The following is a 115,343-nucleotide window of genomic DNA, read 5'->3' on the forward strand; positions in this document are numbered from 1 at the left end:
TATGTCTCGACTCATTAATTCACGCAAGAGGCACACCCCGCCTTGTGCCCATTTACCATCGGCGTTGCAGAAATCCTTTGACTCAAAAGAAAAATAGTTGTTCTTCCTTAAATTGTGACTTACCCAACTGCTCCACTCAAAACTGTCTGGAAAAACCGCATCTGAATCCGTTACAGTTTCCCAACCATCAAAGTTATCGAACGATTCATCTGAAGCGTAGTTGAACGCAAGACTGGCGTCCTCAATAATTAACTTACCGGATCGATCACCAAAGTATGCGCTATCGAAATAACGATCGCGCTCTAGGAATTCAATGAAAGGAGCGGCACTTATGACTAGATCATTCCAGTGTTTTTTCATTTTGACCTGTTCGGCCAGGCGGCTCGCCGCGTCGTAGTGGTAGCGCGACGTGAATCCCGAGCATGCAATATAGGACGCCGCGAGCCCGTATAGTGCCGCGTCGCCTAAGCACTTCTCGATTATCCGCGGCATATTGAGCACAGTATCTGATAAATTTCGGCTATGGGGATTACACAAAACCGTTTCGCACGACTGCTTTTTAGCTGAATTACGTCGTTTGCGCGAAAAATAAACCATTTGGCGTTTCGCCGGGGCTCAAGTATAAATATGCGACAGCATCAGACAAGGCAAATATCCCAGTAAATTTCGAAGGAAAGTCTGCCCCCATTAGCTGCAAAACATATTCCATTTCACCTAAATCAAGCTCTTCATTCTGCAGAAATAGTGGCTCACCTCCCATACGCGACCCGCTGTCCACCTCATCAGGAACTGACACGCCCAAATCAATTCTATGCGGAGGAATAAAAGACGTTTGATGTATTTCCTGCCCAGGGGGATGCTGAATAACTTTCGTATAACCAGACCTTATCGTAGCTAGCTCATCGGCATCTCCGTGATAGGTAATTAGATCCAAGAAATAATCTTTTTCGGAATAGCATGAGAAGATTGATGTATAAAGATTTTCAGGAATCTCTATACCAGTATTTTTCTTAATGAAACTATTAGGAATGGACGCGACGAGCATTAGCGGAGCGCCGTCTGGGGAAACTGGCCAATCCTCGATACCGCCAATCAATGCACCGCCTCCGACGCGAGGATCATGCGGATCATTAGAAGGCTTTGATAAAATTATTCGCTTGCCCATGTTGATTCTCCTTATTCCGAAATGCAATCAGTCGGACACACTCTACAGTTCCCCTTTTTTCGCAAGAATTCTTCTGACTGCTTACGCAGCCTCCTTGCACGACTAGCAGGAACTCCAACTTTCCTCATCCCACCTTGGGTGATGTCGAGCTCACGCTTTGTGTCCGGATGGAATTCATTAGGCCCCAATCCTTGAGCTTGCCTAATTCTTAACTCGTGATGATGCGCGCCACCTACGCCACGTGAATCTCTCTGAGGACCTCTAGTATGGTGATCAAGGTCTAATGCTATTGAGGGATTATCGCCATCTCGACAACCCTTACTAGCTAGTCCTTTCTGAACTAAATATTCATGCCGAACTAATTCATGAGCTTGCAACCATTGGAATGGTACCGGAACCATATCCACACCAAGCGACGGTTTGGAAATTGGCAAAAAAAATGGTCTTACAGTCACCTATCGCTCTTTAACAAAGATCACGCATCTTATCAGTGACAATATCAAATTTCTTATAAAGATCTGAACGTGCCGGCTCAGAGTGACCATCTGCAGACGAGTAAAGCGCGGTAGACATGTCAAGCATAACCGCGACCAACTCCTTCGGCAGACTCTTATCGTCGTAAAATTCTTTTGCAAGACCGTCAATTGCCTTCACAACAGAATCGATTAATTCATCTTTGGGTATCCGGCCTTCACGCAATGTCATAAATAACCGTTCACTTAGGTCAAAAAATTCTTCTAATAAGGTGTTCATAATTCTTTCTATAGTATTCGAATTGCGCTTGGAGGCACACTTCCAACAATAAGGACTTCCTGAGACTTATTTGCCCACGCTCTCGACGTTTTACCCTGAGAGGCCCACATGGGCTTGATACGTCGGTAATCAGCACTAACCGATAAAACGTAATACATTGCAATTCCGCTATCGCAAACACGTACTGGCCAGATCAGCGTGAAGTGCGTGCGCGGTTGCGGTCGCGGCGCAGGATGAAGCCTTCACTGCGGTGGTCGTGCTGCTGGCCCGGCGCAGCGCGCGGCCGTAGGCTTCTTTGTAGATGGTGCTTTGTGGGCAAGTGGACAGCGAACTGGTATAGAGCGTGGCCAGTCGTGGGCATCCTTGTCGTTACCGCCACCTGCCTTGGCCGGCAGCTCGGCGGGCTGCGAGATCGAACCGGCTTGCCCTTTTCGGAAGATATTTGAACGCTCTCCGATCAGGCGCTTGCTGAGGGCAAAGTCCTCGACGGCGCTGGCCGCCATGTCCGGGAATTTATCTCTTGCATACTATTGAATGAATTCCATAGAAACTATGCATTTAATATGTGTAAAAAAACGGCATTTGGTCAGTTTCAGCAATGTAGTCGTCCTCGTCACTATCTTGCATCGAGACTTATTTCAGCTATTTAAGACCAAGTAAAAAATCATTAAAGCTATTTGCAATATACGTAATGTTCTCTAAATATGGTTGTTTTTCCCCATCAGCTTCTAGCTCATGATTCCAAAAGTATATATTCCCAAAATCGCCTCCGGCGCCAACCTTCATTATATAAAGATTTCCCGCCGGGTCATTGGCAACGGGGAGCATATCTTGAGGCATCCTATTTTTATATAAATCCAAGTTGTGATCAACAGTATATGCAACCACCGGATTAACAAGGGCAAAAAGGCTTTGAACAACTTTTTTCCCAAGCGATGGGATCTTTATTAGTGACCTGTCAGGAATTCCTCCGTTTTGCCTTAGCAGAAATTCCTTGTAATCCGAAGGCAGTGTGAAGCCAATTTTTTTCTCAAATTCACCTATGTTTTCCGCAGTTGGCAACTTCACATTAGCAGCTGCGAGCATTTGCTTTTTCTGCCTTTTATCATACTTCAATCCTAATCTTCCTAGTTGATCAAGCTTCTCCTGAGTCATACCAAACGATTCAAATTTGATTTCCATAATTTTCAATATTAGTTATCGGACCCTGCATCCTGCTAAGGATGCTCCTCCAGTGTGTTTTACGGCATCATGAATATCTTTCGGTATCAACTGCAATTTACCGTTTTCTTGATGGTGGTGCCACGTGAACCCTTTTGGAGCCTTATCACCCCATTCATTGTTTTTCCCGAATGTAGCTTCGTTTGCCTTTCTAAAATCGACGCTGTCACCTTTGAATTTTCGAACATACACAGTAGTTGCAGCATACCGCGAAAAATCAGGGAACCCAAGCATATTAAATGGTACTCCATGTGGATATTTTCCGCGAACATTTGCGGGGAGGTCGTTGCCTTTCATCACCTTACCCGCAAAGCACGAATTTATAGGCATACGCCCATTGGCAAGAGGACGCGCGTGATTCCCCGCAAAAGTCTCGTATGTTTGTTTAGGATTTAGACGTTTCCGCAGGCCTAATGGGTCAATCCAAATCACCGGATCCGGAGTATATAAATAGTTATTCGTTCCTCCAGACAAGCCAATAGGATCTTGCGTTGCATATCGTCCAGAATCGGGATCATAATAGCGATGAAAATTGTAATGTAATGAAGTTTCAGAGTCATGATATTGCCCCTGGAACCTCAGTGGTTGCTCCACCATATTTCGTGCTTGCTTTGATACCTGCCCCCATACACGATAATGCACAGCCCATCTGACAAAGCTACGTTCATCGAATAACTCCAGCGGCGTCCCCAAGTGGTCGCACTGGTAATACAAAGTCACATCGCGACTTGCCACGGTATCGGCATCACTGAGCCGCGATTGCCAATGCCTTAGGTGCTGTTGCTCACGATCCTTACTCTGCTGCTCCCGCCACACATAGACGTGCGAATCCGGCACTTTCTCTACGGCAGACAGTCGCCAATCACCAATGTCCCCCATATGCGTAGAAGATGGCAAATAGGTGTCAACACCACCCAACGACTCCACCCGCACCAACGGCACAAAACTCTCCGGCTCATACACATACGTCACCGTCTTGTCAGCGACGATCTCCTGCACCATCACATCGCCATCCCACACGAACAGGGTGAGCTTGCCAGTGTGCGCCTGGCCAACAGGGGGCGGCTCCTCCCCACTCCCCCACCGCTGCTCATCGACCCGCTTTGCAATCCGCCTCCCGAACGCATCGTAGCTGTACCGCGCAACCACCCGAGAGTTCGGGAAGGTACGAATAGCCGTGGTCAGCCGATTGTCAGCGTCATACGAAAACGTCAGCACGCCCTCTTCGTTGGCCGTTGCGGTAAGGCGCGGCCGCTTGACGATGGTATTGCCCTGCACATCGTATTCATACGCATACCCCATGTACTGCAACAGCAGGTTATGCGTCACCTTGGCCAAGCGCGCCGGAGGCCGAGTGCCAGGCGAAGGCTGCTCATCGAGCTCCCGCATGACCTTGCGCGTATCGATCGGAGCAGATGCAGAACCAGATGCAGCCGCCGGCCCCGGATCAAGCAAATTGCCAGCCGGATCAAACGCAAACGTCTCGGTCAATCCAGGCTGCACGGCCGACAGCAACTGCCCCAGCGGATCGTAGGTATAGCGGATGCTCCCGCGCACCTTGTCATCAATATGCACCAGGTTGCCGGCTGCATCGTATTCATAGTGCCGCTCGCGCAGGCGGTCGTGGCCACGGTCGAGCGTAAAACTGCTCAGGCGCGACTGCGGATCGTAGCTGCGGCGCTCCGTCAACCGTTCGCGGCCGCTGCCCAGCTCGCGCACGGTCTCGCGGTGCAAGTGATCCCGCTCCAGATCCACCAGCGTCCTCCCCTGCCACAGCGTGCCATGCCAGTGCCCGCTGCCGTAGCGCAGGATGTCGATGCGCCGGCCATTGGGCAGGATGGTCTGGATGCGGTTGCCCAGTTCGTCGTACGCATGCGTCATCGTGAACGCGGCAATGGGTTCGACTTCCTGTCCAGGCAATAGTGCCGGCCCGGGCGAATAGGCCGCGCGTTCGTCGATCAGTTGCCCGACCGGGTCGTACATGAAGCGGTGCTCGGCCTCGCGCGTAGAAGTGGCGATCAGGCGGCCCAGCGCATCGTAGGCGTAGCGCACGGCGCCATCGGCATTGCTCTTGGCCAGCAGGCGACCGAGGGCATCGCGTGCGAAATCCACGCGCACGCCAGCGGATTCGCTGGCCACCAAATGGCCGGCGTTGCTGTAGACGTACTTCGTGACCTTGCCGTCGAAACCGGTCTCGCTGGTCAGGCGGCCTTCGGCGTCGTAGGTGAAGAAGTACGATTCGTCGTTGCCGTTGACGAGTTCCGTCACGCGCAGTGCCTTGTCGTAGCGATACCCCAGCGTCTGTTCCTTGGCATCGATGCGCTCCACCAGCAGCCCGTGGCCGTCGTAGCGGTAGCGCATGCGCTGGCCCTTGCCGTCGATGTGCGCCAGCAGGTTGCTATCGGCGTCGTATTCAAATCCTTCCGTGGTTCCGTCCGGATGGACGACTTCGACGACGCGGCCCATCGTGTCGTAGCGGTAGCGCGTGGTGTTGCCCATCGCGTCGACCTGCTCGGCCAGGCGGCTCGCCGCGTCGTAGTGGTAGCGCGACGTGAAGCCCGAGCAGTCGGTGTATGAGGCGAGGCGGCCGGCGCTGTCGTAGGCCAGGCGTTTATTTCCGCCTTTGGCATCGGTCACCGTGTCGAGCCGGCCCTTGTCGTCGTAGGCATAGCCGGTGTGCCGGCCCAGTGCATCGGTGCGTTCGACGAGTCGGCCGGCCGTATCGTAACGGCTGTGCGTGGCGTGGCCCAGGGCATCTGTCACCGTGACCGGCAGGTTGTCGGGGCCGTAGCCGATGCGCGTGACGTGGCCCTGCGCATCGGTGACGGTGGTCAGATTGCCGGCGGCATCGTAGCCGTAGCGCGTTTCCGCGCGGTCGGCGTCGATGTCGGCCAGCAGCATGCCGTGGCGGTCCCATTCGCGACGGCCCAGCGGGCGCGCGCTGCCGTCCGGGCCGACGCGGCGCACGGAGGTGGCGAGCCAGCTGGCGTTGAAGGTGTATTCGAGCACGCCGCCGTCCGGCTCCGTCACGCGGGTGGTGTCTTCGTCCAGGTAGGCGATGGCCACTTCGTTGCGGCCGTCCGCCGTGGTGGTGCGTACGGCGCGCGCCTGGTAGCTGTTGTGCAGGCCGACCGGATTGCGCTCTGCGAGCCGCGCGTCGTCCAGCCCGATGCCGGCCCAGCGTTCGCGCAAGGCGGCAAGGCTGATCCAATGCAGGCCGTGGGCGAAACCGGAATACGTGGTGTAGCGCACCAGCAGGTGGTGTTTATACGCATAGGTGCGCGACTGGCCGGCGATGTTGAACTGCTCGACCAGGTCACAGCGCACTGGCAGTGCGTCGAACGAACCGGCGGCCGTATCGGCGGGCGGCACCACCGGCACGTCGGCCTCGTAGCGATAGCGCACGTGACACACACGGGTACCGTCGGCGAATACCTGGTCGACCTGGCCGATGCGTGGCGCGGCCGGGCGGTCCGCTTCCAGCTCGGCGGGGAGCCATGCGTCGCGCAGCGCTTCGATGACCATGCCATCGTCGGTGCGCACGCGCAGCAGCACTTCGTCTGGGCGTGCCTGCTGGAAGCGCTCGATGGTGATGCCCGTGCCATCACGCTCGGCGCGGCGGGTCAGGTAAAAGCGCCGGGTGCGCACCGGGTCACGGGGCTTCAGCATGGCGTTCACGCCATCGTAGCCATGCGGCAGCCAGCCGTCACCACCCAGCACGAACGTGTCGGTGCTGCCGTCGCGCCAGGTCAGCGTGAAGTGCGTGTCGCTGTCGCGGCGTAGCACAAAACCTTCCGCGCGGTGGTCATGCTGCTGGCCCGGCGCCAGTGCCGGCAGGCGCAGCGCGCGGCCGCTGGCTTCGTGGTAGACCGTGCCTTGCGGGCAGGTGGACAGCGAACTGGTATAGGGCGTGGCCCAGCGTGCGCCCAGCAAGCCCCAGTCCTCCGTTTCCGAGCCGGAGCGATACGTGCGGGTCCAGTCCAGCGGCGTGGGGCCGTCCAGCACGAAATCGGTCTGCGGCAGGATCTCCTCGCCGGTACCGAAGTGCACCGGGTGCGCGCTCTTGACGGCCTTGCCGCCGGGGGCGCCATCCTTCGGGCAGCAGTCGGAAGGCTTGTCGTTTTTCGGCTCTTTCTTTTGCTTGGTCTTGCCGCCGTCGTGGCCATCCTTGTCGTTGCCGCCGCCCGCCTTGGCCGGGGGTTTCGCCGGCGGCGGAGTCGATCCCGGCGTGGCTTTCTTCGGCAGCCATTTCTTGATCCAACCGCCGACGACGGGAATCTTCTTCAGGGCCAGGTTCTCGACCGCGCTCACCGCCATGCCGCTCGCCATCCCCGCCACGTCGGGCGTCTTGCCGGTCAGGATGAAGTCCGCCGCACTGTCCAGCACCGTGGCCGCGCTATCGGCCGCGTAGCCGGTGCCGCCTACCACGACGCTGGTGGCGCCACCCGCCGCGGCGGCCGTTTCCATCGCAGCGGCCACCGGCAGGCCCACGCCGGTGGCGCCCACGGCCACCCCGGCAACGCCGGTTGCCGCGCTGGCCATGGCGATGTCGCCGCTGACGTCCATCGCATCCTGCCCGAACTCGTGCATGTCGGCGGACACATTGTCCTTGTAGTACTGGGCCGCGTCCTTCGCGCCTTCCTTCAGCCAGTCGCCAAGGCGCTGCAGGCGGCTGCGCGGCGCCTGCACGCCCCGCTCGTAGATGCGGCCGATCGTGTTGCGGTTGTTCATCCACACGAAGCGCGATTCCTGCACCGTTTGCGTGCCGTTGGCGCCTTTGGTGGAGCTGTTGCCCAGGCTCTCCACCTTCTTCAGGTTGGTGCCGCTCTTGATGCCGCCGACCGTGCCCCGCTCGTCGCCTTTCACCGCCGGGATGAAGCTGCGCCCATGCAGGAAGGCTGGTTCGCCGTGCGTCTTCACGTTGGCCGACACGGCTTGCGCATCGGCGAATTCGCCGGTGATCGTGTACGGGATCGGCACGACGGTGCTGCCGACCGGGGTCTTGCAGATGTCGGGAAGCGTGCTGACGCAGTAGAAGCGCTTGGATTTCGTGACTGTTTCGTGGGCCATGGCGGTCTGGGAAATCAGGCGGGAACGGCGGGCTGGGTGTCGCCGGCGGTGGCGGCCGGCTCGTTCCAGAGCGCCAGGCGGTCCAGCTGTTCCGGCGTATGGGCATGCAGCAGGCGGGCGTCGGCGAACCGGCCATCGGCAACCAGGCAAAGCCGCCAGGTCAGTTCGACGGTGCCGGCCAGCGTGTCGATCACTACCGTATCGATGGCGAGCGGCATGGCGGCGACGGCGCCGTCCTCGCCAGCCGCCAGCGCGAACAGCGCTTGCGCCGGCAGGGTGAACGCCAGCACGCTGTTGCCGTCGCCATCGATCCGCACGGATGGCGCATCGTGCGGCAGCATGTTGACGAGCACGAAGCGCTCCTTGCCGGTGAGATGGTCGCATTGCTGGTCGGCCGGGGCGCCGTTCCAGTAGGCGAAGTCGAAGTCCGGCGGCAGGCGGGGCACATCGTCGGCATCCCACGCCGCGTTGCCGTCCACCGTGCCGGCGAGCTCCCGGCGCGGCAGCCATGCCCGGCCGACGAAGCCGAAACCGGCCGGCGTCAACCCGGCCTTGCCGCGGCAGGCCGCCCAGAACAGGTCGGCCGTGAAGGGCGCGCCGGGATAGCCGACCTGCGGCGCCGGAAGACTGGCTGGATTGGCGGCGTCCAGGTACCACGCGGGCGCGAAGCCCCGGCCCGCCGGGTTGGCCTGGCACGCGTCGTGGGCGGCCGGGGCAACCTCCATGTGCCCGTACTGCGCCTGCTGCGCGGCACTCAGGCGCCAGCGCTGCGGCACCCGTTCCGCGGCTGCGCTGTTGCCTTCCACGATGACCTGGCCGCCCTGGGCAACTTCATACCGCACCGGCACGCGCAGCGCGGGCGCGGGCTGGGTGAGCTTCCATGGGCTCGATCCGATCGCGCCCAGCGTGGCAGGCCGCAGCAGGCCAAGTGCTTTCGTGCGCCGGCGCAGCTCGCGGCTTCCCGTCACCTGCAGCACCTTGTCGATGAGCCGCCGGCCGGGAACCACTTGCCGTGCCGCCTGCTCGGCCTGGGCGCGCCAGCGCTGCTGGGCCGCCGGCGACACGGGCTGGAAAGGATTGAGCGGGCGAGGCGGTTCCGGCGCCGGCAACGGCTGGTCCGGGTATTGCACCCGCAGCGCGACCGGGAACGATGCCGCCGCACGGCCTGCCGGCGCGCAGGCATCGCCGACGACGATGACGTCACAGCGCGGCTTATAGGGTGCCAGGTCGCTTTCCGCGCGCACGCTGCAATCGACGTCGTCGTCGTAGTGGCGGTCCTGCTGGTGCAGCGGCGCCGGGGAATCGAGCGGCACCAGCGTGGCCAGTCCATCGCTGCCGCACGGGCCGAGCGTGTAGCCGGTCTTGGCGGCGATCACGTGGAATGGCACGTCATGCTGGTCCAGCGTATCGAAGTGCAGGGCATCGAAATCCGTGTCGTTCCTGAACCGCAGGGACGGAAAATCCGGGAGGGCCGCCATGTCAGCCCTGCGGGTTGATGTCGACATCGTCGCCATGCACCTCGACCTTCTTCGAGCCGCGAATGATGACTTCCTTGCCCGAGATTTCGATGCGGCCATCGTTGCGCATCACGAAGGTGCTGTCGCCGACTTCGATCCTGAATTCCTCGCCAGCCGTAAACAAGATCTTCTGGCCTACCACCACCGTCTTCGACAGGCCCACCTCTTCCGCCTGCATCAGCGCGACGGTCGTGTTCATGCCCGCCCCCACCGAGGTCTGGTAGGCGCCGCCGATCGTGAGCATCTTGGCCAGCGCCACCGTTTCAGTCTTGACCTTGCCGATCACCACGTGGCGGCTGCCGCCGATGCTGACGTTTTCGTCCGCGCCCACGTCTTCCGTGCGGTTTTCGCCGATGCTGATGGTTTCATTCTTCGCCACGTCCTCGGTCCGGTTGGCGCCGATACTGATCTTTTCGTTGCGGCCCACCTGCTCGGTGCGGTCGCGCTTGATATGGCTGTTCTCGTCGCGGTCGATGGTCTTGCGGCGGTCGTTGCCCACCCATTTGTCCTCGTCATGCTCGACCTCGGTCAGCTGGTCCTTTTCAGCATGCAGCCACAGCTGCTCCGAGCCTTTCTTGTCCTCGAAGCGGATGGCGTTGGCGTTCTCGTAGGCGCCGCCCGGCGTGGAACGCGACAGGATGCCGCTCTGTGTCTTGTTGGCGGGCAGCGGCCACGGTGGCATGGTGTCGGCGTTGGGCACCATGCCGGTCAGGAGCGGGCGGTCCGGATTCCCGTCGAGGAACTGGATGATGACTTCCGAGCCGATGCGGGGCACCGATGTCATGCCGAAGTTCGCGCCGGACCACGCGGTGGCAACGCGCACCCAGGCCGAGCTCTTGTCATCGAACTGGCCCACGCGGTCCCAGTGAAACTGGACACGCACGCGGCCATACTCGTCGGTATAGATTTCCTCGCCCGGTGGCCCCACGACGATGGCCGTCTGCAGGCCGTAGATCTTCGGTTCGGTGCTGTTGTAGCCGCGGCCGGGGCGCCATGGCACCCGGATGCGGCTGCAGCTGATCCGGTTGGCATAGTGGGATGGCGCATCGGAACCGTCTTGCAGGTTGTTGCTCGCGGTGTGATGCGCTTCCACGATGAGGAAGTCCATGTCCGCCCCGAGTTCGGCATCGAAGTGGGTGCTCAGGGTGAACTTGCGGCCGGGCTGCGCGGTGCGATCGTTGCCGAACCCCTCGAAGGATTTACCGTTCGCCTCGATCTCCTCGGAGCGGATGCGCGCCTGGGCCTCGCCGTCCGCGCGATCCTTGAAGCCGAACGCTCCGGCATAGGCATAGGATTCCATGCGCAGCACGTCGCCCTGTTCATTGATCGAGGGCAGGTCGACCGCGACCGGGCGCGGCTTCTTGAAATCAAAGCTCGACAGGGCCACGCTGGCGGGGACCAGGCGGCGTATCGAGGTCCATCCCGCCAGGCCGTCATCCTCGTTGCTGCCCGCTTCGCTCTGGAAGGGAATATCGGTCCGGGCGCCTTCGATGGGCGGAGATTGCACGGAATCGTCCGACAGCACCAGGGTGTGCCCATCGGCGCTGTGCTCATACCGGTAATGCCAGCCCAGCTGCTCCCACCGGCGGTGCAGGTAGTTGTAATCGGATTCGTCGTACTGGCAGGCGAACGTCACTTCCGGATCGTCGCCGGTGATCTGCAATTGCGCGGTGGCCACCGGGTAATCGGCAAGGATCTCCTGCGTCTGCTCGGCAACCGTCATGTTGTGGAACAGGTAGTTGTCGCGCCGCAGCCGCAGGTAGGCCATCCATGGCATCAGCACCATGTGGTAGAACACCAGTCCGCCATCGCTGCCATCGCGGCGGAATTCGAACACGTAGCCGTTGAAGTAGCGGAGACTGCCGTCTTCGCGCACCAGCTCGACCGTTGCCATCTTGCCCTGCACATCCTTCAGGGCGATATTGGCATCGTTCGAAATCACTTCCACCACGAAGCGGAAATCGCGCGACAGGCCTTCCGTGGCGTCGAGCCGGTTGGCCAGCATCAGGGCATCCGGCCCGTCGGCGTTGGGGAAATCCAGGCGCAACAGGCGGTTGTGCTGGCGCAGCCTGCTCAACAGCTGGAATCCGGCGCCAAGTGCTCCGTTAACGTTCGTATCCATCGTGTCATGAATGTCCGGTTTGCCGCGCAGCGTGGACCGATTCGAGAAAGCACGCTGGCGCGTATGTTCAAAGGTGCAGGGCGTTCAAAAGTACAGTGTGTTTGGAAATACAGTGCGTTCGGAAAATGCAGCCGGGTGGTGCTCGAAGGCGTTCCGGGTAAAACTGCCTGGGGTGGCTGGATACATCGGCCGCTCTGGAACCGGGTGTAACGAATTCATCCGCGTTATTATCCAGATAATACGGAGAAAAGTCGATTTATAATCGCGCGCCCTGCCAGGTGCAAGCGACTTCGCGGCTGGCGATTTGAAAGCCGATTCATGGATGCTAGTAATAGCCATGGCATGGCGTGCGATCCGCGCCGGCGGTTATGCTCGATTATCTCCAGCGCATGGCGGCACGTTACCACCTTGCTGCGGACACTTGAGATTAATCAAGGATGTACCGCATTCTCATTGGCGGCATATTATTTAACCGCGGGGAAATTATCTGTTCTGCTCAGCATTACTAATCGGGCACTGATTTAGCGACTATCCCCAGGTTTATTCGCGTGCGGGAATACCGGCATACCAAGCAGGCCCGCGGAGCCCGCCGGTAATCATGAAATAGCATGGGTTGACATGAGCCGCGCACCGGCGTGCGGCCGGTGCGTGTCAGCATGCTTATTCCGGCTGTTCCAGCACATACCCCTTGGCCTGCAGCTCGGCCAGGTAACTGTGCTTGCCCAGGATGAACCGGAGCGGCAGCACGGCGAACGTGCTCTTGTTAGTGCCCAGCGCCTTTTCCGCGGCGCCGATCCAGGTGGCGCGCATCTTGCCGTCGATGTCGCCGAGGCCCCGCTCCTGCATCACCTTGCTGTTCTGCACCGCGTTCAGGCATGCCGCTTCCTGCTCCGAGAAATCGAGGCCGCGGATCGCATCGATATCGCCTTTCGACCAGGCGTTGGCGCGGGCGCGGAGCGCATCGAGGTCGGTTTCAAAGCGGTCGACCGTTTTCGTGAAGCAGGCCACGTCTTCCAGCGGGGTCTTCTTGAATTCGCGGATCGCCTTGACCGGGCTGTCCAGCTCCATCTTCACCGTGGCCCACGTGACTTTCACCTTGTTCTGCTCGGCGATCTGGACCACCTTCTTCGTCAGGTCCATCTGCTTCGACAGCCCGGCGGCGGACATGGCCTTCTCCGACAGCTCGCCGGCGGCGAACAGCGGGCGCTTGCGCTCGAAATCGTCGTCGTCCTTCAGGTATTTCTTGCGCAAGGCAAGCCAGCGCTGGTGCGTTTCCGGGGGCACCAGGTCGCCCAGCACCTTGCCGTCCGGGTTATCTTCCATGCCGATCATGAATGGCAGGACGGTCAGGCTGCGGAACCAGCCCATGCCCAGGTTGGCGCTCGGCGCGGTAATCAGTTCCTGCGATTGGGCGATGATCTTTTCCACCTGCTGCGAACGCCATTCCATGTTCTTCGGCAGCGGGCCGTAGATGCCGAACACCCACATCACGTGATCGTCCTTCGACACCTTCCACAGGCCCGGGCCGGGTTTCTGGCCGACGACGAGGATCTGTTCCGGCGGCGCCCCGGGTGCGGCGGCAGTGCCGGCGACAGGCTCGGTGGCGGGCTGCGGCGGCTCGGTCTGCGCCCAGGCGGATGCGGTCAGCAGGGAAAGGCACAGTACGGGAACGACAGCGGAAACGGCACGACGGGACATGAAGGACTCCTTGGACTTGTTATAGGCACCCGGGCGCTTTCATCGCGATGCGAAAGCTGGCCCATCGTATTGCAATTTCACAAAGGAATCCAGCGTGGCAAAATGCCTGCACCTACAAGGAGACCGAAGGAGACCGAATGACGAATCGCCGCACCGCCCTGCTGTCCGCCCCCCTGTCCTTCCTGCTGGCCGCCGCCGCCGCCGCCCAGAGCTACGAATCCCCCGGCATCGAACACAACATGCCCGTCTTCGCTCCCGCGCTGAAGGCGAAGATGACGTATCCGATGGCATGGTCGCCGGCCGTGAAGGACCTGAAAGCGTGGCGCGAGAAGGGCCGTGCCAAAGTGTGGGAAGCCACGCTGCAGCAGCCCGACCGCACGCCGTTCAAGGCCGAAGTCATCGCCGAGGAAGATCGCGGCAGCTACGTGGCGCGGCAGGTGGTGTTCAACCTGACCGGCATGAGCCGCGTGCGCGCGCTGCTGCTGGTGCCGAAGTCCGCCGGCAGGCATCCGGCGACGCTGATGCTGCACGATCACGGCGGCAAGTTCGACATCGGCAAGGAAAAGATGATCGAGCCTTTCGGTACGGTGAACGCGGCCGATGGGGCGAAACATGCTTCCGCCAAGGCCTGGGCCGACAAGCACTTTTCCGGCCGCTGGCCGGGCGATGCGCTGGCCGCCCGCGGCTACGTGGTGCTGTGCACGGATGCCGTGGGCTGGGGCGACCGCGGCCCGCTGACAGGCGAACAGCAGCAGGCGCTGGCCTCGAACTTCTTCAACCTGGGCAGCTCGATGTCCGGCAACATGGCGCTGGAAGATGTCCGTGCGGCCGAGTTCCTGGCGTCGCTGCCGGAAGTGGACACGAAGCGCGTGGCCGCATTGGGCTTCTCGATGGGCGCCTTCCGTGTATGGCAGGTGGGCGCGCTGTCGGACGCGGTCACCGCCGTCATCGCCTCGAACTGGATGGCCACCACGGAAGGCCTGATGGTCCCCGGCAGCAACCAGCTGCGCGGCTCGTCCGCCTTCCAGATGATGCATCCGGGCCTGCTGCGCTACCTCGATCATCCGGACGTGGCCAGCCTTGCCGCGCCGAAGCCCACGCTGTTCTTCGCCGGCGAAACGGACAAGCTGTTCCCCGTGGCCGCGGTGCGCGCGGCGTATGCGAAGATGGGCAAGGTGTGGCAGGCCCATGGCGCGGCGGACAAGTTCGAGGCGATCGTGCGGCCGGGCGGCCATGAATTCCCGAAGGAAGCGCAGGACCACGCGTACGACTGGCTGGACCGGCAGTTCGGCAAACGGTGAAGCGGCCGGGCGCGCCGGATCACTGGCGCAGCAGTTCGAGGATCATCCTCGGCGCCGAGTTGGCCTGGGCCAGCATGGCGAAGCCGGCCTGCTGCAGGATCTGGGCGCGCGTGAGCTTCGAGGCTTCGGCGGCATAGTCGGTATCCATGATGCGCGAGCGCGCCGCGGCCAGGTTTTCCGAGGCCATCATGGCATTGCCGTAGGCGTACGTGAACCGGTTCTGCATCGCGCCCAGCCTGGCGCGCTGCTGGTTGAGGAACTCCAGCTTGCCGTCGATGTACTGCAGCGCCGCGGTGGCGTCGGCATGGCTGCCCATGTCGATGTCGGCATCTTCGCTGGTGAGCATGGCGCCGATCGAGAAATCGATGGTGTCGCCGGCGCGGTCGCTGGCCTGCACCGCGCCGGCGAACGAGCCATCGAGCAGCGCGATGCCGTTGAAGCGTGTCTCGGCCACGATGCGCCGGTTTTCCAGCACCAGCTGGCTGGCTTCGATCTGGATCGCCTGGCGGTCGCTGGCGTTGTTGGTGTCGTTGGCCGCCTGCACGGCCAGTTCGCGGATGCGCTGGTAATTGTTGCCCAGCTCGCCGATCGCCCCCTCGGCCGTCTGCGCCACCGAGATCCCGTCGTTCAGGTTGCGGCCAGCCTGGGAAAGGCCGCGCAGCTGCGCCGACATGCGCTGCGCGGATCGCCAGACCCGCCGGATCATCCTTCGCCGAATTGATGCGCAAGCCACTGGACAGGCGCTGCAGCGACGTCGCGATGTCGGCCGACGAGCGCGCCAGCGCCCGCTGGACGAACAGCGAATCCATATTGGTGTTCAAGATCATTGCCATGCCGGCACCATTGACTTATGAGGAATAAAAGTTTCCTCTACTCATCAATTACGGCAGGCAAATCAAGAACTTCATCACTAACTGTCACACGGCATCAAATTTAATTGCCGAGCCTGTGTCGTGGGTCGGATTGTAGAAGTTGCAAATGTCAGGGGGGCATTGCAGGGGTTTCAAAGAGCACCGCTCTTTGCCTGCAATGCGGTGATGCCTTGCAAGGCATCACTCCTCCCAGGCACGCTGACACGGGCTCGACCGCAGTGGTGGATGTTGTGCCGAGGCGAAGACTGGCTTCGCACAGGGGGCCGCATGGCGACGTGCAATGGGATCAAGGCACGCTGGCGCAAGGTCCACTGAGTGCTACTGCCGAGCCCGTGTCATGGGGTCAGGCACGCTGACACGAGCTCGACTGGGGTGCTATTGCAGAGGCTGTGTCAGGGTGTCAGGCACGATGACACGGGCTCGACTGCGGTGGAGGTGGAGGAGGCAGTGCCGAGGCGCAGGCTGGCTTCGCGCAGGTAGCGCGTGGCGCCGGGTTCGCCGTTGCGTTCGGCGAGCTGGAACCATTGCAGGGCCTGGGCCATGTCGGCCGGGGTGCCCTGGCCGGCGAAGTACATCAGGCCCACGTTCAGCTGGGCGCGGGCGTGGCCCTGCAGTGCGGCCTGGCGGTACCAGTCGAAGGCGAGGGCGAAGTCGCGCGGTACGCCCAGGCCATTGTCGTAGCGGAGCGCGAGCGTGAATTGCGCCAGCGTGTGGCCCTGGCCGGCCGCCTTGGCGTACCAGGCGTTCGCGCGCATCACATCCGGCGCGGGGCTGTCGTCGCGGTCGTGCAGCACGCCGAGGTTGTACTGGGCGGCGGCGTAGTCCTGTTCGGCCGCGCGGCCGTACCAGTGCATCGCTTCGGCCAGGTCGCGCGGCACGCCCTGCCCCGTTTCGTAGCGCAGGCCCAGGTCGAACTGGGCGCGCACGTGGCCCTGGCCGGCCGCCTTGCGGTACCAGTCGATCGCCGCGCCGGCATCGCGCGGCACGCCGTTGCCCTCGCCGGCTCCCGTCTCATGCAGCTGGCCCAGGTGGTACTGCGCGGCCGGGAAGCCCTGCTCGGCCGCCTTGCCGTACCAGTGCGCCGCTTCGGCCGGGTCGCGCGGTACGCCCTGCCCCAGCTCGTAGCGCTGGCCCAGGTTGTCCTGCGCGGCGGCGTGGCCCAGGGCGGCGGCGCGCCGGTACCATTCAAGCGCCTGCCGCCCGTCGCGCGGCACGCCCAGGCCGTTGTCGTGGATCAGGGCCAGGTTGAACTGCGAGCTCGCATGGCCCTGTTCCGCCGCCGCTCGGTACCAGCGCACGGCTTCGGCGCTGTCCTGCGCGACGCCGTCGCCCTTCTCGTGGCGCAGTGCCAGGTTGAACTGCGCCGCCGCGTGGCCCTGCTCGGCCGCCTTGCGGTACCAGCCGATGGCCGCTTCCACGTCGCGCGCGACGCCCTGGCCGTTTTCGTAGCGCTGCCCCAGGTTGAACTGGGCGCGCGCATAGCCCTGCCCGGCGGCCTTGCGGTACCAGGCGATCGCCTGCACATAATCCTGCGGCACGCCCTTGCCCGTGTCGTACATCATGCCGAGGTTGTTCTGGGCGCCGGCATCGCCCTGCTCGGCGGCCTTGCCGAACCAGTGGCGCGCTGCGTCGGTATCCTGGTCGATGCCGTGGCCCTTGGCGTACAGCCAGCCCAGGTTGTACTGCGCGGCGGGATATCCCTGTTCGGCGGCCAGACGGTACCAGCGTGCCGCTTCGGCCAGGTCGATGTCGACACCCTGGCCCTTCTGGTACATCACGCCCAGGTTGTATTGCGCCTGCTCGAGCCCCCCGTTGGCGGCCTGGCGATACCACGCCAGCGCCATCTCGTAGCTTTGCGGTACGCCATCGCCATTGAAGTAGCGGAAGCCCAGCGCGTGCTGGGCATGCGCGACGCCGTCTTCCGCCAGCGCCCGGATATGCGCGAGATCCCCCATGCGCGGTCAGTCCTGCAACGCGAGCGGCAGCGGTTCGTGTTCCGGCAAGCCTTGCCGTTGTTTCAGCACGCCGATGAAGCCCGCCAGCGATACCGGCCGGTAGTACAGGTAGCCCTGCATCGTGGTGCAGCCGTTGGCCTGCAGGTAGCGCGCCTGCGCCGCCGTTTCCACGCCTTCGGCCACCAGGTGCAGCCCGAGCCCGCGGGCGATCGAGATGATAGCCAGGATCACCGGATAATGGCCATCCTCGTCGTGGATCTCCTTGACGAAGCTCTGGTCGACCTTGATCGTGTGGATCGGGAAGCGGTGCAGGTAAGCCAGCGACGAGTAGCCGGTGCCGAAATCGTCGATCGCCACCGACACGCCCAGCTGGCACAATTTGTTGAGCTGCTCGATCGCATATTGCGGATTGCGGATGCAGATGTTCTCGGTGATCTCCACCTCGATCTGGGCCGGCGATATGCCGTTGCGCGCCAGCGTGCCGCGCATCTTCTCGAAGAAGTCGCCCCGGTCCAGGTATTGCGGCGACAGGTTCAGCGACAGGCGCAGGCTGTCGCCGCCGGCCGCGTTCCAGGCCAGCAGGTCGCGGCACAGGGCGCCCAGCATCCAGTCCGACAGCGGCAGCATCAGGCCGTTTTCCTCGGCGAACGGCAGGAACTCGCCGGCCGACAGCAGGCCGCGCTCCGGGTGGTTCCACCGCATCAGGCCTTCGGCGCCGACGATGCGGCCGGTGGTCAGGTCCACCTGCGGCTGGTAGTACATCTCCAGCTCGCCGTTCTCCAGCGCGCGGCGCAGCGCCTGCTCCAGCGCGATCTTCTGGTGCGACATGTCCAGCATCGACCGGTGGTAGAAGCTGTGGCCGTTCTTGCCCAGCGCCTTGACCTGGTACATGGCGATGTCGGCATGGCGCAGCAGCTCGTCGATCGTCTCGCCATCGGCCGGGTAGACCGCGATGCCGATCGATGCCGAGATGTGCACCACGTGGCCATCGAGGTCGAACGGCTGCTGCAGCGCATCGATGAACTTCTCGGCCACGCCCTTGGCGTCGTCGCGGTCGCGCAGCTCGGGCAGCACGATGGTGAATTCGTCGCCACCCTGGCGCGCCAGCGTGTCGCCGCGGCGCAGGCAGCCCTTCAGGCGACTCGCGGCCTGCTGCAGCAGCTCGTCGCCCTTCACGTGGCCCAGCGTATCGTTGACCAGCTTGAAGCGGTCCAGGTCGATGAACATCACGGCCAGTTCCGTCATCTTGCGCTTGGCCTGGATCACGGCCAGGCCCAGGCGGTCCTTGAACAGCATGCGGTTCGGCAGGTCCGTCAGGATATCGTGGTAGGCCTGGTAGGAGATCATCTCCTCGGCGCGCTTGCGGTCCGTGATGTCGCGCGCCACGCCGTAGGTGCCGAAGAATTCGCGGCGCCGCTCGCCACGGGGCGTATTCTCGGGCACATGCATGCCGATCGCATTCAGCGAGATCGTCATCAGCGTGTTGTTGAAGGTGCGCTCGCCGTTGGCCGCGCCGTGCGCGGTATTGCACTTGAGCCGCAGCTCCACGTTGCGCGACGCGCGCTCGTCCACGCGGCGCTCATTGAACACGTAGCGCGCGCGGTCCAGGTCTTCGTCGTGCACCACGAACGAATAATGGCGGCCGATCAGTTCCTCGCGCGTGAAGCCCAGCAGCTGGTAGGCGCGGTCGTTGACGAACGTGAAGCGGCCTTCGTGGTCGAGCGTGTAGATGATGTCCGGCGAGCTGTCCACCAGGTAGCGGTACATCTTCTCGGACGTTTCCAGGCGCTGCGCGATGCGCTGGTTGTCGCCGGCCAGGCGGCGCTTCTGCAGCGCATTCTCCACCGTCTTCAGCAATTCCTCGCGGCTGTACGGCTTGCGCAGGTAATCGTAGGCGCCCCGCTTGAGCGCGCCGATCGCGGCGTCGATGCCGACCTCGCCGCTCATCACGATCACGTCGCAGTCGTAGTCGCGCGCGTTGATCACGTCCATGATCTCGTGCCCGCCGATGTCGGGCAGGCGCAGGTCGAGCAGCACCAGGTCGAAGCGCATGGCATCGAGGTGCACCAGCGCCTCGCTGCCGCTGGCGGCGGTGACCAGCTGGAAGTCGCGGTCGCGCAGCAGCTCGTACAACGAGGACAGCAGGCGCGGCTCGTCGTCGACGAGCAGCAGGCGGGGCAGGCAGGTGGCGGCGCCACCCCGGCCCGGGTCGTCGTTCACGTTCATTCTTGCCTTGCGTCCGTAGTGGCGTCCGTTGTGCCGGCGGTCGGTGCCGCCAGTCGGGGTTTACTGCCGCGCGCCGGCAGCAGGATTTCAAAGCTGGTGCCGGCCGCGCCGCTGCGGCAGGCGATCAGCCCGTTCAGTTTCTGCACCAGGCCATGCACGATCGACAGGCCCAGGCCGTGATGGCGGCCTTCCTTGGCGCTCTTCACTTCCGAGAACAGGTTGGCCAGCATCTCCGGCGCCAGGCCCGGCCCGGTGTCGGCCACCACCAGCTCCACGTACAGCCGGCGCTCGCGCACCACGTGCCCGCGGTTGGCGATCTCGATCCGTCCGCCGTCCGGCATGGCCTCGACGGCGTTCTTCACGAGGTTGACGAGGATCTGCTTGAGCAGGTTGGCATCGCCATCGATCTCGTTCGGGTCTTGCTGCATGCGCACCATCACCTGCACGGCGGCGGGGATGAAGCCGGTGGCGCGGAAAACGCGCAGCACGTCGTCCACCACGCGCGCAATATCGACTGGCACAGCGGGAGCGGAGACAGACGCGGGACCGGGAGCGGCCACCACCCCGTCCGCGGCGGGCGGCGCCACCTCGGTGAGGCCATTGATCAATTGGCCCACGCGGTCGATCTCCTCGTTGAGCACCGACATTTCCGCCACCACCGGTTCGCGGCGGGCCAGCTTGTCGTCGAGCACGGACAGGTAGTTCTTGATGATCGACAGCGGGTTGTTCACCTCGTGCACCACGCGGCGCGACGCTTCGCGGTATTCCTGCGCCACGTGCGCGATGCGGCGCTGCGCCTCGCCCTGCTCCGCGCCGGCCGCCTCCAGCGCCGCCGCGGCCTGGCCGCCGAACGCCAGCAGGAAGCGCTCGCGCTTCTGCAGCACGGGCAGCTGCCAGCTGGCCACCCCGCCGAGCAGCACGCCGGTGCAATGCTGGCCGGCGACGAGCGGCACGCATACCATCGCCTCGGTGCCGAGGATGCGCAACAACTGTTCTTCGGCGATGCCGAGCGGCTGCGCGCCGGGTGCCAGCAGCGCGACCTGGCGTGCCGCGGCGGCTCCGGCGATCGCGCCGCCGCGGCCCAGCGGAATCGAGAAGCCGGCCAGGCGCCCCTGCTGCTCGCCGGCGGGCACGCCCACCAGCGACTGCCCGGCGGGGTCCTGCATCAGCACGATGGTGGTGCCCAGGTCGAACAGGATGCGTGCCGAGCGCGTGACCGCTCCCAGCAAGGCCGTTTCATCCGGCTGGCGCGCGAACGCCTGGCCCATTTCGGAGACCAGCATCATGTTGCGCATCTCTTCCTGCAAGCGTGCCTGGACCGGGTCCGCCAGCGCCACCGGCAGCACGGCGGGCGGCGCCGGCACGTCGTCGGCACCCGCCAGGTCGATGCCGAGGCAGTCGGCCGCCTTCTGCACCTGGCGCGCGGCCCCCTGCACGATCGCGTCGAGCTCGCGCGCGTCGATGCCGCAATAGCCGGCCATGGTGGCGATCGCGCCGCCGGCTTCCGGGTGGTGCACCAGCAGGTGGGCCAGCCGCACGATGCGGATCAGCGCATGCGCCGGCTCCAGCCGCTCGATCGGCTCGTGGTGATACAGCACGCTGTCGGCCAGGAAGGAATCCAGGTTCCAGCGCTCGATCAGCCAGGCGCCCGCCTCGGCATGCGTGATCTGCAGCGTGCGCTGTTCGACGGCGCACAGGTCGGCATCGTCGCGCGCCATGAAGTTCACGCCGTATTCGCGCGGCGCGGCGGCCAGCAGCGCCAGCCGGCCCACGTTGTGCAGCAGGCCCGCCAGGTAGGCTTCTTCCAGTTGCGGATAGCCGGTGGCCCGGGCGATGTCCCGCGCCACCACCGCGGCGCCCAGCGCATGCTTCCAGAAGCCGCGCAGGTCGGCGCTGCCGGAATGGGGAAAGCTGTTGAAGGTCTGGAATACGGATTCGCTGATCACGAGCGTCTTGATCATGTCCGTGCCGAGCGAAACGAGGGATTGCTCCAGGCCGGGGGCGCGGCTGCCGCGATGATAGGCGGAGCTGTTCGCGACGGCCAGGACCTTGCCCGTCATCCCGGCATCCTTGGCGATCAGCGCGGCCAGCTCCGGCATGCCGGCGTGATCCGACTGCAGCATCTCGATCAGCTTGATCAAGATCTGCGGCATGGCCGGCAACCGCGCGAGCAGCAGGCGATTGCGAATGTCGTGGTCTGGTGGGTGCATCGTGGTACTGCCGCAGTGAACGTCTTCCCGGAAAGGCGGTCCTGCCCGGAAACGGCACGCCACCTGTAGCTTTACGATGTCGACAATTGTGTTGACAAATATTTACTATATGCAATAACAGTTTATCGTAGCATAGTTTGCTACTGACTTGCATGAAAACAACTTCTAAACGACCGTGCGCTTCCCTTGATGTTGCTACGCGGCATCAACGACCAGCGAGCGCCGGACCACGCGTGCCACCAGCCACAAACCCAGTGCCGAGGACGTGAACGCCAGCTGCCCGATGGCCAGCCACAGCACCGAGCCGGCCAGTGCTGGCGCTACCACGCCTGCCACGATGGCACCGGCCAGCGTGGTTTCAAAGGACTGGCAGGACGCCACGGTGCCGCGGATATGGGGGAACAGGTCCAGCGCCATCAGCGTGGCGGCCGGCCCCACCACCGACATGCCGAAGGTGTAGAAGAACAGCGGCAGCACGCTCCACGGCACCGATGGCGGCATGAACACGTGGTACAGCACGTTGACGCTGGCGGCCGTGATGAGGAAGGCGAAACCGATGGCGATCTGGCGCTCGAAGGTGATCTTGCCGGCCAGCCGGTTGGCGAACAGCGCGCCGGTGAAGATGCCGGACACGGAAGGAATGAACAGCCAGCCGAACTGGTCCGGCCCCAGGTGCAGCTGCTTCGGCAGGAATTCCGGGGCCGCCGTGATGAACACGAACAGCCCGGCGAAGTTCAGCGCCACGATCAGCGACTTCAGGTGGAACAGCGGCGAGCCGAGGATCTGCCGGTAGCTGCCCCACAGGAAGCGCGGATTGAACGGCTGGCGCTTGTGCAGCGGCAGCGTTTCCGGCAACCGCCGCCAGCAGACGATGAACAGCCCGACCGAGAACACGGTGAGCACGAGGAAGATCGCGCGCCAGTCGAACCACTTGACGATGTAGCCGCCCATGATGGGCGCCAGCGCGGGGGCGATGGCGAAGATCATCGTGACCAGCGACAGCAGCCGGGCCGCCTCGGCATCGTGGTACAGGTCGCGGATGATGGCGCGGCCCACGACGACGCCGGCGCCGGCCGAGATCCCCTGCAGGATGCGGAAGAACCACAGGTACTGGACGCTATGGACGGCGGCGCAGCCGACCGTGCCGATCGCGAACAGGATCAGCGACACGAGGATAACGTTGCGGCGGCCGAACGCATCGGACAGCGCGCCATGCCACAGCACCATGCCGGCGAACGCCAGCATGTAGGCCGTCAGGCTTTGCTGCACTTCGATCGGCGTGGCGCCCAGCGACTGGCCGATCTCGGGGAACGCGGGCAGGTAGGCGTCGATGCAGAACGGGCCCAGCATCGACAGCGCCGCCAGCACGATCGCCAGCCCGGCATGGCTCAGCGGGCGGGTGTGCGGCTTCTTGCGTGGCGGGACGGGCGGGACCGGGTCGGGTGGGAGATCGGCGGGGGTGTCTGGGAGCATGGGTCAGGGCACTTTTTCTTTGGTAACGCGTGCTTAACCCAGAGGCAGAGGCCGGGGTCAGACCCGGCGGGGTAAGCAGGGGTTTCGCGAAGCATGCTTCGCGCCTGTGGAACGGTGCTGGCATGCAGGCCAGCACTCCTTCCTGCCCCCGGCCTCTGCATCTGGGTGGAGCAGCCGCCCCGGCATGCTAGCCGGTTTCGGTCACTCTTCGCTTTTCGGAATCGCTTCCTCGCGCCGGTTGAAGCCGGCCACCATGTCGAAGCGGAACAGCCGGCATTCCAGCGCGCCGTTGAAGAATGGCGTCTTGCGCGATTCCTTCAGGCGCAGCAGCTTCGGCAGGTTCAGGTCGGCCGTGAACAGGTAGGCCGTCCAGCCGGCGAAGCGCTGCTTCAGCGTCTTCGACAGGTCGGCGTAGAACGACTTGGCCAGGTCGTCTTCGGGCATCGTGCTGTCGCCGCGCACGCCGATCCGCTCGCCGTACGGAGGATTCGTCAGCAGGATGCCGGGGCCGGTCTTCTCGATCGACACCGGCGGCTGCACCTGCTGCGCCTCGATCTGCTTCAGCGGCACCTCGAACAGGATACCGGCGCTCTTCAGATTATGGCGCGTCATTGCCACCATGTCGCCGGAGATGTCGGAACCGAAGATGGTCGGTTCGGCGGGCAGCGGGTTCGCCTTGATGGCCGCCTTCATGTCCTGCCACGGGGCCGGGTCGAAGTCGTGGAACTTCTCGAACGCGAACCTGCGGCGCGCGCCGGGCGGCACGCCCTGCACCATCTGCGCCGCTTCGCACAGGATCGTGCCGGAGCCGCACATGGGGTCGAACAGCGGCATTCCCGGCTTCCAGCCGGAGACGCGCAGCAGGCCGGCGGCCAGGTTCTCGCGCAGCGGCGCGTCGCCCGTCTCGGTGCGCCAGCCGCGCTTGAACAGCGCTTCGCCGGAGGTGTCGAGGTAGATGGTGAACTGGCGCTGGTCGAGGAATCCCGCGATGCGCATGTCCGGCTCGCGCGTGTTGACCGACGGGCGCTTGTTGTACATGTCGCGGAAGCGGTCGCACACGGCATCCTTGATCTTCAGCGTGATGAACTCGATGCTCTTCAGCGGCGACTTGATCGCCGTGACATCGACGCGGATCGTGTGCTCCACGCCGAACCACTCTTCCCATGGCTGCGCGAGCACGAGGTCGTAGATGTCGTTCTCGTTCTGGTAATGGCATACGCCCATGCGCATCAGCACGCGCGAGGCGATGCGCGAGTGCAGGTTGACGCGGTAGGCGTCATACAGGTCGCCCGAGCAGTGGACGCCGCCGGGCACCTGGTTGTGCACCTTCAGCGTGGGGCTTTTGGTGGTTTGCGCGATCTCGAGGAGTTCCTCGGCCAGCGCCGCCTCCATGCCGCGCGGGCATGGGCAGAAATATGAAGTGGTCATCGGTGTACCTTTGTCCGTTGGAAAAACAATTACTTTGCGCCAGCGAGTTGCGGACGCCTGACTTGACCCCAAGGCAGAACCTGGGGTCAGACCCGTCGGGTCTGACCCCGGCAGTTGCCGTTGGGTGAAAATGAATACCGGTCCGCCTCTCAGAACGGCTTCACGACCACCAGGATCACGATCGCCACGAGCAGCAGCACGGGCACTTCGTTGAACCAGCGGTAGAACACGTGGCCGCGCGTGTTCACGCCGCGCTCGAACTTCTTCAGCAGCGAGCCGCAGGCGTGGTGGTAGCCCAGCACGAGCACCACGAAGGTCAGCTTGGCGTGCAGCCAGCCGGGCAGCTTCATGCCGTCCGGCGAGCGGTATTGCATCCAGGTGAGCACCAGCCCGAACACGAGCGCGGCGACCGCCAGCATCGTCATGAACCGGAACAGCTTGCGGGCCATCAGCAGCAGGCGCTCGGTCGTCGGGCCCGGGGTTTCCTGCGCCAGGTTGACGAAGATGCGCGGCAGGTAGAACAGGCCGGCGAACCAGGAGGTGACGAAGATGATGTGCAGCGCCTTGATCCAGAGCATGGCGATCCTTTTTGGTCATCATAATGAGGGGCTTGGCAGGTTTTCGCGGAGTATTCTACGCGCCTGCAAAGCGGCGATGGCATGCAAGCCATCGCCTGCCCAGGCCAAGGGACTTTCCCCTTGGTTACGCTCGTACTTCGCCGTGGCCGAACACCACGTACTTCAGCGACGTCAGCCCCTCCAGCCCGACCGGACCGCGCGCATGCAGCTTGTCGTTCGAGATGCCGATCTCGGCGCCCAGGCCGTACTCGAAGCCGTCGGCGAAGCGGGTCGATGCGTTGACCATCACCGATGCGGAATCGACTTCGCGCAGGAAGCGCATCGCGGCGCTGTAGTCCTCGGTGACGATGGCCTCGGTGTGCTTCGACGACCAGGTATTGATGTGGTCCATCGCCGCATCGATGCCGTCGACGACGCGTACCGCCAGGATCGGCGCCAGGTATTCGGTGGCCCAGTCCTGTTCGGTCGCGTGCGCCAGGTGCGGGTACTGCGCAGCCGACAATATCGCGAACGCTTCGTCGTCGGCGCGCAGTTCGACCTGCTCCGCCAGGTACCGCTTCGCCAGCTCCGGCAGCACGGCAGGCGCGATGGTGCGCTCGACCAGCAGCGTTTCCATCGTGTTGCAGGTGCCGTAGCGGTGGCACTTGGCATTGAAGCCGATGTCCAGCGCCTTCTGCAGGTCGGCCCTGGCGTCGATGTACACATGGCAGATGCCGTCCAGGTGCTTGATCATCGGCACGGTGGCTTCTTCCATCAGCCGGGCGATCAGGCCCTTGCCGCCGCGCGGCACGATCACGTCCACGTATTGCGGCATGGTGATCAGCGCGCCCACGGCAGCGCGGTCGGTGGTGTCCACCACCTGCACGCCGTCTTCCGGCAGGCCGGCATCGATCAGTCCCTGCTTGACGATCTTCGCCAGCGCGCGGTTGCAATGGATCGCTTCCGAGCCGCCGCGCAGGATGGTGGCGTTGCCGCTCTTGATGCACAGGCCTGCCGCATCCACGGTCACGTTCGGCCGGGCTTCGTAGATGATGCCGATGACGCCCAGCGGCACGCGCATCTGGCCCACCTGGATGCCGGTCGGGCGCGTTTTCATGTTCGAGATCTCGCCCACCGGGTCCGGCAGCGCGACGATCTGGCGCAAGCCTTCGACCATCGTGCCGATCGCCTTGTCCGACAGGGTCAGGCGGTCGACCATCGCCGCGGCGAGGCCGTTGGCGCGGGCCGCTTCCAGGTCCAGCGCATTGGCGGCGCGCAGTGCTTCGGCTTCGCGCTCGATCGCATCGGCGATCAGCGACAGCGCCTTGTTGCGGGTGGCACTGTCGGCGCGCGCCATCGCGCGCGAGGCGGCGCGGGCACGCTGGCCCAGCGCTTCCATGTACTGTTTCACTTCCGTGCTCATGTTGTTTATCCTCGTGCTACCTTCAGCGCCAGCTGCAGCATGGCATCCCACTGGTCGCCGGCATACGCCTTGGCGCGCAAGCCCTTGACCATCCTGTCGACCTGGGCGGCCTGCCGCAGCGCATCTTCCAGCGTTGCCAGCGAAACGCGGCGCAGGGCCGGTTCCATCATCCGCTCGCGCGGTCCCCAGATACGGTATTCCTTCAGCAGCGCCGCCAGCGGCCGGCCCTGCGCCATCCCTGCCTTCAATTTTAGCAGCGTGCGGATCTCTTCCGAGACGGCCCACAGCACCAGCGGCAGCGCCTCGCCCTCGCCCTTCAAGCCTTCCAGCATGCGTGCCAGCCGGGCCGGATCGCCCAGCAGCATCGCTTCGGACAGCTTGAACACGTCGTAGCGCGCCACGTTCAGCACGGCGTCGTGCACCTGCTCGTACGTCAGTTTCCCGGGCTCGTGCAGCAAGCCCAGTTTCTGGATTTCCTGGTGCGCCGCCAGCAGGTTGCCCTCGACGCGGTCGGCGATGAAATCCAGGCTTTGCCGGTCCGCGCTCTGCCCCTGCATGGACAGGCGCAGCGAAATCCAGTTCGGCAGCTGGGCGCGCTCGATGTTCGGGATCTCGATGTACACCGCGGCCGACTGCAGGGCCGATACCCAGGCTGCCTTCGCGGTCTGCCAGTCCAGCTTGGGCAGCGTGATCAGCGTGAGGTTGTCCGGCGACAGGTTCTTCACGTAAGCCTGCAGCGCCGCGCCGCCATCCTTGCCCGGCTTGCCGGTGGGGATGCGCAGCTCGATCAGCTTCTTGTCGCCGAACAGCGAGAGTTCCTGGTTGGCGGCCAGCAGCTCGCCCCACTTGAAGCTGCGTTCCACCGTGAGCACGTCGCGTTCGGTGAACCCTTGCGCGCGCGCAGTCCGGCGGATCTTGTCGGCCGCTTCCAGCGCCAGCAGGTGCTCGTCGCTGGTGATCACGTACAGCGGCGCCAGGGACTTGGCCAGGTGGCCGTCCAGCGCGTCAGCCCGCAGTTGCATGCTATTCCTGGCGGGTCGGCAGTGCCGGCTCGGTTGCCTTCTCGGCCGGCGCGGAGGCCGGCTGCACCGTGGTCGGCGTGCCGGCCGGCGCGGCCACCGAACCCGGCGATACCACGCCCGGCAGCGTCAGCGGGCTGACGGTGCTGGTCGGCGTGGCATCGGGACGCGACGGCTTGATGGCCGCCATCCGGCGCATCATCTGCTGCACCAGGTCCTTCTGCATGTCGCGGTACAGCTGGGCTTCTTCCTGCTCCTTCGCCAGCAGCTGGGTTTCGCTGAACGTGATCGGGCGGGTCAGCGTGATCTGCGTGGGGCCCAGCAGTTCGCGGCCGGTCCGGTCCTTCACGCGGAACAGGATGTTATAGGCCAGCAGGTATTCGCTGACGCGGCCGGCGCTGTTCAGCGACAGGATCGACTTGCTGCGCGTTTTTTCCGGGTCGGTGATGACCTCGATCGTCGCATCGGCCGACTGCGGGTCGCTGGCGACGGTGGTGTTGCCGTTGACGCGGATATTGCGCTTCAGGTCGATGGCCAGCGGCGACGACTCCGGCAGGCCCACGTACATCGACGTGAACGGCAGCGTGTAGTTGCCGCCCGAGCCGCGCAGGTGGAAGCCGCAGCCGCTCAGCGCCAGGCCCGTGCTGGCCAGCGCGGCGGCCAGCACCGTGTTCCGGATGATTCCCTTCAGAGTCGTCATATGCCTTACACCACGATGTTGACCAGCTTGCCGGGCACCACGATGACCTTCTTCGGCGTGCCTTCGATGAACTTCTGCACGCTTTCCTCGGCCAGCGCGGCGGCTTCGATGGCGGCCTTGTCGGCCGCCTTCGGCACCTTCACGGAACCGCGCAGCTTGCCGTTCACCTGGATCATCATCTCGATCTCGGACTGTTCCAGCGCGGCCGGGTCGACCTGCGGCCAGGCCGTATCGAGGATGTCCTTGCTGGCGGCGGCATAGCCCAGCTCCGACCACAGCGCATGCGTGATGTGCGGCGCGACCGGGTTCAGCAGGCGCAGGAAGATCGACAGGCCTTCGGAAATCACGGCCGACGATTCGGCGCTGTCATCGAGCTTGGCCGATTCCAGCGTGTTCAGCATCTTCATGCAGGCCGATACCACGGTGTTGTACTGGATGCGCTTCAGGTCGTAGTCGGCCTGCTGCAGCACCTTGTGCAGTTCGCGGCGCAGCGTCTTGCCGGCGTCCGTCGTGGCCGTTGCGGTGAGCACGGCATTGGCGGCCGCCACGCGGTCCTTCTGCGCGTAGGCATAGGCCCAGACACGGCGCAGGAAGCGGTTGGCACCTTCCACGCCGCTGCCCGACCATTCCAGCGTCTGCTCCGGCGGCGAGGCGAACATGGTGAACAGGCGTGCCGTATCGGCGCCGTACTGCTCGATCTGCGCCTGCGGATCGATGCCGTTGTTCTTCGACTTCGACATCTTTTCCGTGCCGCCGATCTGCACCGGCTGGCCATCGGCCTTCAGCAGCGCGGAGACCGGGCGGCCCTTGTCGTCCGTGGTCAGTTCCACGTCGGCCGGGTTGAACCACGTCTTCTTGCCGTTCGCTTCCTCGCGGTAGTACGTTTCGTTCAGCACCATGCCCTGGGTCAGCAGGTTGACGAACGGCTCGTCGAATTTCACCAGGCCGAAGTCGCGCATGACTTTCGTCCAGAAGCGCGCGTACAGCAGGTGCAGCACGGCGTGCTCGATGCCGCCGATGTACTGGTCCATCGGCATCCAGTAGTCGTTGCGCGCATCGACCATCGACTCCGAACCGGGCGACGTATATTTCATGTAATACCAGCTCGAATCGACGAAGGTATCCATCGTGTCCGTCTCGCGGCGCGCGGGCTTGCCGCACTTCGGGCAGTCGCACTTCAGGAAGGCTTCATGCTTGTTCAGCGGGTTGCCCGTACCGTCCGGCACGCAGTCTTCCGGCAGCACCACCGGCAAGTCTTTTTCCGGCACCGGCACGGCGCCGCAATCGGCGCAGTTGATCATCGGGATCGGCGTGCCCCAGTAGCGCTGGCGCGAAATGCCCCAGTCGCGAAGGCGGAACGTGACCTTCTTCTCGCCCAGGCCCAGCGCGGCCAGGTCGGCGGCGACGGCATCCACGGCCTCGGCGTAGTGCAGGCCGTCGTACTTGCCGGAATTGGTGACGATGGAAACGGCCTTGTCGCCGTACCATTCCTGCCATTCGGCGGTCGAGTATTCCTTGTTCTCGGCGGTGGTGATCACCTGCTTGATCGGCAGGCTGTACTTGTTGGCGAACGCGAAATCGCGCTCGTCGTGCGCGGGCACGCCCATCACGGCGCCGTCGCCGTAGGTGATCAGCACGTAGTTGCCGACCCAGACTTCCACCTGTTCATTGGTGAGCGGGTGCGTGACGAACAGGCCGGTGGGCATGCCCTTCTTTTCCATCGTGGCCATGTCGGCCTCGATCACGGAGCCCATCTTGCACTCGGCGATGAAGGCCTGGAGCTCGGGGTTGTTCTTCGCCGCATGCGTGGCCAGCGGGTGCTCGGCCGCGACCGCGCAGAACGTGACGCCCATGATCGTGTCCGGCCGCGTGGTGAACACGTACATCTTGCCGTCGCCGATCAGCTGGCCGTCATCGCCCGCGATGGTGTGCGGGAAGGCGAAGCGCACGCCGGTCGACTTGCCGATCCAGTTCGACTGCATGATGCGCACGCGCTCGGGCCAGCCCGGCAGCTTGTTGTCGACGAAGTCCAGCAGCTCTTCGGCATAGTCGGTGATGCGCGCGTAGTACATCGGGATCTCGCGCTTTTCGATCAGCGCGCCGGAACGCCAGCCGCGGCCATCGACCACCTGCTCGTTGGCCAGCACGGTCTGGTCGACCGGATCCCAGTTCACGGTACCCGTCTTCTTGTAGATGATGCCTTTTTCCAGCATCTTCAGGAACATCCACTGGTTCCACTTGTAGTACTCGGGCTTGCAGGCCGTCATCTCGCGCGACCAGTCGATGGCCAGGCCCATCATTTCCATCTGCGAGCGCATGTGGGCGATGTTCGAGTACGTCCATTGCGCCGGCGGCACGTTGTTGGCCATGGCCGCGTTTTCCGCCGGCATGCCGAACGCATCCCAGCCCATCGGCATCAGCACGTTGTAGCCGTTCATCCGCAGGTAGCGGTACATCACATCATTGATCGTATAGTTGCGCACGTGACCCATGTGCAGCTTGCCGGACGGGTAAGGCAGCATCGAGCAGGCGTAGTACTTGCCTTTCGGGAAACGCGGGTCGTTTTCGACGGCTTTATAGGCGTCGATGGCTTTCCAGTGCGCTTGCGCGGCTTTTTCAACGTCGGCGGGACTATATTTGTCTTGCATGATGGATGCAGAATGAGGAGATGGTGAAATGGATATGAACCGGACATTATACAAGCTCAAGATGCCCGGGTTCATGATGTGCAAGTTGCGGCTGCGCGGGAGCACGCCATGATTTACCGGGAGTATCCGCCGCATCCCGCATTGCGGGCGCACGTGGCGTGCCTGTGGACGGCGCGCGTGGCCGCACCGGTATCGGCGGCCGCGCCGCATGTCCACCGCGTGCTGCCGGACAATTGCGTGGATATCCTGTGGCAGGACGATGGCCGGCAGGCGTATGCGGTAGGCATGATGAGCGCCTCGTTCGTGGTGCCGGCGGCCCGGCCGGTGCGCACGGTGGCGGTGCGGTTCAGGCCCGGGGCGGCCGGAGCGTTCCTCGGCGCGCCCCTGCACCCGTTGACGGATACGCGGGCGCAACTGGCCGACCTGTGGGGCCGTTCGCCGGCCGACCGCCTCGACGATGCGCTGTGGACCGACGACCTGACCGACCGGCAGCGCATCGCGCTGGTCGAGCGCGAATTGATGCGGCGGCTGGCAGTGGCCGATGGTGCGCCGGCGGTTTCGCTCGGCCTGCGGGCCGTCGCCGCGCTCGAAGCCTCGCATGGCGCGCTGCCGGTGGAAGCGCTGGCTGACACGCTGCGCGTCGCGCGCCAGCACCTCGCCCTGCAGTTCCGCCAGCAGGTGGGCATCGCGCCCAAGCTGTTTGCCCGGATCTGCCGGTTCCGCCGCGCGCTGGAACTGCTGCGCGATCCATCGCGCAATGGCGACCTTGCCTCGCTGGCCGCCGACTGCGGCTACTTCGACCAGTCGCACCTGGTCCGGGACTTCCGCGATTTCGCCGGCAGCACGCCCACCCTCGAACGGCATGGCTGAACCTGGTCCAGCAACGCTGCCTGCCGCTGCCTCCTGGCTCATGGTTCGTGGCGCGAATTTTTTCCCGGCAGCGCCAATCTGCGCTATCGTTCATTTCGTTACTGATAACAAGTAAAATCCCATGACAGCAATCCTTCGGGCATTGGCACTGGCCGGCTGCACCGTGCTTCCCGCCATGGCGCCGGCCACCGAAGCGCCCGCCCCCATCCCCGCCTCCAGCTTCTTTCAAAAGTCCGCCACCACCGGTGCCCGCCTGTCGCCCAACGGACGCTTCGTCGCGATCCGGATGGTGGCGCCACATGGCCGCACCGTCCTGGTCGTGTTCGACGCGATCGAGCGTAAATCGACACCGGTCTCCAGCTTCGGCAATGCCGATGTCGACATGTTCACCTGGCTCAGCGACAACCGCCTGGCCTTTACCCTGATCAATGTCGATCACGGCGGCAGTATCGGCAAACCCGGCGTGTTCGCGGCCGACCGCGACGGCCAGAACCGGATAGGCCTGTCGGAAACCCTGGTCCGCAAGCGTTCGTTCGCCGAGGACGATGTGGGCGATAACAACCTGCGTTCGAACTTCACCGTCCAAGGCTTCCCGCCCAAGCATGGGGAATATGTGCAGGCGGTTGAAATCACCGATAACCGGGAGACGCTGAAGCGTATCGATGCCCGCACCGGCGTGCACCACAAGATCAACGCGCCATACGGCACCTATCGCTCGCTGATCGATGTCGACGGCATCACCCGCGTCGCGACCGCCCGGCGCGAAGGCCGTCACGTGACGTTCTATCTCGACAAGGGCGAGTGGCGCCAGATCGACAGCCGGGACGAACGTGACGCCGCCAGCTTCGAGCCGCTGCTCCACGTGGACGATACCCTGTATGTCAGCGCTCGGAACGGCAGCGACGAAGCCGCCATCTATCGGTACGACCTGGCAAAGAACACCCTCGAGGCGAAGTCGCTGGTCAGCGCTCCCGGTTTCGACACGAGCGGCGAGGCCATCGTCAGCGACACGACATTGCTGGGCTTCAGGTTCACGACCGATGCCGACGTCACCGTCTGGCACGACGAACGGATGAAGGCGATCCAGCAGGAAGTCGACGCGCTGCTGCCGGGCATGGTGAACAATATCTCGCGCGGCCGCGCCAGCGAAACACCGTTCGTGCTGATCGATACCTATGCCGATGTGCAGAACCACACGTACATCCTCTACAACACCGAGACCAAACAGCGGATCGCGCTGGGCGGTGCCACGCCAGGTATCGATCCCGCCAGGATGGCGTCGATGACGCTGGAGCGCTACAAGGCGCGCGACGGCCGGCAGATTCCCGTTTTCCTGACCTTGCCCAAGGTCGCCGTGCCGAAGCGCCTGCCGACCGTCGTGCTGGTCGGCGCCGACCCGCACAAGCGCAGTGGCCATTGGCTCTGGAATGCCGAGGTCCAGTTCCTCGCTTCGCGCGGCTATGCCGTGCTGCAGCCCGAGCCGCGCGGTGTGAAAGGATTCGGTCGTGCCCATGCCGAAGCCGGCATCGGCCAATCCGGCCGTGCCGTGCAGGACGACATCGCCGATGCGGTGAAATGGGCCGTGGCGTCCGGCCATGCGGACCCGGCGCGGGTGTGTATCGCTGGAACCGGCTATGGCGGCTATGCCGCCATGATGGCCCTGCTGAGGGACGCCGATACCTTCCAGTGCGGCATCAGCTGGTCCGGCATGACGACCTATGGGAAAAATCCGGACGATGCGAGACTGAAGGACATCAGGCGCCCCGCCCTGCTGGCCTACGGTACCGATGACGAAGCCGTGGGCTATGCGGAAGGACTGCGCTTCTACAAAGCGCTGAAGGCCGGCAACCCGCGGGCGGAGTGGCTGGAATACACGTCGAGCGTCGACGACTGGAAAACCCGGAAGAACCGCATCGACCTGTGGCAACGCATCGAGGATTTCCTGGCAAGGCAGATCGGCAACAAGTGAAGGACGACGCGGCGCCTCGGCGCCGGCCGCCCGCGCCTTCCATTTTTCCAATCCATTGCCGTTCCCCGATGGCATGATGGCGCGATCGACAACCCGAAGGAGAACGCCATGATCAAGGGACTGCGCACCGCCATCTATCCCGTGAAAGACCTGCCCGCCGCCAAGGCCTGGTACAGCGAAGTGTTCGGCGCCGCGCCGTACTTCGACCAGCCGTTCTACGTGGGCTTCGCCATCGGCGGTTTCGAACTGGGATTGACGCCGGATGGCGAGCCGGGCAAGGCCGGCGTGGAAGTCTACTGGGGCGTCGACGACATCGAGGCCGAAGTCGCCCGCATCCTCGGCCTGGGCGCCAGCACGCACTCGGCCATCCAGGATGTGGGCGACGGCATCAGGGTGGCCGAACTGGCGGATCCGTTCGGCAACGTGCTGGCCCTCATCCATAACCCCCATTTCGATCCGCAAGCCGTGCGCTGAGCGGACCCGGCGATATACGTTCGATACATGGAACGTACATCGAACGTATATCGATTGCCCGAGCTGTGGTAATATGCGTTCCATATATGGACCGTATATTGAGGACAACATGGGCATCGTAAAAATCTCCGACCAGATGCATGAGAACCTGCGCATCGCCAGCGGCGCACTGAGCCGCTCGATCAATGCGCAGGCCGAGCACTGGCTGCGCATCGGCCTGCTGGCCGAAACCAATCCCGACCTGAACTACAGCGACCTGTGCCAGCTGCTGCTGCGCGGCGAGACCGGCCAGGGCCCTCTTCGGCTGACGCCGGTAAAAGGAGAGGCGCTGCACGATGCGTAAGAAGAACAGCGATGCCATCCTGATCAAGTCGCCGGAACAGGTGGAACTGTCGCGCGTCGCCGGCCAGCTGGCGGCCGATGTGCTGACCATGATCGGCCCGCACGTGAAGCCGGGCGTGAGCACCGAAGACCTGGACAAGCTGTGCAACGACTACATCGTCAACGTGCTGCAGGTGATCCCGGCCAACGTGGGCTATGCCGGCTTCACGAAGACCGTCTGCACCTCCGTCAACGAAGTGGTATGCCATGGCATTCCTTCGCCGAAGAAGGTGCTGAAGGACGGCGACATCATCAACATCGACGTGGCCGTGATCAAGGATGGCTGGTTCGGCGACACGAGCCGCATGTACTACGTGGGCAACCCCGGCAAGGCGGCCCGCAAGCTGTGCGAAGTGACGTACGACGCCATGTGGGCCGGCATCCGCGCCGTGAAGCCGGGCGCCACGCTGGGCGACGTGGGCCATGCGATCCAGGCGGTGGCGGAAAGCGCCGGCTTCTCGGTGGTCCGCGACTATTGCGGCCACGGCATCGGCATGGTGTACCACGAAGACCCGCAGGTGCTGCATTATGGCCGCCCCGGCATGGGCCTGAAGCTGGAGCCGGGCATGATCTTCACGATCGAGCCGATGATCAACGCCGGCAAGCACCAGACCCGCGCGCTGCCGGATGGCTGGACCGTGGTGACCGCCGACCGCTCGCTGTCGGCGCAGTGGGAACACATGGTGACCGTGACGGCCACCGGCTTCGACGTGCTGACCCTGGCGCCGGGCGAGAAGGCGCAGTAACCCGCACCTCGGGCCGCTGTCCAGCGGCCCGAGGCCAGCTTCCACAATTCAGCTTGTACAAGTCAGCTTGTACAAGCCAGCTTCCCGAGCCTGCGGCGCCGGTCGGCTTCCACGGGTCTGCATGCACCCCTCAGCGGCCGTAGGTCGCCGTCACCGCCGCGCTGCCCAGCCGGTTCGCGTTGATCATGTAGCCGATCAGCGCGGCCGATGCGTCGGGGGGCACGTCGAGCTTGTCCACCTTCAGCGCATGCACCGTGAACACGTAGCGGTGGGCCTTGTCGCCAGGCGGCGGGCAGGCGCCGCCGAATGCCATCGTGCCGAAATCCGTGCGCCCATGCCGGGCTCCCGCCGGCAATCCATCCGGCCGCCCCGCCCCACTCTCGAGCGCCCGCACGGTCGCGGCAAGGTCATACACGACCCAGTGCCACCAGCCGCTGCCGGTCGGCGCGTCCGGGTCGTAGGCCGTCACGGCAAAGCTTTTCGTGCCGGCGGGCGGGTCGGTCCAGGCCAGGTGCGGCGACAGGTTCGCGCCGTCGCAGCCGAAGCCGCGGTAGACCTGCGCGGCCGGCAGCGCGCCGCCATTCGTGAAATCCCTGCTGCGCAATTCCAGCGCCTGGGCGGCGCCGCCCAGCAGCAGCCAGGCGCAGAGGATCGTGGTCGATGTTTTCATGATGCTCTCCAATGGATACGGAAGCATCAGGATGCCGCGGCGTGCCCGCGCCATGCGCTCAATGATCAGCGTGAATCGCTCAACCTGAATCGCTCAACCTGAATCGCTCAACCCGGATCGTTCAACCCGCATCGCTCAACCTGAAACGCTCGACGTTCCGGGAACGCTCCGCGATGCGGCGGGGGTGCGGTCCGGGCCCGGCGCCGCGTTCGAGATGGCGACGGGGTCGACGCCGAAGCGCGCCTCGAACTGCCGTGCAAAACTGGGCAGCGAACGGTAGCCGCACGCCAGGGCGATGGCGCGCAGCGGGCGGCGCGTGGTCTGCAGCAGTGCCAGCGCGTGGTGCAGCCGGGCATCGCGCAGCACGATGCGCAGCGACGTGCCTTCATCGGCCAGCCGGCGCCGCAGCGTGGCCCCGCTCATGTGCAGGCTTTCCTCCAGATCGGCCGAGCACCAGTCGCGGCCTGGCGCCGCGCCCACGACCAGTCGCACGCGCGCCGCCACCGACAGGTCTTGAGCCAGCCGGAACTGGTCGTCGCCATGGCGGTGCAGCGCCAGCAACACGCCAAGCAGCGCGTGATCCAGGGTGCCGGGATCGGCGCCTCCGCACTGCGCGGCGAGCAGGTGCGCCAGTTCGGCATGCAGCGCCGCCAGGGCACCGCAGGAGTGGTTGGGGCCGGGTACGGGCGGCGGCGCATGCGCATCGAGCAGGGTGCGCGCGAGGCCGATCACGCGCCAGGGAAAGGCAATGCACCAGGCCTGGTAATCGCCGTGTTCGGGAATGTTCTGTACCGTGCAGCGCAGCGCGCGGTGGATCATCAGGTAGCGCCCCGGGCCCAGTTCGGCCGCGGTCTGCCCCTCTGCAAGGATCTTCCTGCCCGCCAGCGGAATCATCAGCGCGGGCTGGTCGATATCCATGGCACGCAGCCGGTAGCGCCGCGGTGCGACGATGACGAGTTCGGGACGGCCGGCCAGCGCTTCGGCCAGCCATGCCGGAATGCCGTCGCCGCTGGCGCCCATGGCCGCCCTACTTCAGCACGAGCTTGAGCGCCGGCTTTTCGCCGTAATCCTCGTAGCGCTCGTTGATGCCGCCGATGCAGAAGGCGATTTCCTCGAGCAGGTCCGGCACCGCGGCCTTCATCGCCGCCGAACCGGTGATGGCGATTTCCAGGACTTCGTTCGGCTTGAGCCGGAACTTCGTCATGCCCTCTTCATCGCGCAGGTAGGACAGGGCGTCGATCCACGAATCCATCGTGGGCGCCACATGGTCGTTGAAACCGAATGCCGCGCGGCTGGCGGCGTGAAAACTTGCTTCGTCGCGGATCGCCGCGCCGTCCAGGGTGATGCTGGCCATTATTCATTTTCCTTCGGGTCGGTGACGAAGACCAGCTTCGTCAAGCCTTCCTGCTGTGCCGCCGCCATCAGTTGCGCCACCGCTTCGTAGCGGGTGGCGCGGTCGGCGCGCAGTTGCAGTTCGGGTTGCGGGTCGCGCCGCGCAGCGCCGGCCAGGCGCGGCTGCAGCTCGGCCGGCTGCACGGCTTCCTCGTTCCAGTACACGGTGCCGGCGGCATCGATGGAAATCCGCACGGCGTCGGCCGGCTGCGGCGCGCCGGATGCCTGGGCCTTCGGCAGGTCGAGCTTCACCGCGTGCGTAAACATCGGTGCGGCGAGGATGAAGATCACCAGCAGCACCAGCATCACGTCCACCATCGGCGTGACGTTGATGTCGGCCATCGATTCCTTTTGCCGGTGATGGTTGAAGCCGCCGAATGCCATTGCCAAGCTCCGTTCAGTGCTTCGCCGCGTCCTGGGTCAGGTACGCGTGCAGGTCGTAGGCGAACGCGTCGAGCTCGGAGAGCGTCAGGCGGTTGACCCGGTTGAAGCCGTTATAGGCCAGCACGGCGGGGATCGCCACCATCAGGCCCACGCCGGTCATGATCAGCGCTTCGCCGACGGGGCCGGCCACCTTGTCGATTTCCACGGCACCGGACGAGGACACGGCCGCCAGCGCATGATAGATGCCCCATACGGTGCCCAGCAGGCCGACGAACGGCGCGGTGGAAGCGATCGACGCCAGCAATGTCAGGCCCGATTCGAGCCGCACCGTGGAGCGGTGGATCGCATCGCGCAACAGCCGCGTGACCTGCTCGGAACCGGCCCACCGCGGTGCCGAGGGAATTGCCCTTGCCCTCGGGCGCCGGGACCGTGCACTGCTCGGCCAGCGCCAGGTAGATGCCTTCCGCGTCACCCGCCGAGACCACCGCCACGCCGTCGGCCAGCGTGGGCGCATCCCAGAACCGCTGCACCACGCGGGCGCTGCGGCGCACCCGCCAGGACATCAGCCCTTTCGACAGGATGAAGAACCAGCTCGCCAGCGACATCGCCAGCAGCAGCCAGGCGATGGCGTGGCTGATCGCGTCGCCGCGTTCCCAGTATCCTGCGAAGGTGAAGTGTTCCATCGCGCCGGCGCGGGATCAGGTATTCAGGCCCAGCACGTCGTACATGTCGAACAGGCCGGTGGCCTTGTCGGCCAGGAAGCGCGAGGCGCGCAACGAGCCTTGCGCATAGCCGGCGCGGCTGCTGGACTTGTGGCTGATCTCGATGCGCTCGCCGGTGCCGGCGAACAGCACGGTGTGGTCGCCGATGATGTCGCCGCCGCGGATGGTGGCGAAGCCGATCGTCGACGGATCGCGCTCGCCGGTCACGCCTTCGCGGCCGTACACGGCGCATTCCTTCAGGTCGCGGCCCAGCGCGTCGGCGATCACTTCGCCCATCTTCAGTGCGGTGCCGGACGGCGCGTCGACCTTGTGGCGGTGGTGCGCTTCGATGATCTCGATGTCGTAGCCGGTGGACAGGCTTTTCGCGGCCAGTTCCAGCAGCTTGAGCGTGACATTGACGCCCACGCTCATGTTCGGCGCGAACACGATCGCCGTTTTTTCGGCGGCAGCCTTCAGCGCGGCCTTGCCGGCATCGTCGAAGCCCGTGGTGCCGATCACCAGCTTGACGCCGTGCGCGGCGCAGTATTCGGCGTGCGCCAGCGTGCCTTCGGGGCGGGTGAAGTCGATCAGCACGTCCGCGCCGCGCAAGCCTTCGGCCAGGTCGGCGGTGACGATCGCGCCGGATGCCTTGCCCAGGAACGCCGCGGCATCCTGGCCCAGGCCGTCGCTGCCGGCGATGCCGAGCGCGCCGGACAGGCGCAGGTCATCGGCATTCAGCACGGCTTCCACCAGCATGCGGCCCATGCGGCCGCCGGCGCCGGCAATGGCGATGTTCAGTGTGGTCATAGGGTTATCCTGTGTTGTTCTTGTTGGCGTGCTTTTTCGCTGGCTTTACTGGCCGGCCGGCGGCGTGCTGATCTCGACCGGGTTGCGGTTGCCCGAATCCTGGCCGCTCGGCAGCGGCGCGCGCTGCGCGGCCGGCTGGTTCTCGCTGTTGCGCTTTTCGTCTTTCTGGAATTGCTTGATCGGGCCGGCGATCCGGGCGATGTATTCGCGTTCGGTCGGCAGCTCGCCGCCTTCGAACTTTTCCAGCTTGCCTTCCTTGTCGAAATGCAGGACCACGCTGCTCGTGGTCAGCTCGCCGTCGCCGCGCGCGAAGCGGAACGGATAATCCCAGCGGTTCTCGTGGAAGATGTCGTTCAGCAATGGGGAACCCATGATGAAGCGCACCTGGTCGCGCGTCATGCCCGGTTTCAGTTGCGCCAGCATTTCCTTCGAGACGAAGTTGCCTTGCTGGATATCGGGACGGTACGGCGAGAAGAACCACATGAAGCGCTGGATCTGCGATGCCTTGGTGGTCACGGCGCCGTTGGCCGGATCGACGACGGGGTTGGCCTGCTGTGCCACCTGCGCGCCTTCTTTCGGCCCCAGCACGGTCTTGCCGGCACAGCCGCCCAGTGCGAGCGCCACGCAGGCAGCCGCTGCCAGCAGGGGTACGCGGGATTTCAGCTGATTCATCTCTGGCAAGACAGCAGGCGGGACGGACGACGGTGACGCTTGGGTGACGCGCATAAGTGACCTCAAATCGATTGAGCGGAAGTGCCGAAACGCTATATCATAAAGCACTCCAGCCTAAACCGACTACCGAACATGAGTAACAGCCCCACCGACCTTAAGGCCAGCGGCCTGAAGGCCACCCTGCCGCGCCTGAAGATTCTCGACATCTTCCAGAACAGTTCCGTGCGTCACCTGACGGCCGAAGATGTCTACAAGATCTTGCTGGCCGACAATATGGACGTCGGTCTCGCCACCGTTTATCGCGTGTTGACGCAGTTCGAACAGGCCGGCCTGTTGAACCGCAATCACTTTGAAAGCGGCAAGGCGATCTTCGAACTGAACCAGGGTTCCCACCACGACCACCTCGTGTGCCTCGATTGCGGCCGCGTCGAGGAATTCGTCGACGAGGAAATCGAAGCCCGCCAGCAGCGCATCGCCGCCGAACGCGGCTTCAGGATCGCCGAGCATGCGCTGGCGATCTATGGCAGCTGCACGAAGGAGAATTGCCCGCACCGGCATTAATGCCTGACAGCAAAACGGCCCGCGAGGGCCGTTTTTTTCATGCGGCGCGACTATGCACCGGGGACAGACTGAGATGTCCCGGGTTACGTAGACGCTTCAATTAAGCATCTGATGCTGTTTTTCGATTTCGATCGGGCTGCGGTACCCCAGCGTTTGATGGGGCCGCCGCAGATTGTAGTACAGCTCGATGTAGTCGGATATTTGAGTGATCGCTTCGGCCCGTGTCGTAAAGATGATGTGGCGGGTTTTTTCGTTCTTCACTGTGGAGAAAAAGCTCTCCGCCACAGCGTTGTCATGACAGTTTCCACGTCGGCTCATACTTGGGATTAAGTCGTTCGTCTCGAGCACGTTCCGATACTCCTTTGAGCCATAAACTGAGCCTTGATCGGTATGGCATATTAGTCCTGGTGCCGGCCGGCGCTGCACGATCGCCATCTGGAGCGCGGCAATCGGCAGCATTGCATCTTGACGAGGGCTCATGGCCCAGCCAACGATCCGGCGAGCAAACAGGTCAAGAACAATGGCCAGATGTAGCCAGCCTTCGCGGGTGTGGATGGTAGTGATGTCACTGACCCATGCCTTGTTCGGTAAGGGCACGGTGAAAACTCGGTCGAGCAAGTTAGGGGCCGGTGGCTCTGTGTGCTGATGGGCACGCATGACGCGAAACTTTGCCTTGCGCAGTGCCTCAATGCCCTCAAGTTTGCGTAATCGCGCAACGCGATGCTTGCCACACTCTACGCCATCGCTGTTCAGTTGGTGCCACGTCTTCACCGCTCCCAAAGCCTGGTGACTCGAGTCGTGCAGGCACCGAATTTTCTCACGTAGTGAGAGATCCTCCTGGCTACGTCGGCTAGGTGGCCGGCGGCGCCAGGCATAAAAGCCGCTGCGACTAATCTCCAGCACGCGGCACAGCGCTTTCACAGGGAAGTGATTGCGGAGTTCTTCAATGGCGGCGTACTTCACTGCTTCTGTCGCTTCAAGTACGCGTCGAACTTTTTTAGGATGGCCAGCTCCTCCTGGGCGCGAGCCAACTGATGCTTTAATTGCACGATCTCACTTTCTTCACTCGCCGGCTTACGCCCTCGCGAACTGAAGCTGGCCTCCGGCCCCTTTTGCTCTAGGGCCTTGGCCCATTTATAGAGCTGATTGCGCCTGACGCCCAGCTCCAGTGCCAGCGCTTCCGCCGTCTGTTTGCCATCGTTAAGACGAGCAACAGCGGCAAGCTTGAATTGTTTGGTGTAAACAGAACGACGCTGCCGTTCGGCGGCAGCATCTTCAGATGGGGATTTTTCTGGCTTGGTTGTCATGGATTCCTCTGAGACGTATTGTCTCTTGTTTAGGATGTCCACGAAACCCGGTACACCTCAGACCCTATGCCGTTAAGTTAAGCGTCACGCAACACATGGAAAGCACATGCATTCACCCCAACAGCGAAGGGCTGGTCAGGGAGGAGTACCGGCATGCATGCCGGTACCGCTACGCAGGCGAGGAGCAGCGCTCCTCGAAACCCCTGCTCTGCCCCGCCGGGGTGTAGCAGGGGTTTCGCGAAGCCTGCTTCGCGCCTGCGCAACGGTCCTGGCATGCATGCCAGGACTCCCTTCTGACCCCGGAATTTGCACTTGGGGTGAGCTTCGATTAGTTCTGGCTGAGCGCGTTCGACAGCAGCCGCGACGTGATGTCCACGATCGGGATCACCCGTTCGTACGCCATCCTGGTCGGCCCGATCACGCCGAGCGTGCCGACGATGCGGCCATTGGCTTCGTACGGCGCGGTGACCACGCTCATGTCGTCCAGCGGCACCAGGGTCGATTCGCCCCCGATGAAGATCTGCACGCCGGAAGCCTTCGAGGACACGTCCAGCAACTGCATCAGGCCGGTCTTTTGCTCGAACATGTCGAACATCTGGCGCAGCGACGTCATGTTCGACGACAGGTCGCTGACCGACAGCAGGTTGCGTTCGCCGGAAATCACCATGTCCTCGCCGGCTTCGGCCATCGCTTCGCTGCCCGCCTCCACCGCGGCCTGCATCAGGCGGCCCATGTCGTCGCGCAGCTGGCGCAGCTCGCCCTGCATGCGCGTGCGCACCTCGTCGAACGCCAGGCCGCTGTAATGCTGGTTGATGAAGTTGGCGGACTGCTGCAACTGGGACGGCGTGTAGTCGACGTCCGTCAGCAGCAGGCGGTTCTGCACATCGCCGCCGGGCGCCACGATTACCAGCAGGATGCGTTTCTCGCCCAGGCGCAGGAATTCGATCTGCCGGAACGCCGATTCGCGGCGCGGGCTCATCACCACGCCGGCGAACTGGGACAGCGACGACAGCATTTGCGCCGCGGTGGCGATCAGTTTTTGCGGCGGCTGCGCCTGCGGGCGCAACCTGGATTCGACATCGCGCTCGTCGATCGGCTGCACGGTCAGCAGCGTGTCGACGAAGATGCGGTAGCCGCGCGGCGTGGGCACGCGCCCGGCGGATGTGTGCGGACTGGCGACATAACCGAGTTCTTCCAGGTCGGCCATGATGTTGCGGATCGTGGCCGGCGACAGGTCAAGGCCGGAAATCTTCGACAGCGCACGCGAGCCGACAGGCTGGCCGTCGGCGATATAGCGCTCTACGAGGGCTTTGAGCAGGGTTTGGGCACGGGTATCGAGTTGCATGATCGGTTCACAGGCTAGGCTTTCATTATGCACCGCGGGGCGCGCGCCGGGAATTCAATCGGCTAACTGTTGTTCCAGCCACGCAATCAGCTCGCCCACGTCGCGGCAGATCGCGTCGGGCACGATGCCCGCTTCCAGGTGGGCCGTGCTGCCCGTGCGGTTCATCCACACCGCCCGCAGGCCCGCCTTTTGCGCGCCTTCCACGTCGAGGCGCAGGTCGTCGCCCACGTAGACGGTTTCGCCGGGCGCCACGCCGAGCGCTTCGCACGCCGCCAGGAAGATGCCGGGGTCGGGTTTCGCCTTGCCGAAACGGCTGGCCGCCAGCGATACCTTGAAATGGTGGGCGAGACCGATGACTTCAAGGTCCGCATTGCCGTTCGAGACCGAACCGAGGGTGACTTTCTCGGCCAGGCGATGCAGGCCGGGCAGCACGTCGTGGTACAGCTCCACGGTGTTGCGGGCCGCCGTGAAATGCTTGATCGCCCCGTCGAGCCGGGCCAGGTCTTCGTCCACGTGCCGGAACGCCGCTTCGAGCGCGGCGCGGCGCAGGCCGATCAGGTCCAGGTGGTGTTCCGGCTTTTCCGCCAGCAGCGCCATGCGCTGTTCCCGCAATTGTTCGATCGTGAAGGCCTGCGCCACCTTCGGCGCGTGTTCGGCAAGCCAGGCATGCAGGCCCCGTTCCGCTTCGGCGATCACCGGGCCGATCGGCCACAGCGTATCGTCCAGGTCGAACAGGATGGCTTTGGGTCGTGCGATGTCGTTCATGGCGCCATTGTCGCATGGCCCGGCCCGAAAGGCCCGGCATGCTGTCGCATTGGTATTTACTTGGTGCTAAATTAGCGGACTGACATCGAACCGGGGTCATCATGCGTCTGCTGCCTGTTACATCGCTCCTGCCTGCCTCGCTTGCCGCCGCCCTCCTCGCTGGCTGCGCCACCACCGCGCCGCTGCCGCCGGACGTGCTCTCCAGCTACGTGGTCCTGGGCGAGGAAGGCGCCGCCACGGCCCGCGTGATCACCGTCGCCGCGGCCTGCCCCACGCTGGACGTGGATGGCAGGCCGGTGCCGATGTCGGTCCGCGCCGCCCCGGCCACGATCGCGCAGCGGCCGACCGCATCGGGGCCCGCCGATTCGAAGCCGTCGGCGTTTCCCGTGCTCGCCTGCGAGGCGCCGCTGCCGGCGGGTACCCAGCGGGCTGCGCTGGCCGGCACCCCGCTGCCGCTGCCACAGCACGAGGCGCGGCGCATCGTCGTCATCGGCGACACGGGCTGCCGCCTGAAGAAGGCCGATCATGCCTTGGCAGGCGTGTAACGATCCGGAGCAATTCCCCTTCGCCGGCGTGGCGGCGGCGGCGGCCCGCTGGCAGCCGGACCTCGTGGTCCACGTGGGCGACTACCACTATCGCGAGAATCCTTGCCCGGACGGCAACGCCGGCTGTGCCGGCAGCCCGTGGGGTTATGGCTGGGATACCTGGCGCGAGGATTTCTTCCTGCCTGCCGAACCCCTGCTGCGGGCCGCCCCGTGGGTGGTGGTGCGCGGCAACCATGAAAGCTGCACCCGGGCCGGCCAGGGCTGGTGGCGCTTCCTCGATCCCCGCCCGCTGCAGGCCGGCCGCGACTGCAATGTGCCGGCCGACGACGCCATCGGCAACTACAGCGATCCGTATGCGGTGCCGCTGGGGGGCGACGCGCAATTGCTCGTGGTGGACACGGCCGCCACGTCGTGGCGCGGCCTGCAACCGGGCGACACCGGCTTTGCCCGCTACCGCGACGCCTATCTGCAGGCTGAAACGCTGTCGCGGCGCACCACCTGGAACCTGCTGGCGAACCACCACCCGGTGCTCGGCTTCGGCGCCAGCCTCGACAAGGCCAGCCAGCTGCGCCTGGAACTGGGCGACGCGGGCTTGCAGCAAAGCTTCGGCTCGGTCAATCCGCTGCTGCTGCCGCCCCGCGTGCAGGCGCTGCTGTCCGGCCACGTGCATATGTGGCAACAGGCCAGCTTCAAGACCAGCCATCCGAGCCAGTTCGTGGCCGGTTTCTCCGGCACGATGGAGGACGTGGTGCCGCTGCCGGAAGAGGTATCCGCCATCCAGCCGGCGCCCGGCGCCGTGATCGCCCATTTCAGCGCCTGGCAGGGCGGCTTCGGCTTCATGACGATGGAACGCACCGGGCCGGATACCTGGCAGGTGGCGGTGCACGACCGCGGCGGCAATGTGCGCAACCGCTGCCAGTTGCAGGGGCGTGTATCGTCCTGCGCCGTCGCGCGCGTGCCGTGAAGGCGCGGCGATGACACAGGTCGTTACAAGGAATTAGCGCCTCCGGGCTTGCCAAATGGACTAAAATAGGCGCCGCTTCCGGCTCAGTACGCGCCGCTTCCGGCCCGGCCGTGCCGCTGCCGGGTCAGCCGCCGCCCGGCATCCGCCCCGATCAATTTGGAGATTGTTATTGTTATGAAGAGTATGTATGCGCGCGCAACCGCAGGCGCGCTGTGCGCCGCGATGCTGGCCGGCTGCGGCGGTGACGACAACGGCAACCTGACGCTGCTGGTGACGGTCGAAGGCCTGGCCAAGCCTGGCCTGGTCCTGAAGAACGGCGACCAGACCGTGTCCGTCGCCGCGGGCAGTTCCCAGGTCTATTTCCCGAACCTGATCGCCGAGGATTCCACGATCAACATCGAAGTCCAGACCCAGCCTACCGCCGCCGAATGCCGCGTGGACGAAGCTTCGGGCAAGAATATCAAGGCCAATTACTACACCGCGCTGCGGCCGAGGGTCATTTGCGAAACCAACAGCTACCAGCTGGGCGGCACCGTGACCGGCCTGACGCAGGACCAGCTGGTGCTGGCGCTCGGTAACATGACCGTCACGATCCGTCCCAACACCGGCCCCGACTTTGTCTTCCCCGGAAAGGTATTCGACGGCGCCGCCTACGGCGTGACGGTGCTGCAGCAACCCGAGGGACTGGCCTGCACCGTGGACAACCCCACCGGCACGATGCCGTCGGGCGACAAGCTGAATCTCGCGGTCTCGTGCGTTCCGCGCGCTTCCTGATCACCGCCACTTACTGGAGAACTAGATGAAAGCAACATACCTGGGCACGGCGGTGCTGGCAGCGGTCATGGCGTTGGCAGGCTGCGGCGGCAAGTCGGAATTCACGATCACCGGCGCGTTCTATGATGCGAAAGGCAACAAGGTGCCGCTGTCAAATCCGGGCCTGCAACTGGCCAATGGCGACGACGTGATCTCGGTACCGGTCGGCGCCACCGACTTCAGCTTCCCGCGCACGGTCGAATACGGCAGCAACTACAACGTGGTGATCAAGACCCAGCCGCAGCACATGACCTGCAATCCGCCCAGCACGGCGGGTACCGCCGGCCGCATGGAAGCGGTCACCGTGGCGCTCAACTGCACCCAGAACCGTTACTCGGTCGTGGTGTCCGTCAAGGGCCTGACCGGCGCCAACCTGCAGCTCATCAACGGCTCGACCGTGCTGCCGGTGACGGTAGCTTCGCCAACGGCCAGCTTCGACAACATTGCTGTCGGCGATCCGTATGGCGTGACGATCTTTAACCAGCCGGACGGCCAGACTTGCACGATCGCCAATGGCGCCGGCATCATGGGCGATGCGATCCGTGCCGACGCCCTGGTGACCTGCGAAAAGAACCCGTGATATTCACAGTGGGAATGATGGGCATTCTTAAAATAAAGTGGATCAATATGCGGCAGCGCATCATAATCACTCCCGTCTCCTCCACTTCTTTCTGAGAATTGGATTTAGCCGGCTCCCAGAGCCGGCTTTTTTTTTGCCCGCGTTTTTGCTTGCGGTCCTTCAGGATCGGCGGCGCCGGTGCAGGGCAAGCAGGCCCAGGCCGCCCAGTGCCAGCAAGAGCGAAGACGGTTCCGGCACTGCCGATACCTGGGCCAGTCCATTCGATGCCACCACGCTGACGCCGCCCGGAATGCCGTTGACCTGGGGCACCAGCGCGAACTCGACCAGGCTGCCCGCATCGCCGATATAGCCAGTCAGGTCGGCGTTGTACAGCGTGGCGGCAAACAGCGACGCGTCGATGTTCTCCGTGGTGGCGAAGGCGCCGTCGAAGCGGATATCGAAGCTGAACAATCCTCCCAACTGGACGTATTGGGTCAGGTAATCGCCGCCGTCCTGGTTGCCCAGCACCACGCCGGCCGGCATCGTGCCAGTCACGCCGGGCGACGCATCGAACACGGCGCCGAACTCGCCGTTGAAATTATCCAGGATGGCGCGGGCCGGCGTGGCCCCGGCGTTGGCCAGGAAGGTAAAGTCCAGCAAGGCCTGGCCGGTGAAGGCGCGGGTATCGACGCTGACGTGGTAGAGCGCCGCGCTGGCGGCGTGGCTGAACAGCAGGGCCAGCGTGGCCAGGCAAAAACTCAAACGATGCTTCAGGTTTTTCATCATGCGTTGCCTCGCTTTCAGAAGTAGCCGACGTAGACGGCATTGGTGTAGCTGATGGCCAGCTTGCCGGGATTGCTGTAGACCAGCGGTACCGTGACCGAGGCGCCGGGGGCGATGTCGTCGGCCGCGAGCGTAATGTACGGTGCACCGTCGCGGGTGCCGCTGGCATTGTCGAGGGCGACACCGGCCGGGAGCTGGTCCAGCACCAGCTGGAACGGACCAGCCAGCGCGGCGCCGCCGGTGTTGGTGAGGGTGATGGCGGCGCTGTACTTGCCGGTGATGCGGTTCCAGGCGAGGCCCGAGCGCAGCAGCGAAAAACTCGACGTGACGTCCAGGTTCGCCCCGTCGATCGCCACCTTGCCCGAGCCGGCCGTGGCCAGGTTGTGCATCTTGACCTCCTGGAACGATGCGCCCGGCCGGTAGTCGTACGCTGGCGTCCAGCCCAGCTCATTGGTATAAGGCCCCACCGTGAAGCCGCTGCTGGCCGCCGCGGCCACCACCTTGGCCCAGTTGTTCTCCAGCGCCGCCCTGGCCGCCGCCTCCAGCGCCGCGGAAGCGGGAACGCCATTGATCCACGAGCCCACGTCCTTGAACTGGTAGCCGTTCAGGTTCGACATGACTTTCGCGGCGCCGGCCTCCGGACCGCTGATCTCGAACGCATTCGATTCGGACAGGATCTTCGATTCCGCACCCATGCCGATGAAGTAGCCGAGGCGGTATTTCGCTGTCGCGGAAGTGTCGCCCCGGTAGTAATTGTTGTAGACGTGGATGCGGCCGAAGCGGGCGCGCGGCGCGCGCTGGGCAATGTTGTCCCACACATTGTTATGGAAGGTGATGCGGTTGAAGTCGCGTTCCTTGGCGCCGTTCCCGTCGCCCGAACCGCCCACCATATTGGTCTTGTCGTGATTCTTGAAGACGTTGTACGACAGGGTGACGTAGTCGCTGCTGTCCTCGATGTCGATCAGGCCGTCGAAGCGGTTGACGTGCGACGTGACGCCGTTGATGGTGACGATCTCCTCGGCGGGGGTGCCGTCGCTCAGCGTGCAATGGTCGATCCACAGCTGCTTGCCGGTCACCACGGAGATGGCCTTGTAGCGGGAATCCCAGGCGCTCTTGCCGTCCCAGCTGGGCGTCAGGTCCTGCGGCGCCTGGAATTCCAGGTTGCGGATGATGATGTTGGGCGTGGCGTTGATCGAGAAATAGCCATCGACCACCCTGGCATCGCGGCCCACGCCGACGATGGTGGTGTTGGACGGGATGATGAACTGGATCTGCGCTTTCTGGAGGTTGCGCAGCGTGCTGCGCGCCGAGCTCAGTGCCGAGATCCGCGCGCGCAGGGCGATCGCTTCCGGGTCGCCCTGCGCCACCCTGGCGTTCAGGTCGGCCATGAAGGCCGTGTCCAGGCTTTGCAGGTACAGGTTGAAGTCCCACTTGGCGGCGGTGGCGTTGAGCGATTTGTAGTAGGCCTCGTCGGCCAGCCTGCCGTTGCCCAGGTCGGTGCCGTAGATGGTGCCGACGATCCGGATGATCTTCGGCTCCAGCTTGGCCGCGGCGGGATCGGTGGCATAGGTGGGGCTGTTGGTGTTCGCCAGCGCCGCATTCAGTTCGGCCCAGTTGCGCACGACATAGATATTGCTGGCCGGCGCACCGGCACCGCCCGTGGTGCCCGCCCCTTGCGATGCCCAGCCGGTGGCCGCGGCGGCATGCAGGTTCGCATCCATGTTCCGTGCCGGCGCGGCTTGCAGCGCCGCGTCCTGCCGGGCCATTGCCGCCATCGTCACGCTGCCGCCCTGCCCGGCGACGGATTCGCCGCCCGCCTGCCCCCCGCACCCCTGCATCAACAGCGCCGCGGCCACCATTCCCAGCGCCGCCCGGCACGGCATGGCCGCTCCGCTGTCCCCACTACGTCGTGTCTCCATTTTTCGCCTCCTTCAAGGTCATATTGGTCAGGCCAGTATAGATTTGGCTCGACCAAAAATGGATCACCCGCAGTGTCTTTTATTTAATAAAATCACGACAATGATTGCAAACGTTTTCACTACCGCTGGTTCAGGCATGCCCCAATAACCGGTGACAGGCTCCGATTCCTTTGCAACATTTCCCGAAAACCGGTGACAGGCTCCGATTCTTTTGCAACGTTTCCTGGAAAACGGTGACAGGCTCCGATTCTTTTGCAATGTTTCCGGAAAAGCGGAACCTGTGAAAAACGGAGCCTGTCACCGATTCTTTTGCAACGTTTCCTGGAAAATGGTGACTGTCACCGTTTTTCTGGCAACGGCGCGCCAAGAAAAAACCGCCGGCACCTTTCGGTCACCGGCGGTTTCGCGGGGTTACGCAGCGATCAGAACTTGTATGCCAGCCCGATGTTGTAGCGCCGGCCGTATTCCATCACGTTCTGCACGTACTGGTTGCCGCCCTGCTTGTGGATCACGCGCTGGTTGGTGATGTTGTCCAGCCCCAGGTGCAGTTGCAGTTGCGGCGTCAGGTATTTCGAGATGTTGGCGGAGACGTAGGTCTCTTCGGCATTCTCGACCAGGTAGCCGGCGTTCCAGCGCGGCATGCGCACGAACGGGCTGTGGTAGTTGGCCTGCAGGCGCGCCTCGAAGCCGTTTTTCTCGTACCACAGCGTGACACCGCCATTGCGCCGCATCAGGCCCACCATCGGGAAATCGCCGGTGAACTCCTTGATGCTGCTTTCGTTGTACGAGAAGTTGGCCGACATGCCCAGGCCGTCGAACGGTGCCGGGAGCATCGTGAAGGCCTGCTGGTAAGCCAGTTCCAGCCCGCGCACATAGCCGCCGTCGCCGTTGATCGAGCGGGTGATGGTGGCCTGGCGGCCGTCGATCGTGGTGGTGTCGCTGGTGATGCCGATGTAGCTGCCCACCTTCTTGTAGAACAGCCCGGCCGACAGCAGCGAGCCTTGTTCAAAGTACCACTGGTACGACAGGTCGGCCTGGTTGGCCATCATCGGCAGCAGGCCCGGATTGCCGGCGCTGCCCGTCAGCGGCTGGCTCGAACCCGGCGTGGTGTCGATCGACAGCGAGCGCGATGCACGCATCTCGTCCATCGGCGCACGCGACATGGCACGCGCCAGCGAGAAGCGCAGCTGGTGTTCCTGCGCCTCGTCCAGGTTGAGGATCAGGTTCGCGCTCGGCAGCGCCTTGGTGTACGACGCGCCGCCTTCCAGCGCCGTGGGCGCCGCGCCGTTGCGCGACTCCATGCCGTAGCCGGTCTGCCTGGTATGCACCACGCGCAGGCCCACGTTGCCGCGGTATTTCAGGCCGAACATCTCGCCATCCAGGTCGCCCTGGGCATACACGGCGCTGCTGCGCTCCTTCACGCGCCAGCCGGCCAGCAGGTCGTTGGTGGTCTGCGCACGGCCGTCCGGCGACAGCGCGCCCGCGCCGAACAGCGAACCCACGGTGCCGTCGAAGTCGTTCAGCATCAGGGCCGGGAAGTAGCCTTCCGCACGGATCGTCTCGAACGACGACGCCGGCAGCGCCGTGGCCGTGGTGGCCAGGTTCCAGGTGGTCTGGTGGAACGACTTCTCACGGTCCGAGAAGCGCGCGCCGAACTTGATCCGGCTGACCGGGCCCAGTTCGACCGGGCTCCAGGCCGACAGCTGGGCCGAGTTCAGCTTGTCGTCGACGTGGCCGTCGGCGTCGATGTACAGCGCCGGGGCGCCGAAGATCGCCGCGTTGCCGGTGTCCTGCGTGAACGAATACTCCTGGTGCTCGTTGCCCGTGAAGGCCCAGCTCAGCGTGCCCGGGGCGCTGGTCTGGCGCACGTCGGCCCACTGGCTGTCGCGGTCGGCGCGGGAGACGGCGACGTCGGCATCGATCTTCCAGTCGCCCACGTTGAACTTGCCGTTCAGGCCACCGGCGAAATTGCTCATGTTCTGGAACCAGCGCGTGCTGTGCGTCGACACGGTGACGTCGCGCACGGTGGCGCCGACCACGTAGCCGTCGCGGATGTCCAGGTTCGAGAAGTTCGGCGTCTGCCAGCCATCCCAGTTGCCGATATCGCCGGTCCAGTGCTGCACGCTGGGCTCGTGGATCTTGTTCTTGGCGTAATAGAGGTCGGCGGTGATCTGCGCGTCGGGGTTCAGCTTCCACTCCACCTTGCCCAGCACGCTGGCGCGCTCGTTGGTGCCGCGCTTGATCTCGTCCTCGAAGCCCCAGGGCGTCCTGTCGACGCTGCCGTCGCCGTTCATGTCGACGGAATTGTTCTCGTTGAATGCCCAGTGGTTCTTGCGCTTCTCGATCGACGGCTGCTTCTGGTAGCTGGCCGCCAGCGCCACGCCGACGCTGCCGCCGGCCAGCTGGTCAATGTAGATGCCGCCCAGGCGGGGGCGCCATGCCTTGGCGTCGACATCGTTGGCCAGCGGGTAGAACAGCGCATCGGCCTTGACGGACAATTGCCGGCCCTTGTACTTCAGCGGCTGCACTGTCTGCAGGTCGATCGAGGTGGCCACGCCGCCTTCGATCAGGTCGGCGTTCTGGGTCTTGTAGACCACCGCGCCGGACAGCGACTCGGACGGGAATTGCTCGAAGCGCACCGCGCGGTTCGGTTCGGACGATGCCAGCTCGCGGCCATTGAGCGTGGCGCCGATGAAGCGCTCGCCAATGCCGCGCGCGACGATCTGGCTGGCGTTGCCGCGATCCAGGCCGGCGGCCAGGCCCGGCAGGCGGGCCAGCGATTCGGCGATCGTCGTGTCGGGCAGCTTGCCGATGTCTTCCGAGGACACCACCTCGACGATGCTGTTGGAATTTTCCTTGACGGACAGGGCGCTGCGCACCGATGCGCGGATGCCGGTCACGGTAACCTGCTGCACGGCGGTATCGCCGCCGGCCGCTGCCGGCTCGGGCTGGGGCGCCTGCTGCGCAAAGGCGGCGGACGTGGTGGCGACGGCGGCAGGGACGAGGAACAGCGCGCGCACCAGGGCGCCGATGGGGGTGAGCTTCATGGAGTCTCCGTATCGTTATTATCGAAAAGTGCCGCCGGCCCAGCCGCGCTGGTCGATCGATCAACTTCTTGATAAAAATTTTATGTGGCTGAAATGGTTATCAGCCAATGAAGAATTACGGAAGACGTATATGAAAAAGATATAGATCGGTGAAACACGGGGCCAAGTCCTTGTATCCATAAGGAAAATAGCCACATGCAAGGAACGTCGGGAAGTTGGTTACATGCGTCAATCCGTTGCGCCGTTGTAACGCAATGGCAACATGCCCAAGCCGGATATTGCCTTCCGGTTACTGGGCGGGGGCTTGTGCCGGGTGCAGGCTGTTCGCCAGCGCGACGTAGGCTTCCATCGGCACGGTCTCCGGGCGGGTACCCGGATCGATGCCGGCATCGGCGATCTGCTGCTCGGTGAACATCCCCGCCAGGCAGTTGCGGATCACCTTGCGGCGCTGCGAGAAGGCCTTGGCCACCACGGCCTCCAGCGTGGCTTTGTCGCACGGCAGCGGGTCGGCGATGGGGATCATCCGCACGATCGCCGAATCCACCTTCGGCGGCGGATCGAACGCTTCGGGCGGCACGATGAACATCAGCGCCATGCGGTAGCGCCATTGCAGCATCACGGACAGCCGGCCAAACGCCTTGGTGCCCGGCTCGGCCACCATGCGCTCGACCACTTCCTTCTGCAGCATGAAGTGCTGGTCTTCGATGTGCGGCGCGAACTCGGCCAGGTGGAACAGCAGCGGGCTGGAGATGTTGTACGGCAGGTTGCCGACGACACGCAGCTTGCGCCCTTCCGGCACGGGGATCGCGCCGAAATCGAACTTCAGCGCATCGCCGGAGTGGATCGTCAGCTTGTCGCGCGGGAAGCTCTTTTCCAGGCGCGCCACCAGGTCGCGGTCCAGCTCCACCACGTGCATGTGCGGCAGCGACTTCAGCAGCAGATCCGTCATCGCCGCCAGGCCGGGGCCGATCTCCACCATCGTATCGCCGGCCTGGGGAGCGATGGCTGTGATGATGTCGCCGAGGACACTGTCATCGTGCAAAAAATTCTGGCCGAAGCGCTTGCGGGCAATATGTTTCATATATTCGTGTAAAAGTTTCCGAAAACCGGGGTCAGACCCCGATTTTTGGAAATTAATTGCCAAGAAACGGGGTCTGGAGAGGCACGGCGCCATGCATGGCATCAGCCGCCCGGCAGGCTCGGAGTGTACTCCGCAAAAGCCCTGCCTCGCCCCGGTCTTGAGAAATGTTTTAGTTGCCGCGGCTGGCGTTGGCCATGTCGAGGGCGGCGGAGATCGCCTGCTCCATGCTGCCGCAGTCGGCGTGGCCCAGGCCGCGGGCGGCCAGGTCAAGGGCGGTGCCGTGGTCGACCGAGGTGCGGATCAGCGGCAGGCCCAGCGTGACGTTGATGCCGCGGCCGAAGGTGGCGTATTTCAGCACCGGCAAGCCCTGGTCGTGGTACATCGCCAGCACGCAGTCGGCGTCCTGCAGGTACCTCGGCTGGAACAGCGTGTCGGCCGGATACGGGCCGCGCGCATCGATGCCGCGTGCGCGCGCCGCTTCCAGCGCGGGCGCGATGACGTCGATTTCCTCGCGCCCCAGGTAGCCGTTCTCGCCCGCATGCGGGTTCAGGCCGGTGACGAGGATGCGCGGCGCGGCGATACCGAATTTCGCCTTCAGGTCGCGGTCGATGATGTCCAGCGTGGTGCCCAGGCCGGTGACCGTCAGCGCCGCCGGCACATCCTTCAGCGCCAGGTGGGTCGTCGCCAGCGCCACCCGCAACTGCAGCAGCCCGGGCACATCCTGCGGTGCACCGGCCAGCATCATCACCACCTGTGCGGTGCCGGTGCGGTCGGCGAAATATTCGGTGTGGCCGGAGAACGGCACGCCGGCATCGTTGATCGTGCTTTTCTGCAGCGGCGCCGTGGCCACCGCCTCGAACCAGCCGGCCTTGATGCCTTCGATCGACGCATCGAGCGTGGCCAGCACGGCGCGGCCGTTCTCGCTGTCGAGCTTGCCCGGCACCACGTGTGCGCTCAGCGGGATGTCGATCACGGACAAGCGGTCCGGCCCGAAGTGCGGCAAGCCGCCGTTACGCACCGCCATCAGCGACAGCGCGCTGACGCGGATTTCCGGGTCGATCGCGTGCGCCGTCATGGCCAGGAAGGCGGCATCGCCCAGCAGCACGCAATTGACGCGATCGCGCATCGCCCAAGCCGCGCGCAGCGAAATTTCCGGGCCGATGCCGGCAGGTTCGCCGGTGGTGATCGCGATCGCGGGACGAACGCCCGGGCGGCGCGCTGGCAGCGTAACGCTCATCGGCCGGCCTTACTTGCCGGCTTCGGCGCGCAGGTCTTCGCTGCGGTATTCCACGTAGGCGCGGTCACGCACCTCGCGCTGGAAATCTTCCGCCGCCTCGACCATCTTGCGCTCGCGCAGCGCCATGCGTGCCTCGTTGCGCTTCTTCTCCTTCGACATGTCTTCCGACTTGCGCTCCACCACCTGGATCAGGTGGTAGCCGAAGGCCGTCTCGACCGGGCCGGACACTTCACCCGGCTTCAGCTCGTTCATCGCCTTCTCGAATTCCGGCAGCGTGTCGCCCGGGTACAGCCAGCCCAGGTCGCCACCCTTCTTGCCCGATTCGTCCGTCGAATACAGCCGTGCCAGTTCCTCGAACGAAGCCGACTTGTTGTCCAGCTTTGCCTTCATCTCGGCCAGCTTGCGCTTGGCGTCCTCGGCGCTGTTGGCCGGCGTGACCTTCAGCAGGATGTGCCGCGCATGGGTCTGTTCCACGGCCGCCTCGGCCTGTGCCTGGGCCAGCGTGCGCTTGTCCACCAGCTTCAGGATGTGGAAACCCGTCACGCTGCGGATGATCGGCGTCACCTGCCCCGGCTGCAGCTTTTCCAGCGCCTGGGCGAACACCGGCGGAATCCGGTCGGTCGGACGCCAGCCCACGACACCGCCCTGCAGCGCGTCGGCCGCGTCGGAATAGGTGGCCGCCACCTTGGCGAAATCGCCGCCGGTGCGCAGCTGGCGCATCACGTCGTCGGCGCGCTGCTGGCGCTGGGCGATCACGTCCGGCGTGGCGTTCTCGGGAATGCGCACCATGATCTGGGAGATGTTCACCTCCTGCTGCTCGGCGGCCGCCGCCTCTTGCGCGGCCAGGAAGCTGTCCACTTCCGCTTCCGAGATCTGGATCTTGGCATCCACCTCATGCTCGCGCAGGCGGGTGGTGATGATCTCCTCGCGGATCTCCTCGCGGAAGCTGGCGAACGACGTGCCATCCTTCTCGATCTGGTCGCGCAGCTGCTGCACCGACAACTTTTGCTGTTCGGCGATGCGGGCGATCGCGCGGTCGAGCATCGTGTCGTCCACGCGCACGCCCATTTCCTTGGCCATCTGCAGCTGGGCGCGCTCGACGATCATGCGCTCGACGATCTGCCGCTGCAGCGCGGCGGCATCCGGCAACTGCACGTTCTGCTGCTTCATCCGCTGCATGATGACGCCCACGCGCTCGGCCAGCTCGCGCTTGGTGATGACGTCTTCATTGACGACCACGGCGATCGAATCGATTTCCGGGTTCTTGGACTGACCCGGCGGCGTGAAGCCCTTCGGCTGCGCCGGCGCGGCTGCCGGTGCCGCGGCGGGAGCAGCAGGCTTCGCGTCCTGCGCCGTGGCTACGCCGCCGGCAGTGGCGCACAGCAGCAGTGCCGCAAGGGTGATCGGGGTGATCGGGTGCTTACTGAACATATTGCAAACGCTTTTCAGGTCAGGTGGAAAATGATGAAGGATAGCAGGTGAGCGCCGCGGAAAGTGTAACAGCAAGCGATGGCGACCAACAGGTCGCCATCGGCCACTCTAATATCGCCGTCAGCGACGCCCACGCCGCCGTCCGCCGCCCGGCCCTTAGCGGCGATACCCCGGATTGAGCTGCTGGTAGCCCGGAATGCTGTTCTTCAGCACTTCCAGCGGATTGCCGACACCGAACTTGGACAAGCCGTTCAGTTCGAGCTGGAAGAACATCTGCGTCGTCGTCTCGTTGGTGGTCGTCACGAAGCGCTGCGCGCCCATGCGGAACACCCAGCATTCGCAGTTGTATTCCAGGCCGATCAGGCTTTCCAGGATCCGGTGGTCCTGCAGCGAATAACTCATGCGGCCCACGCCGAACCAGCGGTTCGAGATCGGCCACTGGGTGGAAAAGTCGACGTTCTTGAAGCTGTCGCGCAGGAAGCGGTAGCCGGCGTTGAACACCTTGCGCGGGCCGGGCTGGAATTGCACGTTCAGGTTCGAGCTGACCACGCGCTTGTCGCCCTGGTTGTACTGCACCGCGCTGTCCACGCCCCAGGTCTCGGAGATGCGGCCGGCCGCGGCCAGCAGCAGGTCGGAGCGGCCCGTGCTGACGGGCTGCGCATTCGTCAGCTGCACGCGCTGGTCGTTGAAGTAGAAGCGCTGGCCGAATGCCAGGCGCAGGCGCTCGGCGCCCGACTCCTCCAGGAAGCGCGACACGATCGCCGCCGTGACCTGGTTCGCATCGCCGACGCGGTCCGAACCCACGAAGCGGTTCTCGGAGAACAGCTGGGTAAAGTTGAACGTGGCGTCGGCCGTGTCGAACACGGGAATGTCGGTCTGGTCGCGGTACGGCGTGTACACGTAGAACAGGCGCGGTTCCAGCGTCTGCGTGACGGCGCGGCCGAACAGTTTGGTGCTGCGCTCGAATTCCAGGCCCGAGTCCAGCGAGAACGTGGGGATGGCTTTCGTCACCGAGCGGGCTTCGTCCTCGCCGAATTTGTCGAGCTGGTAGGCACTGGCATTGAGCATCAGCTTGGGCGTGATGAAGTAGCTGGGACTGATGATCGGATAGCTGATCTGCGGCTGCACCACCATCCGGTCGCCGTTGATCCGGGCGTCGTTCACGCAGGCGATGCCGCCGATATTGGCGCCCGGGCAGATGGTCTCGGTCGCGTAGTGGAAGCGGGTCGCCTCGGCATCCACCGACCAGTCGAAGCCGCCGACATCGTACTGCCCGGCGTGGAAATTCACCGCCGGCAGGCGGTCGTACGGGCGCGGCGTGACCGTCCTGGTATCCGGATCCTGCAGCACCTGGTACTTCTGCACGCGCGCCGTCAGGCTCCAGATTTCGCCACGGTAGTCGGTGCGCGCTTCCTTCAGCAGCTGGCGCTCGGCACTGCCGGCCACCGTCTTCGAGAAGTCGGTCGGGTAATCCTCGTCCGACGCGGCGCGCACGTTCCAGCCATACGACCAGTCCTTGGCCAGCGCCTGCGAGTGCTGCGACTGGATCTGCCAGCGGTCGATGTCCTTTTCCTTGTCGTTGCGCAGGTATTCGACGAAGGTGCGGCCTTCGTAGCTGCCGGCCGCGGTCTCGCCGATGTAGCGCCCCACGGCACCCAGTTGCAGGCCGCGCCGGCTGATGTAGTGCGGCGACACGGTCAGGTCGCGGTTCGGCGCGATATTGAAGTAATACGGCAGCGTCAGTTCGGCCCCGCCCCGCGAGCTGAATCCTGGCGTGGCCGGCAGCCAGCCCGAGCGGCGTTCGCCCGACAGCGAGAAGGAAATGCCCGGCGTGCCGATCAGCGGCACATCCTTGAAATACACCACCGTGGGACCGGCCACGCCCACGTCGCGGCCCTGGTCCAGCGTCAGCGTACTCGAACGCACGTACCAGTCCGGGTTCGGCCCTTCGCAGGTGCTGTAGGTGCCGTTGACCACCTTGGCGCGGTCTTCGGACAGGAAGTCGATGCGCTGCGCCTTGCCCTGCGCGTTGTTCATCTCCAGCTTGTAGGTGGGCTGCAGCATGTACCCCACCCCGGTCTCGGTATTGAGCCGGAATTCTTCGGCCGTGTAATAGTCGCCGAAGCGCCACAGGCGCACGTTGCTCTTCGCCTCCAGCTCGGATTCCACCTGGCGGTAGCAGGCGGAATCGGCCGTCACGCGCATCTTGTCCTGGACCACTTCCACGTCGCGGGTGAGGATCAGCTCCCGCTCGGGCCGTCCGTTGATCTCCTCGGCACGGATCGTGACAGGGGCATCCGGATCGTCGGCACGGGGCGCACCCGCGCCGGCAGTTACACCAGAACCTGGCTGGGTCTGGGCATGGGATGGTGCCGCGCAGGCGGCGATCAGGGCGGAGATGGCATACGCCCAGCGTTTCTTGAAGGGTGGGGCCAGGCTCATGAAGGGCAGGATACGCGAAGCACTATAAAGAACACCATGCAGGCGATTTTTTGAATTGAATCCCTTATTATATGGGATTCCTTTGTCAACATCCGGTTTGCTCGGGCCGTACTTCATGTCTTTATTGCATACATTCTCTTCCAGCGACGCGTCCGCGGACGGCGACGCGCGCCTGCTCCAACTGAAAACCTGGCTGCAGGGCCTGGGCACCGTGGACGCCGCCTCGGCCCGTCCCGCATCGGCCGACGCCAGCTTCCGGCGCTACTTCCGGGTCGACGTCCTGCCCGCCGCGCAGGCACAGTACGGTGCCACGCTGGTGGCGATGGACGCGCCACCGGAACGCGAGAATACCGCAGCGTTCGTGAAAGTGGATGCACTGCTGGCCGAGGCCGGCGTTTCCGTGCCGGCGATCCATGCGCAGGACCTCGGCCAGGGCTTCCTGCTGCTGTCCGACCTGGGCACCACCACTTACCTGCAGGCGCTGAACCACGACAATGCCGCCACGCTGTATGCCGAGGCGCTGTCCGCGCTGGTCGCCATCCAGCTGCGCAGCCAGCCGGGCGTGCTGCCTGAATTCGACCGCGAGTTCATGCTGCGGGAAATGAACATCTTCCCCGAGTGGTATATCGGCAAGCACCTGAACACCACGCTGACGCAAGCGCAGGCGGCCGAGCTGCAGAAAGTGTTCGACCACATCATCGCCACCTGCATGGCGCAGCCGCGGGTGTTCATGCACCGCGACTTCCATTCGCGCAACCTGATGTGGATGGACGAGAAGAATCCCGGCATCCTCGACTTCCAGGACGCCGTGTACGGCCCGATCACGTACGACGCGGCTTCGCTGCTGCGCGACGCCTACGTGTCGTGGGACGAGGAACTGGTGCTGGACTGGGTGATCCGCTACTGGCAGCACGCGAAGGCGGCGGGCCTGCCCGTCAACAAGGATTTCGACGCGTTCTACAAGGATTTCGAATACATGGCGCTGCAGCGGCACCTGAAGATCCTGGGCCTGTTCTGCCGCCTGAACTACCGCGACGGCAAGCCCAATTACCTGGGCGACCTGCCCACGGTGATGGAATATGTGCGCCATGCCGCCAACCGCTACCGCGAGCTCAAGCCGCTGGTCAAGCTGCTGGATGCGCTGGAAAACCGCCAGCCGGCCGTCGGCTACACGTTCTGAGGGCGCCATGAAAGCCATGATCTTCGCCGCCGGCCGCGGCGAGCGTATGCGCCCGCTGACGGACACCTGCCCCAAGCCGCTGCTGAAGGTGCGCGGCCGGCCCCTGGTCGAGTGGCACGTGCTGAACCTGGTGCGCGGCGGGCTGACCGAGATCGTCATCAACCACGCCCATCTCGGCCACATGATCGAGGAGTACCTGGGCGACGGCAGCCGCTTCGGCGCCACCATCCGGTATTCCGCGGAAGGGCAGGCGCTGGAAACGGCGGGCGGCATCGCCAACGCGCGTCACCTGCTGGGCGAGCAGCCGTTCCTGGCGATTTCCGGCGATATCTGGTGCCCGCATTTCGATTTCAGCGAAGTGACGGATGTCTTGCACGACAATGACCTGTGGGGCAAGCCGCATGCCGCGGACCAGCGCGACATCGCCTGGATCTGGCTCGTGAAGAACCCGCCGTTCCATCCCAGGGGCGACTTCGGCCTGGACCTGTACACGGTGACCACCACCGGGAGTCCGACGTGGACGTTCGCCAATATCGGCGTGTACCGCCCCGAGATGTTCGACGGCATCCAGCCGGGCCAGCACGCCGGCCTGGGCAACCTGCTGCGCGAATACGCCGGCAAGGGCCAGCTGGGCGGCGAAGTCTATGAAGGCGACTGGGACAATATCGGCACCCCGCAGCAGCTCGACGCATTGAACGCCCCGTTCGGAGCCGGGCGGCCATGAGCGCCGCCGGTGGCAAGTTCGCCGCGCGGCGCGCCGGCCTGCTGGCGCGGCTGGAGCCGGGCAGCGTGGTCTACCTCGCCACCGCGCCGGAAAGCGTGCGCAATGGCGACAGCGATTACCCGTACCGCCACGACAGCAGTTTTTATTACCTGACCGGCTTTCCCGAGCCGGAAAGCGCGCTGGTTCTCGTCGCCGCATCCGGCGACCAGCCGGCGCGCGCCATCCTGTTCTGCCGCGAAAAGAACGTCGAGCGCGAAATCTGGGATGGCCTGCGCCATGGGCCGGAAGCGGCGCAGGCCGAATTCGGTGTCGATGCCGCGTACCCGATCGCCATGCTCGACGAGAAAATGGCCGGGCTGCTGGCCGGCGCCCCGGCGCTGTATTGCCGGCTGGCGCGCGACGAAGGACTGGACGGGCAGTTGCGCCGCTGGTTCGACGGGGTGCGGGCCAGGGGCCGCACCGGCATCGTCGCGCCGCCGGCGTTGCGCGACCTGGTGCCGCTGGTCGATGAAATGCGCGTCGTCAAGGATGCCGGCGAACAGGCCACCATGCTGCGCGCCGGGCAGATCTCGGCCGCGGCGCACCGCCGCGCCATGCGGGCCGCGCGCGGTGGCGTCTTCGAATACGAGCTGGAAGCGGAACTGCTGTACGAGTTCCGCAAGAGCGGCGCGCAGTTCCCGGCCTACACGCCGATCGTCGCCTCGGGCGCCAACAGCTGCATACTGCATTACAACAGCAACGACCGGCAAACCCGCGACGGCGACCTGGTGCTGATCGACGCCGGCTGCGAGCTCGATGGCTATGCATCGGACATCACGCGCACCTTTCCCGTCAACGGCCGCTTCAGCGCGCCGCAGCGCGAACTGTACGACATCGTGCTGGCCGCGCAGGCGGCAGCCTTCGAGGCGATCCGGCCGGGCAACACGTTCCACGCGGCGCACGATGCCGCCGTGCGCGTGCTGGCGCAAGGCATGCTCGATACCGGCCTGCTGAACCGGGACACCGCGGGCAGCCTGGACGACGTGATCGCCAACAAGGCCTACACGGCGTTCTACATGCACGGCACCAGCCACTGGCTGGGCATGGACGTGCACGACACCGGCGCCTACCGCCTCACCGACCATCCGGACAAGCCCTCGCGCCCCCTGGCCGAAGGCATGGTGCTGACGGTGGAACCGGGCATCTACGTGCGCCCCGCGCCGGGCGTGCCGGAACAGTACTGGAACATCGGCATCCGCATCGAGGACGACGTGGTGGTCGCAGCCGGCGCGCCCCGCGTGCTGACGGACGAGGTACCGAAAACGGTGGACGATATCGAGCGCCTGATGGCGGAGGGATCATGAGCGAAGCAACGGGCGCCGGCCTGGCGCAGGCCGACTACGACGTGGCGATCTGCGGCGCCGGCCCGGCCGGCATGGCGCTGGCGGCCCTGCTGGTGCAGCGCGGCATGCCGGCTTCGCGCATCGCGCTGGTCGACGCGAAATCGCTGGACGCGGCGCGCGGCGATCCGCGCACGCTGGCGCTGTCCTGGGGCAGCCGGCAGATCCTCGGGCAGGTCGGCGCCTGGCCGGTGCCGGCCACCGGCATCCATGAGATCCACGTGTCGCGCAAGGGAACGTTCGGCCGCAGCATGATCACGCGCGACGAACACCGCGTGCCGGCGCTGGGCTACGTGACGCGCTACGGCGACCTGGTCACCGTGCTGGCCGGCGTGGTCGAACGGCTGGGCATCGCCTCGCTGCGGCCCATGCGTGTCACCGCTCTGGACGAAGCGGCCGGCGGCGTGCGCCTGGCGCTGGACGATGGCCGCAGCGATGGCCGGACGATATCGGCCGCGATCGCGGTGCAGGCCGAGGGCGGCCTGTTCGGCGCGCAGGCGGACAAGCAGGCCATGCGCGACTATGGCCAGACAGCCATCATCGCCCAGGTGGAAGCCAGCGCGCCCATCGCGCACCGCGCCTACGAACGTTTCACGGATGAAGGCCCGCTGGCGATGCTGCCGCAGGACGATGGCGAAACGCGCGGATACTCGATGGTCTGGTGCGTGCGCCCGGAAACCGCGCAGGAACTGCTGTCGCTGGACGATGCCGCCTTCCTGGCCCGGCTGAACGGTACCTTCGGCGAACGGCTGGGACGCTTCACGCACGCCACCCGGCGCCTCGCCTTCCCGCTCGGCCTGAACGCCGGCGTGACCGGCACCGCGCGCACCACGGCGATCGGCAACGCGGCGCAAACGCTGCACCCGGTGGCCGGCCAGGGCCTGAACCTGGGGCTGCGCGACGCCACCGTGCTGGCCCGGCTGCTGGCCCGCGGCGCCACGCCCGAAGCCCTCGCCGAATTCGCCGCGCTGCGCCGCCAGGACCGCGACGTCACCGTGCGGCTGACCGACACGATGGCGCGCATCTTCGCCAACACTTCACCGCTGCAGCCGGTCCTCGGCCTGTCGCTGGCCGCCATCGACCTGTTCAGCCCTGCGCGCTCCGTACTGGCCGAGCTGATGATGTACGGCCGTCGGTAAGTCAAGCATTCCCGCTTAGATTAGACTACCCCAAGTGCAAATTCCGGGGTCAGACCCGGCGGGTCTGACCCCAGCCCTTCGCTGTTGGGGTGAATGCATGTGCTTTCAATGTGTCGTGTAACGCTTTTCCAAGCCACCTCAGGACTTGCCCCTGTTTTTTACTGCCTGTGCAAATCCGCGTACTTCAGCCCGAAATACAGGATGAACGCATAGCACGCCGCCGGCACCACGAACGACACCTGCACGCCCATCGCATCGGCCACCGCCCCCTGCGCGAACGGCACCAGGGCGCCGCCCACGATGGCCATGCACAGCAGCCCGGAAGCCTGGCCGGTCTGCTTGCCCAGGCCGTGCAGCGCCATGCTGAAGATGGTGGGGAACATGATGGAATTGCAAAGCCCCACGGCGATGATGGCGAACATCGCCACCTTGCCGCCGCCCAGCACCGCGATGGCGATCAGCACGATACTGGCGGCGGCATTGAACGCCAGCGCCTTGCCGGGGCTGACCTTGCGCATCACTGCGAAGCCGATGAAGCGGCCGACCATCGCGCCGCCCCAGTACAGGCTGACGTAGTGCGCCGCCTGCGCGGCCGTCATGCCGCCGATCTTCGGATCTTCCAGGAAGTTGATCAGGAAGCTGCCGATCGATACCTCGCCACCCACGTACAGGAAGATGCCCAGCGTGCCCAGCACCAGGTGCCTGTGGGCGAACAGGTCGCCGAAGCGTCCTTGTTCCGCGTCGCCCGCCGCATCGACGATCTTCGGCAAACGCGCCAGCGCGAACAGCACGGCCAGCAGCAACAGCGTGCCGGCCAGTACCAGGTACGGCCCCTGCACGCTGGCCGCTTCGCGCGCCCGGTACGCCAGCTGTTCGGCGGTCGGCAGCGCGGCAAGCTCGCCGGCACTCAGCATGCCGCCGGACAGGATCAGCATGCCGCCCAGCGTCGGCGCCACCGTCGTGCCCAGCGAGTTGAATGCCTGCGTCAGCGTCAGCCGGCTGGACGCCGTGCGCGGATCGCCCAGCACCGTCACATACGGATTGGCGGCCACTTGCAGCACCGTGATGCCGCCGGCCAGCACGAAGAAGGCGAACAGGAACACGCCATAGCCGGACGTGGCGGCCGGGTAGAACAGCGCGCAGCCGATGGCCGCGACGACAAGGCCCGCCACCGCGCCGCGCTGGTAGCCGAGCCGCCGGATCAGCATCCCGGCCGGCAGGGACACCAGCAGGTAGGCACCGAAGAAGCAGAACTGCACCAGCATCGCCTGCACATAGGTCAGCGTGTACACCGCCTTCAGGTGCGGGATCAGCACGTCGTTCATCGACGTCAGCAAGCCCCACATGAAGAACAGGATCGTGACGACCACCAGCGGCCCGGTGTTGCCTGTCTTGCCGGCCGCCCCTGTGCCCGAATCTGTGCCCGCTTTTGTGCCAGACTTCGGCGGCAGCGCCGCGGCCTGCGAATAGTGTTCCATCCTGCCTCCTCAGTTCGCGCAGCGCACCGCGTCCGCATCCTTCGCGGCCCCGCCGATGACCTGGATGTTGGCGAACGCCGCCACCAGTCCGCCCTGCGCCTGCACACGGAAAGGCGTGTCCACCTTGCCCAGGTCGGCGCCCTTGAAACAGGCCAGCGGGATCTTGACGGTCTTCTTGCCCTGCCCCGCCAGGCGGGTGAATTCGCCGGCCATGTCGACCGACGACGTGCCGATCGACACCTGCACCGGCCCTTGCGGAGCCTGCGTGACGATCGTGTCGAACGCCAGCACGCCATCCTTCGCCGCATAAGACGGCAATGCGCGCGGCGCGGCGGCGCGTGCCTCGATGGCGCCAGGTCCCGTCCACGTCACCTTCCGGGCATCCTGCTGCGTATTCACCTGGGCCACTTCCACTTTCAGCGTCGGCAGCGCATGCGTCGCATTCAGGTCCGCGCCCAGCGCCTTGCGTTCGCCGCCGCTCTGCACGTACAGCGGGAAGGTGGCACGGTCGGACTGGTTGAAGACCGGGAACGCATTGGTCTTGCCGCACGGCGCCGTGCTGTTGTCCTCGGCCAGCCGGCCCACCTTCTTCGCCTTGCCGTACTCCAGGCCGTAGCCGTAGGCGAACAGCGGCGCATAGTTCCTGTCGCCCACGTTCAGCGGTGCCTGGCACGGGCCCTTCGGCCACGAGAACGACAGCTTGCCGGTGAACGGCGCATTGACCTTGCCGTCGGCGCCGCGCAGCAGCACGTCGGCCACGCCCTTGCCTTCGGAACCCGGCAGCCAGGCGGCCACGAAACTGTCCGACAGGTTCAGCAAATCGTTGGCGTACAGGGGGCGGCCGGTGACGAATACCGTCACCACCGGCTTGCCCTTGCCCGCCACCGCCTTCAGCACGGCCAGGTCTTCCGGATAGCGGCCGCTGTGGCGCAGGTTGCCGGCCGGCCCGATGTCGCCATCGCCTTCGGCATACGGCCCCTCGCCGATCACGGCCACCACCACGTCGTAATCGGCCACGTTGACGCCCGCCGCATCGGCGCTGAACGTCACGTTCGGCGCCGCTTCCTTCAGGCCGGCCAGGATCGTGTCGCCATTGGGGAAATCGCTGTTCTTGTTGTCGGTGCCCTGCCATGTCAGGGTCCAGCCGCCGCTCTGGTTGGCCATGTTGTCGGCGCTCTTGCCGACCACCAGGATCTTCCTGTCCCGCGCCAGCGGCAGCAGATTGCCGTCGTTCTTCAGCAGCACGAGCGATTCCTGCACCAGCTTGCGGGCCAGTTCGCGGGCCTGCATCGATCCCATCTTGCCGGCATGGACCGACGCCGATGGCTTCTGCAGGTTGGCGCGCAGTTTCACGCGCAGGATGCGGGTCACGGCATCGTCGATGCGGGCCATCGGGATCGTGCCATCCTTCACCTGCTGCACCGTGTTGGCGATGAAGCTCTTCCAGTCGTCCGGCACCATCACCATGTCGATGCCGGCGTTGATCGCCTGCGGGCAGCTGTCGTTGCGGCAGCCCGGCACTTCGGCGATGCCGTTCCAGTCGGTGACGACAAAACCGTCGAAGCCCATCTTCTGCTTGAGGACTTCCGTCAGCAGTTCCTTGTTGCCGTGCATTTTGCCGTAGGTCTTGTTGGCGGCGACATCGGTCCAGCTGTTGTACGACGCCATCACGGTCTGCGCACCCGCTTCCAGCGCCGGGTAGTAGCCGGCCATGTGGATGTTCATCATTTCGGATTTCGTCGACTGGTTCACGCCACGGTCCTTGCCCTGGTCGGTACCGCCATCGCCCACGTAGTGCTTGGCGGTGGCGACGACGTTGGCGTCGTCCTTCAGCGTCCCCTGCAAGCCCTTCACGTACTCGCCGGCATAGTCGGCCACGATCTTCGGATCTTCCGAAAAGCTTTCATACGTGCGGCCCCAGCGGTCGTCGCGCACCACGGCCAGCGTGGGTGCGAACACCCAGTTGATGCCCGTCGCGCGCACGGCCCTGGCGACCGCCGCAGCCATCTCGCCGACCCGCTTCGGATCGCGCGCCGCGCCCAGGCCGATATTGTGCGGGAACAGCGTGGCGCCCAGCACGTTGCTGTTGCCATGCATGGCATCGATGCCCCAGATGACAGGGATCTTGTGCCGCATGTCGGTCGACATCGACGCATCGTAGAACGCATCGGCCAGCTTCACCCAGTCGGCCGGGGTGGCGTACTTGCTGCCGTTCGGCCAGCTGCCGCCGCCGTTCAGCACGGAGCCCAGGTAGTACTTGCGCACATCTTCCGGCCTGGTCGTCTTGATCTCGGACTGCGTCATCTGGCCGACCTTCTGTTCCAGCGTCATGCCGGCCACGATGTCCTTCACCCGCGCTTCCAGCTGCGCATCGGGCGCCACCGCGCTCTTCAGCTGCGGCCAGTCCGACAATGGGGCCTGCGGTGCGGGGGCAGCCATGACACTGGCGGTCAGCAGCTGCGCGGCAGCGGCCAGGATGGTCAAGCGTCGCTTCATCATATCTCCGTGTCGTTTTCTGGTAATCAAAGCTTGTAAAGGTTAAAGCTTGTAAAGTTCAAAGTTTGTAGTTCAGGCCGAGCAGCATCTGCCGGCCGTACGTGGTGTAGCGTTCCGGCGCATAGGCGCCGCTGGCGAAGGGGTCGCCCTGGCGCGTCTGGTACGGTTCGTTGTTCAGGTTATTCACCTGCAGCAGGAACGACAGGCCCTTGTACGGCCCCTGCTCGATCGCGTAGCCGATCTGGAAATCGATCTGCTTCTCGGCCAGGATTTCACTGAACGAGCGTTGCGCGAACAGGCCGGTGACTTCGCCCCGGTAGGCGGAGCGGTAGCGCTGGCTCACGCGGGTCGAGAAGCCGTGCTTCTCGTAGTACAGCGTGATGTTGCGCACCACGCCGGACAGGCCGGGCAACTTTTCCTTCGTGCCCGGGCCGTTCGGGTGGATCGAGCTTTCCGTGCCGGATACGCTGGCGATCAGGCCGATGCCGTCGAGCGGGTCCCAGAACATGCCGCCTTCCAGCGAGCCGGAAAGTTCCACGCCGCGCACCATGCCGCCGGCGCCGTTGGCCGGGCGGTTCAGGGTACCGATGTTGGTGATCGGTTCCACCGTCGAGGGATTCGGGAAGCCGGTGAAGTCGTGGGCGGTCTGCTGGTTGTAGATGTACGTCTTGAGCTTCTTGTAGAAGTAGGCGCCGGCGATGTAGCTGCGCTTGCCGAAGTATTTTTCCATCGACAGGTCATAGGAATTCGCGCGCCACGGTTCCAGCTGCGGATTGCCGCCGCTGCCGCTCCATTCGAACGTGGTCTGGCTGACGCCGCCGGCCACGCCGGCCCGCATGTCGGACATCTGCGGGCGCGCCAGCGTCTTCGCGGCGCCGAAACGCACGGTCCACGCATCGCTCCAGCGGCCCAGGTCGAAAATCAGGTTCATGCTGGGCAGGTAGTCGGTATAGCTGGCGCCGCCGCTGATTGCCTTCAGCTGCCCGCCGACGACGGCCACGCCACGCGATTCCTGGTTCACGTGCACCGCCTGAACGCCCATGTTGCCGCGCAGCGGCACCGGACCCAGCTCCGTGTCGATGCCCACCTTGGCGAATCCCGTCGAGGTCTTTTCCGTCACGCCCCAGTCCTGCAGCGCCTGGTCGTCCGGCCGCGCCGGCTGCCGGTCGTAGTACTTGCCCAGCACGCCCATCACGTCGTAGCTGATCACGGCGGGAATGCCGCCGAACGCCAGCGAGGTGGAAGGCCGCAGCAGGTCTTGCGACACCAGGGCCGGGGCGCGGCCATTCTTCAGGAAGTAGTAATGGTTGGTGTCGCCGTGTTCCTTTTCGCGCTTGCTGAAATACAGGCCGCCTTCCACGTAGCGCAGGAAGCCCTCCAGGTCGCGCTTGGCGCCCAGCTTCAGCGCACCCAGCTTGTCTTCCACGCGGGGCTGGTGCAGGTCGGCATCCTTGCCCCAGCCGCCCACGTCGGCCAGCCGCATCAGGTTCGCGTTGGTGAAATCGACCGACGGCGTGAACACCGGCAGGCCCGCGCCGACCGGGATGCTGAACTTGAAGTTGTTGTCGGTGATGCCCGAGTTCGCAGGGCCGAGGCCCGCATAGGTTTCCAGCACCTGCTCGCGGCGTTTCGCATGCGAGTACGACAGGTCGCCCTCGAACGACCATCGATCGAGCTTGTAGCGGTTGTTCCAGCCGAAGGCGGCCAGCTTGTCCTTGCGCTCGTTGTAGTCGTTGCGCAGGATCGGTTCCAGGTTCACCAGCGTGCCGCCGGTCAGCAGCCGCGTGCCGCCGATGGTGTCGATGACGGGATCGCGGTAGGCGATATTGCTCCACTGGTGGGAATTCCACATGGCGCCGCGCATCGTGGTCTTCTGGTCGAACTGCGAGTAGTACAGGTCCAGCGCGGAACGGAAATTCCGGTCCGGCCGGTATTCCAGCACGGCCATCAGGCCATCGCGCACCATCTCGCGCGAGGTGGCGGTGACTTCGGCACCCTTCAGCGCGATCACGTCCTGGTTGGCCGGCCCCAGGTTGTTCTCGGCGCCCCACCACCATGACTTGTATTCCTTTTGCTGGCCCGGCGCATCGAGGTGCGCGAAGCCCACGGCCACGCCGACGGTATTGTTCAGGAACTGGTCGACATAGGAGATCGACAGGCGGCCGCCGCGGTCGGAGACGCCCTCGTTGAGCTTGCCATTGGAATTCTTTTCGCCGCGGACGTTGATGGCGATCGTGCGGCCCGGCATGTCCAGCGGCCGGACCGTCTGCAGGTCCACCGTGCCGGACAGGCCCTGCCCCATCAGCGACACTTCCGGCGTCTTGTACACGGTGACGCCGTTGATCAGCTCCGATGGATACTGGTCGTATTCGGCGCCGCGGTTGTTGCTGGTGGAGACTTGCTCGCGGCCGTTCAGCAGGGTGCCGGAAAAGTCCGGCGCCAGGCCGCGGATCGAGATGACTTGCGCGCGGCCTTCCACGCGCTGCGCCGTCAGGCCGGCCAGGCGCGCGATCGATTCGGCGATCGACATGTCGGGCAGCTTGCCGATGTCCTCGGCCGTCACGGCTTCGACGATCGAATCGGCATCGCGCTTGATGGCGATCGAGTTCTCGATGCTGCGGCGCATGCCGGTCACGACCACCGATGGCACGACGCCTTCGGTGGCCGCCGTTTCGCCGGTCGCCGTGGCGGTTTGCTGCGCGCCTGCGCCGGTGGCGAGCAGCAGCGCGGCAGCGGCGATCGCGGCGGCCATGGGAGTCAGGCAGAACGCCTGTCGTTGCGGGAAGTGTGTCATCTCGTGGTCTCCATTGTCGTTATCAGCCCTCCGGTTTTCCCGGCTTCCGGACTGGTTTATATCGCTTCCATCCACCTGATTGGAAACGTTACCAATTTGTCCGGCAATTATCGCGGCGGGCTGATTTTCTTGTCAACGGAACTTCACGCTTGTGGGAATTTCGACACGGCCGGGGTACCGCCCAGGAAGGCCCGGTACCACTTGCCGCTGTCCTTGAGGATGCGCTGCTGGGTGGCGAAATCGACGTAGGTAAGGCCGAAGCGGCGCGTGTAGCCTTCCGCCCATTCGAAGTTGTCGAGCAGGCTCCAGGCGAAGTAGCCGGCCACCGGCACGCCTTGCGCGATGGTGTCCTTCAGCGCGGCAAGGTGCCGCGCCAGGTACGACGTGCGCTGTGCATCGTGCACCTGCCCGTCTTCCACCGCGTCGTCGTAGCACGAGCCGTTTTCCGTCACGTAGATCGCCTTCGGCCTGTATTCCGCGTGGATGCGTTCGAGCAGCCGCGCCATGCCTTCCGGCGCCACTTCCCAGCCGAACGCCGTGCGTTCCACGCCCTCGCGGTGCACCACCCGCGCGTGCAGCGGCCCTTCGCCCGGCGCGGCCGCGATCACTTCGGGGAAGTAGTAGTTCAGTCCCGTGAAGTCGGTCGGCGCGGCGATCGCTTCCAGGTCGCCGGCCTCGATGCGCGGCGCCGCATCGCGCACAGCCTCCAGCACGTCGCGCGGATAGCCCTTGCCGAACAGCGGGTCGAGGAACCAGCGGTTGCGCAAGCCATCGTGCCGGTTCGCGGCGGCGATATCCTCGGGGCTGTCGGTGGCAGGCCGGATCGGATGCAGGCTCAGTGCCGCGCCGACGCGGGCACCGGGCACGTTGGCGCGGATGACGGGTACCGCCAGGCCGTGCGACAGCAGCACATGGTGGCTGGCCTGCAGCGCCGACGCCACGTCGCGGATGCCCGGCGCATGCATGCCATCCATGTGCCCGTGCATCGCCGTGCACCATGGCTCGTTGTGCGTGATCCATTGCGGCACGCGATCGCCCAGCCGGCGCGTGACGGCATCCACGTAGTCGGTGAAATGGTGGACGATGTCGCGCGCCATCCAGCCGCCACGGTCCTGCAGCGCCTGCGGCAAGTCCCAGTGGTACAGCGTGGGCCACGGCTGCAGGCCGCGCGCCAGCATGCCGTCGACCAGGCGGTCGTAGAAGTCGAGGCCTTTCGTGTTCGGCGCGCCGCCGGCGCCGAAGATGCGCGGCCAGGCGATCGAGAAACGGTAGGCGTTGGTGCCGAGGCCGCGCGCGATGTCGAGGTCTTCCGGCCAGCGGTGGTAGTGGTCGCAGGCGATGGCGCCGCTGGAACCGTCGCGGATGCGGCCCGGCTGGGCACTGAAGGTATCCCAGATCGAGTCGACGCGGCCATCTTCATGGCGGGCCCCTTCGATCTGGTAGGAAGACGTGGAAGTACCCCAGATGAAATCGGCGGGGAAGCCGCCGCGCGCCAGCGCGGTGTCGTGTACGTTATTGGTCATGGATTTCTCGGATGTCGCGGGGAGTCGAAGTGGTGAGCCAGCGCAGCAGTGGCTCGTGCAGTGCATAGGGTTGCGTGCCGAACGAACGGAACAGCGCTTCGATGTCGGCTTTCGGCGCGCTGGTGAACACGATCGGCGCTTTCGCAGCCGGCGGTGCAACGGCCGCAACAGCCGCAACAGCCGCATTGGTCACGAAGCCCCACTTGCCGTTGCCCTGCCCGCCCTGCTGCGTGACGACCTTCCACGACCATGCGGTGGCGGCCCAGCCGTACTTCGCATAGGTGTCGAACGAGGCGCGCGCGACCTGGCCGCCCAGCTCCAGGCCCATCATGGCCCATGGCTGCATCTCGCCGATGAAGAACGCGGTGTCCAGCCGGCGCAGCCGCTCATCCCATTTGCATACCGTGTCGCCTTCGCCGGGAGCGCACGCGAGCCAGTCGCGGTGCACTTTCAGGCCGGGCTTGCCCCAGCCGAAGTGGCCGGGATACGGGTGCATTTCAAAGGCCACGTTGCGCATGCCGTGATCGGCGGGCTTGCCATACGCATCGATGCCGTTCTTGCTGTGGCCGGGCAGGATGATCACGTGGTTCGGATCGACGGCGCGGATCGCCTGGTACAGCCGGCGCACATTGGCCGCCATGGTGTCCGGATCGGTGCCCCACGGTTCATTGAGCACGCTGTAGCCGGCCACGGCGCCGCGGTCCCGGTAGCGCGTGGCGATCTGCCGCCACAGCCATTCGGTGCGCGCCTGGTTGTCCGGCACGCTCCAGTATTCGTTGCGGCCGGCGCAGCCGCTGTGGTGCTCGATGCCCTGGCTGCCGGCGGCGCCGTGCAGGTCGAGCACCACGTACATGCCGCGCTTCTCGGCCTGGTCGATCGCGTCGTCGAGGTAGCGCCATGCGTCGGCGCGCAGGGTACGCGGCTTCTTTTCGTCCTCGATCACGCTGTGGATGAACGGCAGCCGCACCACGTTCAGGCCATGCCGCTGCATCAGGTCCCAGTCGCGGGTGGTGATCCAGTTCTCGCGGAACACCTTGAACAGCCGCTCCCGTTCCGCATGGCCGAAGCGCCTGTCCAGCACCGCCTCGAGCGTGCACTGGTCTTCGACGCCGCTGGACTTGTCGAGCTCCATCATCCAGAACTCGTTGATCAGCCAGTTGCCCAGGTTGGTACCGCGCAGGATCGCCTGCCGGCCGTCGGCGCCGACCCACTTCGTGCCTTCGGTGTGCAGCATCGGCAGTGGCGCCCAGGCCGGCGCGCCTTGCGCCGCCGGCATCAGCGCGGCCGTGGCGATCAGCGCCGCCATCATGTGCTTTCGCATCGTCTCCTCCAGTTCCTGCATGAATGAAAATGACATTGAAACAGCATGGAAAGCTTTCCATATCGTCACGAAAAAATGGCGCGCAAAATGACGCGCCAAACCGGCACGCCGCCCCGCCCGCCATCTCCTATTTGCCGCGTTTGCGCACCTTGGGCGCCGGCGCCGGCCCCAGCGAGGCGCGATGCGTGACACTGATCGGGTAGCGCCGCGCCACCGGCCGGTCGCCATCGTAGCAACGGTTCAGCAGCGCGTTCAGGCCCGCCTTCACCACGTCGCGCCACGGAATGTGCACGGACGTGAGCCGCGGCGCGGAAAACTCGGCGCTGGGCGTGTCGTCGTAGCCGAGCACCGATACGTCGCGCGGGACGGCGATGCCGGCTTCCTGGAAGTGCGACAGCGCCCCCACGGCCATCTCGTCGTTGGCGCAAAACAGCGCCGTGAAGGCGTATTTCGATGCCAGCAATTCCCTGGCGCAGGCGAACCCGCCTTCCGGCGAAAAGTCGCTCGCGGCGATCCACAGCCCGCCGGTATCGATGCCGGCCTTCTTCAGCGCCTTGAGGAAGCCGTCGACGCGCTCCACGTTGTCCGGCGCGTCCGCCGGGCCGGAGATCACGGCGATCTGGCGGTGCCCTTGCGCCAGCAGCGTTTCCGCGGCCAGCGCGCCTCCCTTGCGGTGGTCGACCTGGAAGGCCTGTTCGCCCAGCCCACTGGTGGCGTTGTTGACGACCACGATGTTGGCGCCCCGCGCGCCCAGCGCCGCGATATCCTCGTCGCCAAGGATGTTGCTCATCGAGATGATGCCGTCGCAGCCGCGCTCCAGCAGGAACTCGATGCCTTCGACCGCCTGGCGCAACGCGTCACCCTGTCCCACGCCGAACGCCACCACCATGTGCAGGCCGTTGGCGCGCAGCTCGATGTCGATCATCTGCAGGATCGGCGTGTAGAACGTGCCTTTCAGGATCGGGATATACACGCCGATCATCTTCGAATAGCCGGACAGCAGCGCGCGCGCCGCGTGCGAGGGCCGGAAATCCAGCGCTTCGATCGCCGCGCGCACCTTGGCCTGCGTGGCCGGCGATACCGCGCCCTTGCCGCTGACCACGCGCGATGCCGTGCCGAGTCCCACGCCCGCCAGCCGGGCCACGTCCTTGATGGTTGCCACTACGTTTTCCTATCGTGCTGTAATCACGCAAGCATACTGTATTGCCCGCCCCCGCTCACGGTTGGCGCCAGGCGAAGGTCGCCACGCTCCGTGCCGGCAGGTCGTAGGCGAACGACCTGCCGGCACGGCCGCGCTGGCGCACGGCGAAGCGGCGCGGCGCATCGGCCGAATTGACGACCAGCAGCGCCAGCGTGCCATCCGCGTTGCGGAAGGCCACCGTGTCCAGGTCCGCATAGCCGCTGCTGGACCACACGCGCCGCGCGCCGGGCCGCACGAAGCGGCTGGCATGGGCCAGCGCATAGTATTCGACGTTGCGCGTGACTTCGCCGGTGCGCGAATCGATCGTGACCACGCCGCGGCAGTTGCCGCAGCCGCCCAGGTGCGGCCCGCCGTTCTCGTCCAGCGCCAGGTTCCACAGCAGCACGCCCCTGGCCCAGCCGCGCGTGGTGCCGATCACCAGCGTGCGCGTGAAGTACATCAGGTTGTTCGACCAGTCCGGCGCCCAGCCGCCGCCCGAGCACTCGGTGAACCAGGTTTCCTTGTCCGGCCATGTGTCGTGCAGCGCGGCCTGCACGCGCACGTCGCCGCCATAGCAGTGCCAGGCCACGCCGGCCACGTACCTGGCGGCCACCGGATCGCGCAGCACGGCGGCCGGGGAGCCGGGCTCATCCCAGTTGTGGTCCCAGTCGAGGATGCGCACGCCCGGGTGCTCCTTCGCCAGTAGAGGGCCGAGATGGCTGCCAATGAACGCGGCGCGCTTGCCGGGATCGACGCGCATGCCGGGATAGTCCTTCGGTTCGAAATGGGGCTCGTTCTGCAGCGTGAGCGCGAAGATCGGCACGCCTTCGGCGCGGTAGGCGGCGACGTATTTCGACAGGTAGGCGGCGAACGGCGCGAATGCCTCGGGCTTCAGCGTGCCCTGGATGAGGCTGTCCGTGCTTTTCATCCATCCCGGCGCGCTCCACGGCGACGCCATCACCTTCAGTTGCGGGTTGATCGCCAGCGCGGCCTTCACCACCGGCAGCACGTCGGCGCGGTTCGGTTCGATCGAGAAGCGCGCCAGGCCGGGATCGGTTTCGCCGGGCGGCATGTCGTCGAAGCTGTAGTGCGTGCGCGAGAAGTCGGAGGCGCCGATCGTCAGGCGCGTGAACGACAAGCCCAGCCCCGCAGGTGGCGCGCCGAACAGCTCGGCCAACAGGGCTTCGCGCTGCGGCGCGGTCATCCTCTGCTGGATCAGGTGGGCCGAGGCGTCGGTGATCGACGCGCCGAACCCGGTGACCTGCTGGAAGCGGCGGGCCGGATCGACATCGACGATGAGCGGCTCGCCGGGCGCCTTGCCGAACTTCGTATCCGGGCCGCGCTGCATCAGCCGCGACTGGTCGCCGCTGGTGATCCATGCCTGCACCGTTTGCGCCTGCGCGCCGGCCGCGCACAAGGCCAGCAACGGCGCAAGCAGCGACACTGTCGGCCAGTGCCTCGAAGTTGAACCTGCCATGCCTTCCTCCCCTATGACGGCGCCAGATGGAAACGTTACCATTCTGGCGAAATCATACAGGAATTCGTTTCGCGCCACCAAAAAAAATCGGCGCTGGCGGCAGCATGTGCCGGCAGCGCCAACGTCTGGCGGGAATGCTGGAAAACTAGCCGACCGCCTTCACCATCTCCTCAATGATCTTCTTGGCGTCGCCGAACACCATCATCGTCTTGTCCATGTAGAACAGCTCGTTGTCCAGGCCCGCGTATCCGGACGCCATCGAGCGCTTGTTGACGATCACGGTCTTGGCCTTGAAGGCTTCCAGGATCGGCATGCCGGCGATGGGCGATTTCGGGTCCTTGGCGGCGGGGTTGACGACGTCGTTGGCGCCCAGGATCAGCGCTACGTCGGCCTGGGCGAATTCGCCGTTGATGTCCTCCATCTCGAACACCTGGTCGTACGGCACCTCGGCTTCAGCCAGCAGCACGTTCATGTGGCCCGGCATGCGGCCCGCCACCGGGTGGATCGCATACTTGACGGTCACGCCATGCTCGGTGAGCTTTTCCACCAGCTCCTTCAGCGCGTGCTGGGCGCGCGCCACGGCCAGCCCGTAGCCGGGCACGATGATCACGGTTTCCGCATTGCTCATCAGGAAAGACGCGTCGTCGGCCGAGCCGGATTTCACCGGCCGCGCCACCTGGGCGCCGCCGCCGCCGGCCGCCGTCGCCTCGCCGCCGAAGCCGCCCAGGATCACGTTGAAGAACGAGCGGTTCATCGCCTTGCACATGATGTACGACAGGATCGCGCCCGACGAGCCGACCAGGGAACCGGCGATGATCAGCATCGAATTATTCAGCGAAAAGCCGATGCCGGCCGCCGCCCAGCCGGAGTAGCTGTTCAGCATGGAGACCACCACGGGCATGTCCGCCCCGCCGATCGGGATGATGATCAGCACGCCCAGCACGAAGGCGATCGCCGTCATGATCACGAACGGCGTCCATGCCGGCTCCACGCCATCGGCGAACACAAAGGCCAGGCCCAGCGCGACCATCACCAGCGCCAGTATCAGGTTCAGCACGTGCTGGCCGGCGAACACCACTGGGGCGCCCTGGAACAGCCGGAACTTGTACTTGCCGGCCAGCTTGCCGAAGGCGATGACGGAACCGGAGAACGTGATGGCGCCGACGAAGGTGCCGATGAACAGTTCGATGCGGTTCCCCAGCGGCAGCGCCTCGCCCGGCGCGGCGATGTTGAAGGCCTGCGGTTCCGATACCGCGGCCACGGCGATGCAGACCGCGGCGAGGCCGATCAGCGAGTGCATCGCCGCCACCAATTCCGGCATCTTCGTCATCTCGACGGTTTTCGCGAGATATGCGCCGATCGCGCCGCCGACGATGACGCCCAGGGCAACCAGGCCGAAGCCCATGCCGCCCCCGCCGTTGCCGGCGTTCGCGCTGTCGGCCTGCAGTTTCGCGATCAGCGCGATCGTCGTCAGCACGGCGATCGCCATGCCCGCCATGCCGAAGGCGTTGCCGCGCCGCGCGCTGGCGGGAGACGACAGGCCCTTGAGCGCCTGGATGAAGCACACGGAAGCGACGAGGTACAGCATCGTCACCAGGTTCATGGAGATGAAGGCCATCACTTGCCCCCTTCCTTCTTGTCCTTCTTCCGGAACATTTCGAGCATGCGGCGCGTGACGAGGAAGCCGCCGAACACGTTGACGGCCGCCAGCGCCACCGCCACGGTGCCGGCGACCTGGCCGATGAGGCCTTCGGTCAGCCCGGCGGCCAGCATGGCGCCGACGATGACGATCGCCGAGATCGCGTTGGTGACGGCCATCAGCGGCGTATGCAGCGCCGGCGTCACGTTCCAGACGACGTGGTAGCCCACGTAGATGGCCAGCACGAAGATGATCAAATTGGTGATGGTGTGACTCACTTCCACGACGGTCTCCTTGATTCGATGATGGTGTGACTCACTTCCACGGCGGTCTCCCTGTTTCGATGTTGGTGTGGCTCACTTCCACGATGGCGTGGCTCACGCACACGGCGCGCCCTTATTTCCTGAGCGCTTCTCCGCCATGCGCCACCAGCGTGGCCTTGATGATCTCGTCCTCGCGGTCGATCGCCAGCCGGTCGTCCTTGTCGATGATCAGCTTGAGGAAGTCGAGCACGTTGCGGGCATACAGCGCCGAGGCGTCGGCCGCCACCAGGCAAGCCAGGTTCGGTTCGCCGACGATGTGCACGCCATGCTTGACCACCGTGCGGCCCAGCTCCGAGAGCGGGCAGTTGCCGCCCTGCTCCACCGCCAGGTCGACGATCACGGAACCCGGTTTCATGGCCCGCACGGTTTCTTCCGAAATCAGCACCGGCGCCTTGCGGCCGGGGATCAGCGCGGTGGTGATGACGATGTCCGCCGCCTTCGCGCGCTCGTGCACCAGTTCCCCCTGGCGGCGCATCCAGTCGGCCGGCATCGGCCGCGCATAGCCGCCCACGCCCTGGGCGATTTCCTTTTCCTCGTCGGTGAGGAAAGGCACGTCGATGAATTTCGCGCCGAGCGACTCGACCTGCTCCTTGACGGGCGGGCGGACGTCGGAAGCCTCGATCACGGCGCCCAGCCGCTTGGCCGTGGCGATCGCCTGCAGGCCGGCCACGCCGACACCCATGATCAGCACGCGCGCGGCCTTCACGGTGCCGGCGGCCGTCATCAGCATCGGCATGAAGCGCTGGTAGGTATTGGCCGCCACCATCACGGCCTTGTAGCCGGCGATGTTGGCCTGGGACGACAGCACGTCCATCGACTGGGCCCGGGTGATGCGCGGCACGGCCTCCAGTGCGAAGGCGGACAGGCCGGCGCCGGCCATGGCCTCGATGTTGCCGGTATCGAATGGGTTGAGCATGCCGATCAGCACCGAGCCCGATCGCATCAGGGCCCGTTCGCCGTCATCCGGCGCGCGCACCTTCAGCACGATGTCGCTGCCGTAGGCTTCGGCCGCGCCGGCGATCGTGGCGCCGGCAGCGGCATAGGCATCGTCGGGAATGGAAGCGGCCATGCCGGCCCCCGATTGGACGACCAGCTGGTGCTTGCCTGCGAGTTTCTTGACCGTTTCGGGCGTCGCGGCGACGCGTGTTTCGCCCGGCCGCGTTTCGACCGGTATTCCTATCCTCATGAAACGCCTCCGGTGTTATAGATAGAGTGAGAGTGCGAGACTGACTGCAGGTTGAATCGGGACTGGCTCAACACTAGCACGGAAATCTTGTCGAATAATCTTTTTCATAAGTCAACGTCGGCTTACCGACAACAAGTGTCGTGCGGTGTCACGCGGCAGTCACATGTGTCCTGGCGGAACAGGCTAAAATACCGGCTCTTTCAAGGATGACCCCCATGCCGCGTACCTGGAAACCCAATGTGACCGTTGCCGCCGTCATCGAACGCGATGGCAAGTTCTTGCTGATCGAAGAAGAAACCAGCGACGGCATCCGCCTGAACCAGCCAGCCGGCCACCTGGACCCGCTCGAATCGCTGGAACAAGCCGTGGTGCGTGAAACGCTCGAGGAAACCGGCTACGACTTCACGCCGACGGCGCTGGTGGGCATGTACATGTCGCGCTACCGCTCGGCACGCACCGGCGAACTGGTGACCTACCTGCGCTTTGCGTTCTGCGGCGAGCCTGGGGAATTTCACCCGGAGCGCCCGCTGGACGACGGCATCCTGCGCACGATGTGGCTGACGCGCGACGAAATCGCCGCGTGCCGCGAGCGTCATCGCAGCCCGCTGCTGATGACGTGCGTCGACGAATACCTGGCGGGCAAGCGCGCGCCGCTTGAACTGCTGCATACACATGTCTCGGTCTACGAGGAAGTGTAATCACAACGGATTGATGAAATGAGCAAGAAAAAAGTCGTGATCGGCATGTCCGGCGGCGTGGACTCCTCGGTGTCGGCATGGCTGCTGAAGGAACAGGGCTATGAAGTGGTGGGCCTGTTCATGAAGAACTGGGAAGACGACGACGATTCCGAATACTGTTCCACCCGCCAGGACTGGATCGACGCGGCCAGCGTGGCCGACGTGGTGGGCGTGGACATCGAAGCCGTGAACTTCGCCGCCGAGTACAAGGACCGCGTCTTCGCCGAATTCCTGCGCGAGTACCAGGCTGGCCGCACGCCGAATCCGGACGTGCTGTGCAACGCCGAAATCAAGTTCAAGGCCTTCCTCGACCATGCCATGCTGCTGGGCGCCGACCTGATCGCCACCGGCCACTATGCGCGCGTGCGGCACAATGCCGCCACCGGCACGCATGAACTGCTGAAAGCGGTCGACCACACGAAGGACCAGAGCTATTTCCTGCACCGCCTGAACCAGGCGCAGCTCTCGAAGACACTGTTTCCCCTGGGCGAGATCCCCAAGACGGAAGTGCGCCAGATCGCCGAGAAGCTGAAGCTGCCGAATGCGGCCAAGAAGGATTCGACCGGCATCTGCTTCATCGGCGAGCGGCCGTTCCGCGAATTCCTGAACCGCTACCTGTCGTACAAGCCGGGACCGATGAAGACGCCGGACGGCAAGGTCGTCGGCGAGCACGTCGGCCTGTCGTTCTACACGCTGGGCCAGCGCAAGGGCATCGGCATCGGCGGCGTGAAGAGCTACCAGAGGGAAGACGGCAGCAGCGACGCGTGGTACGTGGCCCGCAAGGACGTGGCGACCAACACGCTGTGGGTGGTGCAGGGCCACGATCACCCGTGGCTGCTGTCGCCGGACCTGGCGGCGGACCAGGCCAGCTGGATCGCCGGCGTGCCGCCCGAGGCAGGCCGCATCGCCGCCAAGACGCGCTACCGCCAGGCCGACGTGGCCTGCGACGTGGCGCCTGCCGGTGCCAGCGAATTCGCGCTGTCGTTCATGGACCCGCAATGGGCCGTGACGCCGGGGCAGTCGGCCGTGCTGTACGACGGCGACGTGTGCCTGGGCGGCGGCATCATCGCCGGGCCGCGGGGCGCCTGATTTTGGAGGTGCCACAGGCTGCCGCTTCAACCCAACGGCAGATTCCGGGGTCAGACCCAGCGGGTCTGACCCCAGGGCTTGCACCTGGGGTTGTACTTTTGCGTCGCTAGCGCGCGGGCTTCAGTCCGTTACTCCGCCGCCGGCTCCTGCCCGCCGCTTTCTTCCTGCGCCTTCTGCTGGCGCTTCACCATCGCGATCACGGTATTGCGGATCGTCTTCAGCACGGTCCCCGCGTTGAACGGCTTGACGATGAAGCCGTTGATGCCCATCGCGTGCGCCTTCTGCACGGTGGCGGCGTCGAACTCGCTGGAAACCATGAAGATCAGCGCCTTCGGCCATTGCCGGCGCATGGCTTCCACGCCGGGCACATCCTGCTCGATCTGGTCGCGGTTGATGCAGACGATCTGCGGGTTGAACTTGATCAGCAGCGCGGTGCCCGCCGCGCAGGTGTGCGCCTGGCCGACCACGTCGTAGCCGCCATCCATCAGCACTGTATTGAGCAGGCCGCGTGCGACCGCGCTGCCATCGATGATCACTGCCTTCAGCATTGTCGTTCTTTCCTTCTCATTGCCGTTCCTTCACTGCTCCCTCACCGCTCCCAGGCCAGCATATTCCAGCTCACGCCGACCGTGACGTCCGTCTTCAGCTCCACGAGCTGGCGGGAAAGATACAGCATCTCCCGTTCCTTGCGCAGCGCCTCGCCGACCGCATCCTTCAGGATGCCGGCGCCGGCCATGATCGCATCCAGCGAGCCATAGGTGCGCAACAGCTTCGCCGCCGTCTTCAACCCCACCTTCGAGACGCCGGGAATGCTGTCCGTGGCGTCGCCCATCAGCGCGAGCAGGTCCGGCAGCTGGGCGGGCGGCACGCCCCACTTGTTCTCCACCCAGGCGTGGTCGTGCCATTCGCTCTTGAAGTGGTCCCACACGCGGGCGCCATGGGCGATCAGGCAGTGCAGGTCCTTGTCCGTGGTGGCCACGACAGCCTCGCCCCGGTTCTGGCCGAGCCAGCGCATGACGACCGTGCCGATCACATCGTCCGCCTCCACGCCGGGCAGCGAGACAGGACGCAGCCCGAACGTTTCCAGCCTCGCATAAAAGCCCGGCAGCGCCTCGCGCAGCGGGGCCGGCATCGGCGCACGCGATTCGCGGTAGCCGCCGTACAGCACATGCCGCCAGGTGCTCCCGCCGAAGTCGAAGGCCGGCAGCACATGCGTGGGTTCGTGGCCGTTGATCAGCGTGCGGAAGGAATTCAGGGCATGGCGCAGCGCGATCTCGGCCTTCAGGTCGGAGTCGGGCTCCGGGCTGGCTTCGTACACGCGCCGCACGATGTTCAGGCCGTCGATGGCAAGCAGGCGTCCCATGGCAAAATTCCGATTCTACCGCACGCCTCAGCGCAGCAGTTCATATGGCCCACCCTGTTCCAGCGCCCGCTGGTAGGCGGGCCGCGCATGGATGCGTTCGAGGAAAGCCGCCAGCTTCGGGTGGCTGGCCGCATCGAGGCCGCCGCGCGACGCCGCCGCTTCGAGGGGAAAGCTCATCTGGATATCGGCCGCGCTGAACGCATCGCCGGCAAACCACTCGTGCCGGCCCAGTTCGCCCTCCAGGTAATCGAGGTGCTGGCGGATCTGCGGCAGGATGTAGGTGCTCTTCACCTTTTGCGCGATGCCGCGGGCGATCGGCTTCACGAAGAACGGCGCGGGCGCCGTTTCCACCCGGTCGAAGATCAGCTTCATCAGCAGCGGCGGCATCATCGACCCTTCCGCGTAGTGCAGGAAATACGTCCAGCGGCGCTTTTCCGGCGTGCGCGCCGGCGGCCGCAGGCGGCCCTGCCGAGTTTCGCTCCCACGCGGTTCGCAATCATCATACTGATCCATCAGGTACTCGATGATCGCGCCGGATTCGGCCACCGTGCAGTCGCCATCGACGATCACCGGCGACTTGCCCAGCGGGTGCACCGCTTTCAGTTCCGGTGGCGCCAGCATCGTGCGGGCATCGCGCTGGTAGCGTACGACCTGGTAAGGCAGGCCCAGTTCCTCCAGCAGCCACAGCACGCGCTGCGAGCGGGAATTATTCAGGTGGTGGACAGTGATCATGTGTGGCCTGGTTGCCGAAAACCGCCAGCTTAGCACTTCCATGCAGCACGGAAGCCACATCTAGCGCTACCAAGAATGCGAATGATAACAATTCTCGTTTACATACTTTGCCACAATTGCTAGACTCGACAGTCTTTACAAAAACTTACACGGACCTGTCGAGAAATGACCCAGATTAAGAGTCGTAAGCACCCTTCCCGTTTGCAGATGAGCACTGTACTGGCCTCGCTGCTGCTGCCGGCCGCCGCCGCGCACGCGGCCGATCCGCAGGAAAAGCAGATGGCCGAAGTGGTTGCCGAGGCAAGCAAAGAAAACGACTTCAAGGCGGAACGGGCGTCCTCGCCGAAATACACGGAAAAGCTGGTGGATACGCCCCAGACCATCACCGTGATCAAGAAGGAACTGTTCCAGCAGCAGAACGCCACCACGCTGACCGAGGCGCTGCGCAACACGCCGGGCGTGGGCACGTTCTTCCTGGGCGAAAACGGCAATACGAACACGGGTGACGCGATCTTCCTGCGCGGTTTCGACACCTCCACCAGCATCCACGTCGATGGCGTGCGCGATATCGGTTCGATCTCGCGCGACGTCTTCAACATCGAACAGATCGACGTGCTGAAAGGCCCGGCCGGCACCGATACGGGCCGCGGCGCGCCGACCGGTTCGGTCAACCTGCAATCGAAGCAGGCCAACCTGGAAAACGCGGTGTCCGGTTCGCTGACCGGCGGCAGCGGCAGCCAGAAGCGCGCCACGGCCGATGTCAACCGCGTGCTGAACACGGAGAACGGCATCGCCTTCCGCCTCAACGTGATGGCGCAGGATTCGGGCAGTGCCGCGCGCGACGTGGTGAAGAACAAGCGCTGGGGCGTGGCGCCGACGATCGCCTTCGGCCTGGGCGGCAAGACCCGCGCGCACCTGTCCTACCTGCACATCAAGCAGGACAACGTTCCCGACGGCGGCGTGCCTACCATCGGCCTGCCCGGCTACACCAGCCCGGACAGCCGCAACGCCAACCCGGCATTGCGCCGCGAATTCCTGAACAGCGCGCCGATGGTCGATCCGGAAGGCTTCTATGGCCACGTGACGGACCACGACGACGTGACGGCCGACATGGCCACCGTGCGCATCGACCACGACTTCTCGCCGAACCTGCGCCTGCAGAACACCTCCCGCTACGGCAAGACCAGGCAGGACTACCTGCTGACCTCGTTCATGGCGAACGCCACCAGCACGAATGCCAACGGTGTCACGACGCCGTCCAACCTGATCACGCCGGACCCGGCCGATCCGTCGACCTGGCTGCTGAAGCGCACCACACGCACGTTCAAGGATGTCGAGAACCGCATCGTTGCCAACCAGACCGTGATGACGTGGGACGTGACCGCTGGCGGCCTCCAGCACACGGTCGTGGGCGGCCTGGAATTCATCGACGAGAAGCAGAACTCGTACAGCCGCGCCGGCGGCGGCGCGCTGACCGATACGCCGCTGTATGCGCCGAACCCGGGTGCCCCGATCACGGGTCTGGCACCGGTGCGCACGGGCGCCGGCGCCCAGGGCGGCACCGACACGCAGGCACTGTACCTGTTCGACACCATCAAGATCGGCGAGCAGTGGATCGTCAACGGCGGCGTGCGCGTGGACCACTACAACTTCGACTACGTCGCCATCACGCTGGCCAACAACGTGTTCGTGCCGACGGTGCTGAGCGACAGCGATACGCTGACGACCGGCAAGCTGTCGGTGCTGTACAAGCCGACCGCCAACAGCAGCGTGTACGCCACCGTGGCCAGTTCGAAGCAGCCGCCGGGCGGCGCCACGTTCAGCCTGTCCACCGCCGCGAGCAGCGCCGCCAATCCGGTATGGGATCCGCAGGAAACGGTCACCAAGGAAATCGGCACCAAGTGGGACCTGCTGGAGCAGAAGCTGGCCTTCACCGCCGCGCTGTACCGCACCGACGTGAAGAATGAAGTCGAGCAGGATCCGACCGATGCGAACGTGTATTACCAGACCGGCAAGAAGCGCGTCGAGGGCATCGAGCTGGGCGTGCAGGGCCAGATCACGCCGAACTGGATGGTCAGCGCCGGCTACACCCACATGAAGACCAGCGTGGAAGCGGGCCGCGCGGTGACGGCCAGCGGCGAGGATGCGCTGAACTACACGCCGAAGAACGCCTTCACGAGCTGGACCACCTACAGCTTCCCGTTCGGCCTGACGATCGGTGGCGGCGTGCGCCACAACGGCAAGCTGCTGCGCGGCACCGACGGCTCGGTGGGCACGCCGGCCTATGCCAAGGGCTACTGGGTGGCGGACGCGATGGCATCGTATGCCCTCACGAAAAACGTCGACCTGCGCCTGAACGTGTACAACCTGGCGGACGAGGAATACGTGGCGTCCATCAACAAGAGCGGCTACCGCTACATTCCGGGCAACCCGCGCTCGGCCAGCCTGACGGCGAACTTCCGCTTCTGATTTTTGCCGGCAGTACAGAGTTTCATCGCTTTATCCTTCAGACCTTGCGCCACCTTCGGGTGGCGTTTTTTTGCGTGGTTCGACAGTGGTCGAGCGGGCATGGTCGTCCTGCGATGGCGTTCGCGCGCTGGTGTCGGACACCTTCAGGTGTCCGACACAATTGGAGTTAAGTTAACCGTCATCCAACACATCGAAAGCGCACGCGTTCACCCAGCAGCGAAGGCTGGGGTCGGACCCGCTGGGTCTGACCCCGGAATTTGCCCTTGGGTCGCCTGACCTGATGGCCGGTGTCCGACACCAGCACGCGGGCGCCCATGAAAAAACCCGGGACGCACCCGGGTTTCTCATTCAGGCAGCATCGCAATCAGCGCTGCACGTTCAGCATGATCACGCGCCGCGTGGCGCCGCCGTCGTTCGAGGTATCGATGGGGGCCGGCGTGGTGTCGCACGAGCCGCACGACCCGCAGCCGCTGCCGCAGTCCGACTGCACCTTGAACAGTTTCGCCAGCCTGTCCTGGTCGAAGCCTTTCTTCGACAGCGCGTACACCATCCGCTGCCGCAACGCGGCGGGCAGCCATTTCCGGCACGCCTGCAGCAAGGCGGCGATGACGATCAGCGTAACGATCAGTTCCTGCCACATGGCGAACTCCTCATGCCCCCATCAGGCGGGCGGTCTGGTAAACGATGAACGAAGCGGCGTAGGCCAGGCCGAACATGTAGCCGGCCATCATCAGCGCATAGCGGGTGTGGCCCGTTTCGCGCTTGACCACCGACAGCGTGGCCAGGCACTGCGGCGCGTACACATACCACGTCAGCAGCGACAGCGCGGTGGCCATCGACCACGTGCTGGCCAGCAGCGGCGCCAGCGCCGTGGCGACTTCGTCGCCGGTCTGGGACAGCGCATACACGGTGCCCAGCGCGCCCACGGCCACTTCGCGCGCGGCCATGCCCGGCACCAGCGCGATGCAGATCTGCCAGTTGAAGCCGATCGGCGCGAAGACGAATTCCAGCGCGCGCCCGATCATGCCGGCCACGCTGTAGTAGATCGGCGGCTGGGTGGCGCCTTCCGGCGCGCCGGGGAAGCTCGACAGCGCCCACAGCAGGATCGTCAGCGTCAGGATCAGCGTACCCACGCGCAGCAGGAAGATCTTGGCGCGTTCCCACAGGCCGATGGCCAGGTTGCGCAGGTTCGGCAGGTGGTAGTTCGGCAGTTCCATCATCAGCGCATGCTTGCGCTGGGCGCCCATGGTGCGCTTCATGACCCACGCCACCGCCATGCCCGAGACGATGCCGGCGAAGTACAGCACGAACAGCACCAGGCCTTGCAGGTTGAACAGGCCGGCCACTTCGCGGTCCGGGATGAAGGCGGCGATCAGCAGCGCATACACGGGCAGGCGCGCCGAGCAGGTCATCAGCGGTGCGATCATGATCGTCACCAGCCGGTCGCGCGGGTTCTGGATCGTGCGCGCGGCCATCACGCCGGGGATCGCGCAGGCGAACGACGACAGCAGCGGAATGAAGGCGCGGCCCGACAGGCCCACGCCGCCCATCAGCCGGTCGAGCAGGAAAGCCGCGCGCGGCAGGTAGCCGCAATCCTCCAGCACGAGGATGAAGAAGAACAGGATCAGGATCTGCGGCAGGAACACGATCACGCCGCCGACGCCGGCGATGACGCCATCGACCAGCAGGCTGCGCAGCACGCCTTCGGCCATCACGCCCTGCACGGCTTCGCCGACGGCGCCGAAGAAGCCTTCGATCATGCCCATCGGTGCCTCGGCCCAGCTGAACACGGCCTGGAAGATCAGGAACATCAGCACGGCCAGGATGACCGGGCCGGCGAACGGGTTCAGTACCACGTTGTCGATCTTGTCCGTGCTGCTGTCGCTGCCCTGGATATTGTTGGTGGCCACGGAAAGGATGCGGCGCACTTCGCGCTGGGTATCCTCGACCGATACCGCCTCGATGGCGGCCAGCGGCCGCGCCTTCGTGGCGGGCACGGGCCCCAGTTCATCCAGCGCGCGCAGCAGCGACTTCTCGCCGCCGCCCTGCACCGCCACCGTCTCGACGACGGTCATGCCCAGTTCCCGCGCCAGCTTTTCGGCATCGATCGTGACGCCGCGGCGCCGTGCCACGTCCATCATGTTCAGGCACAGGATCATGGGCAGGCCGAGGCGCTGCACTTCCAGCACCAGCCGCAGGTTCAGGCGCAGGTTGGTGGCATCGACCACGCACACCACCAGGTCGGGTGGCGTTTCGCCGGCGCGCAGGCCGGCCACCACGTCGCGCGTGATTTCCTCATCGGGCGTCTGCGCCTTCAGGCTGTACGCGCCCGGCAGGTCGAGCACGCGGAAGGCATGCCCTTCGGGGGACGTGAAATGCCCTTCCTTGCGGTCGATCGTCACGCCCGCGTAGTTCGCCACCTTCTGGCGCGCGCCCGTCAGGCGGTTGAACAGCGCCGTCTTGCCGCAGTTCGGATTGCCCAGCAAAGCAATCATCGGCGCACGGCTCACGGCCTGCGCCACTTTCTCGGTAACACCCATGCTATCTAGAACCTCGTAATCAGAGCTGCACTGCGGCGGGCTGTACTGCGTCGGGCTGGACTGAGTCGGGCTGGACCGCAACCAGGGCCGCTTCGAAGCGGCGCAACGCAAAGGTCGAGTTGCCGACCCGGACCGCCAGCGGCTCGCCGCCCGGCATGCCGCGCTTGAGCATGCGGATTTTTTCGCCGGGCACGAAGCCCAGTTCCATCAGGCGGCGCGCGAGGTCGGCGCCATCCTCGTGATCGGCCGGATTCCCCGGCGCGACGCGCACCACCGTGCCACTTTTCCCGGTCGCCAGCGCGTCCAGATTGATCGGGGAGGGGGCAGAAGTCATGGCAGTTCTCTGAGGAAAATCAATCTGTTCATTATAGAGGCTAATGCGAATGGTTTGTATTTGCAGGTAACGCTTGCATTGTACGCGGTGTTGCGGCAAAATAGGAAACGTAATGATAATGATTCTCATTAAGAAGACGGCAAGATTGGCAGAGTAACCACCCATCGATAGCGACGGGTTCCCGGCCCCTCTTTTTGCCCCCTTTCTTGATGAGACCGCCGTGGGGCGGTTTCCGTCAAACCAGCCAGAAGGTGTTTCAATGATCGTCTGCATCTGCAACAACATCTCCGATCGCGAAATCCGTCAAGCCATCGACCTTGGTATCAGCACCATGGACGGGCTGCGCGAGGCACTGGGTGTTTCCACGTGCTGCGGGAATTGCCTGGACTATGCCGTTGAAGTGCTGAATGAACACGTGGCCGCGCCGCTCCAGGAAACGGTTCTGAAGCGCCCCACCCTCACTACCTGAGGAATACCATGCAAACCCTGCCCGGCCTTTCCCGGCCAGGCGTGCCGCCGCTCGGGCTGGATTTTCAGAGCCCGCGCCGGCCTACGTCCACTCCGCCTGCCGCGGCGATCGCGGCACCCCAGGACTTCACTCTCGGCAGCAGCCGTAACAGGTCCGGCAAGATCGCCATCATCGTCGCCCTGCACCTGGCCGGTTTCTGGGCCATGCAGAATGGCATGGTGATGGATGCGGTGAAGAAGATGCCGCAGATCGTCGACGTGACCTTCGTCGCACCACCCGCCCCGCCGGCACCGCCCGCGCCGCCGAAGGTGGTCGAAGTGGCCATCAAGCCGCCGCCCGTGTTCACGCCGGTGATTCCGCAGCTGCCGATCGTCATCGAAAACACGATCACCGTGCCGCCGGCACCGGTGAAGCCCGCCGAAGCCGCGCCGACCGTGGCCGCCGCGCCCGCGCCACCCGCGCCGCCGGTAGCGGCGCCGCCGGCTCCCGCCGCGCCGAAGCTGGTCACGGGCGTGGAATACGTCAGGCCGCCGCAGGTGATCTACCCATCGATCTCCAGGCGCCTGGGCGAAACGGGTGTCGTCACGCTGCGCGTGCTGGTCGGCGAGAAAGGCAACCCGGAACAGGTGACGGTGCAGAAAACGTCCGGTTCCGCCAACCTCGACGAAGCCGGCCGCCAGGCTGCGCTGCGCAGCCTGTTCAAGCCTTACATGGAAGATGGCAAGGCGGTGCCGGTGTATGTGCTGGTGCCGATCAACTTCAAGCTGTCGTAAGCGTTCGAGCGATGAAAAAAGGGGACAGGCCGCAGGCCTGTCCCCTTTTTGCTTTCTGGCTGGCGTCGGCCCCTGATGTCCAGCCACCTGCACCGCCGCATCGGGAAAAAACCGGTGTCTGGCACTTTTCCTGATGAAGCGCCCAGGAATAATGTCCGACACCAGCTGCTCTATGTCTCCGCCCACATCCGCAACAGGTTGTGATAGTGCCCGGTCAGCCCGACGGTGGCGGCGCTGTCGCCATGGGCGGCGCGCAGGGCCTGGATGTTCTGGTCCAGCTCGAACAGCATGGTGCGTTTCCAGTCGTCGCGCACCATGCTTTGCGTCCACAGGAACGAGGCCAGCCGTTCGCCGCGGGTCACCGGTTCCACGCGGTGCACGGTGGTCGACGGATACAGGATCGCATCGCCGGCCGGCAGCTTGACCTCGTGCGTGCCATACGCATCCGTGACGACCAGCTCGCCGCCATCGTACTCATCGGGATCGGACAGGAAGACCGTGGTCGACACGTCCGCCCGCAGGGGCGCCGCACCGGGCGACGCCACGCGGATGGCGCCGTCGATATGGTCGCCATACGTTTCGCCGCCGGCATAGCCGTTGAAGTACGGCGGCAGGATCCGCAGCGGCAAGGCCGCCGCGAAGAACAGCGGATTGGCCGTCAGGGCGCGGGCAACGATATTGCCCAGCTCGACGGCCAGCGGACCACCTTCCGCCAGCTGGCGGTTGCGCTTGACTGCAGCCCCCTGCGAGCCGACGCTGGCGCGCCCGTCGATCCAGTCGGCCTGCGCGAGGCGGTCGCGGAACTGTCGGACTTGCTCGGGCGTCAGCACGCCGGGGATGTGCAGTATCACGCCGCTATCCTCAGTACTTGAAACTGGCGGTCAGCGACGCGCTGCGGCCGGCCCCCACGCCCGCATAGTGCGGCGACGAGACCTTGTCGAAGTACAGCTTGTCCGACAGGTTCTGCACATTCAGCTGCAGGCTGATGTTCGGGTTGAGGATGTAGTTCGCCATCGCGTCGAAGCGGGTATAGCCCGGCGCCCACTTGTTGTTGTTGACGTTGGCGTACACCTTCGACATCGAGGTCAGGCCGCCGCCCACCGTCAGGTTCGGCAGCACCTTGTAGGTGGTCCACAGCGAGGCGCTGTGCTTCGGCGTGGTCGGGAACACGTTGCCGTTGAACGGCGACGGGACCCACACGGCCGGCGCACCGTTCGGCGCCGTGTTCGTGAAGCCGTTGTCGTCGACGCGGCCATCGAGCCACGTATAGCCGCCGAACACCTGCCAGGCATTGGTGATGCTGCCCGAAGCGCCCAGCTCGAAGCCGCGCACGCTCTTCTCGCCGACGTTCTGCGTGGTGCCGTCCGGCGCCGTCACGCGGGCGTTGTTCATGTCGCTCCTGAACAGCGCGGCGGACAGCGACAGGCGGCGCGCCAGCACTTCCCACTTGGTGCCCAGTTCGAAGTTGCGGCTTTCCTGCGGCTTCAGGTACTGGACGGCGACCGACAGGCCATCCAGGCCGTCGCCGGCATCGTTGCCGGGTGGCGTGGACGAGGTGCCGTACGACAGGTACACGCTGCTGTTCGCGGCCGGCTTCCAGACCAGGCCCGCCTGGTAGTTGGTGAACGTGGCGTTGGCCTCGGCATGCACGGCAGGCGTGGTTTTGCCGTTCAGCGTGTATTGCGGTGTATCGAGCACGGAGCGGTAGTCGTCCCAGCGCACGCCCACGTTCAGCAGCCACTGCGGCGTGAACTCGATGGTGTCGATCGCATACACGGCGCGGGTGTTGGTGCGGATGCCCGATTTCGCCGGCGACAGCGCGCGTTCGTAGACCCATGGATCGTTCGCGTTGGCGCCCACCAGCGGCGCGCAGTTGTAGCCCGTTGCCGCGCCGGACGTTGCGCACGTGGTGTTTTTCGTCAGCAGGTTGTCGGTACCCGGCGTGAAGAGGTAGGTGCCGCGGTCGGTGTCCTCGCGAGAGAACTCGATGCCGGTGCTGAAGTTGTGCTTGAGGGTGCCGGTACGGACTTCGCCGGACAGCGCGGTGCTGTTGGCCAGCGTTTCCGTTTCCGTCACGCGCGTATTGGCGCGGCGCCACACGGTGCCGTACAGGACCACGTTGCCCTTCGAATCGTCCGGCTGGGTCCACACGTAATCCTGGCTGGTCTTGCCGTAGCGCGTCACATTGCGCAGCGTGAGGCCGTTGCCGAAGTCGTGCTTGACGTCGACCGTGGCGATATCGGTCTCGGTGTCGCGGAAATCGCGGTTGGTCAGCCCCCAGAAGCTGTCGCGCGGCACGGACAGCGGCGTACCGTTGCCGTTCTTTGCCACGTTGGGGCCGCTGCCGATGGGATTGTTGAACGGGATGCCGGTATCGGGCAGCTCGCTCGATTCCATGTGGTAGTAGGACAGGTTGACCTGGGTCGGGCCCGACAGGCCGAAGCCGATCGTGGGCGCGATGCCCCAGCGGTCGCCGCCCACGGGGCCGCGGCCCGGCACGTCGTTCTCATGGCCCATCACGGACAGGCGGAACGCCGAATCGGTGCCGATCTGGCGGTTGATGTCGGCCGTCACGCGCTTGTAGTTGTCGGTGCCGAAGCCCACGCTGCCGTTGTAGAAGTTGTCCAGCTTGGCCGTCTTGCTGACGATGTTGACGCCGCCGCCGGCCGAGGAACGGCCGCCGTAGGCGGAGTTCGGGCCCTTGACGACTTCGACCTGCTCGATCGCGAACACTTCGCGCGATTGCGAGCCGCTGTCGCGGATGCCGTCGATATACGTGTCGGTCTGGGCGTTGTAGCCGCGGATGAACAGGTTGTCGCCCACCGGGTTGCCGCCTTCGGCCGCGCCCATCGTGATGCCGGGCACCGTGCGCAGCGCATCGGCCAGCGACGTCGCGCCGGTCTGGGCGATCACTTCGCTCGGCACGACGGTCACCGATTTCGGGGTGTCGAGCAGCGGCGCCGTGAACTTGTCGGATGCGGAACGCTGCGGAATCTGGAATTCGTTGTTGGCGGCGCGGCCGGTGACGGTCACTTCCGGCATCTTGCTGTCGCCTTGCTGGGCGACCGGCTCGGCGCTGGCGGCATTGACTTCAGCATGCAGTGCGAGCGGCATCGCCAGGGTGGCGATGGCGGCGAGCGTGGCTGGCGAATGCTTGCGGCTCTTGATGAACGACATGTTTTCCTTATTGTTGCGTTGACATAAAACGTGAATGATAATGGTTTTCATTTGCTTTCGCAACGCCATTTACACCATTTTGACCACGAATGCAAGTGGTTTGCCTTGGGTTTGTAGCTTTTCTGTGGCAGAATGTCACGACTGATAATCACCAAGAAAAGGTTTCCCCATGAAGGGCGATAAAGACGTGATCCGGCTGCTGAATGCACAGCTGACGAACGAGCTCACCGCGATCAACCAGTACTTCCTGCACGCGAAGATGTACCGCCACTGGGGCTTTGCCAAGCTGGCGAAGAAGGAATACGAGGAATCGATCGGCGAGATGAAGCATGCCGACAAGCTGATCGACCGCATCCTGATGCTGGACGGCCTGCCGAACCTGCAGGCGCTGCACAAGCTGCTGATCGGTGAAAACACCCAGGAAATGCTGGAAGCGGACCTGAAGCTGGAACGCGGCGCCCAGGTCACGGTCAAGGAAGGCATTGCCCAGGCGGAAAAAGTGGGCGACTACGTGTCGCGCGACCTGCTGCTGGAAATCCTGGAAGATACCGAGGAACACATCGACTTCCTGGAAACCCAGCTGGACCTGATCGGCAAGGTCGGCATCCAGAACTACCTGCAGACGCAGATGGCGGCCGCCGACGAGGCGCACTGATCTTCACGCCGGCCCGGGCGCCCGCCCCGGCCGGCTTTTACGCTCCCCCGTTCATCCATTCACTGGTTCACGCGTCGACTTGCTCCACGCGTCGACTTGCTCCACGCGCGGATTTGCTCCACGAGTCGACCTGCTTCACGCGTCGACCGATTCGCGCGACCACTCATCGAGCCAGCGGGCGTAGCACGACAGGTCCTGCGGCACCGCGCCCGCATAGCCGCAGGAAGCCGCCGCGAACGCGTTCGCGCGCGCCAGGGTCCGTTCCATCGTCCAGCCGCGCAGCCGGCCCAGCAGGAACACCGCATTGAACGCATCACCCGCCCCCACCGAATCGACGAAGCAATCGCTGCTGCCCGTGCCATGGTCGGCCAGGTGCGCGCCATCGGCGGACAGGTACAGCGCGCCGCGCGCGCCCATCGTGACCACCAGCGCGGACAGCGAGAAGTTGTGCATCATCGCGCGGCACTCGGTATCGACCGAGATGCATTCCATGTTGACCGTGTCCGGGCAGGTGTGGCAGTACCACTTGAACAGCTGCTGCAGCTCTTCTTCGTTGACCTTGACGATATCGGCCTGCTGCAGCGAATCGAACACGATGGCTTCGTCCACGTGGCCGGCGCGCAGGTTCAGGTCGAGGAAGCGTACCGCTTCGGTCTGCTCCAGCAAGCCGTGGAGGGCGGCACGCGACACCGGGTCGCGCTGCGCCAGCGTGCCGAAACAGAAGATGCCGGGACGGGCCGCCTGCACGGCGGCCAGCGCGGCAACGCCGTCGATGCGGTCATAGGCCTGGTCGGGCATGATCGTGAAGCGGTGGCTGCCGTCGGACCCCACTTCCACGCGCACGCTGCCGGTCGGCTCGCCGGTACCCGTCTGCAGGCCCGCGCCGGACATGCCGTAGCGCGTGAATTCGTTGCGGATCAGGGCGCCGTTGTCGTCCGTGCCGATCCGGGTGACCATCGTGACGGGCAGGCCGAAGCCGGCCAGGTGCCGGGCGAGGTTGAACGGCGCGCCGCCGATCACCCGCCGGGTGCTGAAATCGTCCACCAGTGCTTCGCCGAAAACCGCTACAGATTGTTCCATGGCCGCCCCGCTTGATCGTGACGCCACAGTGTAGCGCAATGGTTACGGGGCAGCTCGCGCGGTTACGCCTGCGGCACCGTATCCCGGAACGAAGCCCGCTCGTGCAGCTTGTCGTGCAGCCGCGCCAGGTTCGGATGCGGGGTGCGCCAGTCGATCTCGGGGAAGCGCAGGTCGAACCAGCCGAGCGCGCAGCCCACGGCCACGTCCGCCAGCGAATAATGGGTGCCGGTGCACCACGGCGAATCGCCGAGACGGTCGGACAGCGAAGCCAGGCCGCGCGTGACCTTCAGCAGGTGCCGGTCGATGAAGGGGGCGCTCTGCAACTCGGGCGGGCGCTGCGTGCGCTCGAGGCGCACCACCACGCCGGCATCGATCACGCCATCGGCCAGGGCTTCCCAGTTCTTCACGTCCGCCCGTTCGCGGCCATTCGGCGGCAGCAGCTTGCACACCGGCGTCAGGGTATCGAGGTATTCGGCGATCACGCGCGAGTCGTACATCACGTAACCGTCTTCCATGACCAGGCAGGGCACCTTGCCGAGGGGGTTGACGAGATGGATGCCGGTATCCGGGCCCCACACGTTTTCCAGCTGGATCTGGTAATCGAGCTTTTTTTCCGCGAGCACGACGCGCACCTTGCGCACATAGGGACTGGCGAGCGAACCGATCAGTTTCATGGGAAAGTACCGGGTGGGAGTGTGACCCAGTATAACATTGCGCCCAGCGGTTCTGTGACCAACCCGGTGGCTTCCCGGCGCCGCGGCGCGTGATCAAAACGCGGGCACGGCGATGGTAAAATCGCTGTTTTTCCTGCCTCCCTCTTCACCATGACCACTCCATACTCCACGCTGTCGGCCCTCTCCCCGCTGGATGGGCGCTATGCGTCCAAGACCGACAAGCTGCGCCCCATCCTGTCCGAAGCCGGCTTCATGCACCACCGCGTGAAGGTCGAGATCGCGTGGCTGCAGGCGCTGTCGCAGGCCGGTTTTGCCGAGATCCAGCCCTTCCCGGCACAGGCCACGGCGCTGCTCGACAAGCTGGCCGCCGACTTCTCGGAAACCGACGCGGCGCGCATCAAGGAAATCGAAGCCGTCACGAACCATGACGTGAAGGCTGTCGAGTACTGGCTGAAGGAGCAGGTGAAGGACGTGCCGGAACTGGTGGCCGCTTCCGAATTCATCCACTTCGCCTGCACCTCGGAAGACATCAACAACACGTCGCACGGCATGATGCTGAAGGCCGCGCGCGATGGCGTGATGGTGCCGGCCCTGAACGGCGTGATCGCCCGGCTGAAGGAAATCGCTCACGTGAATGCCGAGGTGCCGATGCTGTCGCGCACGCACGGCCAGACGGCCAGCCCGACCACGCTGGGCAAGGAATTCGCCAACGTGGTGGCCCGCCTGGAGCGCGCCGTCGAGCGTATCGCCGGCGTGGAAATCCTCGGCAAGATGAATGGCGCCGTCGGCAACTACAACGCCCACCTGTCCGCCTACCCGTCGTTCGACTGGCCGGCGTTCTCGAAGAACGTGATCGAACAGCGCCTGGGCCTGGCGTTCAACCCGTACACGATCCAGATCGAGCCGCACGACTACATGGCCGAACTGTTCGACGCCTTCGCCCGTGCCAACACGATCCTGCTGGACCTGAACCGCGATATCTGGACCTACGTATCGCTGGGCTACTTCAAGCAGAAGCTGAAGGCCGGCGAGATCGGTTCCTCGACCATGCCGCACAAGGTCAACCCGATCGACTTCGAGAACTCGGAAGGCAACCTGGGCCTGGCCAACGCCGTGCTGAAGCACCTGTCGGAAAAACTGCCGGTCTCGCGCATGCAGCGCGACCTGACCGATTCGACGGTGCTCCGCAATATCGGCGTGGGCCTGGGCTACACGCTGCTGGCCTATGACAGCTGCCTGCGCGGCCTGAACAAGCTGGAAGTGAACCCGGCGCGCCTGGCGGCCGACCTGGACGCGAGCTGGGAAGTGCTGGCCGAGCCGGTGCAGACCGTGATGCGCCGCTACGGCATCGAGAACCCGTACGAACAGCTGAAGGAACTCACGCGCGGCAAGGGCATCACCCGGGAAGCGCTGCAGGAATTCATTGGCAAGCTGGCCATTCCGCAGGAAGCAAAGGACCTGCTGCTGGCGATGACGCCGGCCAATTACACGGGGATCGCGGCGCAGCTGGCCAAGGCGATCTAAAACCAGGGCAGGCCTGCTGGATTCTTTGCTTTTAAGGATCCTCTCACCATCGGCCCCTATGACGGCAGCTCCTTATCCTGTAGGGTAAGGGCTGCCGTTTTTGCTCGTCAGCAGAGTTTTCGTTTCTTTGCTACAGTGACGCATCGTTAGTTCTAATACGTACTAAATAAGAGGATGCCTGATGGAACGCTACACGAGGACCGCGATGGCGCTGCACTGGCTGATCGCGCTGCTGATCATCGCCGCCTTCACGATGGGGCTGGTGATGGTCGACATCCCCGGCTTCACGCCCACCAAGCTGAAATACTATTCGTGGCATAAATGGCTGGGCGTAACCGTGCTGGCCCTGGCCGCGCTGCGCCTGCTGTGGCGCCACCGGAACCGCCCGCCGGCCCATGCTGCCGGCATGGTGCCTTGGCAGTCGAAAGCCGCGGACGTGACCCATATCCTGCTGTACGTGCTGATGTTCGCCGTGCCCCTGTCCGGCTACCTGTACACCACGGCGGCCGGCGTGCCGGTGGTCTACCTGGGCCTGTGGCAGGTGCCCGCCGCGTTCGAGGCCGATACCGCGCTGAAGGCCGCGCTGAAGCCCGTCCACTACTGGCTGACCATGGCCATGGCGGCGCTTGTCGCGATGCACGTGGCGGCCGCGCTGAAACACCATTTCATCGATCGGGACGATGTCCTGAAACGCATGCTTCCCTAAACCTTCGGAGCCCCATTCATGAAGACGTATTTCCAACCGATCCTGCTCGCTTCCCTGGTCGCCGTGTCGCTGACGGCCGGCGCCGCCGTGCTGAAGACCGATCCGGCCAAGAGCACCGTGTCCGCCACCTTCAAGCAGATGAACGTGCCGGTCGAATCGAAGTTCAAGAAGCACAGCGTGGTCATCGACTACGACGCCGCGAAACCGGACGCGTCGAAGGCCACCGTCGAGGTGGACACCGCCAGCCTGGACATGGGCGACCCCGAGTACAACCGTGAAGTGGCGAAGAAGGAATGGTTCAACTCGGCCCAGTTCCCGAAAGCCACCTTCGTCTCCACGTCGATCAAGAGCGCCGGTGCCGGCAAGCTGAACGTGAGCGGCAAGCTGACGATCAAGGGCAAGGCGGCCGACGTCACCTTCCCCGTCACCGTGAAGACCGAAGGCGGCAAGCAGGTGTTCGACGGCGCGGTGCCGATCAAGCGCCTCACCTACAACATCGGCGAAGGCGAGTGGAAGGACACCAGCATGGTGGCCGATGAAGTGACGATCAAGTTCCACGTCGTTTCACAGTAATCCCGCAGTAATCCGCAGTAATCCAGCAGTAAGCTCGCAGTAATCGTCCAATAAGCCGTACCGCACCTGCTGCACCTCATCCACCGAAGGAGACCGCATGAAATCCACGCTGTTCGTTGCACTGCTGGCCATGGCCGGCCTGGCCAACGCCGCCACCTACAACATCGACCCGAGCCATACGTACCCCAGCTTCGAGGCGGATCACAAGGGCCTGTCGCTGTGGCGCGGCAAGTTCAACAACACGAAGGGCACGATCACGATGGACCGCGCGGCCAAGACCGGCAGCCTGGACATCACGATCGATACCACGTCGATCGACTTCGGCCACGACAAGATGAACTCGCACGCGAAATCGCCGGACATCTTCAACGTCGAGAAATTCCCGACCGCCACCTATAAAGGCAAGTCGTTCAAGTTCAACGGCGACCAGCTGGTGGGCGTCGATGGCGAACTGACGCTGAACGGCGTGACCAAGCCGGTCGAGCTGAAGGTGGACCGCTTCAAGTGCGTGCAGGACGCGCGGCTGAAGCGCGAAGTGTGCGGCGCCAACGCCACGGCCGAATTCAAGCGCACCGACTTCGGCATCAACTTCGGCACCCCGAACTTCGCGCCGGAAGTGAAGCTGGCGATCCAGGTCGAGGCGATCGCCGCCGAATAAGCCGGCCCGCCTCCCCCGAAGCCCCGCCGCGTGCGGGGTTTTTTGTTGCCTGAAAATCGGTGACTGGCTCCAGTTAATTTGCAACATTTCCCGGAAAATGGTGCCTGTCACCGATTTATCTGCAACATTTCCCGGAAAATGGTGCCTGTCACCGATTTTCCTCCCATCGTCATCTTTTGTTGACGCCATCGAAATCGTCAACTAAGATTGACGCATGATCGATACCCAATCCCTCCCCCGTCCCGACGATCCCGCCGAAGCGCTGGCGGCGGTCGTGGCCCTGCGCCTGGCCGCGGACAAGCTCGAACGCCAGGCCGTGGCGGCCGCCATCGCCCAGGGCTGGTCGTGGAGCCAGGTGGCCGATGCGCTGGGCGTATCCAAGCAGGCGGCGCACAAGCGCCTTGCGCCCTTGATTCAATCCTAGAAAGGAACCTCATGCTGCAGCGTCTGAAACAGCGCATCGCCGACATGCGCACCATCAAAACCCTCAGCGAGGGAGCCGAACGGCATGCCAATGCGATGGGCGAACGCGAGCCCGGCCCCGAGCACTTCCTGCTGGCGGCGCTCGACCTGCCCGATGGACTCGCCCAGCGCGCCTTTGTACGCGCCGGTGCCGATCCTGCCCGGCTGCGCGCCGGCATCGCGGCTGCCCATGGCGCCGCGCTGGCGGCTGCCGGCGCCGACCCGGCCTTGCTGGCCGGCGAGGCGCCGGTGCCACCGGGAACCGGCGCTTACCGTGCAAAAGGGTCGATGGAAACGGTGATGCGGTCGCTGGCCGACTGGCCGCGCGCGGCGGGTGAACCGCTGACGGGGGCGCATGTGGCGGCCGTGGTCGCCTCCAGCACGCAAGGCACGGCGGCGCGGGCGCTGAAGGCGATCGGTATCGATGCGGCAATGCTGGCGGCCGCCGCCCGCGCCGAACTCGACGAAGCGGCGCGCCGGGTGGCGTAACAGACCCGATTTGCCCCGATGTGTTGTGCGGGCAGCGTGTATCTGTTGTTCCAGGCTGCCTTTCCCACGGCCGAGCCTTGCTTCCCGCCCGCTGCCGTCGTACATTTTGGTGATAAAAATTGCATAACAATTTGCCAAAACGGGAAAGCCATGGGGATGCGCCATCAAAACAATTTCAACCTGCTGCGCCTGCTGCTAGCGTTGCTCGTGCTGGTGTCGCACGCGCCCGAACTGCAGGATGGCGACCGCCACCGCGAACTGCTCACGCAGCTGTTCCACACGCTGTCGTTCGGCGAACTGGCGGTGGACGGCTTTTTCCTGCTGAGCGGCTACCTGATCGTGCAAAGCTGGGATCTCGATCCCGTGCCCGCCCAGTTCCTGCGCAAGCGCGTGCTGCGCATCTACCCGGGGTTCATCGTCGCCAGCCTGGTGTGCGTCTACATCGTGGCGCCGCTCGGCGCGGATGCCGCAAGCTACTTCAGGGAATTGTCCACCAGTACGGTCGCGCTGTGCCTGGCCGTGCTGCACGGGCCGATCACCCCGCCCGTCTTCGAGGGCCTGCCTGAACCGCAGGTGAACGGCTCGATGTGGACGATCATGCGCGAATTCGCCTGCTACCTGGCGGTCATGCTGCTGGGCGTTGCCGGCGGCATCCGGCGCCGGAGCGTGTGGCTGGCCCTGACCGTGACGGGCTTTGCCGCCTACCTGTATGCATCGTTCGGCCTGCCCCTGCCCTTCGCGCCGCTGGGCCTGCTGCTGAACGATCCGATCGTTCGGCTGGGTTCGCTGTTCTTTGCCGGTGGCTGCTTCTACCTGTACCGGGATTGCTACCGCTTCACCCGCCGCGGCGCGCTGCTGTCCGCCGTGGCGCTGCTGGCATTGATGTTTTCGCGCCGCTATGCGGAACTGGGGCTGGCCATGTTCGGCGGCTACCTGCTGTTCTACTTTGCCTTCCGCCCCATGTGGCTGACCGAAGCCTTCAACAAGCTGCCGGACATTTCCTATGGGGTCTACCTGTACGGCTGGCCGGTGCAGACACTGCTGGTGGCCTACCTGCCGCTCGGTTCGCCCTGGCTGAAGCTGGTGCTGGCGTGCCTGATCATCCTGCCGGTGAGCGTGCTGAGCTGCTATCTCGTGGAACAACCGTTGTTGAGGCTGAAGAACGCGCGGCGCCGGGTGACGGCCGCCAGCGCGGGCACCTGAAAAAAAAGGCCGGGAAATTCCCGGCCTTTTCATTCGGCGTGCCCCGATCGGGCTCACGCCGTCAGCATCTCATGTCGACGACTTATCCAACCTCTTTATTTGCCGTCTTTATCCCAGTCGCCCGGCAGCTTGCGCTCCACGCGATCCCAGGCCGAGCGGGTGGCGCTCTTCGCTTCGTTCCACGACAGGCGGGAACTGCCCTTGCTGCGTTCCCACTCGTTTTGCAGGTTCGCCTCGTTGGTGTTCCAGTCGCCCCGGTAGTTGGCGCGGCCGTTGTAGCCCAGCGAATAAGCCGGATCGTAGTCGTTGAACTGGTACGCCGGGTTGTAGTAGGACTCGTTGCGGTGCTGCTGTTCCCAGTAGGTTTTTTCCTCGGCCGGATTGACCAGGCCGCCGACACCCTTGCCGGTCATGCCGCCGGCCAGTGCGCCGATGGCGCCGCCCGCTGCCATGCCGACCGGACCGGCCGCCGCACCCAGCGCCATGCCGGCCATCGCACCGCCGCCGGCGCCCACGCCGGTCGCCAGGTGGTGGTCGCTCAGGTCGTCGCCCGATTTCGGATTCACCACTTCGGCCGCGCCCTTGCCAGCCAGGCCGCCGGCGATACCGCCGACCACGGCACCCGCCGCCATGCCGATCGGGCCGCCAGGCGTGCCGGCCGCCAGGCCAGCCGCCGCGCCGCCCGCCGCACCGAGGCCGGTGCCGATCACGTGCTGGCCAGCACTGTCTTTCCAGCTCGATTCGATATGTGCGGCATCCTCATCCGAGCGGGCGTTCACGCCCATCACGATGCCGCCCTGTTTCAGGCCTTCTTCATAGTGCTGCACGCGCTCTTCCGGAATGCCGGCACCGATCAGCGCGCCCAGCAGGCCGCCGGTCAGGCCGCCGGCACCCGCGCCGGCCAGCGCCGCCGCCAGCGGACCGGCCACCACCACGCCCAGGCCCGGCAGCACCAGCGTGGTACCCACCGCGGCCACGGCCGCCAGTGCGGCACCGATCGCGCCGCCCACGCCGGCACCGATGCCCGCGCCTTCGGCAGCTTTGCTGCCCAGCTCGGTTTCAACCTGCTCGCCGCCGCTGAAGTAGCGCTTGCGGGTGTCATCGGACATCAGCACATTGATATCGTCCTTGCTGTAGCCACGCGAGGTGGCATGGTGATAGGCGCGCTCCGCGCTTTCGCGGTCGTTGAACAGACCAGTGACAAGGCGGGAATTCTGGTTCGTCTGGCTCATGTGAGTCTCCTTTGTGTAGGTCGATTGACGATGCCACGATAGGCTTTTCGACAACACTTCTCTGTACGTTTGCGCACCAAGACAAGCTTTGCCTCCAACCGCGCCGGGAGCGTACGCTGGCGCACGGACTGCGAACATCGCCCGCCCTTACACTTTTTATCACGGCAGGGCTGGAACGGCCCGGTCTCTTTTCTCAACGATATATAGGGGAACGAGCATGAACTTCATCATCTGGATCGTTATCGGCGGCATCATTGGCTGGCTCGCCAGCCTTGTCATGAAAACGGACGCCCAACAAGGGATGTTCCTCAACGTAGTGGTCGGCATCATCGGTGCCTTGCTCGGCGGCTGGCTGCTGTCGCCACTGTTCGGCACGGGCACCATCAATTCCGACGATTTCAGTCCACTCTCGCTACTGGTGTCGTTCCTCGGCGCCGTGATCCTGCTGGCCATCGTGAACCTCGTCTTCCGCGGACGAGCACGCTAACCGCAGGTGCTGTACAGGAAGCCGGCCCGAGGGCCGGCTTTTTTCATGCCCAGACACCAAATATCATGCGGTTTTGCTACCGAAATTCCTGATTGACGAATCGCAATGCGATGCGGATACTTGCACGCGCCACGTTACCCGCGGCAATCATCGGGACGCCTACAACTACTCCTATACATCGCATGAAAAAATCACTTCTCGCGCTCGCCATCATGAGCATCTCGTCCGCCCACGCCGACGAAGGCATGTGGATGCCGCAACAATTGCCGCAGATCGCCAAGCAGCTGAAGGCCGCCGGCCTGAAACTCGACCCGAACACCCTGACGCGCCTGACCGAATTCCCGGCCGGCGCCATCGTCAGCCTGGGCGGCTGCTCGGCATCGTTCGTTTCGCCGCAAGGCCTCGTCGTCACCAACCACCACTGCGTGTACAACAGCGTGGCGCAGAATTCCACGCCGGAACGCGACTTGCTGGCCAACGGTTTCGTGGCCCGCTCGCTGGGCGAGGAATTGCCCGCCGCACCCGGCTCGCGCGTGTTCGTGACGAAGGAAGTGCTGAACGTGACCGACAAGATCGTCACGCCCGAAGTGGCCAAGCTGTCCGGCAAGGCGCGCAGCGATGCGATCGAGAAGAACCAGAAAACACTGGTGGCCGCCTGCGAGGCCGATCCTGGCCATCGCTGCACGGTGTCGTCGTTCTACGGCGGACTGGAGTTCTACCAGATCAAGCAGCTGGAAATCCGCGACGTGCGCCTGGTGCATGTGCCACCGGCCGGCGTGGGCAAGTTCGGCGGCGATACCGACAACTGGATGTGGCCGCGCCACACGGGCGACTACGGTTTCTACCGCGCCTACGTGAGCAAGGATGGCAAGGCCGCCGACTACAGCAAGGACAACGTTCCCTACGTGCCGAAGCACGTGCTGAAGCTGGCCAGGGAAGGCGTGAAGGAAGGCGACTTCGTGATGGCGATGGGCTACCCGGGCCGCACCAACCGCCACCGCCTGCCGTCGGAAGTGCAGTTCACGTTCGACCATGCGTACCCGTCGTTCGTCAAGGCATCCGGCGAAACGCTGGCCATCATCGACCGCGAAACCAAAGGCAACAAGGACCTGGCGCTGAAATACGCCGGCCAGGTCGCCAGCATCAACAACTACTACAAGAACCGCCAGGGCATGATCGATTCGTATGCCAGCAGCGACTTCCTGCAGCGCAAGACCGCCGAGCATGACCAGCTGAAAACCTGGATCAACGCCGACGCGAAGCGCAAGGCCGAATACGCCGAGGACATCGCCAAGGTCGAGCACCTGATCGCCGAGCGCGACGCCGGCGCCAAGCGCGATTTCCACTACGGCTATGGACAACCGCGCCTGCTGACGACGGCACGCACGCTGTACCGCCTGGCCAACGAAACGCAAAAGCCCGATGCCGACCGCAAGTCCGGCTACCAGGTGCGCGACCTGCCGCGCATCAAGTCCGGCGTGGCCGGCCTGGTGCGTACCTTCGATCCGAAGGTGGACAAGGCCATCGCCATGCACCACCTGAAGAACTACCTGGCGCAGCCTGCCGCCGAGCAGAAGGCGGCGTTCAACGCGGCACTGGGTATCCGCGCCGGCATGAGCGATGCGGAGCTGTCCGCAGCGCTGGACAAGCTGTACGCCGGCACGAAGCTGACCGACGCCGCCGAGCGTGACAAGTGGCTGGACAAGAAGCCGGCCGACTTCCAGGGCAGCAGCGATGCCTTCATCAAGGCCGCCGTGGCGCTGTACGAGGCCGACCTGAAAGCCGAAGCGGAAGAAGAAGAGCTGGCCGGCAAGCTGCAGCAGGCTTACGGCAGCTACATGAAGGCCAAGATCGCCTACATGAAATCGAAGGGCCGCGCCGTATATCCGGACGCGAACGGCACGCTGCGCGTCACCTACGGCAACATCGCCGGCCGCGACCATGGCGCCGACGGCAGCACCTGGACCGCGTTCACCACCGTCAAGGGCGTGCTGGCCAAGCACACCGGCACGGGCGAGTTCGATGCGCCGAAAGCGCAGCTGGAGGCGATCAAGGCCAAGGACTTCGGCAAGTATGTCGATCCGAAACTGAAGACGGTACCGGTGAACTTCCTGGCCACGCTGGACATCACCGGCGGCAATTCGGGTTCGGCGGCACTGAACGCGAAGGGCGAACTGGTCGGCCTGGCGTTCGACGGCACGCTCGATTCGATCATCTCGGATTGGGACTTCAACCAGGCCAATACCCGCGATATCCAGGTCGACCTGCGCTACATGCTGTGGAACATGAAGCATGTAGACAAGGCCGATAACCTGCTAAAAGAAATGGGCGCTGATTGAGGGGACCTCGATAAACCTATTGCGCAACGCCAGCTGCTGGTCTGCGGTGCTCGCCGTACGTAAAGTACGACTCCGCGCCTCAACCAGATCTGACGTCGCTCATTACGGTTTCTCGAGGCCCCGACGAGTCCCTGGACCTCAAACACAAGCCAGCTTTGAAAGCCGTGGCTTTTCCATGGTGCAGCCCGTTTTTTCTTGACGGTCCGCAGAGTTCCGGGACCTCGAACACAAGCCACGCCTTGCAAAGGGCGTGGCTTTTTTCATGTCAGCCATTTCAATCCGGCGATGCACAGCGCGATGCCGGCAATGAGCGCCAGCCGGAGCGGCGCGGCACTCTCGCCGTACAGCACGATCCCCGCCATGGCCACGCCGGCGGCACCGATGCCGGTGAACACGGCGAACGCGGTGCCTACTGGCAAATGCCGTAACGCCAAGGTGAGCAGCACGATGGCGCCGTTCGCGCAGGCCAGGCCGACGATGCTGGGCCACAGCCGCGTCCAGCCATCCGCATGCTTCAGGGCGAGGGCCATGGCGACGTCGGCCAGTGCCGCCGCCAGCAACAGCAGCCAGGCCGCCATGTCATGCGCCCTGCGCCGCCAGTGCCACGCGCACCGCCGGGCGCGCGGCGATCTTCGCCAGCCACGCGGTGGTCGCTGGATAGCCGGCCATCGAAATGCCCAGCGTGTCGTGTTCGCGCAGCCAGGGCCAGGCGGCGATATCGGCGATGGAGTAGTCGCCGCCGGCCAGCCAGTCATGGCGGGCCAGCTGCCTTTCGACCACGCCATACAGCCGCCTTGCCTCGCCGCCATAGCGTTGCAACGCCCCTTCGTTCGGCGCTCCATCCGCATGGCGGAAATACCATAACTGTCCCAGCATCGGCCCGATGTGCGCGGCCTGCAGGAACAGCCATTGCAGCACGACGCTGCGGCCTTCCTCCCCGTCCGGCAACAGGCGGCCGGACTTGCCTGCGAGATGGAACAGGATCGCCCCGGATTCGAAGATGGGCAGGCCATCGTCGACGATCAGCGGAATCTTGTGGTTCGGGCTCATGTCGGCGAAGGGCGCCAGGTGCTGTTCGCCGGCCGCGAGATCCACCCGGCGTATTTCGTGCGGCAGGCCCAGTTCGTGAAGCGCGATGGCGATCTTGTGGCCATTCGGCGTGGCGGCCGTGTAGAAGGTAAGCATGGGCATTCTCCTGGAAGTGATGCCGCAGTATGGCTACTGCGAGAACGCATTAGAATTCCCAAATAACGCATAGTGATTGTGCATCCATGCATAACTGGGAAGAGCTGCATACCTTTGTCGCCGTCGTGCGCACCGGCAGCATCGCGGCCGCCGCGCGCGAGCTCAAAGTCAATCATTCGACGGTCTTGCGCCGCCTGGACAGCCTCGAACGCACGCTCGGCGTGCGCCTGTTCGAACGGCTGCAAACGGGCTATGCGCCAACCGCGGCGGGCGAGAACCTGCGCGAGCGCCTGCTGTCCGTGGAAGAGCAGATCGATGCCGCCGCGCGCACGCTGGCGGGGCTCGACGAAGCGCTCTCCGGCCCCATCCGCCTGACCACCACCGATACGCTGTGCCCGCTCCTGGTGCCCGTGCTGCAGCGCTTCCGCGAGCAGCATCCGCACGTGGCGCTGCAGCTGGTGGTCAACACCAGCTTCCTGAACCTCACGCGGCGCGAAGCCGACGTGGCGCTGCGCCCGTCGAACACGCCGCCCGACAGCCTGGTGGGCCGCGAACTCGGCAGCGTGGCCACCGCGCTGTATGCGTCGCGCGATTACCTGGACCGGGCGCAGCGCGAAGGCATCGGCTGCGGCGACTGGGCCAGGCACCAGTGGGTGGGCCTCGACGACAGCCTGGCCCATCTCGCCATCGCGCAGTGGATGGCGGAGCACGTGCCGCCGGCACGCATCGCGTTGCAAGCGGACAGCCTCGTGACGATGGCGGATGCGGTGACGGCGGGCTTCGGCGTGGCGCCGCTGCTCTGCCTTCTGGCGGAGGAACGTACCGGACTGGTGCGGCTGGCGGATCCCGATCGGCGTTTCGACACCCGGCTCTGGTTACTATGCCACCGTGACCTGCGCAACACGGCGCGGGTGCGGGCATTGATGCGCTTCATTCATGCCGAATTGGCGGCATGCCGGCACATCGCGCCTGCTTGAGGTACATTGTATTTTTCACACGCAACTCAGGAGAAAACGCATGGCAAAGAAAGTCGCTGTCCTCGTCGGCAGCCTGCGCAAGGAATCGCTGACCCGCAAATACGCCCAGGCGGTCATCAGCATGCTGCCGCCTTCGCTGGAAGGCGAGCTGGTCGAGCTGGACATGCCGCTGTACAACCAGGACCTGGACGATGCCAACACGCCGGCCGAAGCCTGGACCGCGTTCCGCGACAAGCTCAAGGGCGCCGACGCCGTGCTGTTCTTCACGCCGGAATACAACCGCACGATTTCCGGCGCGCTGAAGAACGCGATCGACGTCGGTTCGCGCCCATGGGGCCACAGCGTATGGGATGGCAAGCCGGCCGCCGTCGTGTCGCAATCGCCGGGCGCCCAAGGCGGCTTCGGCGCCAACCACAACACGCGCCAGGCCGTGGTGTTCCTGAACGTGCCGGTGATGCCGGCGCCGGAACTCTACATCGGCGGTTCGCCCAACTACCTGGGCGAGGACGGCAGCATCAACAACGACCAGACCAGGGAACTGATCGGCAAGTTCGTGGCCGCGTTCGCGCAGTGGGTGGACGCCAACGCGAAGAAGTAAGCCATGAGTAAGTCATGGGCAATAAGTTGCTGGCAGTAAGTTGCTGGCAGTAAGTTGCTGGCAGTACGCCGCTGGCAACAGGCTGCTGGAGGCAAGCTACTGGCAGGTGGGCGAGCCGAAGCGGTAGGACTCGCCGTGCGCCACGGCGTGCGCGGGCACCGGTTCGCGCCGGTCCTGTTCCATCGCCAGCAGCAGCGGCGCGCCGGCCTGGCGCAGCAAGGCCAGCCGGGCCCCCGGGAACCGTTGCGGAATCAGGCCGATCTCGTCGGCCGACAGCTCGCCATGGTTGACCAGCACCCGGCAGGATGGCCCGAAATCCAGCATGGCCGCCAGCCGCGCCGGCCGCATGCCCAGCGGATCGGGCATCGACGTCAGGCGCAGCCGGGTATCGCCCTTGCGGACCGTGATGCCTTCCCAGGTTTCCAGCGGATAGACGCTGTGGATGCCATGGCTGCGCAGGCGTTCGGCGGTGCCCGCCATCGCCACCACCGGCCTTCCGCCCCACTCCGCTCCCGCCACGCCATTCCAGTCCGGATTCGACAGCAGCACGAGGTCGATTCCCGCCATGTCCGACGCCGACAGTGCGCCGTCGGTGCCGGGATCGACCAGGACGGACAGCCCGCGCACGCGCAGCAGCGCGGTGGCGGCGCCGAAGAACCGCACCACGCCGCCGGGCTCCTGGCGCGCCATGCCGGACGGGATCGTGATCCGGTAGCGCGGCACGTCGGCGGCATGCGCCGGGGTGGCGCTCCATAGCACGCTCAATAGCAACAACGGCAACAAGAACACTAACAGGCACGGCAGTAAAGGGCACAGCAGCAAAGGGCACGACGCTGGCGGGATTTTCATGGAGCCTCCGGGGAAACCCCACAGTTACCATGCCGGCCCCGATCGAACGATGAACTGCCGCAAAGGCCGTGCCGGATGGCCCGGCGCCCTGTCAGCGCGCCGCCTTCACGGGCGCGAAGCGGTATGTTTCACCATGCTTCAGGTAACCGACCTTTTCCGCCAGCCCCGCTTCCTGCACTGCTTTCTGGAAATCCGACAGCGGCGACTTGAACACATCGTAATCGTTGTAGTGGATCGGAATCGCCCGGTGCGGCGCGATCAGCTTGAGCATCTTGACGCCCTCCCTGGCATCCATCGTCACCGTCACGATGCCGAGGATGCGGGTGCCGCCCAGGTGCAGCAGCGCCAGGTCCACGCCGGGGAAGCGGCGCGGGATTTCCTCGATGTCGCGATACACCATGGTATCGCCGGAAACATAGATGCGGTAGCGTCCGGCCGCCGAGGAAAAGTCCAGCATCGACCCCATCACCGCCGGCAGCAGCGCCGCCACCGCCACCGGACCATGCCGGCCCGGCATCGCCGTCAGGCGCAGCGTGGTCCCGCCCTTCGTCACCTGCACATCCTGCCAGGTGCCCAGCCCGATCACGGCCGTGAAGCCCAGCGCGCGCAGGTCGTCCGCCGCCGACTCCGTGGTGACGATCGGTGTCGAGCGCTTCAGCTTTTCCCGCACCAGCTTGTCGAAGTGGTCGTCATGCAGGTGCGACAGCAGCACCAGGTCGACCGGCGGCAATGCGTCGAATTCGATCGCCGGATCGGTCTGCCGCTCGGACGTCAGGCCATAGCCCAGGTGCACGTGGTCGCCCTTGTGCAGGAAGTTCGGGTCGGTCAGGATCGTCAGGCCGCCATAGCGGATCAGTACCGTGGCGGTGCCGATGAACTGCACCGAGTGGTCGGCTTGCGGCGCCGGGGTGGCCGCGGGGATGTTCAGCGTGTAGCGCGGCGCGGTGGCCTGCTGCTGTGCCGCGGCAATGCCGCCCAGCGCCAGCGTGAGGATGCACAGTATTTTCGCGGTGAAAGCCATCGTCCTTTCCATCGGTTCCTCCTGTTGAAAACGCCGTTGATAGCACGCTTTCGCGGGCCGCCTCCACACGTTTCCGGGCCGCTGCGGCGCCCTTGCCACAAGGGTTGCGATGCTACAATCGCGGCTCGGCCGCCTACCCGGCGCCGCCGTTCCCGTCAATGCTCCTGAGATCCAGACCATGCACCCCGAATCGCTCGCTTCCATGTTCACGCCTTACGAAAAAGGCAACCAGAACCAGACCACGCTGTGGTCCGACTGCATCGCGTTCTACGAAGAACTGGCGCGCCGCTTTCCGAAGGTGCTGAGCTTCCGGCAGGCAGGCGTGTCCGATGGCGGCATCCCGCTGCACGTGGGCGTGGTGAGCGCGGACGGCGTGTTCGAGCGCGAGGCGATCAAGCGCGCCGGCCGCCCGGTCTACTTCAACAACAACGGCATCCACCCGGGCGAGCCGGAAGGCATCGACGCCTGCATGGCGATCGTGCGCGACTTCTGCTTCGACCCGGCGAAGCTGGCCACGCTGGGCGATACCGTGCTGCTGTTCGTGCCGGTCTATAACGTGGACGGCGCCCTCAATCGCGCGAACACCTCGCGGCCGAACCAGGAAGGCCCGGAACTGTTCGGCTTCCGCGGCAACAGCCGCCACCTGGACCTGAACCGCGACTTCATCAAGTGCGATACGCTGAACGCGCGCTTCTTCAATGAACTGATCACCGCCTGGGACCCGGACGTGATGGTCGACACCCACACGTCGAACGGCGCCGACTACACGTACACGATGACGCTGATCCACACCCAGGCCGACAAGCTGGGTTCCGGTCTCGGTCCCTTCCTGCGCGACACCATGCTGTCGCACATCTACGCGGACATGGAAGCGCGCGGCTGGCCCACCTGCCCGTACGTGAATCCGGTGCGGGAAACGCCGGACGACGGCATCGCCGAATTCCTCGAAGTGCCGCGCTTCTCCACCGGATTCACGGCGCTGCACAACATCATCGGCTTCATGCCGGAAACGCACATGCTGAAGCCGTTCAGGGACCGCTACGAATCGATGCGCACCCTGCTGGACGTGACGCGCGAATTCACGGTGCGGCACGCGGACACCATCCAGCGCCTGCGCCGCGAAGCGAAAGCCGCCCAGCGCCAGCAGAAGGCATGGCCGGTCACCTGGAAGATGGCCGACACGCCATCCACCTTCCGCTTCAAGGGTTACGAAGCGCGCCGCCATGCTAGCGTGCTGGGCAACTACACGCGGCTGTCGTACGACCGCAGCAAGCCCTACGAGAAGGATATCCCGTACTTCAACAGCTTCCTCGCGGACACCGTGGTACAGGTGCCGAAAGCCTATGTGATCCCGCAGGCGTGGCGCGAAGTGGTCGAGCGGCTGCAATGGAACGGCGTGCAGATGACGCGCGTGGCGGAGGAACACCAGGCCGAGGCGCGCTATTACCACATCGGCGAACTGTCGACCCGCGCCACCGCCTACGAGGGCCACATGTTCCATGACGTGGTCGATGTCGAGGCGCGCACCGCTACCTTTACGCTGCACGCCGGCGACTGGATCGTGCCGCTGGACCAGGACAATGCCCGCTACGCCGTCGAAACGCTGGAGCCGCAGGCGCACGACAGCTTCTTCCGCTGGGGTTTCTTCAACTCCGTGCTGGAAAAGAAGGAAGCGATCTCGGACTACGTGTTCGAGGATCTCGCTGTCCAGCTGCTGGAAGAAGAGCCGGCGCTGAAGACCAGGTTCGAAGCGTGGAAGGCCGCCAACCCCGGCCTGCTGTCGAACCAGGAGGCGGTGCTGGACTTCATCCTGCACAATTGCGCGCGGCACGCGGAGCCGGAGTGGCGCCGCTATCCGGTACTGGGGCTGCTGTAACGAAGGCGGGTCCATGTCCGAGTCCTTGCCGCCCTTGCTACATTACGCCTTAAGCCCGCGCACCTTCTTCCACAGTCACTATTTCCACCTCGGCCTGCGCTTCGGCGCGGGCCTGATCGGCATCATCTGGGCCACGCTGGCGTTCGCCGACATGACGACCGCGATGTCGGTCGGTATCGGCGCGCTGTGCACGGCGCTGATGGACATGCCCAGCCCCTTGCGCCACAAGCTCAACGAGATGCTGGCATCGGTGCTGCTGTGCAGCCTGGTGACGCTGGTGGTGAGCCTGTGCGCGCCGTATTTCTGGCTGCTGACCACCGTGCTGGTGCTGCTGTCGTTCTTCGCCAGCATGATGATCGTGTACGGCAAGAAGTCGATGCCCTTGCAGCTCGCCACCCTGTTCATCATGACGATGTCGATGGAGCATCACCTGACACCGTTGCAGGCGCTGGCGCACGCCGGCCTGTTCACGCTGGGCGGCATCGCCTACCTGGCCTACGCGATGGGCATCGCCTGGCTGCTGCGCCACCGCATCAAGCAGCAGGTGCTGGCCGAGGCGCTGTTCGAACTGGCCGCCTACATCGACACCAAGGCCGATTTCTACGACACGCGCTACAACCTGACGGAGCAGTTCAACAAGCTGGTGCGCCAGCAGGCGGCCCTGGCCGACAAGCAGCAGGCTTCGCGCGACCTGATCCTGCGCGCGCACCAGAACCGCAAGGATGCGATCGTGGTGCAGATCCACGTGTGCATGCTGGACCTGTACGAACAGATCCTGTCGACGCACACCGACTATGCGCAGCTGCGCGTGCACCTGGCCGACTCGCCGGCGCTGGAAGCGCTGCGCGGGCTGGCGTTCAAGTGCGCGCGCGACATCGAGTCGGTGGCCTATGCGGTCACGCGCAAGAAGGCGTCGTTCCAGGCCATCAGCTACGAACCGGAACTGGCCGCGATCGAGGCCGAACTGGCCGAACTGATGCGCCGCGTGGCGGCCGGCAAGCCGGCGCAGGAAGCGCTGGCCGTGCTGCGCGCGCAGCGCAACAAGGTGCGCGCCATCATCAACATGGTCGGCGAACTGCACGGCGCCAGCCAGAAGGCCTACGACAGCACGCCGTACTGGCAGGATGCCGACATGCAGCCATTCCTGTCGCAGCAGAAGTACGAGATCGGCGTGCTGCTGTCGCACTTCCGGATGGATTCCCCGGTGTTCCGCTTTTCGCTGCGGGTGGCGATGGCGATCGCCTGCGGCCTGGCGATCGGCACGCTGCTGCCGTATTCGGCGCACAGCTACTGGATCATCCTCACCATCGTGATCATCCTGCGGCCCAGCTTTTCGATGACGGTGCAGCGCCGCAGCGACCGCATCGTCGGCACCGTGATCGGCTGCGTGATCACGGCCGCGATCCTGCTGTTCTTCAACCACCCGGCCGTGATCCTGACCGCCCTAGTGCTGGCCACGATCGCCACGCCCACCTTCGTTTACCTGCGCTACCGGTACACGGCCATCGCCGTGTCGATCATGATCCTGCTGCAGATGAACCTGGCCGCCGGCGGCAACCTGCACACGATCACGGAACGGCTGGTCGACACCTTCATCGGCGCGGCCGTCGCCACCGTGTTCAGCTTCGTGCTGGCCAGCTGGGAGTACCAGAGCCTGCCGAAGCTGATCCAGCAGGTGCTGGTGGCGAACGGGCGCTACATGGAGGCGGCATTCGAGCTGTTGCAGGGCAAGTGCCGCAACGACTTCCCCTACCGGATCCAGCGCAAGGGCCTGATGGACGCGCTGGCCATGCTGAGCGCCGCGATGGTGCGCATGCTCGACGAACCGGCCAGCAAGCGCCGCGCGGTGGAAGACATCAACCTGTTCATCGTGCAGAACTACCTGCTGGTGGCGCACGTGGCGGCCTTGCGCGCGATCCTGCGCCGGCACGTGAAGGATATCCCGGCGCGCGAGGTGAACCGCATGCTGGCCGCCAGCCACGTGCAGGTCGGCCGCGCGCTGGCCGATGCGCTGGCCAGGCATGGCGTGAAGGTGCCGGTGCCGAGCCTGGAAGAGGACCTGGCGTGGTCGGAGACCATCGCGCCGGCCGGTTCGGTGGACTGGCCCGGCTGGCCCGTGGTGCAGCGGCGGGTACGCCTGCTGCACGCCGACGCGGAAAAGATCCTGGTGCACAGCGAGGCGATCGAGAGGAACGTGATGCAGGCGTGACGGTGGCGCCGCGGCGGCACGGCCACCTGATCCGTGGCCGTTTTGCTATCATTCCGGGTCAAGCGAAAAGTCCGGCCGAGAGCGAACCTGCGAGCGATGTCCAAATCCACTTCCGACGTTTGCCAGGACTGCGGTGCATGCTGCGCGCATTACCGCGTGTCCTTCTACTGGGGCGAGAGCGATGCCCACCCCGGCGGCACCGTGCCGCGCCACATGACCATTCCCATCACGCCGCACCGTATCGCCATGCGCGGCACGGAACAGGCGCCGGTGCGCTGCGTGGCCCTCGACGGTGAAGTGGGCCGCAAGGTGGGCTGCTCGATCTACCCGCTGCGCTCGGCCACCTGCCGTGAATTCAGCGCCTATACGCCGGAATGCGACAAGGCGCGCGGCGCCTACGGGCTGGCGCCGCTGGCCGAGCCGGCCATCGCCAGCTAGAAGATCAAAAGGTCAGAAGGTCAGAAGGTCAAAAGGTCATCCGTGCCTGCACCCAGGCGGTGCGCGGCGCGGCCACCATGCGGCCCAGGTTGCCGTCCACGTTGCGCGTGTAGTAGCGCTTGTCGGCCAGGTTGTTCACGCCGGCCAGCAACTGCACGCCGGGCTTGCCCGGCAGCTTCCAGCCCACCTGGCCATTGACGGTACCGAAACCGGGAATGCGGCCCACGCCGCCGTTGGCGGATTCGGCGATGGTATTTTCCGCGTCCGAGAACTGCCCGCTCTGCGCCGTGGCGGACAGGCCGGCGGAGAAGGCGCCGGTCTCGTAGCGGGCGCCGATCGTGCCGGTGCGGCGCGCGTAGAACGGTACGTCCAGCCCGGCCGTGCTGCCCGATTCCTGGATCGCCTTCGTATAGTTCCAGTTGGCGTAGGCGGACAGGCCTTCCAGCACGCCATCGAAGCGGTAGTCGACGGCGCTCTCGATGCCTTCGTGCCGCGTGGCGCCGATGTTGCGGAAGGTGGCCGGCGTGCTGCCCGGCACCTGCAGGATCTGGTTGTCGAAGCGCAGGCGGTACAGCGTGGCCTCGGCCGTCAGCCCGCGCGCTTTCCAGCGCGCGCCCAGCTCCACGGTCTTGGCCAGTTCGGGCTGCAGCGGATTGGCCGCCGTCTGCGAATTGAGCTGGGTGTTCTGCACCGGGCCGAACGAGGTGCCGTAGTTGGCGAATACCGTCAGTGCGGCATCGACCAGGTAGGCCACGTTCAGCGACGGCAGCGCCTTGTCGTTCGACGTGTCGAAATCGCGGTTGCCGGCGCGCTCGGTGCGCAGCGAATCGATCTTCTCGAAGCGCACGCCGGGCGTGATGCGCCAGGCGCCGTAGGCGATCCGGTCGTCCACGTAGAACGCGTGGGCATCCGTTTCATTGTCGAAGGTGGCGGTGGCGCCCTGTACGCCGGTGGCGACGGCCACCGTGTAGTTGTTGTCGTCGCCCCGTTCGCGCAGGTAGCGGTAGCCGGCCGTCACATCGTGCGTGGTGGCGCCCCATTTCACGCGCTGGGTGTAGCGCGGCTCCACGCCCAGCACCTGGTAGTTGCGCGGCTGGTAGGTGATCGCGGTGCGGCCCGCGTTGATCAGCGCGCTGCTGCGCGAACTTTCGTTGTAATACACCTTCACCTCCGCTTCCTGCATGGCGGAGATGGTGTTCAGGTAGCCGAGGTCGATGCCCTTGCGGTCGCCGTCCCAGTAGTCGGTGGGGCGCGTATTCTGGAAGGGGTTGGCGTCGTACTGCGCGACCGTCAGCCCGCCGGGCGTGTTCGACTTCACGTCGTAGTACGACAGCTTCCCGTAGATCTGAGCACTGCGTTGCGC

General features: G+C 64.8%; 97 protein-coding genes and 2 pseudogenes (2 of these 99 running past the window's edge). 35 read left to right on the forward strand and 64 right to left on the reverse strand.

Annotated elements, in window-relative coordinates; translation table 11 throughout:
- The 8 genes from OU994_RS30720 to OU994_RS30755 form a co-directional block, all read right to left on the reverse strand.
- On the reverse strand, positions 1–360 hold the 5' portion of the coding sequence (locus OU994_RS30720) for a hypothetical protein (RefSeq protein ID WP_281608983.1). Its footprint begins 153 nt before the window's first position; only the first 360 of its 513 coding nucleotides appear in the window; its start codon is at positions 358–360; its stop codon lies beyond the left edge, outside the window.
- Positions 361–568: 208 nt separating this feature from the next.
- A complete protein-coding gene (locus OU994_RS30725; RefSeq protein ID WP_281608984.1) occupies positions 569–1,165 on the reverse strand; it encodes a hypothetical protein in 597 nt (198 codons plus the stop codon).
- Between the two features lie 465 nt (positions 1,166–1,630).
- The gene (locus tag OU994_RS30730; protein WP_281608985.1) at positions 1,631–1,918 is read right to left on the reverse strand and encodes a hypothetical protein; all 288 of its coding nucleotides are present in this window, start codon (positions 1,916–1,918) and stop codon (positions 1,631–1,633) included.
- A 642-nt stretch (positions 1,919–2,560) separates the two neighbouring features.
- On the reverse strand, positions 2,561–3,100 hold the full coding sequence (locus tag OU994_RS30735; protein WP_281608986.1) for an SMI1/KNR4 family protein: 540 nt from the start codon (positions 3,098–3,100) through the stop codon (positions 2,561–2,563).
- 15 nt (positions 3,101–3,115) lie between these two features.
- On the reverse strand, positions 3,116–8,209 hold the full coding sequence (locus OU994_RS30740; RefSeq protein WP_281608987.1) for an RHS repeat-associated core domain-containing protein: 5,094 nt from the start codon (positions 8,207–8,209) through the stop codon (positions 3,116–3,118).
- A gap of 14 nt (positions 8,210–8,223) precedes the next feature.
- Complete coding sequence (locus OU994_RS30745) at positions 8,224–9,687, reverse strand: DUF2169 domain-containing protein (RefSeq protein WP_281608988.1); 1,464 nt, start codon at positions 9,685–9,687, stop codon at positions 8,224–8,226.
- Position 9,688: 1 nt separating this feature from the next.
- Positions 9,689–11,848, reverse strand: coding sequence for a type VI secretion system Vgr family protein (locus tag OU994_RS30750; RefSeq protein ID WP_281608989.1), 2,160 nt, complete (start codon positions 11,846–11,848; stop codon positions 9,689–9,691).
- A gap of 660 nt (positions 11,849–12,508) precedes the next feature.
- Positions 12,509–13,546, reverse strand: a complete 1,038-nt coding sequence (locus tag OU994_RS30755) for a TraB/GumN family protein (protein WP_281608990.1) — start codon at positions 13,544–13,546, stop codon at positions 12,509–12,511.
- Between the two features lie 137 nt (positions 13,547–13,683).
- Between OU994_RS30755 and OU994_RS30760 the strand changes: the two genes are divergently transcribed.
- Positions 13,684–14,847: a dienelactone hydrolase family protein gene (locus OU994_RS30760; RefSeq protein WP_281608991.1), complete on the forward strand. Its 1,164-nt coding sequence runs from the start codon at positions 13,684–13,686 to the stop codon at positions 14,845–14,847.
- A 19-nt stretch (positions 14,848–14,866) separates the two neighbouring features.
- Here OU994_RS30760 and OU994_RS30765 read toward each other — a convergent pair whose 3' ends face one another.
- From OU994_RS30765 to leuS, 12 genes and pseudogenes are all read right to left on the reverse strand, one after another.
- Entirely contained in the window at positions 14,867–15,520 is a 654-nt protein-coding gene (locus OU994_RS30765; RefSeq protein ID WP_373922518.1) for a flagellin, read from the reverse strand.
- A 64-nt stretch (positions 15,521–15,584) separates the two neighbouring features.
- Positions 15,585–15,680 (reverse strand): annotated as a pseudogene (locus OU994_RS31810) (flagellin FliC); the annotation flags it as partial.
- Positions 15,681–16,111: 431 nt separating this feature from the next.
- Positions 16,112–17,674 (reverse strand): tetratricopeptide repeat protein, encoded by a 1,563-nt coding sequence (locus OU994_RS30775; RefSeq protein WP_281608992.1) that lies wholly within the window; start codon positions 17,672–17,674, stop codon positions 16,112–16,114.
- Positions 17,675–17,680: 6 nt separating this feature from the next.
- Positions 17,681–19,894, reverse strand: a complete 2,214-nt coding sequence (locus OU994_RS30780; RefSeq protein ID WP_281608993.1) for a bifunctional diguanylate cyclase/phosphodiesterase — start codon at positions 19,892–19,894, stop codon at positions 17,681–17,683.
- 2 nt (positions 19,895–19,896) lie between these two features.
- A complete protein-coding gene (locus OU994_RS30785) occupies positions 19,897–22,110 on the reverse strand; it encodes an HDOD domain-containing protein (RefSeq protein ID WP_281608994.1) in 2,214 nt (737 codons plus the stop codon).
- 195 nt (positions 22,111–22,305) lie between these two features.
- A complete protein-coding gene (locus OU994_RS30790) occupies positions 22,306–23,583 on the reverse strand; it encodes a multidrug effflux MFS transporter (RefSeq protein WP_281608995.1) in 1,278 nt (425 codons plus the stop codon).
- Positions 23,584–23,784: 201 nt separating this feature from the next.
- Positions 23,785–25,011 carry a class I SAM-dependent RNA methyltransferase gene (locus tag OU994_RS30795; protein ID WP_373922520.1) on the reverse strand — a complete coding sequence of 409 codons (1,227 nt, stop codon included), beginning with the start codon at positions 25,009–25,011 and terminating at the stop codon, positions 23,785–23,787.
- Positions 25,012–25,160: 149 nt separating this feature from the next.
- Positions 25,161–25,589 (reverse strand): CopD family protein, encoded by a 429-nt coding sequence (locus OU994_RS30800; RefSeq protein ID WP_281608996.1) that lies wholly within the window; start codon positions 25,587–25,589, stop codon positions 25,161–25,163.
- Between the two features lie 124 nt (positions 25,590–25,713).
- Positions 25,714–26,991, reverse strand: a complete 1,278-nt coding sequence (locus OU994_RS30805; protein WP_281608997.1) for a glutamate-5-semialdehyde dehydrogenase — start codon at positions 26,989–26,991, stop codon at positions 25,714–25,716.
- Between the two features lie 5 nt (positions 26,992–26,996).
- Positions 26,997–28,013 (reverse strand): DNA polymerase III subunit delta, encoded by a 1,017-nt coding sequence (holA, locus tag OU994_RS30810; protein ID WP_131143632.1) that lies wholly within the window; start codon positions 28,011–28,013, stop codon positions 26,997–26,999.
- Between the two features lies 1 nt (position 28,014).
- Entirely contained in the window at positions 28,015–28,710 is a 696-nt protein-coding gene (gene lptE / locus OU994_RS30815) for an LPS assembly lipoprotein LptE (protein ID WP_307731775.1), read from the reverse strand.
- A 5-nt stretch (positions 28,711–28,715) separates the two neighbouring features.
- Positions 28,716–31,358 carry a leucine--tRNA ligase gene (gene leuS, locus OU994_RS30820; RefSeq protein ID WP_281608998.1) on the reverse strand — a complete coding sequence of 881 codons (2,643 nt, stop codon included), beginning with the start codon at positions 31,356–31,358 and terminating at the stop codon, positions 28,716–28,718.
- Between the two features lie 108 nt (positions 31,359–31,466).
- Here leuS and OU994_RS30825 point away from each other — a divergent pair, with 108 nt between their 5' ends.
- From OU994_RS30825 to map, 5 genes are all read left to right on the forward strand, one after another.
- Entirely contained in the window at positions 31,467–32,228 is a 762-nt protein-coding gene (locus OU994_RS30825) for a DUF6597 domain-containing transcriptional factor (RefSeq protein WP_281608999.1), read from the forward strand.
- A gap of 121 nt (positions 32,229–32,349) precedes the next feature.
- Positions 32,350–34,197 (forward strand): S9 family peptidase, encoded by a 1,848-nt coding sequence (locus OU994_RS30830; RefSeq protein WP_281609000.1) that lies wholly within the window; start codon positions 32,350–32,352, stop codon positions 34,195–34,197.
- A 108-nt stretch (positions 34,198–34,305) separates the two neighbouring features.
- On the forward strand, positions 34,306–34,671 hold the full coding sequence (locus OU994_RS30835; RefSeq protein ID WP_281609001.1) for a VOC family protein: 366 nt from the start codon (positions 34,306–34,308) through the stop codon (positions 34,669–34,671).
- Positions 34,672–34,780: 109 nt separating this feature from the next.
- The gene (locus tag OU994_RS30840; protein ID WP_131143626.1) at positions 34,781–35,014 is read left to right on the forward strand and encodes a ParD-like family protein; all 234 of its coding nucleotides are present in this window, start codon (positions 34,781–34,783) and stop codon (positions 35,012–35,014) included.
- Positions 35,007–35,798 carry a type I methionyl aminopeptidase gene (gene map / locus OU994_RS30845; protein ID WP_281609002.1) on the forward strand — a complete coding sequence of 264 codons (792 nt, stop codon included), beginning with the start codon at positions 35,007–35,009 and terminating at the stop codon, positions 35,796–35,798. The genes OU994_RS30840 and map overlap by 8 nt, the downstream gene beginning before the upstream one ends.
- A gap of 130 nt (positions 35,799–35,928) precedes the next feature.
- On the opposite strand, the gene OU994_RS30850 is transcribed toward map, so the two are convergent.
- From OU994_RS30850 to OU994_RS30880, 7 genes and pseudogenes are all read right to left on the reverse strand, one after another.
- Positions 35,929–36,468, reverse strand: a complete 540-nt coding sequence (locus OU994_RS30850) for a YbhB/YbcL family Raf kinase inhibitor-like protein (RefSeq protein WP_281609003.1) — start codon at positions 36,466–36,468, stop codon at positions 35,929–35,931.
- 135 nt (positions 36,469–36,603) lie between these two features.
- Positions 36,604–37,488, reverse strand: coding sequence for a helix-turn-helix transcriptional regulator (locus tag OU994_RS30855; protein ID WP_281609004.1), 885 nt, complete (start codon positions 37,486–37,488; stop codon positions 36,604–36,606).
- Between the two features lie 7 nt (positions 37,489–37,495).
- Positions 37,496–37,822, reverse strand: coding sequence for a barstar family protein (locus OU994_RS30860; protein ID WP_131143624.1), 327 nt, complete (start codon positions 37,820–37,822; stop codon positions 37,496–37,498).
- A complete protein-coding gene (locus OU994_RS30865; RefSeq protein WP_281609005.1) occupies positions 37,822–38,244 on the reverse strand; it encodes a biopolymer transporter ExbD in 423 nt (140 codons plus the stop codon). Before OU994_RS30865 ends, OU994_RS30860 begins: the two co-directional genes overlap by 1 nt.
- 13 nt (positions 38,245–38,257) lie before the next feature.
- Positions 38,258–38,927 (reverse strand): annotated as a pseudogene (locus OU994_RS30870) (MotA/TolQ/ExbB proton channel family protein).
- Positions 38,928–38,942: 15 nt separating this feature from the next.
- Positions 38,943–39,752, reverse strand: a complete 810-nt coding sequence (gene dapB, locus OU994_RS30875; RefSeq protein ID WP_131143621.1) for a 4-hydroxy-tetrahydrodipicolinate reductase — start codon at positions 39,750–39,752, stop codon at positions 38,943–38,945.
- Between the two features lie 45 nt (positions 39,753–39,797).
- Entirely contained in the window at positions 39,798–40,424 is a 627-nt protein-coding gene (locus tag OU994_RS30880) for an outer membrane protein assembly factor BamE (RefSeq protein WP_281609006.1), read from the reverse strand.
- Between the two features lie 132 nt (positions 40,425–40,556).
- On the opposite strand from OU994_RS30880, the gene fur reads away from it, so the two are divergent.
- Entirely contained in the window at positions 40,557–40,985 is a 429-nt protein-coding gene (gene fur / locus OU994_RS30885) for a ferric iron uptake transcriptional regulator (RefSeq protein WP_131143619.1), read from the forward strand.
- Positions 40,986–41,081: 96 nt separating this feature from the next.
- Here fur and OU994_RS30890 read toward each other — a convergent pair whose 3' ends face one another.
- The 4 genes from OU994_RS30890 to OU994_RS30905 form a co-directional block, all read right to left on the reverse strand.
- A complete protein-coding gene (locus OU994_RS30890) occupies positions 41,082–41,948 on the reverse strand; it encodes an IS3 family transposase (protein ID WP_281608467.1) in 867 nt (288 codons plus the stop codon).
- Complete coding sequence (locus tag OU994_RS30895; RefSeq protein ID WP_281608468.1) at positions 41,945–42,292, reverse strand: transposase; 348 nt, start codon at positions 42,290–42,292, stop codon at positions 41,945–41,947. Before OU994_RS30895 ends, OU994_RS30890 begins: the two co-directional genes overlap by 4 nt.
- Before the next feature lie 328 nt (positions 42,293–42,620).
- The gene (gene hrcA, locus OU994_RS30900; RefSeq protein ID WP_281609007.1) at positions 42,621–43,637 is read right to left on the reverse strand and encodes a heat-inducible transcriptional repressor HrcA; all 1,017 of its coding nucleotides are present in this window, start codon (positions 43,635–43,637) and stop codon (positions 42,621–42,623) included.
- Positions 43,638–43,691: 54 nt separating this feature from the next.
- Positions 43,692–44,402 carry an HAD family hydrolase gene (locus OU994_RS30905; protein ID WP_281609008.1) on the reverse strand — a complete coding sequence of 237 codons (711 nt, stop codon included), beginning with the start codon at positions 44,400–44,402 and terminating at the stop codon, positions 43,692–43,694.
- 101 nt (positions 44,403–44,503) lie between these two features.
- On the opposite strand from OU994_RS30905, the gene OU994_RS30910 reads away from it, so the two are divergent.
- From OU994_RS30910 to OU994_RS30925, 4 genes are all read left to right on the forward strand, one after another.
- A complete protein-coding gene (locus tag OU994_RS30910; protein ID WP_281609009.1) occupies positions 44,504–44,947 on the forward strand; it encodes a hypothetical protein in 444 nt (147 codons plus the stop codon).
- A complete protein-coding gene (locus tag OU994_RS30915) occupies positions 44,928–45,911 on the forward strand; it encodes a metallophosphoesterase (protein ID WP_281609010.1) in 984 nt (327 codons plus the stop codon). The genes OU994_RS30910 and OU994_RS30915 overlap by 20 nt, the downstream gene beginning before the upstream one ends.
- 174 nt (positions 45,912–46,085) lie before the next feature.
- Positions 46,086–46,685 (forward strand): hypothetical protein, encoded by a 600-nt coding sequence (locus OU994_RS30920; protein WP_281609011.1) that lies wholly within the window; start codon positions 46,086–46,088, stop codon positions 46,683–46,685.
- Positions 46,686–46,710: 25 nt separating this feature from the next.
- Positions 46,711–47,304 carry a hypothetical protein gene (locus tag OU994_RS30925; protein WP_281609012.1) on the forward strand — a complete coding sequence of 198 codons (594 nt, stop codon included), beginning with the start codon at positions 46,711–46,713 and terminating at the stop codon, positions 47,302–47,304.
- 159 nt (positions 47,305–47,463) lie between these two features.
- On the opposite strand, the gene OU994_RS30930 is transcribed toward OU994_RS30925, so the two are convergent.
- From OU994_RS30930 to OU994_RS30960, 7 genes are all read right to left on the reverse strand, one after another.
- Positions 47,464–48,069, reverse strand: coding sequence for an NF038129 family PEP-CTERM protein (locus OU994_RS30930; RefSeq protein WP_281609013.1), 606 nt, complete (start codon positions 48,067–48,069; stop codon positions 47,464–47,466).
- A 14-nt stretch (positions 48,070–48,083) separates the two neighbouring features.
- Positions 48,084–49,985, reverse strand: coding sequence for a polysaccharide lyase family 1 protein (locus OU994_RS30935; RefSeq protein ID WP_281609014.1), 1,902 nt, complete (start codon positions 49,983–49,985; stop codon positions 48,084–48,086).
- A 422-nt stretch (positions 49,986–50,407) separates the two neighbouring features.
- Positions 50,408–53,032, reverse strand: coding sequence for a TonB-dependent receptor (locus OU994_RS30940; protein ID WP_281609015.1), 2,625 nt, complete (start codon positions 53,030–53,032; stop codon positions 50,408–50,410).
- Between the two features lie 289 nt (positions 53,033–53,321).
- A complete protein-coding gene (rsmA, locus tag OU994_RS30945; RefSeq protein WP_281609016.1) occupies positions 53,322–54,113 on the reverse strand; it encodes a 16S rRNA (adenine(1518)-N(6)/adenine(1519)-N(6))-dimethyltransferase RsmA in 792 nt (263 codons plus the stop codon).
- Positions 54,114–54,282: 169 nt separating this feature from the next.
- Positions 54,283–55,350, reverse strand: a complete 1,068-nt coding sequence (gene pdxA / locus OU994_RS30950; protein WP_281609017.1) for a 4-hydroxythreonine-4-phosphate dehydrogenase PdxA — start codon at positions 55,348–55,350, stop codon at positions 54,283–54,285.
- A gap of 9 nt (positions 55,351–55,359) precedes the next feature.
- A complete protein-coding gene (locus OU994_RS30955; protein ID WP_131143608.1) occupies positions 55,360–56,781 on the reverse strand; it encodes a peptidylprolyl isomerase in 1,422 nt (473 codons plus the stop codon).
- A gap of 156 nt (positions 56,782–56,937) precedes the next feature.
- The gene (locus OU994_RS30960) at positions 56,938–59,223 is read right to left on the reverse strand and encodes an LPS-assembly protein LptD (RefSeq protein WP_281609018.1); all 2,286 of its coding nucleotides are present in this window, start codon (positions 59,221–59,223) and stop codon (positions 56,938–56,940) included.
- Positions 59,224–59,338: 115 nt separating this feature from the next.
- Between OU994_RS30960 and OU994_RS30965 the strand changes: the two genes are divergently transcribed.
- The 4 genes from OU994_RS30965 to OU994_RS30980 are packed head-to-tail and all read left to right on the forward strand — an operon-like array spanning position 59,339 to position 63,645.
- Complete coding sequence (locus tag OU994_RS30965) at positions 59,339–60,403, forward strand: aminoglycoside phosphotransferase family protein (protein WP_281609019.1); 1,065 nt, start codon at positions 59,339–59,341, stop codon at positions 60,401–60,403.
- Between the two features lie 7 nt (positions 60,404–60,410).
- Complete coding sequence (gene murU / locus OU994_RS30970) at positions 60,411–61,127, forward strand: N-acetylmuramate alpha-1-phosphate uridylyltransferase MurU (RefSeq protein ID WP_281609020.1); 717 nt, start codon at positions 60,411–60,413, stop codon at positions 61,125–61,127.
- On the forward strand, positions 61,124–62,470 hold the full coding sequence (pepP, locus tag OU994_RS30975) for a Xaa-Pro aminopeptidase (RefSeq protein ID WP_281609021.1): 1,347 nt from the start codon (positions 61,124–61,126) through the stop codon (positions 62,468–62,470). The genes murU and pepP overlap by 4 nt, the downstream gene beginning before the upstream one ends.
- Positions 62,467–63,645 (forward strand): FAD-dependent monooxygenase, encoded by a 1,179-nt coding sequence (locus tag OU994_RS30980; RefSeq protein WP_281609022.1) that lies wholly within the window; start codon positions 62,467–62,469, stop codon positions 63,643–63,645. Before pepP ends, OU994_RS30980 begins: the two co-directional genes overlap by 4 nt.
- 158 nt (positions 63,646–63,803) lie before the next feature.
- On the opposite strand, the gene OU994_RS30985 is transcribed toward OU994_RS30980, so the two are convergent.
- The 10 genes from OU994_RS30985 to OU994_RS31030 all read right to left on the reverse strand — a co-directional run bounded on the left by OU994_RS30985 (position 63,804) and on the right by OU994_RS31030 (position 79,062).
- Positions 63,804–65,123 (reverse strand): sugar MFS transporter, encoded by a 1,320-nt coding sequence (locus tag OU994_RS30985; RefSeq protein ID WP_281609023.1) that lies wholly within the window; start codon positions 65,121–65,123, stop codon positions 63,804–63,806.
- 9 nt (positions 65,124–65,132) lie between these two features.
- Positions 65,133–67,622, reverse strand: coding sequence for a glycoside hydrolase family 3 protein (locus OU994_RS30990; RefSeq protein ID WP_281609024.1), 2,490 nt, complete (start codon positions 67,620–67,622; stop codon positions 65,133–65,135).
- 55 nt (positions 67,623–67,677) lie between these two features.
- Positions 67,678–70,413 (reverse strand): TonB-dependent receptor, encoded by a 2,736-nt coding sequence (locus OU994_RS30995; RefSeq protein ID WP_281609025.1) that lies wholly within the window; start codon positions 70,411–70,413, stop codon positions 67,678–67,680.
- A gap of 143 nt (positions 70,414–70,556) precedes the next feature.
- Positions 70,557–71,936, reverse strand: coding sequence for a GH1 family beta-glucosidase (locus tag OU994_RS31000; RefSeq protein ID WP_281609026.1), 1,380 nt, complete (start codon positions 71,934–71,936; stop codon positions 70,557–70,559).
- Positions 71,926–73,257 carry a glycoside hydrolase family 5 protein gene (locus tag OU994_RS31005; RefSeq protein ID WP_281609027.1) on the reverse strand — a complete coding sequence of 444 codons (1,332 nt, stop codon included), beginning with the start codon at positions 73,255–73,257 and terminating at the stop codon, positions 71,926–71,928. Before OU994_RS31005 ends, OU994_RS31000 begins: the two co-directional genes overlap by 11 nt.
- 127 nt (positions 73,258–73,384) lie before the next feature.
- Positions 73,385–74,419, reverse strand: a complete 1,035-nt coding sequence (locus OU994_RS31010; protein ID WP_281609028.1) for a LacI family DNA-binding transcriptional regulator — start codon at positions 74,417–74,419, stop codon at positions 73,385–73,387.
- 55 nt (positions 74,420–74,474) lie between these two features.
- Positions 74,475–75,914, reverse strand: a complete 1,440-nt coding sequence (locus OU994_RS31015; protein ID WP_281609029.1) for a glycoside hydrolase family 30 beta sandwich domain-containing protein — start codon at positions 75,912–75,914, stop codon at positions 74,475–74,477.
- Between the two features lie 145 nt (positions 75,915–76,059).
- Positions 76,060–77,532 (reverse strand): NAD(P)(+) transhydrogenase (Re/Si-specific) subunit beta, encoded by a 1,473-nt coding sequence (locus OU994_RS31020; RefSeq protein ID WP_281609030.1) that lies wholly within the window; start codon positions 77,530–77,532, stop codon positions 76,060–76,062.
- Positions 77,532–77,837: a proton-translocating transhydrogenase family protein gene (locus OU994_RS31025; protein WP_281609031.1), complete on the reverse strand. Its 306-nt coding sequence runs from the start codon at positions 77,835–77,837 to the stop codon at positions 77,532–77,534. Before OU994_RS31025 ends, OU994_RS31020 begins: the two co-directional genes overlap by 1 nt.
- A gap of 112 nt (positions 77,838–77,949) precedes the next feature.
- Complete coding sequence (locus OU994_RS31030; RefSeq protein ID WP_281609032.1) at positions 77,950–79,062, reverse strand: Re/Si-specific NAD(P)(+) transhydrogenase subunit alpha; 1,113 nt, start codon at positions 79,060–79,062, stop codon at positions 77,950–77,952.
- Positions 79,063–79,277: 215 nt separating this feature from the next.
- Here OU994_RS31030 and OU994_RS31035 point away from each other — a divergent pair, with 215 nt between their 5' ends.
- Positions 79,278–79,760 (forward strand): NUDIX hydrolase, encoded by a 483-nt coding sequence (locus OU994_RS31035; protein WP_131143593.1) that lies wholly within the window; start codon positions 79,278–79,280, stop codon positions 79,758–79,760.
- Positions 79,761–79,769: 9 nt separating this feature from the next.
- Positions 79,770–80,888 (forward strand): tRNA 2-thiouridine(34) synthase MnmA, encoded by a 1,119-nt coding sequence (mnmA, locus tag OU994_RS31040; RefSeq protein WP_307731949.1) that lies wholly within the window; start codon positions 79,770–79,772, stop codon positions 80,886–80,888.
- Between the two features lie 128 nt (positions 80,889–81,016).
- Here mnmA and OU994_RS31045 read toward each other — a convergent pair whose 3' ends face one another.
- The 3 genes from OU994_RS31045 to OU994_RS31055 are packed head-to-tail and all read right to left on the reverse strand — an operon-like array spanning position 81,017 to position 82,983.
- Positions 81,017–81,436, reverse strand: a complete 420-nt coding sequence (locus tag OU994_RS31045; RefSeq protein WP_281609034.1) for a response regulator — start codon at positions 81,434–81,436, stop codon at positions 81,017–81,019.
- Positions 81,437–81,477: 41 nt separating this feature from the next.
- Positions 81,478–82,251, reverse strand: coding sequence for a 5'-3' exonuclease H3TH domain-containing protein (locus tag OU994_RS31050; protein ID WP_281609035.1), 774 nt, complete (start codon positions 82,249–82,251; stop codon positions 81,478–81,480).
- A gap of 27 nt (positions 82,252–82,278) precedes the next feature.
- Complete coding sequence (locus OU994_RS31055; RefSeq protein WP_281609036.1) at positions 82,279–82,983, reverse strand: glutathione S-transferase family protein; 705 nt, start codon at positions 82,981–82,983, stop codon at positions 82,279–82,281.
- 165 nt (positions 82,984–83,148) lie between these two features.
- Here OU994_RS31055 and OU994_RS31060 point away from each other — a divergent pair, with 165 nt between their 5' ends.
- Positions 83,149–85,452: a catecholate siderophore receptor Fiu gene (locus OU994_RS31060; RefSeq protein ID WP_281609037.1), complete on the forward strand. Its 2,304-nt coding sequence runs from the start codon at positions 83,149–83,151 to the stop codon at positions 85,450–85,452.
- A 364-nt stretch (positions 85,453–85,816) separates the two neighbouring features.
- Here the strand turns inward: OU994_RS31060 and OU994_RS31065 are convergent, their stop codons facing one another.
- The 3 genes from OU994_RS31065 to OU994_RS31680 are packed head-to-tail and all read right to left on the reverse strand — an operon-like array spanning position 85,817 to position 88,599.
- The gene (locus OU994_RS31065) at positions 85,817–86,092 is read right to left on the reverse strand and encodes a DUF6587 family protein (protein ID WP_281609038.1); all 276 of its coding nucleotides are present in this window, start codon (positions 86,090–86,092) and stop codon (positions 85,817–85,819) included.
- A 10-nt stretch (positions 86,093–86,102) separates the two neighbouring features.
- Positions 86,103–87,992 (reverse strand): ferrous iron transporter B, encoded by a 1,890-nt coding sequence (locus OU994_RS31070; RefSeq protein WP_281609039.1) that lies wholly within the window; start codon positions 87,990–87,992, stop codon positions 86,103–86,105.
- A 19-nt stretch (positions 87,993–88,011) separates the two neighbouring features.
- On the reverse strand, positions 88,012–88,599 hold the full coding sequence (locus tag OU994_RS31680; RefSeq protein WP_307731777.1) for a FeoA family protein: 588 nt from the start codon (positions 88,597–88,599) through the stop codon (positions 88,012–88,014).
- Between OU994_RS31680 and OU994_RS31080 the strand changes: the two genes are divergently transcribed.
- Positions 88,586–88,795, forward strand: coding sequence for a bacterioferritin-associated ferredoxin (locus tag OU994_RS31080; RefSeq protein ID WP_131143586.1), 210 nt, complete (start codon positions 88,586–88,588; stop codon positions 88,793–88,795). The genes OU994_RS31680 and OU994_RS31080 overlap by 14 nt on opposite strands.
- Positions 88,796–88,803: 8 nt before the next feature.
- Positions 88,804–89,568: an energy transducer TonB gene (locus OU994_RS31085; RefSeq protein ID WP_131143585.1), complete on the forward strand. Its 765-nt coding sequence runs from the start codon at positions 88,804–88,806 to the stop codon at positions 89,566–89,568.
- A gap of 170 nt (positions 89,569–89,738) precedes the next feature.
- On the opposite strand, the gene OU994_RS31090 is transcribed toward OU994_RS31085, so the two are convergent.
- Together OU994_RS31090 and OU994_RS31095 are read right to left on the reverse strand one after the other, a co-directional pair.
- Positions 89,739–90,419 (reverse strand): Fe2+-dependent dioxygenase, encoded by a 681-nt coding sequence (locus OU994_RS31090; RefSeq protein ID WP_281609040.1) that lies wholly within the window; start codon positions 90,417–90,419, stop codon positions 89,739–89,741.
- Between the two features lie 10 nt (positions 90,420–90,429).
- Complete coding sequence (locus OU994_RS31095) at positions 90,430–92,745, reverse strand: TonB-dependent siderophore receptor (protein WP_281609041.1); 2,316 nt, start codon at positions 92,743–92,745, stop codon at positions 90,430–90,432.
- 169 nt (positions 92,746–92,914) lie between these two features.
- Between OU994_RS31095 and bfr the strand changes: the two genes are divergently transcribed.
- Positions 92,915–93,400, forward strand: coding sequence for a bacterioferritin (gene bfr, locus OU994_RS31100; protein ID WP_131143582.1), 486 nt, complete (start codon positions 92,915–92,917; stop codon positions 93,398–93,400).
- Positions 93,401–93,535: 135 nt separating this feature from the next.
- Here bfr and OU994_RS31105 read toward each other — a convergent pair whose 3' ends face one another.
- The gene (locus tag OU994_RS31105) at positions 93,536–94,480 is read right to left on the reverse strand and encodes a PfkB family carbohydrate kinase (protein WP_281609042.1); all 945 of its coding nucleotides are present in this window, start codon (positions 94,478–94,480) and stop codon (positions 93,536–93,538) included.
- A 62-nt stretch (positions 94,481–94,542) separates the two neighbouring features.
- Complete coding sequence (locus OU994_RS31110; RefSeq protein WP_131143580.1) at positions 94,543–95,154, reverse strand: glutathione S-transferase family protein; 612 nt, start codon at positions 95,152–95,154, stop codon at positions 94,543–94,545.
- Positions 95,155–95,304: 150 nt separating this feature from the next.
- On the opposite strand from OU994_RS31110, the gene purB reads away from it, so the two are divergent.
- The 7 genes from purB to OU994_RS31145 all read left to right on the forward strand — a co-directional run bounded on the left by purB (position 95,305) and on the right by OU994_RS31145 (position 100,769).
- Positions 95,305–96,678, forward strand: coding sequence for an adenylosuccinate lyase (gene purB / locus OU994_RS31115; RefSeq protein ID WP_281609043.1), 1,374 nt, complete (start codon positions 95,305–95,307; stop codon positions 96,676–96,678).
- Positions 96,679–96,859: 181 nt separating this feature from the next.
- Entirely contained in the window at positions 96,860–97,384 is a 525-nt protein-coding gene (locus OU994_RS31120; RefSeq protein ID WP_281609044.1) for a cytochrome b, read from the forward strand.
- An 18-nt stretch (positions 97,385–97,402) separates the two neighbouring features.
- Positions 97,403–97,957, forward strand: a complete 555-nt coding sequence (locus tag OU994_RS31125) for a YceI family protein (RefSeq protein ID WP_281609045.1) — start codon at positions 97,403–97,405, stop codon at positions 97,955–97,957.
- 97 nt (positions 97,958–98,054) lie between these two features.
- Positions 98,055–98,615, forward strand: coding sequence for a YceI family protein (locus tag OU994_RS31130; protein ID WP_281609046.1), 561 nt, complete (start codon positions 98,055–98,057; stop codon positions 98,613–98,615).
- Positions 98,616–98,829: 214 nt separating this feature from the next.
- Positions 98,830–99,039, forward strand: coding sequence for a helix-turn-helix domain-containing protein (locus OU994_RS31135; protein WP_131143575.1), 210 nt, complete (start codon positions 98,830–98,832; stop codon positions 99,037–99,039).
- A gap of 11 nt (positions 99,040–99,050) precedes the next feature.
- The gene (locus OU994_RS31140) at positions 99,051–99,566 is read left to right on the forward strand and encodes a Clp protease N-terminal domain-containing protein (protein ID WP_281609047.1); all 516 of its coding nucleotides are present in this window, start codon (positions 99,051–99,053) and stop codon (positions 99,564–99,566) included.
- Positions 99,567–99,722: 156 nt separating this feature from the next.
- The gene (locus tag OU994_RS31145; protein ID WP_281609048.1) at positions 99,723–100,769 is read left to right on the forward strand and encodes an acyltransferase; all 1,047 of its coding nucleotides are present in this window, start codon (positions 99,723–99,725) and stop codon (positions 100,767–100,769) included.
- 95 nt (positions 100,770–100,864) lie between these two features.
- Here the strand turns inward: OU994_RS31145 and OU994_RS31150 are convergent, their stop codons facing one another.
- The gene (locus tag OU994_RS31150; RefSeq protein ID WP_131143572.1) at positions 100,865–102,001 is read right to left on the reverse strand and encodes a hypothetical protein; all 1,137 of its coding nucleotides are present in this window, start codon (positions 101,999–102,001) and stop codon (positions 100,865–100,867) included.
- A 217-nt stretch (positions 102,002–102,218) separates the two neighbouring features.
- Here OU994_RS31150 and OU994_RS31155 point away from each other — a divergent pair, with 217 nt between their 5' ends.
- A complete protein-coding gene (locus OU994_RS31155) occupies positions 102,219–102,488 on the forward strand; it encodes a GlsB/YeaQ/YmgE family stress response membrane protein (protein WP_130187247.1) in 270 nt (89 codons plus the stop codon).
- Positions 102,489–102,670: 182 nt separating this feature from the next.
- The gene (locus tag OU994_RS31160) at positions 102,671–104,827 is read left to right on the forward strand and encodes a S46 family peptidase (protein WP_281609049.1); all 2,157 of its coding nucleotides are present in this window, start codon (positions 102,671–102,673) and stop codon (positions 104,825–104,827) included.
- A gap of 260 nt (positions 104,828–105,087) precedes the next feature.
- On the opposite strand, the gene OU994_RS31165 is transcribed toward OU994_RS31160, so the two are convergent.
- Both OU994_RS31165 and OU994_RS31170 read right to left on the reverse strand, forming a co-directional pair.
- Positions 105,088–105,405 (reverse strand): multidrug efflux SMR transporter, encoded by a 318-nt coding sequence (locus tag OU994_RS31165; RefSeq protein WP_281609050.1) that lies wholly within the window; start codon positions 105,403–105,405, stop codon positions 105,088–105,090.
- A gap of 1 nt (position 105,406) precedes the next feature.
- Positions 105,407–106,012: a glutathione S-transferase family protein gene (locus OU994_RS31170; protein WP_281609051.1), complete on the reverse strand. Its 606-nt coding sequence runs from the start codon at positions 106,010–106,012 to the stop codon at positions 105,407–105,409.
- 86 nt (positions 106,013–106,098) lie between these two features.
- Between OU994_RS31170 and OU994_RS31175 the strand changes: the two genes are divergently transcribed.
- Together OU994_RS31175 and OU994_RS31180 are read left to right on the forward strand one after the other, a co-directional pair.
- Positions 106,099–106,989: a LysR family transcriptional regulator gene (locus OU994_RS31175; RefSeq protein ID WP_281609052.1), complete on the forward strand. Its 891-nt coding sequence runs from the start codon at positions 106,099–106,101 to the stop codon at positions 106,987–106,989.
- Between the two features lie 40 nt (positions 106,990–107,029).
- Positions 107,030–107,587 carry an NADPH-dependent FMN reductase gene (locus OU994_RS31180; protein WP_131143567.1) on the forward strand — a complete coding sequence of 186 codons (558 nt, stop codon included), beginning with the start codon at positions 107,030–107,032 and terminating at the stop codon, positions 107,585–107,587.
- Positions 107,588–107,683: 96 nt separating this feature from the next.
- Here OU994_RS31180 and OU994_RS31185 read toward each other — a convergent pair whose 3' ends face one another.
- Both OU994_RS31185 and OU994_RS31190 read right to left on the reverse strand, forming a co-directional pair.
- On the reverse strand, positions 107,684–108,346 hold the full coding sequence (locus tag OU994_RS31185) for a hypothetical protein (RefSeq protein WP_281609053.1): 663 nt from the start codon (positions 108,344–108,346) through the stop codon (positions 107,684–107,686).
- A gap of 181 nt (positions 108,347–108,527) precedes the next feature.
- On the reverse strand, positions 108,528–109,469 hold the full coding sequence (locus OU994_RS31190; RefSeq protein ID WP_281609054.1) for an MBL fold metallo-hydrolase: 942 nt from the start codon (positions 109,467–109,469) through the stop codon (positions 108,528–108,530).
- A 166-nt stretch (positions 109,470–109,635) separates the two neighbouring features.
- On the opposite strand from OU994_RS31190, the gene OU994_RS31195 reads away from it, so the two are divergent.
- From OU994_RS31195 to OU994_RS31205, 3 genes are all read left to right on the forward strand, one after another.
- Positions 109,636–111,333 (forward strand): M14 family zinc carboxypeptidase, encoded by a 1,698-nt coding sequence (locus OU994_RS31195; RefSeq protein ID WP_281609055.1) that lies wholly within the window; start codon positions 109,636–109,638, stop codon positions 111,331–111,333.
- Between the two features lie 13 nt (positions 111,334–111,346).
- Positions 111,347–113,542, forward strand: a complete 2,196-nt coding sequence (locus OU994_RS31200) for an FUSC family membrane protein (protein ID WP_281609056.1) — start codon at positions 111,347–111,349, stop codon at positions 113,540–113,542.
- A 96-nt stretch (positions 113,543–113,638) separates the two neighbouring features.
- Positions 113,639–113,980, forward strand: a complete 342-nt coding sequence (locus OU994_RS31205; RefSeq protein WP_281609057.1) for a YkgJ family cysteine cluster protein — start codon at positions 113,639–113,641, stop codon at positions 113,978–113,980.
- Positions 113,981–114,008: 28 nt separating this feature from the next.
- Here OU994_RS31205 and OU994_RS31210 read toward each other — a convergent pair whose 3' ends face one another.
- Positions 114,009–115,343, reverse strand: partial view of a TonB-dependent siderophore receptor gene (locus tag OU994_RS31210; protein ID WP_281609058.1) — the 3' portion only. Its footprint extends 744 nt past the window's final position; 1,335 of the gene's 2,079 nt are visible here — the last part of the coding sequence; its start codon lies beyond the right edge, outside the window — the gene reads right to left on this strand; the stop codon is at positions 114,009–114,011.

Origin of the sequence: Pseudoduganella sp. SL102 (assembly GCF_027856995.1) — a bacterium.
GTDB classification, from domain to species: Bacteria; Pseudomonadota; Gammaproteobacteria; order Burkholderiales; family Burkholderiaceae_D; genus Rugamonas; species Rugamonas albidiflava.

What these genes read in the sequence shown, in the direction of transcription:
- OU994_RS30725 (WP_281608984.1), bottom strand. Translation starts at nt 1,165, where the DNA reads ATGGGCAAGCGAATAATTTTATCAAAGCCTTCTAATGATCCGCATGAT.
- OU994_RS30730 (WP_281608985.1), bottom strand. Translation starts at nt 1,918, where the DNA reads ATGAACACCTTATTAGAAGAATTTTTTGACCTAAGTGAACGGTTATTT.
- OU994_RS30735 (WP_281608986.1), bottom strand. Translation starts at nt 3,100, where the DNA reads ATGGAAATCAAATTTGAATCGTTTGGTATGACTCAGGAGAAGCTTGAT.
- OU994_RS30740 (WP_281608987.1), bottom strand. Translation starts at nt 8,209, where the DNA reads ATGGCCCACGAAACAGTCACGAAATCCAAGCGCTTCTACTGCGTCAGC.
- OU994_RS30745 (WP_281608988.1), bottom strand. Translation starts at nt 9,687, where the DNA reads ATGGCGGCCCTCCCGGATTTTCCGTCCCTGCGGTTCAGGAACGACACG.
- OU994_RS30750 (WP_281608989.1), bottom strand. Translation starts at nt 11,848, where the DNA reads ATGGATACGAACGTTAACGGAGCACTTGGCGCCGGATTCCAGCTGTTG.
- OU994_RS30755 (WP_281608990.1), bottom strand. Translation starts at nt 13,546, where the DNA reads ATGTCCCGTCGTGCCGTTTCCGCTGTCGTTCCCGTACTGTGCCTTTCC.
- OU994_RS30760 (WP_281608991.1), top strand. Translation starts at nt 13,684, where the DNA reads ATGACGAATCGCCGCACCGCCCTGCTGTCCGCCCCCCTGTCCTTCCTG.
- OU994_RS30765 (WP_373922518.1), bottom strand. Translation starts at nt 15,520, where the DNA reads ATGTCGGCGCAGCTGCGCGGCCTTTCCCAGGCTGGCCGCAACCTGAAC.
- OU994_RS30775 (WP_281608992.1), bottom strand. Translation starts at nt 17,674, where the DNA reads ATGGGGGATCTCGCGCATATCCGGGCGCTGGCGGAAGACGGCGTCGCG.
- OU994_RS30785 (WP_281608994.1), bottom strand. Translation starts at nt 22,110, where the DNA reads ATGCACCCACCAGACCACGACATTCGCAATCGCCTGCTGCTCGCGCGG.
- OU994_RS30790 (WP_281608995.1), bottom strand. Translation starts at nt 23,583, where the DNA reads ATGCTCCCAGACACCCCCGCCGATCTCCCACCCGACCCGGTCCCGCCC.
- OU994_RS30795 (WP_373922520.1), bottom strand. Translation starts at nt 25,011, where the DNA reads ATGACCACTTCATATTTCTGCCCATGCCCGCGCGGCATGGAGGCGGCG.
- OU994_RS30800 (WP_281608996.1), bottom strand. Translation starts at nt 25,589, where the DNA reads ATGCTCTGGATCAAGGCGCTGCACATCATCTTCGTCACCTCCTGGTTC.
- OU994_RS30805 (WP_281608997.1), bottom strand. Translation starts at nt 26,991, where the DNA reads ATGAGCACGGAAGTGAAACAGTACATGGAAGCGCTGGGCCAGCGTGCC.
- holA (WP_131143632.1), bottom strand. Translation starts at nt 28,013, where the DNA reads ATGCAACTGCGGGCTGACGCGCTGGACGGCCACCTGGCCAAGTCCCTG.
- lptE (WP_307731775.1), bottom strand. Translation starts at nt 28,710, where the DNA reads ATGACGACTCTGAAGGGAATCATCCGGAACACGGTGCTGGCCGCCGCG.
- leuS (WP_281608998.1), bottom strand. Translation starts at nt 31,358, where the DNA reads ATGCAAGACAAATATAGTCCCGCCGACGTTGAAAAAGCCGCGCAAGCG.
- OU994_RS30825 (WP_281608999.1), top strand. Translation starts at nt 31,467, where the DNA reads ATGATTTACCGGGAGTATCCGCCGCATCCCGCATTGCGGGCGCACGTG.
- OU994_RS30830 (WP_281609000.1), top strand. Translation starts at nt 32,350, where the DNA reads ATGACAGCAATCCTTCGGGCATTGGCACTGGCCGGCTGCACCGTGCTT.
- OU994_RS30835 (WP_281609001.1), top strand. Translation starts at nt 34,306, where the DNA reads ATGATCAAGGGACTGCGCACCGCCATCTATCCCGTGAAAGACCTGCCC.
- OU994_RS30840 (WP_131143626.1), top strand. Translation starts at nt 34,781, where the DNA reads ATGGGCATCGTAAAAATCTCCGACCAGATGCATGAGAACCTGCGCATC.
- map (WP_281609002.1), top strand. Translation starts at nt 35,007, where the DNA reads ATGCGTAAGAAGAACAGCGATGCCATCCTGATCAAGTCGCCGGAACAG.
- OU994_RS30850 (WP_281609003.1), bottom strand. Translation starts at nt 36,468, where the DNA reads ATGAAAACATCGACCACGATCCTCTGCGCCTGGCTGCTGCTGGGCGGC.
- OU994_RS30855 (WP_281609004.1), bottom strand. Translation starts at nt 37,488, where the DNA reads ATGGGCGCCAGCGGCGACGGCATTCCGGCATGGCTGGCCGAAGCGCTG.
- OU994_RS30860 (WP_131143624.1), bottom strand. Translation starts at nt 37,822, where the DNA reads ATGGCCAGCATCACCCTGGACGGCGCGGCGATCCGCGACGAAGCAAGT.
- OU994_RS30865 (WP_281609005.1), bottom strand. Translation starts at nt 38,244, where the DNA reads ATGGCATTCGGCGGCTTCAACCATCACCGGCAAAAGGAATCGATGGCC.
- dapB (WP_131143621.1), bottom strand. Translation starts at nt 39,752, where the DNA reads ATGACCACACTGAACATCGCCATTGCCGGCGCCGGCGGCCGCATGGGC.
- OU994_RS30880 (WP_281609006.1), bottom strand. Translation starts at nt 40,424, where the DNA reads ATGAATCAGCTGAAATCCCGCGTACCCCTGCTGGCAGCGGCTGCCTGC.
- fur (WP_131143619.1), top strand. Translation starts at nt 40,557, where the DNA reads ATGAGTAACAGCCCCACCGACCTTAAGGCCAGCGGCCTGAAGGCCACC.
- OU994_RS30895 (WP_281608468.1), bottom strand. Translation starts at nt 42,292, where the DNA reads ATGACAACCAAGCCAGAAAAATCCCCATCTGAAGATGCTGCCGCCGAA.
- hrcA (WP_281609007.1), bottom strand. Translation starts at nt 43,637, where the DNA reads ATGCAACTCGATACCCGTGCCCAAACCCTGCTCAAAGCCCTCGTAGAG.
- OU994_RS30905 (WP_281609008.1), bottom strand. Translation starts at nt 44,402, where the DNA reads ATGAACGACATCGCACGACCCAAAGCCATCCTGTTCGACCTGGACGAT.
- OU994_RS30910 (WP_281609009.1), top strand. Translation starts at nt 44,504, where the DNA reads ATGCGTCTGCTGCCTGTTACATCGCTCCTGCCTGCCTCGCTTGCCGCC.
- OU994_RS30915 (WP_281609010.1), top strand. Translation starts at nt 44,928, where the DNA reads ATGCCTTGGCAGGCGTGTAACGATCCGGAGCAATTCCCCTTCGCCGGC.
- OU994_RS30920 (WP_281609011.1), top strand. Translation starts at nt 46,086, where the DNA reads ATGAAGAGTATGTATGCGCGCGCAACCGCAGGCGCGCTGTGCGCCGCG.
- OU994_RS30925 (WP_281609012.1), top strand. Translation starts at nt 46,711, where the DNA reads ATGAAAGCAACATACCTGGGCACGGCGGTGCTGGCAGCGGTCATGGCG.
- OU994_RS30930 (WP_281609013.1), bottom strand. Translation starts at nt 48,069, where the DNA reads ATGATGAAAAACCTGAAGCATCGTTTGAGTTTTTGCCTGGCCACGCTG.
- OU994_RS30935 (WP_281609014.1), bottom strand. Translation starts at nt 49,985, where the DNA reads ATGGAGACACGACGTAGTGGGGACAGCGGAGCGGCCATGCCGTGCCGG.
- OU994_RS30940 (WP_281609015.1), bottom strand. Translation starts at nt 53,032, where the DNA reads ATGAAGCTCACCCCCATCGGCGCCCTGGTGCGCGCGCTGTTCCTCGTC.
- rsmA (WP_281609016.1), bottom strand. Translation starts at nt 54,113, where the DNA reads ATGAAACATATTGCCCGCAAGCGCTTCGGCCAGAATTTTTTGCACGAT.
- pdxA (WP_281609017.1), bottom strand. Translation starts at nt 55,350, where the DNA reads ATGAGCGTTACGCTGCCAGCGCGCCGCCCGGGCGTTCGTCCCGCGATC.
- OU994_RS30955 (WP_131143608.1), bottom strand. Translation starts at nt 56,781, where the DNA reads ATGTTCAGTAAGCACCCGATCACCCCGATCACCCTTGCGGCACTGCTG.
- OU994_RS30960 (WP_281609018.1), bottom strand. Translation starts at nt 59,223, where the DNA reads ATGAGCCTGGCCCCACCCTTCAAGAAACGCTGGGCGTATGCCATCTCC.
- OU994_RS30965 (WP_281609019.1), top strand. Translation starts at nt 59,339, where the DNA reads ATGTCTTTATTGCATACATTCTCTTCCAGCGACGCGTCCGCGGACGGC.
- murU (WP_281609020.1), top strand. Translation starts at nt 60,411, where the DNA reads ATGAAAGCCATGATCTTCGCCGCCGGCCGCGGCGAGCGTATGCGCCCG.
- pepP (WP_281609021.1), top strand. Translation starts at nt 61,124, where the DNA reads ATGAGCGCCGCCGGTGGCAAGTTCGCCGCGCGGCGCGCCGGCCTGCTG.
- OU994_RS30980 (WP_281609022.1), top strand. Translation starts at nt 62,467, where the DNA reads ATGAGCGAAGCAACGGGCGCCGGCCTGGCGCAGGCCGACTACGACGTG.
- OU994_RS30985 (WP_281609023.1), bottom strand. Translation starts at nt 65,123, where the DNA reads ATGGAACACTATTCGCAGGCCGCGGCGCTGCCGCCGAAGTCTGGCACA.
- OU994_RS30990 (WP_281609024.1), bottom strand. Translation starts at nt 67,622, where the DNA reads ATGATGAAGCGACGCTTGACCATCCTGGCCGCTGCCGCGCAGCTGCTG.
- OU994_RS30995 (WP_281609025.1), bottom strand. Translation starts at nt 70,413, where the DNA reads ATGACACACTTCCCGCAACGACAGGCGTTCTGCCTGACTCCCATGGCC.
- OU994_RS31000 (WP_281609026.1), bottom strand. Translation starts at nt 71,936, where the DNA reads ATGACCAATAACGTACACGACACCGCGCTGGCGCGCGGCGGCTTCCCC.
- OU994_RS31005 (WP_281609027.1), bottom strand. Translation starts at nt 73,257, where the DNA reads ATGCGAAAGCACATGATGGCGGCGCTGATCGCCACGGCCGCGCTGATG.
- OU994_RS31015 (WP_281609029.1), bottom strand. Translation starts at nt 75,914, where the DNA reads ATGGCAGGTTCAACTTCGAGGCACTGGCCGACAGTGTCGCTGCTTGCG.
- OU994_RS31020 (WP_281609030.1), bottom strand. Translation starts at nt 77,532, where the DNA reads ATGGCCTTCATCTCCATGAACCTGGTGACGATGCTGTACCTCGTCGCT.
- OU994_RS31030 (WP_281609032.1), bottom strand. Translation starts at nt 79,062, where the DNA reads ATGAGGATAGGAATACCGGTCGAAACGCGGCCGGGCGAAACACGCGTC.
- OU994_RS31035 (WP_131143593.1), top strand. Translation starts at nt 79,278, where the DNA reads ATGCCGCGTACCTGGAAACCCAATGTGACCGTTGCCGCCGTCATCGAA.
- OU994_RS31045 (WP_281609034.1), bottom strand. Translation starts at nt 81,436, where the DNA reads ATGCTGAAGGCAGTGATCATCGATGGCAGCGCGGTCGCACGCGGCCTG.
- OU994_RS31050 (WP_281609035.1), bottom strand. Translation starts at nt 82,251, where the DNA reads ATGGGACGCCTGCTTGCCATCGACGGCCTGAACATCGTGCGGCGCGTG.
- OU994_RS31055 (WP_281609036.1), bottom strand. Translation starts at nt 82,983, where the DNA reads ATGATCACTGTCCACCACCTGAATAATTCCCGCTCGCAGCGCGTGCTG.
- OU994_RS31060 (WP_281609037.1), top strand. Translation starts at nt 83,149, where the DNA reads ATGACCCAGATTAAGAGTCGTAAGCACCCTTCCCGTTTGCAGATGAGC.
- OU994_RS31065 (WP_281609038.1), bottom strand. Translation starts at nt 86,092, where the DNA reads ATGTGGCAGGAACTGATCGTTACGCTGATCGTCATCGCCGCCTTGCTG.
- OU994_RS31070 (WP_281609039.1), bottom strand. Translation starts at nt 87,992, where the DNA reads ATGGGTGTTACCGAGAAAGTGGCGCAGGCCGTGAGCCGTGCGCCGATG.
- OU994_RS31080 (WP_131143586.1), top strand. Translation starts at nt 88,586, where the DNA reads ATGATCGTCTGCATCTGCAACAACATCTCCGATCGCGAAATCCGTCAA.
- OU994_RS31680 (WP_307731777.1), bottom strand. Translation starts at nt 88,599, where the DNA reads ATGCAGACGATCATTGAAACACCTTCTGGCTGGTTTGACGGAAACCGC.
- OU994_RS31085 (WP_131143585.1), top strand. Translation starts at nt 88,804, where the DNA reads ATGCAAACCCTGCCCGGCCTTTCCCGGCCAGGCGTGCCGCCGCTCGGG.
- OU994_RS31095 (WP_281609041.1), bottom strand. Translation starts at nt 92,745, where the DNA reads ATGTCGTTCATCAAGAGCCGCAAGCATTCGCCAGCCACGCTCGCCGCC.
- bfr (WP_131143582.1), top strand. Translation starts at nt 92,915, where the DNA reads ATGAAGGGCGATAAAGACGTGATCCGGCTGCTGAATGCACAGCTGACG.
- OU994_RS31105 (WP_281609042.1), bottom strand. Translation starts at nt 94,480, where the DNA reads ATGGAACAATCTGTAGCGGTTTTCGGCGAAGCACTGGTGGACGATTTC.
- OU994_RS31110 (WP_131143580.1), bottom strand. Translation starts at nt 95,154, where the DNA reads ATGAAACTGATCGGTTCGCTCGCCAGTCCCTATGTGCGCAAGGTGCGC.
- purB (WP_281609043.1), top strand. Translation starts at nt 95,305, where the DNA reads ATGACCACTCCATACTCCACGCTGTCGGCCCTCTCCCCGCTGGATGGG.
- OU994_RS31120 (WP_281609044.1), top strand. Translation starts at nt 96,860, where the DNA reads ATGGAACGCTACACGAGGACCGCGATGGCGCTGCACTGGCTGATCGCG.
- OU994_RS31125 (WP_281609045.1), top strand. Translation starts at nt 97,403, where the DNA reads ATGAAGACGTATTTCCAACCGATCCTGCTCGCTTCCCTGGTCGCCGTG.
- OU994_RS31130 (WP_281609046.1), top strand. Translation starts at nt 98,055, where the DNA reads ATGAAATCCACGCTGTTCGTTGCACTGCTGGCCATGGCCGGCCTGGCC.
- OU994_RS31135 (WP_131143575.1), top strand. Translation starts at nt 98,830, where the DNA reads ATGATCGATACCCAATCCCTCCCCCGTCCCGACGATCCCGCCGAAGCG.
- OU994_RS31140 (WP_281609047.1), top strand. Translation starts at nt 99,051, where the DNA reads ATGCTGCAGCGTCTGAAACAGCGCATCGCCGACATGCGCACCATCAAA.
- OU994_RS31145 (WP_281609048.1), top strand. Translation starts at nt 99,723, where the DNA reads ATGCGCCATCAAAACAATTTCAACCTGCTGCGCCTGCTGCTAGCGTTG.
- OU994_RS31150 (WP_131143572.1), bottom strand. Translation starts at nt 102,001, where the DNA reads ATGAGCCAGACGAACCAGAATTCCCGCCTTGTCACTGGTCTGTTCAAC.
- OU994_RS31155 (WP_130187247.1), top strand. Translation starts at nt 102,219, where the DNA reads ATGAACTTCATCATCTGGATCGTTATCGGCGGCATCATTGGCTGGCTC.
- OU994_RS31160 (WP_281609049.1), top strand. Translation starts at nt 102,671, where the DNA reads ATGAAAAAATCACTTCTCGCGCTCGCCATCATGAGCATCTCGTCCGCC.
- OU994_RS31165 (WP_281609050.1), bottom strand. Translation starts at nt 105,405, where the DNA reads ATGGCGGCCTGGCTGCTGTTGCTGGCGGCGGCACTGGCCGACGTCGCC.
- OU994_RS31170 (WP_281609051.1), bottom strand. Translation starts at nt 106,012, where the DNA reads ATGCTTACCTTCTACACGGCCGCCACGCCGAATGGCCACAAGATCGCC.
- OU994_RS31175 (WP_281609052.1), top strand. Translation starts at nt 106,099, where the DNA reads ATGCATAACTGGGAAGAGCTGCATACCTTTGTCGCCGTCGTGCGCACC.
- OU994_RS31180 (WP_131143567.1), top strand. Translation starts at nt 107,030, where the DNA reads ATGGCAAAGAAAGTCGCTGTCCTCGTCGGCAGCCTGCGCAAGGAATCG.
- OU994_RS31190 (WP_281609054.1), bottom strand. Translation starts at nt 109,469, where the DNA reads ATGGAAAGGACGATGGCTTTCACCGCGAAAATACTGTGCATCCTCACG.
- OU994_RS31195 (WP_281609055.1), top strand. Translation starts at nt 109,636, where the DNA reads ATGCACCCCGAATCGCTCGCTTCCATGTTCACGCCTTACGAAAAAGGC.
- OU994_RS31200 (WP_281609056.1), top strand. Translation starts at nt 111,347, where the DNA reads ATGTCCGAGTCCTTGCCGCCCTTGCTACATTACGCCTTAAGCCCGCGC.
- OU994_RS31205 (WP_281609057.1), top strand. Translation starts at nt 113,639, where the DNA reads ATGTCCAAATCCACTTCCGACGTTTGCCAGGACTGCGGTGCATGCTGC.